The 115,343-nt window shown below is 69.2% G+C and carries 95 protein-coding genes, 2 other RNA genes, 2 pseudogenes and 1 riboswitch (2 of these 100 cut by a window edge); of the genes and pseudogenes, 65 read left to right on the forward strand and 34 right to left on the reverse strand.

The genetic code is table 11. From position 1 onward, the window contains the following. Window positions 1–690, reverse strand: partial view of an energy-dependent translational throttle protein EttA gene (ettA, locus tag MNO14_RS02815; protein ID WP_241945290.1) — the beginning only. Its footprint begins 975 nt before the window's first position; the window shows 690 of its 1,665 coding nt (coding positions 1–690); its start codon is at window positions 688–690; its stop codon lies off the left edge, out of view. 267 nt (window positions 691–957) lie between these two features. On the opposite strand from ettA, the gene glyA reads away from it, so the two are divergent. The 8 genes from glyA to thiL all read left to right on the forward strand — a co-directional run bounded on the left by glyA (window position 958) and on the right by thiL (window position 8,170). Further along, window positions 958–2,226, forward strand: a complete 1,269-nt coding sequence (glyA, locus tag MNO14_RS02820; protein ID WP_241945291.1) for a serine hydroxymethyltransferase — start codon at window positions 958–960, stop codon at window positions 2,224–2,226. 105 nt (window positions 2,227–2,331) lie between these two features. Next, window positions 2,332–2,856 (forward strand): transcriptional regulator NrdR, encoded by a 525-nt coding sequence (gene nrdR, locus MNO14_RS02825; protein WP_241945292.1) that lies wholly within the window; start codon window positions 2,332–2,334, stop codon window positions 2,854–2,856. Window positions 2,857–2,973: 117 nt separating this feature from the next. After that, window positions 2,974–4,071: a bifunctional diaminohydroxyphosphoribosylaminopyrimidine deaminase/5-amino-6-(5-phosphoribosylamino)uracil reductase RibD gene (gene ribD / locus MNO14_RS02830; RefSeq protein ID WP_241945293.1), complete on the forward strand. Its 1,098-nt coding sequence runs from the start codon at window positions 2,974–2,976 to the stop codon at window positions 4,069–4,071. A 174-nt stretch (window positions 4,072–4,245) separates the two neighbouring features. Then, window positions 4,246–4,413, forward strand: a riboswitch (FMN riboswitch). 94 nt (window positions 4,414–4,507) lie between these two features. Next, complete coding sequence (locus tag MNO14_RS02835) at window positions 4,508–5,125, forward strand: riboflavin synthase (protein ID WP_241945294.1); 618 nt, start codon at window positions 4,508–4,510, stop codon at window positions 5,123–5,125. Beyond that, window positions 5,122–6,222, forward strand: coding sequence for a 3,4-dihydroxy-2-butanone-4-phosphate synthase (gene ribB, locus MNO14_RS02840; protein WP_241945295.1), 1,101 nt, complete (start codon window positions 5,122–5,124; stop codon window positions 6,220–6,222). Before MNO14_RS02835 ends, ribB begins: the two co-directional genes overlap by 4 nt. Window positions 6,223–6,262: 40 nt before the next feature. Continuing rightward, on the forward strand, window positions 6,263–6,730 hold the full coding sequence (ribH, locus tag MNO14_RS02845; RefSeq protein ID WP_241946240.1) for a 6,7-dimethyl-8-ribityllumazine synthase: 468 nt from the start codon (window positions 6,263–6,265) through the stop codon (window positions 6,728–6,730). Next, window positions 6,727–7,191, forward strand: coding sequence for a transcription antitermination factor NusB (nusB, locus tag MNO14_RS02850; protein WP_241945296.1), 465 nt, complete (start codon window positions 6,727–6,729; stop codon window positions 7,189–7,191). The genes ribH and nusB overlap by 4 nt, the downstream gene beginning before the upstream one ends. Before the next feature lie 22 nt (window positions 7,192–7,213). After that, a complete protein-coding gene (gene thiL / locus MNO14_RS02855; protein ID WP_241945297.1) occupies window positions 7,214–8,170 on the forward strand; it encodes a thiamine-phosphate kinase in 957 nt (318 codons plus the stop codon). A gap of 1 nt (window position 8,171) precedes the next feature. On the opposite strand, the gene MNO14_RS02860 is transcribed toward thiL, so the two are convergent. From MNO14_RS02860 to MNO14_RS02870, 3 genes are all read right to left on the reverse strand, one after another. Then, the gene (locus MNO14_RS02860) at window positions 8,172–8,729 is read right to left on the reverse strand and encodes a TlpA disulfide reductase family protein (protein WP_241945298.1); all 558 of its coding nucleotides are present in this window, start codon (window positions 8,727–8,729) and stop codon (window positions 8,172–8,174) included. A gap of 150 nt (window positions 8,730–8,879) precedes the next feature. Continuing rightward, window positions 8,880–9,260 carry a YraN family protein gene (locus MNO14_RS02865; RefSeq protein ID WP_241945299.1) on the reverse strand — a complete coding sequence of 127 codons (381 nt, stop codon included), beginning with the start codon at window positions 9,258–9,260 and terminating at the stop codon, window positions 8,880–8,882. Continuing rightward, window positions 9,257–10,486: a penicillin-binding protein activator gene (locus tag MNO14_RS02870; protein WP_241945300.1), complete on the reverse strand. Its 1,230-nt coding sequence runs from the start codon at window positions 10,484–10,486 to the stop codon at window positions 9,257–9,259. The genes MNO14_RS02865 and MNO14_RS02870 overlap by 4 nt, the downstream gene beginning before the upstream one ends. 55 nt (window positions 10,487–10,541) lie before the next feature. On the opposite strand from MNO14_RS02870, the gene rsmI reads away from it, so the two are divergent. From rsmI to lpxC, 17 genes are all read left to right on the forward strand, one after another. Next, window positions 10,542–11,399: a 16S rRNA (cytidine(1402)-2'-O)-methyltransferase gene (gene rsmI / locus MNO14_RS02875; protein ID WP_241945301.1), complete on the forward strand. Its 858-nt coding sequence runs from the start codon at window positions 10,542–10,544 to the stop codon at window positions 11,397–11,399. A gap of 38 nt (window positions 11,400–11,437) precedes the next feature. Then, on the forward strand, window positions 11,438–12,307 hold the full coding sequence (locus MNO14_RS02880; protein ID WP_241945302.1) for an alpha/beta hydrolase: 870 nt from the start codon (window positions 11,438–11,440) through the stop codon (window positions 12,305–12,307). A 62-nt stretch (window positions 12,308–12,369) separates the two neighbouring features. After that, an RNA gene (gene rnpB, locus MNO14_RS02885) (RNase P RNA component class A) lies at window positions 12,370–12,748 on the forward strand. A 652-nt stretch (window positions 12,749–13,400) separates the two neighbouring features. Continuing rightward, window positions 13,401–13,850, forward strand: coding sequence for a division/cell wall cluster transcriptional repressor MraZ (locus MNO14_RS02890; RefSeq protein WP_183427904.1), 450 nt, complete (start codon window positions 13,401–13,403; stop codon window positions 13,848–13,850). Next, entirely contained in the window at window positions 13,847–14,824 is a 978-nt protein-coding gene (gene rsmH, locus MNO14_RS02895) for a 16S rRNA (cytosine(1402)-N(4))-methyltransferase RsmH (protein ID WP_241945303.1), read from the forward strand. Before MNO14_RS02890 ends, rsmH begins: the two co-directional genes overlap by 4 nt. A gap of 2 nt (window positions 14,825–14,826) precedes the next feature. Then, window positions 14,827–15,090 carry a cell division protein FtsL gene (gene ftsL, locus MNO14_RS02900; protein WP_183427949.1) on the forward strand — a complete coding sequence of 88 codons (264 nt, stop codon included), beginning with the start codon at window positions 14,827–14,829 and terminating at the stop codon, window positions 15,088–15,090. Next, entirely contained in the window at window positions 15,087–16,916 is a 1,830-nt protein-coding gene (locus tag MNO14_RS02905; RefSeq protein WP_343226409.1) for a penicillin-binding protein 2, read from the forward strand. Before ftsL ends, MNO14_RS02905 begins: the two co-directional genes overlap by 4 nt. After that, window positions 16,913–18,403, forward strand: a complete 1,491-nt coding sequence (locus MNO14_RS02910; RefSeq protein WP_241945304.1) for a UDP-N-acetylmuramoyl-L-alanyl-D-glutamate--2,6-diaminopimelate ligase — start codon at window positions 16,913–16,915, stop codon at window positions 18,401–18,403. Before MNO14_RS02905 ends, MNO14_RS02910 begins: the two co-directional genes overlap by 4 nt. Continuing rightward, a complete protein-coding gene (gene murF, locus MNO14_RS02915; RefSeq protein WP_241945305.1) occupies window positions 18,400–19,830 on the forward strand; it encodes a UDP-N-acetylmuramoyl-tripeptide--D-alanyl-D-alanine ligase in 1,431 nt (476 codons plus the stop codon). Before MNO14_RS02910 ends, murF begins: the two co-directional genes overlap by 4 nt. Next, window positions 19,820–20,905 carry a phospho-N-acetylmuramoyl-pentapeptide-transferase gene (mraY, locus tag MNO14_RS02920; protein ID WP_241945306.1) on the forward strand — a complete coding sequence of 362 codons (1,086 nt, stop codon included), beginning with the start codon at window positions 19,820–19,822 and terminating at the stop codon, window positions 20,903–20,905. Before murF ends, mraY begins: the two co-directional genes overlap by 11 nt. Continuing rightward, window positions 20,905–22,257 carry a putative lipid II flippase FtsW gene (ftsW, locus tag MNO14_RS02925; protein ID WP_241945307.1) on the forward strand — a complete coding sequence of 451 codons (1,353 nt, stop codon included), beginning with the start codon at window positions 20,905–20,907 and terminating at the stop codon, window positions 22,255–22,257. Before mraY ends, ftsW begins: the two co-directional genes overlap by 1 nt. Further along, a complete protein-coding gene (murC, locus tag MNO14_RS02930) occupies window positions 22,254–23,702 on the forward strand; it encodes a UDP-N-acetylmuramate--L-alanine ligase (protein WP_241945308.1) in 1,449 nt (482 codons plus the stop codon). The genes ftsW and murC overlap by 4 nt, the downstream gene beginning before the upstream one ends. Then, window positions 23,699–24,673 (forward strand): D-alanine--D-alanine ligase, encoded by a 975-nt coding sequence (locus MNO14_RS02935; RefSeq protein ID WP_241945309.1) that lies wholly within the window; start codon window positions 23,699–23,701, stop codon window positions 24,671–24,673. Before murC ends, MNO14_RS02935 begins: the two co-directional genes overlap by 4 nt. Continuing rightward, window positions 24,670–25,506 carry a cell division protein FtsQ/DivIB gene (locus MNO14_RS02940; protein WP_241945310.1) on the forward strand — a complete coding sequence of 279 codons (837 nt, stop codon included), beginning with the start codon at window positions 24,670–24,672 and terminating at the stop codon, window positions 25,504–25,506. Before MNO14_RS02935 ends, MNO14_RS02940 begins: the two co-directional genes overlap by 4 nt. Further along, complete coding sequence (gene ftsA / locus MNO14_RS02945; protein ID WP_183427894.1) at window positions 25,503–26,738, forward strand: cell division protein FtsA; 1,236 nt, start codon at window positions 25,503–25,505, stop codon at window positions 26,736–26,738. The genes MNO14_RS02940 and ftsA overlap by 4 nt, the downstream gene beginning before the upstream one ends. Window positions 26,739–26,953: 215 nt before the next feature. After that, window positions 26,954–28,237 (forward strand): cell division protein FtsZ, encoded by a 1,284-nt coding sequence (ftsZ, locus tag MNO14_RS02950; RefSeq protein WP_241945311.1) that lies wholly within the window; start codon window positions 26,954–26,956, stop codon window positions 28,235–28,237. A gap of 367 nt (window positions 28,238–28,604) precedes the next feature. Continuing rightward, window positions 28,605–29,513: a UDP-3-O-acyl-N-acetylglucosamine deacetylase gene (gene lpxC, locus MNO14_RS02955; protein WP_241945312.1), complete on the forward strand. Its 909-nt coding sequence runs from the start codon at window positions 28,605–28,607 to the stop codon at window positions 29,511–29,513. A 282-nt stretch (window positions 29,514–29,795) separates the two neighbouring features. On the opposite strand, the gene MNO14_RS02960 is transcribed toward lpxC, so the two are convergent. Continuing rightward, on the reverse strand, window positions 29,796–30,326 hold the full coding sequence (locus tag MNO14_RS02960; protein ID WP_241945313.1) for a DUF721 domain-containing protein: 531 nt from the start codon (window positions 30,324–30,326) through the stop codon (window positions 29,796–29,798). Between the two features lie 25 nt (window positions 30,327–30,351). Between MNO14_RS02960 and MNO14_RS02965 the strand changes: the two genes are divergently transcribed. The 3 genes from MNO14_RS02965 (at window position 30,352) to MNO14_RS02975 (ending at window position 35,422) form a co-directional block, all read left to right on the forward strand. Further along, the gene (locus tag MNO14_RS02965) at window positions 30,352–31,170 is read left to right on the forward strand and encodes a M23 family metallopeptidase (RefSeq protein ID WP_241945314.1); all 819 of its coding nucleotides are present in this window, start codon (window positions 30,352–30,354) and stop codon (window positions 31,168–31,170) included. Window positions 31,171–31,476: 306 nt separating this feature from the next. After that, window positions 31,477–34,233, forward strand: coding sequence for a preprotein translocase subunit SecA (gene secA, locus MNO14_RS02970; protein ID WP_241945315.1), 2,757 nt, complete (start codon window positions 31,477–31,479; stop codon window positions 34,231–34,233). A 238-nt stretch (window positions 34,234–34,471) separates the two neighbouring features. Beyond that, the gene (locus tag MNO14_RS02975) at window positions 34,472–35,422 is read left to right on the forward strand and encodes a Nudix family hydrolase (protein WP_241945316.1); all 951 of its coding nucleotides are present in this window, start codon (window positions 34,472–34,474) and stop codon (window positions 35,420–35,422) included. 13 nt (window positions 35,423–35,435) lie between these two features. On the opposite strand, the gene coaE is transcribed toward MNO14_RS02975, so the two are convergent. From coaE to MNO14_RS03000, 5 genes are all read right to left on the reverse strand, one after another. Further along, on the reverse strand, window positions 35,436–36,062 hold the full coding sequence (gene coaE, locus MNO14_RS02980; protein WP_241945317.1) for a dephospho-CoA kinase: 627 nt from the start codon (window positions 36,060–36,062) through the stop codon (window positions 35,436–35,438). A 12-nt stretch (window positions 36,063–36,074) separates the two neighbouring features. Then, window positions 36,075–36,938, reverse strand: a complete 864-nt coding sequence (locus MNO14_RS02985) for an A24 family peptidase (RefSeq protein ID WP_241945318.1) — start codon at window positions 36,936–36,938, stop codon at window positions 36,075–36,077. A gap of 3 nt (window positions 36,939–36,941) precedes the next feature. Continuing rightward, window positions 36,942–38,102 (reverse strand): type II secretion system F family protein, encoded by a 1,161-nt coding sequence (locus tag MNO14_RS02990; RefSeq protein ID WP_241946241.1) that lies wholly within the window; start codon window positions 38,100–38,102, stop codon window positions 36,942–36,944. A 222-nt stretch (window positions 38,103–38,324) separates the two neighbouring features. Next, window positions 38,325–40,049: a type IV-A pilus assembly ATPase PilB gene (pilB, locus tag MNO14_RS02995; protein WP_241945319.1), complete on the reverse strand. Its 1,725-nt coding sequence runs from the start codon at window positions 40,047–40,049 to the stop codon at window positions 38,325–38,327. Between the two features lie 113 nt (window positions 40,050–40,162). After that, window positions 40,163–40,546, reverse strand: coding sequence for a hypothetical protein (locus MNO14_RS03000; RefSeq protein ID WP_241945320.1), 384 nt, complete (start codon window positions 40,544–40,546; stop codon window positions 40,163–40,165). A 705-nt stretch (window positions 40,547–41,251) separates the two neighbouring features. On the opposite strand from MNO14_RS03000, the gene aqpZ reads away from it, so the two are divergent. Next, window positions 41,252–41,953, forward strand: a complete 702-nt coding sequence (gene aqpZ / locus MNO14_RS03005; protein ID WP_241945321.1) for an aquaporin Z — start codon at window positions 41,252–41,254, stop codon at window positions 41,951–41,953. A gap of 72 nt (window positions 41,954–42,025) precedes the next feature. Here aqpZ and MNO14_RS03010 read toward each other — a convergent pair whose 3' ends face one another. From MNO14_RS03010 to MNO14_RS03020, 3 genes and pseudogenes are all read right to left on the reverse strand, one after another. Then, a complete protein-coding gene (locus MNO14_RS03010) occupies window positions 42,026–42,793 on the reverse strand; it encodes a hypothetical protein (protein WP_241945322.1) in 768 nt (255 codons plus the stop codon). Window positions 42,794–43,530: 737 nt separating this feature from the next. Then, window positions 43,531–43,620: pseudogene (locus tag MNO14_RS03015) on the reverse strand (prepilin-type N-terminal cleavage/methylation domain-containing protein); the annotation flags it as partial. Between the two features lie 452 nt (window positions 43,621–44,072). After that, the gene (locus MNO14_RS03020) at window positions 44,073–45,554 is read right to left on the reverse strand and encodes an ATP-binding protein (RefSeq protein ID WP_241945323.1); all 1,482 of its coding nucleotides are present in this window, start codon (window positions 45,552–45,554) and stop codon (window positions 44,073–44,075) included. Window positions 45,555–45,639: 85 nt separating this feature from the next. On the opposite strand from MNO14_RS03020, the gene MNO14_RS03025 reads away from it, so the two are divergent. Beyond that, the gene (locus MNO14_RS03025) at window positions 45,640–47,574 is read left to right on the forward strand and encodes a diguanylate cyclase (protein WP_241945324.1); all 1,935 of its coding nucleotides are present in this window, start codon (window positions 45,640–45,642) and stop codon (window positions 47,572–47,574) included. 82 nt (window positions 47,575–47,656) lie between these two features. Here MNO14_RS03025 and MNO14_RS03030 read toward each other — a convergent pair whose 3' ends face one another. Then, window positions 47,657–49,054, reverse strand: a complete 1,398-nt coding sequence (locus MNO14_RS03030; RefSeq protein ID WP_241945325.1) for a sigma-54 dependent transcriptional regulator — start codon at window positions 49,052–49,054, stop codon at window positions 47,657–47,659. A 179-nt stretch (window positions 49,055–49,233) separates the two neighbouring features. Next, complete coding sequence (locus MNO14_RS03035) at window positions 49,234–50,829, reverse strand: ATP-binding protein (protein ID WP_241945326.1); 1,596 nt, start codon at window positions 50,827–50,829, stop codon at window positions 49,234–49,236. Window positions 50,830–51,002: 173 nt separating this feature from the next. On the opposite strand from MNO14_RS03035, the gene sucC reads away from it, so the two are divergent. From sucC to rpoD, 7 genes are all read left to right on the forward strand, one after another. Continuing rightward, window positions 51,003–52,166, forward strand: a complete 1,164-nt coding sequence (sucC, locus tag MNO14_RS03040) for an ADP-forming succinate--CoA ligase subunit beta (protein ID WP_241945327.1) — start codon at window positions 51,003–51,005, stop codon at window positions 52,164–52,166. Between the two features lie 26 nt (window positions 52,167–52,192). Next, window positions 52,193–53,065 (forward strand): succinate--CoA ligase subunit alpha, encoded by an 873-nt coding sequence (gene sucD / locus MNO14_RS03045; RefSeq protein ID WP_241945328.1) that lies wholly within the window; start codon window positions 52,193–52,195, stop codon window positions 53,063–53,065. Window positions 53,066–53,316: 251 nt separating this feature from the next. Continuing rightward, window positions 53,317–53,619 (forward strand): type II toxin-antitoxin system CcdA family antitoxin, encoded by a 303-nt coding sequence (locus MNO14_RS03050; RefSeq protein WP_241945329.1) that lies wholly within the window; start codon window positions 53,317–53,319, stop codon window positions 53,617–53,619. Next, on the forward strand, window positions 53,616–53,930 hold the full coding sequence (locus MNO14_RS03055; protein WP_241945330.1) for a CcdB family protein: 315 nt from the start codon (window positions 53,616–53,618) through the stop codon (window positions 53,928–53,930). The genes MNO14_RS03050 and MNO14_RS03055 overlap by 4 nt, the downstream gene beginning before the upstream one ends. After that, window positions 53,920–55,569, forward strand: a complete 1,650-nt coding sequence (locus MNO14_RS03060) for an NAD+ synthase (protein WP_241945331.1) — start codon at window positions 53,920–53,922, stop codon at window positions 55,567–55,569. The genes MNO14_RS03055 and MNO14_RS03060 overlap by 11 nt, the downstream gene beginning before the upstream one ends. A 199-nt stretch (window positions 55,570–55,768) precedes the next feature. Then, window positions 55,769–56,206 carry a D-aminoacyl-tRNA deacylase gene (gene dtd, locus MNO14_RS03065; protein WP_241945332.1) on the forward strand — a complete coding sequence of 146 codons (438 nt, stop codon included), beginning with the start codon at window positions 55,769–55,771 and terminating at the stop codon, window positions 56,204–56,206. 54 nt (window positions 56,207–56,260) lie between these two features. Continuing rightward, a complete protein-coding gene (rpoD, locus tag MNO14_RS03070) occupies window positions 56,261–58,147 on the forward strand; it encodes an RNA polymerase sigma factor RpoD (protein ID WP_241945333.1) in 1,887 nt (628 codons plus the stop codon). A 164-nt stretch (window positions 58,148–58,311) separates the two neighbouring features. Here rpoD and rpiA read toward each other — a convergent pair whose 3' ends face one another. The 7 genes from rpiA to MNO14_RS03105 form a co-directional block, all read right to left on the reverse strand. Continuing rightward, window positions 58,312–58,959 carry a ribose-5-phosphate isomerase RpiA gene (rpiA, locus tag MNO14_RS03075; RefSeq protein ID WP_241945334.1) on the reverse strand — a complete coding sequence of 216 codons (648 nt, stop codon included), beginning with the start codon at window positions 58,957–58,959 and terminating at the stop codon, window positions 58,312–58,314. Next, window positions 58,956–59,435 carry an EVE domain-containing protein gene (locus MNO14_RS03080; protein ID WP_183427587.1) on the reverse strand — a complete coding sequence of 160 codons (480 nt, stop codon included), beginning with the start codon at window positions 59,433–59,435 and terminating at the stop codon, window positions 58,956–58,958. The genes rpiA and MNO14_RS03080 overlap by 4 nt, the downstream gene beginning before the upstream one ends. Continuing rightward, window positions 59,432–60,037, reverse strand: coding sequence for a 5-formyltetrahydrofolate cyclo-ligase (locus MNO14_RS03085; RefSeq protein ID WP_241945335.1), 606 nt, complete (start codon window positions 60,035–60,037; stop codon window positions 59,432–59,434). The genes MNO14_RS03080 and MNO14_RS03085 overlap by 4 nt, the downstream gene beginning before the upstream one ends. A gap of 54 nt (window positions 60,038–60,091) precedes the next feature. Next, a non-coding RNA gene (ssrS, locus tag MNO14_RS03090) (6S RNA) lies at window positions 60,092–60,276 on the reverse strand. A 154-nt stretch (window positions 60,277–60,430) separates the two neighbouring features. Further along, window positions 60,431–60,730, reverse strand: a complete 300-nt coding sequence (locus tag MNO14_RS03095) for a cell division protein ZapA (protein WP_241945336.1) — start codon at window positions 60,728–60,730, stop codon at window positions 60,431–60,433. Beyond that, a complete protein-coding gene (locus tag MNO14_RS03100) occupies window positions 60,727–60,948 on the reverse strand; it encodes a TIGR02449 family protein (protein WP_241945337.1) in 222 nt (73 codons plus the stop codon). The genes MNO14_RS03095 and MNO14_RS03100 overlap by 4 nt, the downstream gene beginning before the upstream one ends. A gap of 45 nt (window positions 60,949–60,993) precedes the next feature. Then, complete coding sequence (locus MNO14_RS03105; protein ID WP_241945338.1) at window positions 60,994–63,189, reverse strand: EAL domain-containing protein; 2,196 nt, start codon at window positions 63,187–63,189, stop codon at window positions 60,994–60,996. Window positions 63,190–63,329: 140 nt separating this feature from the next. Between MNO14_RS03105 and MNO14_RS03110 the strand changes: the two genes are divergently transcribed. Together MNO14_RS03110 and MNO14_RS03115 are read left to right on the forward strand one after the other, a co-directional pair. Next, complete coding sequence (locus MNO14_RS03110) at window positions 63,330–63,869, forward strand: UPF0149 family protein (RefSeq protein ID WP_241946242.1); 540 nt, start codon at window positions 63,330–63,332, stop codon at window positions 63,867–63,869. Between the two features lie 13 nt (window positions 63,870–63,882). After that, on the forward strand, window positions 63,883–65,193 hold the full coding sequence (locus MNO14_RS03115) for an aminopeptidase P N-terminal domain-containing protein (RefSeq protein ID WP_241945339.1): 1,311 nt from the start codon (window positions 63,883–63,885) through the stop codon (window positions 65,191–65,193). 120 nt (window positions 65,194–65,313) lie between these two features. On the opposite strand, the gene pepQ is transcribed toward MNO14_RS03115, so the two are convergent. The 4 genes from pepQ to rph all read right to left on the reverse strand — a co-directional run bounded on the left by pepQ (window position 65,314) and on the right by rph (window position 69,309). Continuing rightward, on the reverse strand, window positions 65,314–66,663 hold the full coding sequence (gene pepQ, locus MNO14_RS03120; RefSeq protein ID WP_241945340.1) for a Xaa-Pro dipeptidase: 1,350 nt from the start codon (window positions 66,661–66,663) through the stop codon (window positions 65,314–65,316). An 82-nt stretch (window positions 66,664–66,745) separates the two neighbouring features. Beyond that, window positions 66,746–67,900 carry a radical SAM family heme chaperone HemW gene (hemW, locus tag MNO14_RS03125; RefSeq protein ID WP_241945341.1) on the reverse strand — a complete coding sequence of 385 codons (1,155 nt, stop codon included), beginning with the start codon at window positions 67,898–67,900 and terminating at the stop codon, window positions 66,746–66,748. Window positions 67,901–67,964: 64 nt separating this feature from the next. Next, the gene (rdgB, locus tag MNO14_RS03130) at window positions 67,965–68,507 is read right to left on the reverse strand and encodes an RdgB/HAM1 family non-canonical purine NTP pyrophosphatase (RefSeq protein WP_241946243.1); all 543 of its coding nucleotides are present in this window, start codon (window positions 68,505–68,507) and stop codon (window positions 67,965–67,967) included. A gap of 73 nt (window positions 68,508–68,580) precedes the next feature. After that, on the reverse strand, window positions 68,581–69,309 hold the full coding sequence (gene rph, locus MNO14_RS03135) for a ribonuclease PH (protein WP_183427578.1): 729 nt from the start codon (window positions 69,307–69,309) through the stop codon (window positions 68,581–68,583). Between the two features lie 129 nt (window positions 69,310–69,438). On the opposite strand from rph, the gene MNO14_RS03140 reads away from it, so the two are divergent. Then, window positions 69,439–70,299 (forward strand): YicC/YloC family endoribonuclease, encoded by an 861-nt coding sequence (locus tag MNO14_RS03140; protein ID WP_241945342.1) that lies wholly within the window; start codon window positions 69,439–69,441, stop codon window positions 70,297–70,299. 58 nt (window positions 70,300–70,357) lie between these two features. After that, window positions 70,358–70,687, forward strand: a pseudogene (locus tag MNO14_RS03145) (hypothetical protein); the annotation flags it as partial. A gap of 175 nt (window positions 70,688–70,862) precedes the next feature. On the opposite strand, the gene MNO14_RS03150 reads toward MNO14_RS03145, so the two are convergent. From MNO14_RS03150 to MNO14_RS03170, 5 genes are all read right to left on the reverse strand, one after another. Next, entirely contained in the window at window positions 70,863–73,835 is a 2,973-nt protein-coding gene (locus MNO14_RS03150) for a TonB-dependent receptor (RefSeq protein ID WP_241945343.1), read from the reverse strand. Between the two features lie 110 nt (window positions 73,836–73,945). Further along, window positions 73,946–75,481 (reverse strand): amidase, encoded by a 1,536-nt coding sequence (locus MNO14_RS03155; protein WP_241945344.1) that lies wholly within the window; start codon window positions 75,479–75,481, stop codon window positions 73,946–73,948. A gap of 133 nt (window positions 75,482–75,614) precedes the next feature. Further along, complete coding sequence (locus MNO14_RS03160; protein ID WP_241945345.1) at window positions 75,615–77,666, reverse strand: S9 family peptidase; 2,052 nt, start codon at window positions 77,664–77,666, stop codon at window positions 75,615–75,617. Window positions 77,667–77,802: 136 nt separating this feature from the next. Continuing rightward, a complete protein-coding gene (locus MNO14_RS03165; protein ID WP_241945346.1) occupies window positions 77,803–78,795 on the reverse strand; it encodes a FecR domain-containing protein in 993 nt (330 codons plus the stop codon). Continuing rightward, on the reverse strand, window positions 78,785–79,342 hold the full coding sequence (locus MNO14_RS03170) for an RNA polymerase sigma factor (protein ID WP_241945347.1): 558 nt from the start codon (window positions 79,340–79,342) through the stop codon (window positions 78,785–78,787). Before MNO14_RS03170 ends, MNO14_RS03165 begins: the two co-directional genes overlap by 11 nt. Before the next feature lie 261 nt (window positions 79,343–79,603). Here MNO14_RS03170 and gmk point away from each other — a divergent pair, with 261 nt between their 5' ends. The 11 genes from gmk (at window position 79,604) to MNO14_RS03225 (ending at window position 94,607) form a co-directional block, all read left to right on the forward strand. Then, window positions 79,604–80,221 carry a guanylate kinase gene (gene gmk, locus MNO14_RS03175; protein ID WP_241946244.1) on the forward strand — a complete coding sequence of 206 codons (618 nt, stop codon included), beginning with the start codon at window positions 79,604–79,606 and terminating at the stop codon, window positions 80,219–80,221. Window positions 80,222–80,360: 139 nt separating this feature from the next. Further along, window positions 80,361–80,663: a DNA-directed RNA polymerase subunit omega gene (gene rpoZ / locus MNO14_RS03180; RefSeq protein ID WP_241945348.1), complete on the forward strand. Its 303-nt coding sequence runs from the start codon at window positions 80,361–80,363 to the stop codon at window positions 80,661–80,663. 164 nt (window positions 80,664–80,827) lie between these two features. After that, window positions 80,828–82,999, forward strand: a complete 2,172-nt coding sequence (locus tag MNO14_RS03185) for a bifunctional (p)ppGpp synthetase/guanosine-3',5'-bis(diphosphate) 3'-pyrophosphohydrolase (protein WP_241945349.1) — start codon at window positions 80,828–80,830, stop codon at window positions 82,997–82,999. 74 nt (window positions 83,000–83,073) lie between these two features. Further along, a complete protein-coding gene (locus MNO14_RS03190) occupies window positions 83,074–83,457 on the forward strand; it encodes a RidA family protein (RefSeq protein WP_241945350.1) in 384 nt (127 codons plus the stop codon). A 19-nt stretch (window positions 83,458–83,476) separates the two neighbouring features. Continuing rightward, a complete protein-coding gene (recG, locus tag MNO14_RS03195; RefSeq protein ID WP_241945351.1) occupies window positions 83,477–85,570 on the forward strand; it encodes an ATP-dependent DNA helicase RecG in 2,094 nt (697 codons plus the stop codon). 140 nt (window positions 85,571–85,710) lie between these two features. Then, window positions 85,711–86,370 (forward strand): response regulator, encoded by a 660-nt coding sequence (locus tag MNO14_RS03200; RefSeq protein ID WP_241945352.1) that lies wholly within the window; start codon window positions 85,711–85,713, stop codon window positions 86,368–86,370. Between the two features lie 246 nt (window positions 86,371–86,616). Next, window positions 86,617–91,350: a YadA-like family protein gene (locus tag MNO14_RS03205; protein WP_241945353.1), complete on the forward strand. Its 4,734-nt coding sequence runs from the start codon at window positions 86,617–86,619 to the stop codon at window positions 91,348–91,350. A 61-nt stretch (window positions 91,351–91,411) separates the two neighbouring features. Continuing rightward, entirely contained in the window at window positions 91,412–91,639 is a 228-nt protein-coding gene (locus MNO14_RS03210; RefSeq protein ID WP_241945354.1) for a hypothetical protein, read from the forward strand. 147 nt (window positions 91,640–91,786) lie between these two features. Continuing rightward, window positions 91,787–92,725, forward strand: a complete 939-nt coding sequence (locus MNO14_RS03215; protein WP_241945355.1) for a nucleoside hydrolase — start codon at window positions 91,787–91,789, stop codon at window positions 92,723–92,725. 92 nt (window positions 92,726–92,817) lie between these two features. Next, window positions 92,818–93,069 (forward strand): type B 50S ribosomal protein L31, encoded by a 252-nt coding sequence (locus tag MNO14_RS03220; RefSeq protein WP_183427564.1) that lies wholly within the window; start codon window positions 92,818–92,820, stop codon window positions 93,067–93,069. A 245-nt stretch (window positions 93,070–93,314) separates the two neighbouring features. Further along, on the forward strand, window positions 93,315–94,607 hold the full coding sequence (locus tag MNO14_RS03225) for a citrate synthase (RefSeq protein ID WP_241945356.1): 1,293 nt from the start codon (window positions 93,315–93,317) through the stop codon (window positions 94,605–94,607). 267 nt (window positions 94,608–94,874) lie between these two features. Here the strand turns inward: MNO14_RS03225 and MNO14_RS03230 are convergent, their stop codons facing one another. Further along, the gene (locus MNO14_RS03230; RefSeq protein WP_241945357.1) at window positions 94,875–95,519 is read right to left on the reverse strand and encodes a hypothetical protein; all 645 of its coding nucleotides are present in this window, start codon (window positions 95,517–95,519) and stop codon (window positions 94,875–94,877) included. A 111-nt stretch (window positions 95,520–95,630) separates the two neighbouring features. Next, window positions 95,631–98,192 carry a penicillin-binding protein 1A gene (locus tag MNO14_RS03235; RefSeq protein ID WP_241945358.1) on the reverse strand — a complete coding sequence of 854 codons (2,562 nt, stop codon included), beginning with the start codon at window positions 98,190–98,192 and terminating at the stop codon, window positions 95,631–95,633. Window positions 98,193–98,380: 188 nt separating this feature from the next. On the opposite strand from MNO14_RS03235, the gene MNO14_RS03240 reads away from it, so the two are divergent. From MNO14_RS03240 to MNO14_RS03295, 12 genes are all read left to right on the forward strand, one after another. Next, window positions 98,381–99,439: a pilus assembly protein PilM gene (locus MNO14_RS03240; protein WP_241945359.1), complete on the forward strand. Its 1,059-nt coding sequence runs from the start codon at window positions 98,381–98,383 to the stop codon at window positions 99,437–99,439. Beyond that, entirely contained in the window at window positions 99,439–100,044 is a 606-nt protein-coding gene (locus tag MNO14_RS03245) for a PilN domain-containing protein (protein WP_241945360.1), read from the forward strand. The genes MNO14_RS03240 and MNO14_RS03245 overlap by 1 nt, the downstream gene beginning before the upstream one ends. Continuing rightward, window positions 100,041–100,715: a type 4a pilus biogenesis protein PilO gene (gene pilO / locus MNO14_RS03250; protein WP_241945361.1), complete on the forward strand. Its 675-nt coding sequence runs from the start codon at window positions 100,041–100,043 to the stop codon at window positions 100,713–100,715. The genes MNO14_RS03245 and pilO overlap by 4 nt, the downstream gene beginning before the upstream one ends. Continuing rightward, on the forward strand, window positions 100,712–101,257 hold the full coding sequence (locus MNO14_RS03255; RefSeq protein WP_241946245.1) for a pilus assembly protein PilP: 546 nt from the start codon (window positions 100,712–100,714) through the stop codon (window positions 101,255–101,257). The genes pilO and MNO14_RS03255 overlap by 4 nt, the downstream gene beginning before the upstream one ends. A gap of 13 nt (window positions 101,258–101,270) precedes the next feature. Continuing rightward, window positions 101,271–103,166: a type IV pilus secretin PilQ gene (gene pilQ, locus MNO14_RS03260; RefSeq protein ID WP_241945362.1), complete on the forward strand. Its 1,896-nt coding sequence runs from the start codon at window positions 101,271–101,273 to the stop codon at window positions 103,164–103,166. 151 nt (window positions 103,167–103,317) lie between these two features. After that, the gene (locus MNO14_RS03265) at window positions 103,318–104,310 is read left to right on the forward strand and encodes a MoxR family ATPase (RefSeq protein WP_241945363.1); all 993 of its coding nucleotides are present in this window, start codon (window positions 103,318–103,320) and stop codon (window positions 104,308–104,310) included. Between the two features lie 22 nt (window positions 104,311–104,332). Then, window positions 104,333–105,265 (forward strand): DUF58 domain-containing protein, encoded by a 933-nt coding sequence (locus tag MNO14_RS03270; protein ID WP_241946246.1) that lies wholly within the window; start codon window positions 104,333–104,335, stop codon window positions 105,263–105,265. Window position 105,266: 1 nt separating this feature from the next. Beyond that, on the forward strand, window positions 105,267–105,725 hold the full coding sequence (locus MNO14_RS03275) for a DUF4381 family protein (protein WP_241945364.1): 459 nt from the start codon (window positions 105,267–105,269) through the stop codon (window positions 105,723–105,725). After that, complete coding sequence (locus MNO14_RS03280; protein WP_241945365.1) at window positions 105,722–106,741, forward strand: VWA domain-containing protein; 1,020 nt, start codon at window positions 105,722–105,724, stop codon at window positions 106,739–106,741. Before MNO14_RS03275 ends, MNO14_RS03280 begins: the two co-directional genes overlap by 4 nt. Continuing rightward, window positions 106,738–108,483 carry a VWA domain-containing protein gene (locus MNO14_RS03285; protein WP_241945366.1) on the forward strand — a complete coding sequence of 582 codons (1,746 nt, stop codon included), beginning with the start codon at window positions 106,738–106,740 and terminating at the stop codon, window positions 108,481–108,483. Before MNO14_RS03280 ends, MNO14_RS03285 begins: the two co-directional genes overlap by 4 nt. Continuing rightward, window positions 108,480–110,165 (forward strand): BatD family protein, encoded by a 1,686-nt coding sequence (locus tag MNO14_RS03290; protein ID WP_241945367.1) that lies wholly within the window; start codon window positions 108,480–108,482, stop codon window positions 110,163–110,165. The genes MNO14_RS03285 and MNO14_RS03290 overlap by 4 nt, the downstream gene beginning before the upstream one ends. A 47-nt stretch (window positions 110,166–110,212) precedes the next feature. Next, window positions 110,213–111,592 (forward strand): dicarboxylate/amino acid:cation symporter, encoded by a 1,380-nt coding sequence (locus MNO14_RS03295; RefSeq protein ID WP_241945368.1) that lies wholly within the window; start codon window positions 110,213–110,215, stop codon window positions 111,590–111,592. Between the two features lie 96 nt (window positions 111,593–111,688). Here the strand turns inward: MNO14_RS03295 and MNO14_RS03300 are convergent, their stop codons facing one another. Continuing rightward, window positions 111,689–112,261 (reverse strand): Dps family protein, encoded by a 573-nt coding sequence (locus MNO14_RS03300; RefSeq protein ID WP_241945369.1) that lies wholly within the window; start codon window positions 112,259–112,261, stop codon window positions 111,689–111,691. Between the two features lie 88 nt (window positions 112,262–112,349). On the opposite strand from MNO14_RS03300, the gene hrpA reads away from it, so the two are divergent. After that, window positions 112,350–115,343, forward strand: the 5' portion of a protein-coding gene (gene hrpA, locus MNO14_RS03305) for an ATP-dependent RNA helicase HrpA (protein ID WP_241946247.1). 1,134 nt of this gene lie beyond the right edge of the window; the window shows 2,994 of its 4,128 coding nt (coding positions 1–2,994); it begins with the start codon at window positions 112,350–112,352; its stop codon lies beyond the right edge, outside the window.

Raw genomic sequence — 115,343 nt, forward strand, 5'->3', positions numbered from 1 at the left:
GATCCACTCGGCGGCGTTGTCGAGGAAGTAGCGATCGTGGGTGACCGCCACGACGGTGCCGGTGTAACGGGCCAGGAACTGCTCCAACCACTCCACCGACTCTGCGTCAAGGTGGTTGGTCGGTTCGTCGAGCAGCAGCATGTCCGGCTTCTGCAGCAGCAGGCGACACAGCGCCACGCGGCGCTTCTCGCCGCCCGAGAGCTTGCCGATCACCGCATCCCACGGCGGCAGGCGCAGCGCGTCAGCGGCGACGTCAAGCTGGTTCTCCAGCGTGTGCGCGTCCCCCGCGGCCAGGATCGCCTCCAGGCGCTCCTGTTCCTTGGCGAGCGCGTCGAAGTCGGCGCCTTCCTCGGCATAGGCGGCGTAAACCGCCTCGAGTGCGGCCTGGGCCTGCAGCACCTCACCGACGCCTTCCTCGACCGCCTCGCGCACCGTCTGCTCCGGGTTCAGGCGCGGCTCCTGCTCCAGGTAGCCGACCTTGATGCCGGGCTGCGGGCGGGCCTCGCCCTCGAAGTCGGTGTCCACGCCGGCCATGATCTTGAGCACCGTCGACTTGCCGGCGCCGTTGAGGCCCAGCAGGCCGATCTTGGCGCCGGGATAGAACGACAACGAGATGTCTTTGATGATCTGCCGCTTCGGCGGGACCACCTTGGACACGCGGTTCATGGTGTAGATGTATTGCGAGGACATGGGGGCTCCGGTTGCGCCTGCCCGCGCCGGGGCCCGGTCGGGCGGCGTCAGGCGGGAGAAGAATGCCCGCGATTATAGCCCGCATCCCAAGGGGCGCGTCCGCGGCGGACTGCGTCGCGGCCACTGTCGTGCCCCTACAGGAAGCGGCGCCGACCCTGAGGCGGCGCCGCGCAAGAAGGCTGCAGGACCGGGGCATGGCGTCGGGCCGGGCTGTGGCCCGCGTGGCCGGCTACAATGGCCGGCCACGCCCGATTCCTGGAGTCCTCGATGTTTCCGCGCGACGCCCGTCTCGATAGCTTCGATCCCGAACTCGCCCAGGCCATCGCCGCGGAGGTCCGCCGGCAGGAGGATCACGTCGAGCTGATCGCATCGGAAAACTATTGCAGCGCGCTGGTCATGGAGGCCCAGGGCAGCCAGCTGACCAACAAGTACGCCGAGGGTTATCCGGGCAAGCGCTACTACGGCGGCTGCGAGTACGTCGACGTTGCCGAGCAGCTGGCAATCGACCGGCTCAAGCAACTGTTCGATGCCGACTACGCCAACGTGCAGCCGCACTCGGGCTCGCAGGCCAACCAGGCGGTCTATTTCGCGCTGCTGCAGCCCGGCGACAAGATCCTGGGCATGAGCCTGGCGCACGGCGGCCATCTGACCCACGGCGCCAAGGTCAATGCCTCGGGCAAGTTGTTCGACGCGGTGCAGTACGGCGTCGACGATGCCGGGCTGATCGATTACGACGAAGTCGAGCGGCTCGCGCTCGAGCACAAGCCGAAGATGGTCGTCGCCGGGTTCTCGGCGTACTCGCAGAAGATCGACTGGGCGCGCTTCCGTGCGATCGCCGACAAGGTCGGCGCGCTGCTGTTCGTCGACATGGCCCATGTCGCGGGTCTGGTTGCGGCCGGGGTCTACCCGAGCCCGCTGCCGCATGCGCATGTCGTGACCTCGACCACGCACAAGACGCTGCGCGGTCCGCGCGGCGGCATCATCGTTGCCAGCCGCGAAGGCGCCGGCGACATGTTCGACGACATGAGCAAAAAGCTGCAGTCGATCGTGTTCCCCGGCATCCAGGGCGGTCCGCTGATGCATGTGATCGCGGCCAAGGCGGTCGCGTTCAAGGAGGCGCTGGACCCGGCGTTCAAGACCTACCAGCAGCAGGTGGTGAAGAACGCGCAGGCGATGGCGAAGGTGATCATCGAACGCGGCTACAAGATCGTCTCCGGCGGCACCGAGAACCATCTTATGCTTGTCGACATGATCGGCAAGAACGTCAGCGGCAAGGAGGCAGAAGAAGCCCTGGGCCGTGCCCACATCACGGTCAACAAGAACTCGGTGCCCAACGACCCGCGCAAGCCGTTTGTGACCTCGGGCCTGCGCCTGGGCACGCCGGCGGTGACCACGCGCGGCTATACCGAGGCCGATTGCACCGACCTGGCCCACTGGATCTGCGACGTGCTCGACGCGCCGGCCGACGACACCGTCATTGCCGTCGTGCGCGACAAGGTCGCCGCGCAGTGCGCCAAGTACCCGGTGTATGGCTGACGCGACGGGATTGGCGATGCGGGCGTCGGGATTCGGAATGCCTCCGTTTCCCGACGCTGCAACTTGCCCCGATCTCCCAGCCTCGATCGCGAATTCCCACGCCTGATGCACTGCCCCTTCTGCCAGCACATCGACACCCGGGTGATCGATTCGCGCGCGTCCGAGGACGGCGCGACGATCCGTCGGCGTCGCGAGTGCGAGGCCTGCGGGGAGCGGTTCAGCACGCTGGAGACGATCGAACTCAAGCTGCCGGCGATCATCAAGGGTGACGGCCGCCGCGAGCCGTTCGATGCGCGCAAGCTGCGCCTGAGCATGGACCGCGCGCTGCACAAGCGCCCCGTTTCGGAGGAGCAGATCGAAGCGACGGTGCGGGCGGTGGTGCACCAGTTGCGCATGACCGCCGAGCGCGAGGTCTCGTCGCGACGGGTCGGCGAATTCGTCATTGCCGAGCTGCGCAAGCTCGACCATGTCGGCTTCGTGCGTTTCGCTTCGGTCTACCGGGCGTTCGAGGACGTGGCCGATTTTCGCGAAGAGCTCGACCGGCTCGAACGCGACCTGCCGGCCGATGCGCAACTGCCGCTGCTCGGCGGCGAGGCCCTGCCGCCCGGCCGCGGCACGCGCAAGCGCTGACCGGCCGCACAAGGCGCGGTTGGCGAGGTCCGAGTTGCGCGACGGCCGATGGCAAGTGAGCGCGTGCGCGCTTCAAGCACACGGCGCAAGCCCTCTGATCCTCTGGAAATGCCGCATATGACCGACTTCGATAGCGACGACCATCGCCACATGGCACACGCACTGGCGCTGGCCGAGCGCGGCGCCTGGACGGCGCGGCCCAACCCGATGGTCGGCTGCGTGTTGGTGCGCGGCGGTGCGGTCGTCGGCGAAGGCTGGCACGCGCGCAAGGGTGGGCCACACGCGGAGGTGGTCGCGCTGCAGGCCGCTGGTGAGCGGGCACGGGGGTCGACCGCCTATGTCACCCTCGAACCGTGCGCGCACGTTGGCAGCACTGGGCCCTGCGCCGATGCCTTGATCGAGGCCGGGGTGGCGCGTGTGGTCGCAGCGATGCGCGACCCGTTCCCGCAGGTCGACGGTGCCGGTTTCGCCCGGTTGCGTGCGGCCGGGATCGCGGTCCAGGCCGGCCTGCTGGAAGCGCAGGCGCGTGCGCTTAACGTGGGCTTCCTGTCGCGCGTCGAGCGCGGCCGCCCATGGGTCCGGGTCAAGCTCGCCTGCAGCCTCGACGGGCGCACGGCGATGGCCGACGGCACGTCGAAGTGGATCAGCGGTCCGCAGTCGCGGGCCGACGTCATGCGTTGGCGTGCGCGCAGCGGCGCGATTCTGACCGGCAGCGGGACCGTGCTCGCCGACGACCCGGCGCTGACGGTGCGGCTCGAGGACGCGGCACCGTTCTTGCCGCCGCTGCGTGTCGTGCTCGATGCAGGGCTCGCCTCGCTGTCGCGCCGACAGGTCCGCGACGCGGCCGCGCCCACGCTCTACCTGCACGCCGCCGATGTTGCGGTGCCGGCGGATCTTGGCTGCGAACACGCCGCGGTGCCGCGGCGCGACGGCCGGCTGGACCTGGCGGCGGCGCTGGCGCTGCTGGCCGCGCGCGAGATCAACGAGGTCCAGGTCGAGGCCGGCGCTGTGCTCTCGGGCGCGTTGCTGCGGGCGGGCCTGGTCGACGAATTGCTGCTCTATGTCGCCCCGGTGCTGCTCGGCGAGCGCGCCCGGCCGCTGTTCGACGGCCTGGGCATCGACGCGATGGCGCAACGGCTGCGGCTGGAGACCGTCGATGTCGCGCGCTTCGGCGACGACCTCCGGCTGCGGCTGCGCCCGGCCGCCGCCGGCTGAGCCTGCCGCCCCGACCGCAGGAACCCGATCGCGGCGCCTGCCCGCGCCCGGAGGCGACCGGCGTGCCGGATCGCGCGCGCCATGGCCCGGTGCAATGAAGCGTCCCGCCGCGTGGGACGGGCGAGCGACGCGGCGCTGCTAGAATGCCCGCGCCGGCCCGTCCGGCATCCAATCGAATGTCTTCAGGGCGGGGTGGAAGTCCCCACCGGCGGTAGGCGCGGCGACGCGCGAGCCCGCGAGCGCTGCCAGCGACGTGCGAGATCCTCGCATCGGACCGGCAGGTCAGCAGACCCGGTCGAAGTCCGGGGCCGACGGTCATAGTCCGGATGCAAGAAGACGACGTCCTGCGCGGCCCGCGGCCGCGCACGCTGTCGCGTCCCGAACCGTTCCCATTCGGCACACCGTGCGAGCGATCCGCACGGACGGAGGCAGCGACATGTTCACCGGCTTGATCGAAGGCGTCGGACGCCTGGTTTCCAACGAGTCCCGCGGCGGCGACGCGCGGCTGCGCATCGCAGTCGGCACGCTGCCGTTCGCGGACGTGACGATGGGCGAGAGCATCGCGGTCAACGGCGTCTGCCTGACGGTCGTCGCGCACGACGACGCGCACTTCGAGGCCGATGCCTCGACCGAGACGCTGGCGCTGACCACGCTCGGCGCGCTGGCCGCGGGCCGGGCGGTGAACCTCGAACGCGCGATGCGCCCGACCGACCGGCTCGGCGGCCACCTGGTCAGCGGCCATGTCGATGGCGTCGGCCGCGTGGCCTCGGTGCACGACGACGCCCGCGCGCAGCGCTGGCGCTTCGCGGCGCCGGCGGCATTGCTGCGCTACGTCGCGCACAAGGGCTCGATCTGCGTCGACGGCGTCAGCCTGACGGTCAACGCGGTCGATGCCGACGGCTTCGAAGTGGCCCTGGTGCCGCACACCGTGTCACATACGGCGTTCGGTACCACCGCGGTCGGCGAGGTGGTCAACCTTGAGGTGGACCTGGTCGCGCGCTACGTCGAGCGCCTGCTCGCCAGCGGCGTGGTGCCGCCAGGAGCGCGCGCATGAACTTCGCGCCGATCCCCGAACTGCTCGAAGAGATCCGCGCCGGCCGGATGGTCGTCGTCGTCGACGACGAGGACCGCGAGAACGAGGGCGACCTGATCATGGCCGCCGAACTGGTCCGGCCGGCCGACATCAATTTCATGGTCACCCACGGCCGCGGTCTGGTCTGCCTGCCGCTGACCGCCGACCGCGCGACCCAGTTGGGGCTGGCGCCGATGGTGCGGGCCAATACCGCGCAGTTCCAGACCAACTTCACGGTCAGCATCGAGGCCGCCGAGGGCGTGACCACCGGCATTTCGGCGCACGATCGCGCCCATACCATTCGCACCGCGGTCCGCCCGAATGCGCGGCCCGAGGACCTGCACCAGCCCGGCCACATCTTCCCGCTGATCGCCCAGCCCGGCGGCGTGCTGACGCGCGCCGGTCACACCGAGGCCGGCGTGGACCTGGCGATGCTGGCGGGACTGGAGCCGGCAGGCGTGCTGGTGGAGATCCTCAACCCTGACGGCAGCATGGCGCGCCGCCCGGAACTCGAAGCGTTCGCGCGCGAGCATGGGCTGAAGATGGGCTCGATCGCCGACCTGATCGCCTACCGCCTGAGCACCGAGCGCACCGTCGAGCGCATCGACGAGCGCGAGATCGAGACCGAGTTCGGCCCGTTCCGGCTGGTGACCTATCGCGACCGGATCGCGCACGAGCTGCATTTCGCGCTGGTCCGCGGCACGCTCGATGCGGCCACCCCGACGCTGGTCCGTGTGCAGGTCGAGAACCCGCTGGCCGATCTGCTGCACTGGCGCCGCGACGATTTCGGGGTGGCCGCTACCGACGCGCTGCGCGCGATCGCCGCCGAGGGACAGGGCGTGATGGTCGTGCTGTCGGCACCGCGCGATGCCGATGGCCTGCTGGCGCGGCTGCGACAGGAGCCGGTCGTGCGTCCGCCGGGCAAGGACAAGGATGTCGGCCAGTGGCGGCGCAACGGTGCCGGCGCGCAGATCCTCGCCGACCTGGGCCTGGGCCGGCTGCGCGTGCTGGGTCCCCCGCGCCGCCAGATCGGCCTGGCCGGCTACGGGCTGGAGGTCGTGGAGACCGTTCCGGCATGACGCGCGCTAAACTGGCCGGCCTGAGCGAGACCCCATGCCCATGAGCCACATCGAAGGCGACCTGCGCGCCCCGGCCGGCACGCGCTATGCGATCGTCGCCAGCCGCTGGAATCCCAAGATCACCGACGCCCTCGTCGCCGGCGCGCGCAAGGCGTTCGCCGACCACGGCGTCGCCGAGGCCGCGGTCGACGTGGTGCGCGTGCCCGGCGCCTGGGAGATCCCGCTGGCGTGCGCGCGCCTTGCCGCGGCCGGCGGCCACGCCGCGTTGCTGGCGCTGGGCTGCGTGGTGCGCGGCGACACCCGACACTATGAGCAGGTGGCCGACGGCTGCAGCGATGCGCTGATGCGCATCGCGCTCGATGCCGGTGTGCCGGTCGCCAACGGCGTGCTCGCGGTCGAGGACTATGGCGACGCCGAGAAGCGGGCCGGTGGCAGCCACGGCAACAAGGGCGAGGAGGCGGCGCTGGTCGCCATCGAAATGAGCAACCTGCTGGACAAGATCGGATGACCCAGACCCGCAAACCCCATGGCGTCGACCCGGTACTGCGCTCGCGCGCGCGTCGCCGCGCGCTGCAGGCCGTCTACGCAATGCAGATGTCGGGCGCGCAGGCGCGCGAGATCGTCGCGCAGTTCGCGCACGAACAGGCCAAGGAAGTCGCCGATCTGGCGTACTTCGAGGACTTGGTGCACGGCGTGGGCAGCCGCTACCGCGAGCTCGACGCCGCGCTGGCGCCATTCCTCGACCGCGAGATCGACGAAGTGGACCCGATCGAGCGCGCGATGCTGCGCATCGCCGCCTACGAACTGCAGCACCGCGTCGACGTGCCCTACCGCGTGGTCATCGACGAGGCCCTGCGCACGGTCAAGCGCTTCGGCTCCGAGCACGGCCACACCTACGTCAACGGCGTGCTCGACCGCGCCGCCGCGCAGTGGCGCGCGCCCGAGGTCGGGGCGTTGCGCGGCCGCTGAGCGCCGTCGCGCCCGCGCACCGATGGCCGGCGAGTTCGCGCTGATCGACCGCCTCCGCGCCCGCGTGGTGCAGCGGGGCGATGTAGTGCTGGGCATCGGCGACGATGCCGCGCTGCTGGCGCCTGAGCCGGGGGCGCAACTCGTGGTCGCGATGGACACGCTCAATAGCGGCGTGCATTTCCCCGATGACACCGCCGCGGCCGACATCGGCTGGAAGGCGCTGGCGGTCAACCTCTCGGACCTGGCCGCGATGGGCGCACGCCCGGCCTGGTGCACCTTGTCGCTGTCGCTGCCGACCCCCGATGCCGATTGGATCGATGCCTTTCTCGACGGCTTCGACGCGCTGGCGCGTCCGCACGCGGTCGCGCTGGTCGGTGGCGACACCACGCGCGGCCCGCTTTCGGTCTGCGTCACCGTGCACGGCCTCGTCGCCCCCGGCCATGCCCTGCGGCGCGACGGCGCGCAGGTCGGCGACGACGTCTGGGTCAGCGGCACCCTGGGCGATGCGGCGGCCGCACTTGCGCAGTGGACGCAGGGCGGGGCACGCGACGCCGAACTGCGCCGCCGGCTCGACCGCCCGGCCCCGCGGCTTGCGCTGGGTCAGGCGCTGGCGGCGCATGCCCATGCCGCGATCGATGTGTCCGACGGCCTGCTGGCCGACCTCGGCCATGTCTGCCGGGCGAGTGGGGTGGCGGCGCAGATCGATGTCGATGCCCTGCCGGCCTCCGAGGCGCTGCGGCGCGCGATCGCTGATCCTGGGCAGCGGCGTGCGCTGCAGGCCGCGGGCGGCGACGACTACGAACTGTGTTTCACCGCCCCCGCGCATGCGCGCGCGGCGGTCGACGCAGTCTCGCGGGCCAGCGGTACCCCGGCGATCCGGATCGGGCGCATCGTGGCCGGCGACGGCGTCGTTGTGCACACCGGCGACGGCGCCGCCTGGACGCCGGCGCGCGCCGGCTGGGACCATTTCGCCGGCTGAATCAGCGCGATGCGGTGTCGGGCGCCGGGCGCGTGCGCACTTCGTCGGGCAGCAGGCTCAGCACTTCGTCGATGATGCCGGGCAAGGACTGCTCGCTGTAGCCGCGATGGGTGAAGGCCACGCGGCCCTCGCGGTCGAGCATGAACATGTGCGGCAGCGTCCGCACGCCGTAGAGATCGCTGATACGGCCGCGCGAGTCGGGCACCCAGGTCAGATCGATGTCGCGATTCTTGCGGACCACGTCGTTGAAGTCCGGGCGCGGTTCCTTGTAGTTGATCGCGATGACTTCGAGCGCATCGCGGCCCACCACGCGTTGGAAATGGCCCAGCACTGGCAGTTCCTTGCGGCAGGGCGGACACCAGGAGGCCCAGAAGGTCACGATCACGACCTTGCCGCGCAGCGCGCCAAGGTCAACGTCGCGGCCCGCGCGGTCCTTGCCGAGCAACGGTGGTGGCAGGCTGCCGACCGCCGGTGGCGTTGCGTCCTGGGCGGACGCGCTGCCCAGCGCAGCGGTGAGCAGCAGACAGGCCAGCACGCAGCTGACGATCGATCGCCTCATCCCTGAATCCCCTGTGGTTCCCCGTGCCGATCTTCGCATGCGCACGGCTGGATGCGTATCGGGCCCTGGTCTGCCAGTGGTCTGGGCGATGGTGACGAGGCTGCAGGCGCGCGCGCCGACGAACGCCAACCGCATGGCGCGAACCGATCCTCAATCGTCCGCGCGAAACGCATCCTCGATCCAGCGCAGCGTCGGCGCGGCCGCATCGCCGGTGGTTTCCACGACATCGAAGCGGCAGGGCAGGTCGCGCAGCCGCGGCTGGCGTGACAGGAACAACTGCGCCGCCAGCACGACCCGGCGGCGCTTGCCGGCATCGATCGAGGCCGCGCCGCCGCCAAAGCGCAGGTTGCGACGATGTCGCACCTCGACGAACACGATGGTTGCAGTCACGCCGCGCTTATCGCGCATGACCAGGTCCAGTTCGCCACCGCGGTAGCCGACGTTGGCGGCGAGCAGGGTCAGTCCGGCCGCTTGCAGGTGCGCCAGCGCCGCCTGTTCGGCGGCCTGGCCGTCACTGCGGCGATCGTTCAACCGCCGACGTCCGCCTGTGCCACCACGCGACCGCCGCGCCAGGTCGCCCAGGCCGGCTGGCGCACGACCTGGCCGCCGGGGCCGATGCGCAGCATGCCGGTGGCGCCGCCAACGCCGGCCTCGGCATTGCGGCTCAGGTGTTCGAGGTAGCCGCTCAGCAGCCAGGCATCGAAGCCGAACGCGAACAACCGCGCCGCGCCGCCGCGCGCGGTCGGCAGGTCGCGGGCGATCGTTGCCTGCGGCGGCAGCGAACGCGCGCTGGCCCCGGTCGACCAGCTTTCGGTCGGGAACACGATGCCGTCCAGGATCTGGTCTTCTTCCGGCTTGCCAGTGCCCGCGGTGAGCTGCGAGGTGCCCAGACGCAGCCGGCTCCCGAGTCCGGCGACCGACAGCTGCGGCGCGATCACGCGCGCCTGGTTGCCGCGGATCGCGAGGAACACCGCATCCACGCCCGTCCCTGCGGTCACCGCATTGCGGAACGCGGCGGTCTGGTCGACCGGGGTGTCGCCGACGATCGCGATCGTGCCGACGATGCTGCCACCGGCCTGGGTCAGGCGCGCGCGCAGCGCGTCAACGCTGCGCCGCGCGTTGTCGTCGCCGTTGCTGAGCACCAGCACATTGCGGGCGTTGCGGGCCAGCAGGTACTGCGCGGCTGCATCGCCTTCGTCCTCCGGTGCCAGCGAGAACGCCGCCGAATTTTCCGGCGGCGTCACCGCGCCGCGGTTGAGTGCGAGCAGCGGCACCGCCGGCGCCGACTGCATGACCGCGTCGACCTCGTCGCGGCCCAGCGGCCCGACGATCTGGTCGGCGCCCTCCGCGACCGCGCGGGCATAGGCGCCGGCGGCGCCGGCCGGGGTGCCGGCGGTGTCGTAGAAGGCCAGTTCGGGCCGCGTGCGGCGCTCGCCGTAGTAGCCGGCCAGCAGGCCGTCCCGGACCGGGCCGGCCGCGGTCGCCAGTGCGCCGCTCATCGGCAGCAGCACTGCGAGCTTGCGCGGGGGGCGGTAGCCGTCGGATTCGGCGGGCGGGCGGGCGTCGTCGAACTGCCAGCGTCCGGGTTCGGCGGGGACGACGTCGCCGGGCCCGGGGCCGGCGGTGCCGGTGGTGCGCACGGTCGCGCACCCGGCGATCAGCGCCACCAGAGCCACCGCCACCATCGGGCGGGTGGCGCTGCCGGGACGGAGGACGCGCGGGGTCGCGTGCGCGGTCTGGGCCTGGGTTGCTGTCATGTCGCGGTTCCGCTGCGGGATAATGGCCGCATTCTAGCGTTCCGCTGTGGAGACGATGACTGCATCCGCCCGACCCACGCCCGCGCCGGGCGTCCTGCACGTCGTCGCCACGCCGATCGGCAATCTGGGCGACCTGTCGCCCCGCGCGCAGCAGGTGTTGCGCGATGTCGATGCGATCTGCGCCGAGGACACCCGGCACACCCGCCAGTTGCTCGGCCATTTCGGCATCGAGCGGCCGCTGGTCGCACTGCACGAGCACAACGAGGACGGGCTCGCCGGCCGCCTGGTGGCGCGCCTGGCTGCCGGCGAGTCGCTGGCACTGGTCAGCGATGCCGGTACCCCGCTGGTCAGCGATCCGGGCTTCCGGCTGGTGGCCGCCGCGCGTGCGGCCGGCCTGCGGGTGTCGCCGGTGCCGGGGGCCAGCGCGCTGATCGCCGCGCTGAGCGTGGCCGGCCTGCCCAGCGACCGCTTCGTATTCGAGGGCTTTCTGCCGGCGAAGGCCGGCGCGCGCCGCGAACGGCTGCAGGCGCTCGCCGCCGAACCGCGCACCTTGTTGTTCTACGAAGCCTCGCACCGGATCGACGCGATGCTCAGCGATGCAGTCGCTGCATTCGGTCCCACGCGCCGCGCGGTTGTCGCGCGCGAACTCACCAAGTTGTTCGAGACCGTGCTCGACGGCGATCTGGCGACCTTGCACGCGCGCGTGGTCGCCGACGCCGACCAGCGCAAGGGCGAGTTCGTGGTGCTCGTCGAAGGCGCCCCCGCGTCCGAGGACGCGGCGCTGGCGGAAGGGCGGCGGCTCTACGCCGCGCTCGCGCGTCACTTGCCGCCGTCGACCGCCGCCAAGGTTGCCGCCGAGCTCAGCGGCGCCCCGCGCAAGGCGTTGTACGGACAGGGAACTCCCGACGCCTGAACGGGTCGAACGGCATCCATAGCAAGGACGCTGTTCGTATGTCTCGACCCCTGCGCCGTCTGGCGATCGTCGCGTTCTGTGTGGTGCTGGCCGGTTGTGCCTTGCGCGTGCAGGAATCGCATCTTGTCCGGCCGATGCCGGCGCCGCCCACCGACCTGGCCGCGCTGCGTGCCGAGTACCCTGCGTATACCGCGACCGAGACGCGGATCGCAACGCCCGACGACGCCTCGCTGTACCAACTGCGGTTGCAGCGGCCCGATGCCCGGGCGACGGTGCTGTACTTCGGCGGCAACGGCTATCGCATCGGCCTGCATGCCAAATACGCGCTGCGGGCCTACGACGCCTTGCCGGTGGACCTGGTGCTGGTCGATCACCGCGGCTACGGCGGCAGCACCGGCACGCCGACGATCGCCGCGCTGCAGGCCGATGCCCTGCAGGTCTACGACACGCTGCGCGCCGAGACCGCGGGGTCGGGCCGGCCGTTGATCGTGCACGGGCAATCGTTGGGGAGCTTCCTCGCCGGCCATGTCGCCGATGCGCGCACGCTCGATGGACTGGTGCTCGAGAGTTCGATGACCACGGCCGAGGACTGGGCCGCGGCGATGCGCGCCCGTTCTGGGCTCTGGACGCGGCTGTCGGTGCGCCGCTTCGACATCGCACCGGCGTTGCAGCAGGCCGGCAACCTCGAGGTCGCCAGGCGGCTGGACGAGCCGGTGCTGTTCGTCGTCGGCGAACGCGATGTCGTCACCGCGCCGCGGTTCTCGCAGGCGCTGTTCGACGCGGTGCCGCTGCCGTCCCAGGACAAGCGCCTGGAAATCGTGCCCGAGCGCGGCCACAACGACGCATCGTTCTCGTCGCAGTTCCGCGCCGCGATGCTGGCGCTGCTCGACCGGGTCGAGCGCGACTGAGGCGGCAGTCGACGTGGCCGAGGCGACCACGGCCGGAGCGGCGTGCGACAATGCGCGTCGGCGGAGTCGGCCGGACAGTCGCGTCGTCGGCCTTCACTTCGGTGGAGACCGGCGCCGAGGAAAGTCCGGGCTCCACAGGGCACGGTGCCAGGTAACGCCTGGGCGGCGCGAGCCGACGGAAAGTGCAACAGAAAGATACCGCCAGCGGCCCGGTCGTCTTCGGACGGCCAGGTGCGGGTAAGGGTGAAATGGTGCGGTAAGAGCGCACCGCGAGCCTGGTAACAGGCCGGCACGGCAAACCCCACCGGGAGCAAGACCAAATAGGGACCTCATGACGCGGCCCGCGTCGGGTCCGGGTAGGTTGCTCGAGCGTATCGGTGACGATGCGCCTAGAGGAATGACTGTCCACGACAGAACCCGGCTTACAGGCCGGCTCCGCCCCCTTTCAACAAGCGGCCGACTTCCCCTGCGGCGCAGGGGAGGTCGGCTCGTGCTGTGGGCTGGACGGGCTGCGTTGGTCGAGATGCAGTACGCGCGTCGAGGTCGCAGCGTTATGAACGCAGTGAGAGAGAAAGTCCCCCGGTCCTGCGAGCATCCGCCCCCACCCAACCCTCCCCCGCTCGCGGGGGAGGGCGCGATCGCGGCGGTCGTCGCCATGCGCTGGAAGCCCCACCTCCCCCCGCGCTGCGGGGGAGGTCGCGCGCGCTGCGCGCGGGTGGGGTGGAGCTTTCCTAGGCCAAGTAGGACCACACGAGCGACGTTTCTGCGCGTCAACCCGTCGCACCTCGACGCGTGGCCTGCATTTGTTGCGATGCAACATGACGATTCCGTAAAGGCGACGTGACGGTGCCGTTCAGGTCCAGAAGTGACGCATTCTCAAAATTTGAGACGAAACAGACGCTTGTGGATAAAGCTTGAACAAGTCTCTGAAGAGTGCTGCAAGTCATTGACCGGACAGGTGAAAAGCGCCGTACAAAGCTGTTGACAACCCGCAGACGCACTCCTAAGGTGGCGACACGTGGGGAAACCTGGGATTTTGTGGTTTTCCGGCGCACAAGCCCGCCGAAGACGGGCGCCACGAGGTAGGACGGACGTGTTCCAGGGCGAAACCGCCATCACCATCGACGACAAGGGCCGACTGGCGATCCCCACCGCCTATCGGGACGTCGTCGCGCGTGAGTGCGACAACCGCCTGGTGCTGACCTACAACCCCTTCGACGCCGGCAGCCTCTATCTCTACCCGTACAAGGTGTGGGAAGGCGTCCGCGACAAGATCAACGCGTTGCCGCGCACCCGCTCCACCAACCGCACCCTCCAGCTCAAGCTGGTCGGCGCGGCGATGGTCGTCGAGCCCGACGGCAACGGCCGCATCAGCATCCCCGCCAGCCAACGCACGACCGTCGGCATCGAGCGCAAGGCGGTGCTGGTGGGCATGGGGGACAAATTCGAACTCTGGAGCGAGCAGGCGCACCAGGCCCAGATCCGGCAGACGCTCAGCGACGCGGATATGGACGGTGACGACCTGGTCGGACTGCAGTTGTGACGGGTGGTGGTGCGGATGCCACGTCCGGCCACCTCCCGGTGTTGTATGCGCAAGTCCTCGAAGGCCTGCGCGTACGTGAAGACGGGCGGTACCTGGACGGCACGTTCGGACGCGGTGGTCACGCCGGCGGCGTCTTGGAACGCCTTGGCCCCGGAGGTCGACTGCTGCTGATGGACAAGGATCCCGACGCGATCGCAGTGGCCCAGGCGCGCTTCGGCGCCGACGCGCGCGTGGCCATCCGCCGCGGCAGCTTCGCGGCGCTGTCCAATTGGGACGCCGTCGCGCAGGCACCGCTCGACGGCGTGCTGTTCGACCTGGGCGTGTCATCGCCGCAGCTCGACGTTGCCGATCGCGGCTTCAGCTTCGGCAAGGACGGCCCGCTGGACATGCGCATGGATCCCGACACGGGCGAAAGCGCCGCGCAGTGGCTGGCGCACGCCGCCGAGTCGGAGATCGCCGACGTGCTGTGGACCTACGGCGAGGAGCGCATGAGCCGGCGCATCGCGCGCGCGATCGTCGCCCGGCGCACACAGATGCCGTTCGAGCGCACCGCGGACCTGGCGGCGGTCATCGCCGCGAACGTGCCGCGCGCCAAGCCCCAGCGCGGCCAGCGCGAGACCCATCCGGCGACGCGGTCGTTCCAGGCGATCCGGATCCACGTCAATCGCGAGTTGGCCGATCTCGAGACGGGCCTGGATGCCGCGCTCGACGCGCTGGCCCCGGGCGGGCGGCTGGCGGTGATCAGCTTCCATTCGCTCGAAGACCGCATCGTCAAGCGCTTCATCGCACGCCACGCCAAGGCGCCGGCCGGCAATCGCCGCCTGCCCGAAGCGCAGGCCTTCGTGCCGGCGCTGCGCATCGTCGCCGATGCCACCAAGGCCGACGCCGCCGAGCTGCACGACAACCCGCGCGCGCGCAGCGCCGTGCTGCGCGTGGCCGAGAAACTGCCGATCGTGCACGGGGAGGCCGCATGAAGCTGCGCCACCTCGTCGTCGCCCTGCTGCTGGCTGCCAACGTGATCACCGCGATCGGCGTGGTGCACGCGCGTCACGACTACCGCCAGCTGTACATCCAGCTGACCCGGCTCGAGCGCGCGCGCGACGAGCTCAACGTCGATTTCGGCCGCCTGCAGCTCGAGCAGGCCACCTGGGCGATGAGCAACCGCGTCGACCAGGTCGCGCGCGAGCGCCTGGGCATGCGCTTTCCCGAGACCGCCGAAATCGTGGTGGTGCGGCCATGAAGCTCGGCAGGTTCATCAAGGCCGGCGACGGCCACGCCAAGAAGCCGCGCAAGCGCGCACAGTTCGATCTGCGCCTGCGGCTGATGCTGGTCGGCGGTGCGCTGGGCCTGGGCGCGGTGGCGCTGGTCGGCCGCGCGGTCGACCTGCAGCTGATCGACAACGCCTTCTATCAACAGAAGGCCGACGCGCGCTTCCGCCGCGAAATCCCGATCCCGGCCTCGCGCGGCATGATCACCGACCGCAACGGCGAGCCGCTGGCGATCTCCTCGCCGGTCGAATCGCTGTGGATCAATCCGCAGGAACTGAGCAAGCACCCCGATCGCTTGCCCGAACTGGCCGAGGCGACCGGGCTGCCGCTTGAGGAGCTGTCGCGCGCGGTCTCGCAGCGGGCCGACAAGGAGTTCATGTACGTGCCGCGCCATCGCCGGATCAGTCCGTCGACGGCCAAGCGCGTGCTCGATCTCGGCATTCCGGGCGTGTTCTCGCAGCGCGAATACCGCCGCTTCTACCCGCAGGGCGAGGCGGTCTCGCACGTGCTCGGCTTCACCAACATCGACGATCGTGGCCAGGAGGGCATCGAGCTGGCGTTCGACGACTGGCTGACCGGCAAGCCCGGCGCGCAGAACGTCATCCGCGACCGGCACGGCCGCATCGTCGAGCACGTGAACCTGGTCCGCGCCGCCGAGCCGGGCAAGGACCTGGTGCTGAGCATCGACCGCCGTATCCAGTTCCTGGCCCATCGCGAGCTGCGGCGCGCGATCGAGGAAACCGGCGCCAGCGCCGGTTCGATCGTGATCCTCGAGGTCGCGACCGGCGAGGTGTTGGCGATGGCCAACCTGCCGACCTACAACAACAACCGCGTGACCGGCGAGAACCGCGACGCCCACCGCAACCGCGCGGTGACCGACCTGCTCGAGCCGGGCTCGACGATGAAGCCGCTCACGATCGCCGCGGCGTTGGAGAAGGGCGTCATCACTCCGACCAGCACCTTCAATACCAGCCCGGGCTGGATTCCCAACGGACGCTTCAAGACCAGCGACTTCCGCAACTACGGCGTGCTCGATACCACCGGCATCATCACCAAGAGTTCCAACGTGGGCTCGGCGATGGTCGTGCACAAGCTCGACAGCCAGTACTTCTATGACTTCGTGCGCAGCTTCGGCTACGGCCGCAGCACCGGCAGCGGCTTTCCCGGCGAGGCGGCCGGCCTGTTTCCGGAGCCGGCGCGCTGGAGCGGCACCAGCAAGCAGGGCATGTCCTACGGCTACGGCCTGTCGGTCACGCCGATGCAGATCGCGCATGCCTACGCCACATTGGGCAACCACGGCCGCGCGCTGCCGCCGACCTTCGTCAAGGGTGGCGCCGGTGAACCGCGCCAGGTGCTGTCGGCGAAGGTCGCCGACGAAGTGGTGCGGATGATGCAGACGGTCACCGAGCCGGGCGGCACCGGCACCCGCGCGGCGATCCTGGGCTACCACGTCGCCGGCAAGTCGGGCACCGCGCGCAAGGCCAGCGGCGGCGGTTACGCCCGCCGCTATCTCGCCTTCTTCGCCGGCCTGGTGCCGGTGGCCGATCCGCGCTTTGCGATGGTCGTGGTCATCGACGATCCCGACACCTCCAAGGGCGGCTCGACCTACGGCGGCGGCTATGTGTCCGCGCCCGTGTTCAAGCGGGTCATGGACGGCGCATTGCGGCTGATGGACGTGCCGCCCGACGACATCGAGACCTGGCTGGCCGCGCAGGCCGCCAACGAGGCCAAGCTGGCGCGTGAGCACGGGCGCACGCCGCCGGCCGCCGCGCAGACGACGACGGGGACGCCGCGATGAGCCGCGCGATGCCGTTGTCCGAACTGCTGCCCGACGTCGCCACGGTGCCGGCCGACACCGTCATCACCGGCTTGGTGCAGGACAGCCGTGCGCTGCGGCCGGGCGATGCCTTCGTCGCGATCGGCGGCTTCGGTACGCACGGCCTACATTTCGCCGCCCAGGCCAAGGCCGCAGGCGCCAGCGCGGTGCTGTTCGAGCCGCCGGTCCCGGCCGAGATCGAGACGCTGCCGGCCGATGCGATCGCCGTGACCGGCCTGCGCGATCGCATGGGCACGATGGCCGACACCTTTCACGGCCAGCCGTCGCGGGCGATGACGATGGTCGGCGTCACCGGCACCAGCGGCAAGACCTCCACGGTGCAACTGCTGGCGCAGGCACTGGAGGTATCGGGCACGCGCGCCGGCACGATCGGCACGCTCGGCGCTGGCCTGCACGGCGCGGTGGCCCCCACCGGCTTCACCACGCCGCTGGTGCTGCAGACCCATGCGCTGCTGGCGCAACTGCGCGACGACGGCGCGCAGGCGGTGGCGATGGAAGTCAGCTCGCACGCGCTCGATCAGGGCCGTGTCGATGCCGTGCACTTCGATGTCGCGGTGTTCACCAACCTCACCCGCGACCACCTCGACTACCACGGCGACATGGCCGGCTACGGCGAGGCCAAGGCCAAGCTGTTCGTGCGCCCTGGCCTCAAGGCCGCGGTGATCAATGTCGACGATCCGTTCGGCGCAGCGCTGCCGGCGCGGCTCGATACCGCGGTGCGCGCGATCCGCGTCAGCGCCACCGGCGCGGCCGATGCCGACATCGCGGCCGCCGACGTCGCACTCGATGCCGACGGCATCGCGTTCTCGCTGCGCATCGGTGGCGAACGGCTGGCGGTGCGCTCGCCGCTGCTGGGCCGCTTCAACGTCGACAACCTGCTGGCCGTCGCCGGCGTGCTCGCCGCGCTCGGCCAGGCGCCGGCGCAGATCGTGCGCGCGCTCGGCGTGTTGCAGCCCATCGCCGGCCGCATGAACCGCTTTGGCGGCGGCGACACGCAGCCGCTGGTGGTCGTCGACTATTCGCACAAGCCCGATCCGCTGCAGCAGGCGCTGCAGTCGCTGCGCGGTCATCTGCGCGGCCGATTGACCTGCGTGTTCGGCTGTGGCGGCGAACGCGACACCGGCAAGCGCGCGCAGATGGCAGCGATCGCCGAGGCCCATGCCGACCGGGTGATCGTCACCGACGACAATCCGCGCCGGGAGAATGGCGATGCCATCGTCGCCGACATCCTCGCCGGCTTCGAACGTGCCGACACGGTCCGTGTGCAGCGCGACCGAGGCCGCGCGATCGCGCAGGCGATTGCCGAGGCCGTGCCCGGCGACATCGTGCTGATCGCCGGCAAGGGCCACGAGCCCTATCAGGAGATCGACGGCGTGCAGCATCCGTTCGACGACCGGCAGGTCGCGCAGGCGGCTCTGGCTGCGCGCGAGACGGAGGGCGCACGATGACGCCGCTGTCGCTTGCTCGCATCGCCGCGCTGGTCAACGGCCGCCTGCAGGGTGCCGACGACGACGGCGTGCAGATCGAGGCCGTGGTCACCGACACCCGCCGGCTCGATGCCGCGGACCCGCGTGCGCGCCTGTTCGTCGCGCTGCGCGGCGAGAACTTCGATGGGCACGCGCACGTCGCGCGCGCCGCCGAGCTGGGTGTGCGCGCCGCACTCGTCGCCCGCCCGCGCGATCTGGCACTGCCGCAGATCGTCGTCGCCGACCCGCAGGCAGCGCTCGGCGCGCTGGCCGCGGCCGTTCAGCGTGCACGCGTCGCGCAGGTCGTCGCGATCACCGGCAGCAATGGCAAGACCAGCGTCAAGCAGTTGACGGTCGAGATCCTGCGCCGGCATGCCGCGACCTGCTTCAACCCCGGCAACCTCAACAACGAGATCGGCCTGCCGCTGTCGATCCTCGATGCGCCCGAGGACGCGGCATTCGCCGTCTATGAAATGGGCGCCGGGCAGGCGGGCGACATCGCCTATCTGACGGCGATCGCGCGCCCGCGCATTGCCCTGGTCAACAACGTCGCGCCGGCGCACCTGGAGCGCATGGGCAGCTTGCTGGGCATTGCCGACACCAAGGCCGCGGTCTACGACGCGCTCCCGGCTGACGGCACCGCCGTGATCAATGCCGACGACGCGTTCGCGCCGTACTTCGCCCAGCGCGCCCATGGTCGCCGCTTGCTGCGCTTCGGCATCGAGGCCACGGCCGACGTGGTTGCCCGTGCCATTCGTCCCGACGAGGCCGGCACCCGCTTCCAAATGATCACGCCCGCTGGCGAGGCGCCGGTCGCGCTGCCGCTGGTCGGTCGCCACAACGTGCGCAATGCGCTCGCCGCGGCCGCGATCGCGCTGGCAGCCGGGGTGCCGTTGGCGACGATTGTCGAGGGGCTGGAAGCGGCGCAGGCGGTCTCCGGCCGATTGGCGCGTCATCGTCTGTCCAGCGGTGCGTCCTTGATCGACGACAGCTACAACGCCAATCCCGGTTCGCTGCACGCCGCGATCGACACCCTGGCGACCACGCCGGGCACGCGCTGGCTGGTGCTGGGCGACATGCGCGAGCTCGGCGCCGACGGCGCTGCGATGCATGCCCAGGCGGGGCTGCGCGCCAAAGCCGCCGGCATCGCTGCGCTCTACGCACTGGGCCCGTTGGCTGCGCACGCGGCCGATGCCTTCGGCGACGGCGCGCAGCGATTCGACACTCACGCCGCACTGGCCCAGGCCCTGATCCGCGACCTGGACGCGGCCAGCGCGACGCACGACACGCGGTCTTCCACGGACGACCGACCGGCCATCACGATCCTGGTCAAGGGATCGCGAGGCAGCGCGATGGACCGGACGGTCGCCGCGCTGCTCGACGCGCAAGGAACCCACGATGCTGCTTGAACTCGCCCGCTGGCTGCAGGGGTTCGAGGACTTCTTCGGTCTGTTCGAATACCTCACCTTCCGCGGCATCCTGGCGGCGCTGACCTCGTTGTCGCTGTCGTTGTGGCTGGGCCCGGCGGTGATCCGCAAGCTGGCGCAGTACAAGGGCGGCCAGCCGATCCGCCAGGACGGCCCGCAGACGCACTTCTCCAAGGCCGGCACGCCGACGATGGGCGGTGCGCTGATCCTGATCACCGTGCTGGCGGCGGTGCTGCTGTGGGGCGACCTGCGCAACAAGTACGTGTGGCTGGTGATGGCGGTGATGGTCGCGTTCGGCGCGATCGGCTGGTACGACGACTGGATCAAGATCGTCCACCGCGATCCCAACGGTCTGAAATCCCGTTGGAAATACCTGTTGCAGTCGGTGTTCGGCCTCGCCGCCGGCCTGTATCTGTACCTGTACGCGGACGTGCCGACCGCGACCACGTTCTACCTGCCACTGTTCAAGTCGATCGCGCTGCCGCTGGCCGGCATCAGCTTCGTGGCGATCGCCTACTTCTGGATCGTCGGCTTCTCCAACGCGGTCAACCTCACCGACGGCCTCGACGGTCTGGCGATCATGCCCACGGTGCTGGTCGCCTGCGGCATGGGCGTGTTCGCCTACGCCTCGGGTAACGCGGTGTTCTCCAACTATCTGCAGATTCCGCAGGTGCCTGGCGCCGGCGAACTGGTGATCATCTGCGCGGCGATTGCCGGTGCAGGTCTGGGCTTTCTGTGGTTCAACACCTATCCGGCGATGGTGTTCATGGGCGACATCGGCGCGCTCGCGCTCGGCGCGGTGCTCGGCACGATGGCGGTGATCGTGCGCCAGGAACTGGTGCTGGTGATCATGGGCGGCATCTTCGTCATCGAGACGCTGTCGGTGATGATCCAGGTGGCCAGCTTCAAGCTGACCGGCAAGCGCGTGTTCCGCATGGCGCCGATCCACCATCACTTCGAGCTCAAGGGTTGGCCCGAGCCGCGGGTGATTGTCCGCTTCTGGATCATCTCGGTGATCCTGGTCCTCGTCGGTCTCGCCACGTTGAAGGTGCGCTGATGGCCCGCGTCCACGACACCGCACTCCACGAGGCCCTTGGCGCCCGCCAGGCGACCCGGCTCGATGACATCCACGGTCGGTTCGACCCGTGGCTGGTCGGCATCATGGTCGCGATCGCGACCCTGGGCGTGATCATGGTCGCGTCAAGTTCGATCGCGGTCGGCGAGGACATGGGCGTGGGGCGTTACTACTTCCTCAGCCGCCACTTCATGTTCATCGGCCTGGGGCTGGGCCTGGCGTTCGCGGTGATGCGTACCGAGCTCAAGACCATCGAGAAGTACGACCGCTTCGTGCTGTTGATGTGCGCGGGTCTGCTGCTGCTGGTGTTCGTGCCGGGACTGGGGCGTTCGGTCAACGGCGCGCACCGCTGGATCAACCTGGGCATTTCCAACTTCCAGGTCGTCGAGGCGGTCAAGGTCATCTACATCGTCTGGCTGGCCAGCTACCTGGTGCGGTTCCGTGATGAGGTCAACGCCACCTGGGGCGCGATGCTCAAGCCGATCGGCGTGGCCGTGGTGCTGGTCGGCCTGCTGCTGTTGCAGCCCGACTTCGGCTCGTCGATGCTGCTGCTGGGCGTGACCGCCGGCATGCTGGTGCTCGGCGGCGGCCATCTCAAGCGCATGATGCTGCCGGTGCTGCTGCTGCTGCCGGCGGTGGTCGCGGTCGCGATCATGGAGCCTTACCGGCTGCGCCGCATCACCTCGTTCATGAACCCCTGGGAAGACCAACTGGGCGCCGGCTACCAGCTCAGCAATGCGCTGATGGCGGTCGGTCGCGGCGAGTTCTCCGGCGTCGGCCTGGGCGCATCGGTGCAGAAGCTCTCCTACCTGCCCGAGGCGCATACCGACTTCATCTTCTCGGTGCTGGCCGAGGAACTTGGCTTCCTGGGCGTGTGCCTGGTCGTCGGCCTGTTCGTCGCGCTGGTCGGCCGCGCGCTGTGGGTGGGCCTGAAGTGCGTGGAGATGCGCCGCCACTTCGCCGGCTACTGCGCATTCGGCGTCGCGCTGATGATCGGTTTGCAGAGTCTGGTCTCGATCGGCGTAAACCTCGGCCTGCTGCCGACCAAGGGCCTGACGTTGCCGCTGGTGTCCTCGGGCGGCTCGAGCGTGATGATGACCTGCGTCGCGTTCGGCCTGTTGCTGCGCGTGTCCTACGAACTCGATCGCGCCCAGCGCCAGGTCGCCCGGCTGCGCGGCGATGCTGTCACGCCGGCACCGGCACCGGCGCCGGCCGGCCCGGTGCCCCCCACCAATCAACCACCGCTGCCCGTGCCGCCGGCGACCGCCAAGCGCGGCACCAGCCGCCTGCAGCAGCGCGTCGAGCCGAGCTTCGGCGGCAGGAGCCACGCATGATCCGTCGTCTGCACCAGACCCGCGGTCTGTCGAAGGAGGACTTCGCGAAGGTCTTCTCGCGCGTGCATTTCGTCGGCATCGGCGGCACCGGCATGAGCGGCATCGCCGAGGTGCTGGTCACGCTCGGCTACAAGGTCTCAGGCTCGGACACCGCCGACAGCGCGGCGACCCGCCGGCTCGCTCGCCTGGGCGCAACCGTGCATCGCGGACACGCGGCGGCCAACGTGCTGGGCACCGACTGCATCGTCGTGTCCAGCGCGATCCGCGCCGACAACCCGGAGCTGATGGAGGCGCGCGCCCAGCGCATCCCGATCGTGCCGCGCGCCGAAATGCTCGCCGAGTTGATGCGCTTCCGTCGCGGCATCGCGGTCGCCGGCACCCACGGCAAGACCACCACGACCTCGCTGACCGCCAGCGTGCTCGCCGAGGGCGGCCTGGACCCGACGTTCGTCGTCGGCGGGCAGTTGCTCGCTGCCGGCGCCAATGCCCGCCTGGGCAGCGGCGACTGGCTGGTTGCCGAGGCCGACGAGAGCGATGGCAGCTTCCTGCGGCTCAATCCGCTGGTCGCGATCGTCACCAACATCGATGCCGACCACCTGGAGAACTACGGCGGCGACTTCGCCCGGGTCCAGGAGGCCTTTACCGAGTTCCTGCACCGGCTGCCGTTCTACGGGCTGTCGGTGCTGTGCATCGACGATCCCGAAGTCGCCCGGCTCGCGCAAAGCGTGCCGCGGCACATGATGACCTATGGCCTGTCGGACGAGGCGGACGTGCGCGCCGAGAACGTCCGCCAGGACGGCGCGGCGATGCAGTTCACGTTGTGCCTGCCCGAAAACGTGCGCGTCGAAGCCCGGTTGGCGTTGCCCGGCCGCCACAACGTGCTCAATGCACTGGCTGCCGCTGCGGTGGGCTGGCAGCTCGGCGTCGCGCCCGAGGCGATCGTCGCCGCGCTGGGCCGCTTCGAGGGCATCGGCCGCCGCTTCAACCTGCTCGGCGAAGTGGTCACGCCGACCGGCGCCCGGGTACAACTGGTCGACGACTACGGCCACCATCCGCGCGAACTGGCCGCGGTGTTCGCCGCTGCGCGCGGCGGCTGGGGCGACCGCCGGTTGGTGGTCGCGTTCCAGCCGCACCGCTACAGCCGCACCCGTGCGCTGTTCGACGATTTCGCCGGCGTGCTGTCGGATGTCGACGCGCTGGTGCTGACCGAGGTCTATCCGGCCGGCGAGGCGCCGATCGCCGGCGCCGACGCCAAGACCCTGGCGCGTGCGATCCGTGCACGCGGCCGCATCGAGCCGGTCGTCGTCAACGCCGCCGACGACCTGATCGACGTGCTGCCCGACGTGCTGCGCGACGGCGACCTGCTGCTGATGATGGGCGCCGGCGACATCGGCGCGACCGTGCAGCGGCTGGTCCAGGACGGCTTTGCGGAGGTGACCGCATGAGCGCGATCCTGCCCGCGCCGCGCATCACCGATCCGGCCGCGTTCGGCCGGGTCGCCGTGCTGCTCGGCGGCCCCGGCTCGGAGCGTGAGGTCTCGCTGCAGTCCGGGCAGGGGGTGCTCGACGCGCTGCGCTCGCGCGGTGTCGATGCGCACGCGGTCGATGGCGTGCCCGCGCTCGCGCAGGCGATCGTCGCCGGCCGCTTCGATCGCGTCTTCAACATCCTGCATGGCGGCGATGGCGAGAACGGCGTGGTGCAGGGGCTGCTCGACGCGTTCAATGTGCCCTATACCGGCTCGCGCGTGCTCGGCTCGGCGCTGACGATGGACAAGATCCGCACCAAGCAGGTGTGGCTGAGCCTGGGGCTGCCGACGCCGCGCTATCGCCGCATCGCGGCTGGTGAGGATGTGCATGCCGCGGCGCGCGAGCTCGGCCTGCCGGTCATCGTCAAGCCGTCGAAGGAAGGGTCGAGCGTCGGCGTCAGCCGGGTCTTCGCCGATGCCGATCTCGACGCCGCGGTCGCCCTGGCCGCGCGCTACCCGGGCGAACTGCTGATGGAAGAAATGATCGAGGGCGACGAGCTCACGGTCGGCATTCTCGATGCCGGCGAGGGCCCGCGCGCGCTGCCGTCGATCCGCATCGTGCCCAAAGGCGCCTGGTACGACTACGAGGCCAAGTACGTCTCCGACGACACCCGGTATCTGTGCCCGGGTCAGGACGGCGACGACGAGGTGCGGCTCGGCGCGTTGGCGGTCGAGGCGTTCGTCGCCGCGGGCTGCAGCGGCTGGGGCCGGGTTGATGTGATGCGCGATCGCGTCACCGGCGCGCTGCATCTGCTGGAAGTGAACACCGCACCGGGCATGACCAGCCATTCGCTGGTGCCCAAGGCCGCCGCGCAGCTGGGCATGGACTATGCCGCGCTGTGCTGGTGCGTGCTCGAATCGACGCTGATGCCGGAGGCGGCCGCGCGATGAACCAGGCGCTCGCCACCACGACGCGGATCCTGGCCTGGCTGCTGGCGCTGGCGCTGGTGGCATTGCCGGTCGTCGCCGTGATGCAGGGCTGGATCGGCGCCGAGCGCTGGCCGCTGCGCGTGCTCCGGATCAACGACGGGCTCGAGCAGGTCGATGTCGCCCGCGTGCGCGAAACGGTGCTGCCGCATGCGCAGCGTGGCTTCTTCGCGGTCGATCTGGCGCAGGCGCGGCGCGACGTCGCGCGCCTGCCCTGGGTCGCCGGGGTCGAGGTGCGCAAGCACTGGCCGGACGTGCTGGAAGTGCGCATCGGCGAGCATGTCCCGTTCGCACGCTGGGGCGAGGACCGGCTGTTGTCGACCCGCGGCCGGCTGTTCTCGGCCGAAGGGGTCGAGGTGCCGGACGCGATGCCGCGCTTCGATGGCCCCGATGCGCGCGCCAACGAGGTCGTTGCGCTCTACAACGAAGCGCGCGAGCTGTTCCGGCCTTCGGGTCAGCAGATCGAAGGTGTCGTGCTCGACGCGCGCGGCAGCTGGCTGATCCACCTGTCGAGCGGCACCGAGGTGTTGGTCGGCAGCCAGGAAGCGATACCGCGCCTGGCGCGCTTCGCCCGGATGCTGCCGCGCTTGGTCGCCAATCGCGGCGAGCCGCTGGCACGCGCCGACCTGCGCTACACCAACGGCTTCGCCCTGGTCTGGGGGACGCCGAGCGCCGACACCGGGGCCGCGGGCACCGCGTCGGCACCCGCAACCGGGGGATCGCCCGCATTAGCGCTTGGCGCGGCCGGCACATCCGGTCATCACGACTCACGACTCACGACTCACGGCCTCTCATGAACCGCAAAGGCGACAAGACACTCATCGTCGGACTGGACATCGGCACCTCGAAAGTGGTGGCGCTGGTCGGCGAGTATTCGCCCGGCAACCCGATCGAGGTGATCGGGATCGGCAGCCACGAGTCGCGCGGGCTCAAGCGCGGCGTGGTCGTGGACATCGAGTCGACGGTGCAGTCGATCCAGCGCGCGGTCGAAGAGGCCGAGCTGATGGCCGGCTGCGAGATCCGCTCGGTCTACGCCTCGATCTCCGGCAACCATGTGCAGTGCCGCAATTCGCCGGGCATCGTGCCGATCCGCGACAACGAGGTGACCTGGTCGGATCTCGATCGCGTGCTCGACGCGGCCAAGGCGGTCGCCATCCCGGCCGACCAGAAGATCCTGCATGCGATCCCGCGCGAGTACGTGCTCGACGACTCGCAGGAAGGCATCCGCAATCCGGTCGGCATGACCGGCGTGCGCCTGGAGGTGCATGCGCACCTGGTGGTGTGCGCGCAGTCGGCCGCGGCCAACATCAGCAAGTGCGTGCAGCGCTGCGGTCTGCAGATCGACGACCTGATCCTGTCGTCGCTGGCCTCCAGCACCGCGGTGCTGACCTCCGATGAGCGCGAGCTGGGCGTGGTGCTGGTGGACATGGGCGCGGGCACGACCGACCTGGCGGTGTTCGTGCAGGGCGCGATCTGCCACACCGCATCGCTGCCGATCGCCGGCGACAAGGTCACCGAGGACATCGCGCATATGCTGCGCACGCCGACCCCGGAAGCCGAGCAGATCAAGGTCCGCTACGCCTGCGCGCTGGCGCAGTTGGCGACCAGCGAAGAGTCGATCCAGGTGCCCAGCGTTGGTGACCGGCCGCCGCGGCGGCTGCCGCGCCAGTCGCTGGCGCAGGCGGTGCAGGCGCGCTACGAGGAGATCTTCGAGATGGTGCAGGCCGAACTGCGCCGCTCTGGCTTCGAGCAGCACGTGCGCGCCGGCATGGTGCTCACCGGCGGCGCCGCGAAGATGGAAGGCGTCGTCGAGCTGGCCGAGGAAATGCTGCAGATGCCGGTGCGCGTGGGGATTCCCCAGCACGTCACCGGCCTGGGCGAGGTCGTCGGCAATCCGGTGCACGCCAGTGGCGTGGGCCTGCTGCTGATGGGCAGCCAGATCGAGCACCCCCGACGCCCGGTGATCTCCGCCGGTCGCGCGGGCGGGCTGCTGAAGAAACTCAAGACGTGGTTCAACGGCGAGTTCTGACGAACCCGCCATGCGCTGCGTCTTGCGCAATGGGCGTTTCAAAAAGCGACAAAGAAGGGCAAACGGCAGGGCGGCGACGAAGACAGCGTTAAGCGGTAACCAGCACATTCGACAACAACATAAATACCGGATGGCGGTGTGAGGCACGGGATTCGGCGGTTTCGAATCGCGCATCGCACATCACCAATCACGGCTCCAAACCGAGGACAACGGACATGGCACATTTCGAATTGGTCGAGAAGATGGCTCCAAACGCGGTGATCAAGGTCATCGGCGTCGGCGGCGGCGGCGGCAACGCGGTCGCGCACATGGTCAACAACAGCGTCGATGGCGTGGAATTCATCACCGCCAACACCGACGCGCAGGCAATCAAGAATTGCGGCGCCAAACTGCAGCTGCAGCTCGGCAGCAGCGTCACCAAGGGTCTGGGCGCAGGCGCCAACCCCGAAGTCGGTCGCCAGGCCGCACTCGAGGACCGCGAGATCATCATGGACGCGCTCCAGGGCGCCGACATGGTGTTCATCACCGCCGGCATGGGCGGCGGCACCGGCACCGGCGCGGCGCCGGTCGTGGCCCAGCTCGCCAAGGAAATGGGCATCCTGACGGTGGCCGTGGTCACCAAGCCGTTCCCGTTCGAGGGCCGCCGGCGCATGCAGGTCGCGCTCAAGGGCATCGAGGAGATGTCGGCGCATTGCGACTCGCTGATCACCATCCCCAATGAAAAGCTGATCACCGTGCTCGGCCGCAACGCCACGATGATCCAGGCGTTCCGTGCTGCCAACGACGTGCTGCTGGGCGCGGTGCAGGGCATCGCTGACCTGATCGTGCGTCCGGGCCTGATCAACGTCGACTTCGCCGACGTGCGCACCGTCATGGCCGAAATGGGCCTGGCGATGATGGGCACGGGCCTGGCCCGTGGCGACGATCGCGCGCAGGCCGCCGCCGAGGCCGCGATTCAGAACCCGCTGCTCGACGACGTCAACCTGGCGGGTGCCAATGGCATCCTGGTCAACATCACTGCAGGCGCCGACTTCACGATGGCCGAGTTTGACGAGGTCGGCCGCACCGTCGAGAACTTCGCCAGCGAGGACGCGACCATCGTCATCGGCACCGTCCTCGACCCGGACATGCAGGACGAAGTCCGCGTGACCGTGGTCGCCACCGGCCTCAACCGGGCGCCGGCGCGCGGCACCGGGCACGACAGCGCCGGTCGCGGCAAGCCGCAGGTGCAGCTGATCAGCAACAACCAGCGTGGCGTCCGCGACGGCACCACCGGCCTGCTGATCGACGACGGCGACGCCGTGGCCCCGTACAGCCCGGGCCACAGCATCGCGGCCTCGCTGCGCGGCAATGGCGGTGCGGCGGCGTCGACCGCTTCGCGCGGGGCCGGGCAGGGCGCGGCACGCAGCGATGCGGGCGATGCGCCGAAGGTCGCCGATTTCGGCAGCGACAGCAGCTACCTCGACATCCCGGCGTTTCTGCGTCGGCAGGCGGACTGAGCCTGTCGATGGGGTCATCGGCTGACACCGCACAGGCCGGCCCGGCCTGTCGGCGTCGGGCCGACTGACGCCAATCCTGTGCCCACGTCGCACTTGCCCGGTGCGGCGCAGCGCAGTGTGTTGTCCTCGCAAGCATCGGCGCGCTGTTGTCCGCAGCGCGCCGTTTGGGCCCGCCGGGTACGCCCGGCGGGCCGGTTTGTCGTCTGCTTCTGCGCCGGCGCGTCGCGTCGGCCCGCATGCCCGACCCCGGTCCTGCACGCGCCGCGACCGCCTTGGATCGCTTCGTTCAGGTTCAGCGGTCCCCGTGATAATCTCGCCCGGCTGCCTTCCGCGTCCGCGGCCGGCGCTTCTCTCCCCCGGACTCCCGATGCCCCGCCAACGCACTATCAAGAACGTGATCCGCGCAACGGGCGTCGGCCTGCACAGCGGCGAGAAAGTGTTCCTGACCCTGCGCCCGGCTGCCCCCGATACCGGCATCGTCTTCCGGCGCGTCGATCTCGATCCCGTGGTCGACATCCCCGCCGAGGGCGGGCTCGTCACCGAGACCACGCTGTGTACCGGGCTGAGCCTGGGGACGGCCCACGTGCAGACCGTCGAACACCTGATGTCCGCACTCGCCGGGCTCGGCGTGGACAATCTGTACGTCGAGTTGTCGGCGGCCGAGGTGCCGATCATGGACGGCTCGTCGGGTCCGTTCGTGTTCCTGCTGCAGTCGGCAGGCGTGGTCGAGCAGGCCGCGCCCAAGCGCTTCATCCGGATCCTGTCGCCGATCGAAGTGCGCGAGGGCGACAAGATCGCGCGGTTCGAGCCCTACGACGGCTTCCGTCTCGACTTCACCATCGCCTTCGACCATCCGGCCATTCCGCTGGCGCAGTCGCGTGCCGAGGTCGAGTTCTCGACCGAGGCCTACATCCGCGAGGTCAGCCGCGCCCGCACCTTCGGATTCATGCGCGACCTGGAGTACATGCGCGAGCGCAACCTGGGGCTTGGCGGCTCGATGGACAACGCCATCGTGCTCGACGAGTTCCGCGTGCTCAATGACGATGGCCTGCGCTACGCCAACGAATTCGTGCGCCACAAGATCCTCGACGCGGTCGGCGACCTCTACCTGGCCGGCCATCCGATCCTGGGCCTGTTCAAGGGGTACAAGTCCGGGCACGCGCTGAACAACAAACTCGTGCGCGCGCTGCTTGAGACCCGCTCGGCCTGGGAGACCGTCAGCTTCGCGCTGGACGATGCGGCTCCGCTCGCCTACGGCGCTCCGGTCGCTGCCTGAATCAAATCAGTCGCGCTGCGACCCCATGTCGGTTGCCGCTCCGGCCCGGCCGGTGGGCTTCGATGCGCGCCCCCGGCCGGCCCCGGATGTCGGTGGCATTGCCGGCACGCGCCGTACCGCGTGCGTTCATGTCGAGCACTATGTCTAACGATTTTTTAACTTTAGATTTCTGAAAAGTTATCTTTCAGTTAACGCCTCATGCGGCGATGCCCGGTAGCATGCCCCCCTCTCCTTCACCTGGCCTTGATGCCGATGAGGGGGCAGGCGGAGACCCACAAGACCTCACACCCCATCGTCCTTGCCGCCGTCCGGCGGTCGGAGCGAGGCCAGAACCGACCGCAGCGTGTCGCGTGCGACTGCCGAGGGGGGGGTGGCCAGCGCACCGCGGGCGTCCGGGGGGGCGGGTCGCAGGGGTTGGGTCGACGTCCTGACGACGATGTCGTCGACATCCAGTCCGATGGAGCGGGCAGCGTCGAGCAGCGTATCGGCCGACAGGCGCAGCCTGGCGTGCCAGATGGGCGAATCGACGAGGAACACCAGCCTGCGGCGATCGACATTGGCCAGCCGCGCGTGCGGCGCCAGTGCCGGGGGCAGCAGGGGAACGAGGCGGCGATCCAGCGCGTCGAGCCACATGGCCCGGCGGATCGGATCGGCCGACGTGCCATCCAGGGCCGCGTCCAGCGCGGCGGTCGGAACTCCGATGCGGGATGGCTTGGATCTGGACCGGAAATCAGACATTGGCACCATGACCGTCAAAACCTTGTTGAATGATATGCGCGGCATCGCCGCACAGGTGGCCCGCAGGGCCCGCATCCTGGCCCGTCGCCGGCCCGTTTCAATGGCGATCGTGATTGCCGCGGCCGGTATGTGCGCCGCCGGAGCGATGAATTCGGCCGAGATCGCCCGCCTGCAAGGCGTGGCCGCCGCGCACGAGCGCAGCCTGGACGAGACCCGCCGCGAGGCACAGCGCGAGGTCAACGCGCTCGCCGCCCGGCTCAGCGAACTGCAGGCCCAGGCCAACCGCCTCAACGCACTCGGCGACCGGCTCGCACGCGGTGCGGGGATGGAGGACGGGGAGTTCGACTTCGACCGGACCGTGGGCGTCGGCGGTCCCGAGCCGGCCCAGGACATGCCGGCCGGCAAGCTGCTCGGCGGCCTCGATGCGCTCGAGGGCGACCTGACCCATTCCGGCCAGCAGCTTTCGGTGCTTGAGGCGCTGCTGCTCGACCGCAAGCTCCAGCGCGACGCGCTGCCGTCGCGCTCGCCGGTGCACCGCAGCTTCATGACCTCGTCCTATGGCTACCGGGCCGACCCCTTCGGCCGTGGTGGCCAGTTCCACAAGGGCATCGACTTCGATGCGCGCACTGGCGATCCGGTGATGACCGTCGCCGATGGCGTGGTCAGCTACTCGGGCGTGCGCCGCGGCTACGGCAACGTCGTCGAGGTCGACCACGGCAATGGCTACGTCACCCGCTACGCGCACAACTCGCGCAACGTGGTGAAAGTCGGCGATCTGGTCCGCATCGGCGACGAGATCGCCAAGGCTGGTTCCACCGGCCGTTCCACCGGCGCTCATGTGCATTTCGAGGTCTGGGAGAACGGGCAGGTGCAGAACCCGCGCAAGTTCCTCGGCGCCATGGGCGTGAGCCGCCAATAACCGGTTGGGGCTCGCCCCTCCCAACCCTCCCCCGCAGGCGAGGGAGGGCTGACGCGCGGCACAGCCGCTCTGGCGCTCGTCGGCGCGCAAGCCAGTGGCTTGCAAACGCGCCTCCTCGTTCCGGCCCTCCGCGGCACAGCCGCTCCGGGCGCTCGCGGAGGCGCAAGGCATGCCTTGCAAACGCCCCCGCTCGCCCCGAGCTACAATGCGCGTTGCCATCAAAGGGCGCCTGGCGCCCTTTTCTGTTTGCGGCTTCTGGGGAATCCGCCTCGGTCCCGCGCTCCGATTCCAGACTTCGGTACTCCAATGCTCAATCGCTTGCTCACCAGTGTCTTCGGCAGTCGCAACGACCGCTTCGTCAAACAGCTCGAGAAGGTCGTCGTCAAGATCAATGCGCTCGAGCCGGAAATGGAGGCGCTGTCCGACGATGCCCTGCAGGCCAAGACCCCGGAGTTCAAGCAGCGCATCGCCAACGGCGAGACGCTCGACAAGCTGCTGCCCGAGGCCTTCGCGGTCTGCCGCGAGGCCAGCAAGCGCGTGCTGGGCATGCGTCCCTACGACGTCCAGCTGATCGGCGGCATGGTCCTGCACATGGGCAAGATCGCCGAGATGCGCACCGGCGAAGGCAAGACCCTGGTCGGGACGCTGCCGACTTACCTCAATGCACTCGAGGGCAAGGGCGTCCACGTCGTCACCGTCAACGACTACCTGGCCCGCCGCGACGCGGCGCAGATGGGCAAGCTCTACAACTGGCTGGGCCTGTCGGTCGGCGTCATCTGGCCAGGCATGCCGCACGGCGAGGCCAAGCGCGAGGCCTACCGCGCCGACATCACCTACGGCACCAATAATGAGTTCGGCTTCGACTACCTGCGCGACAACATGGCGCTATCGAAGGCCGACCGGTACCAGCGCACGCTCAACTACGCGATCATCGACGAAGTCGACTCGATCCTGATCGACGAGGCGCGCACGCCACTGATCATCTCCGGCCCCGCCGACGATTCCCCCGAGCTCTACATCAAGGTCAACCGGATCGTCCCGTCGCTGGTCCGCCAGGAGACCGAGGACGGCGAGGGCGATTTCTGGGTCGACGAGAAGGCCAAGCAGGTCCACCTGTCGGAAGAAGGCCAAGAGCACGCCGAGGCGCTGCTGCGCGGCGCCGGCATTCTCGGTGAGGACGAAAGCCTCTACGCGCCGCAGAACATCCACGTCGTGCACCACCTCAATGCGGGCCTGCGTGCGCACGCGATCTATCAGCGCGACGATCACTACATCGTCCGCGACGGCGAAGTCATCATCGTCGATGAGTTCACCGGCCGTACGCTGCCGGGCCGTCGCTGGTCCGATGGCCTGCATCAGGCGGTCGAGGCGAAGGAAGGCGTGCCGGTCCAGCGCGAGAACCAGACGCTGGCCAGCATCACCTTCCAGAACCTGTTCCGCATGTACGGCAAGCTTTCGGGCATGACCGGTACGGCCGATACCGAGGCCTTCGAGTTCGAGAGCATCTATGGTCTGGAGGTCGTGGTGATCCCGACCCACCGGCCGATGATCCGCAAGGACGCGCCGGATGCGGTGTTCCTCAACCGCGCCGGCAAGTACCGCGCTGTCGCGCGCGAGATCCAGGCCGCGCACGAACGTGGTCAGCCGGTGCTGGTCGGCACGACCTCGATCGAGGTCTCCGAACTGCTCAGCGACCACCTGCGCAAGGAAGGCATCGCGCACGAGGTGCTCAATGCCAAGCAGCACGAGCGCGAAGCGCAGATCGTCGCCCAGGCCGGTCGCCCGGGCGCGGTGACCATCGCCACCAACATGGCCGGTCGCGGCACCGACATCGTGCTCGGCGGCTCGCTTGAGACCGAGCTCGCGCTGCTCGAGGCCGAGTCCGGCGTGCCGGTCGATGACGCCACCAAGGCGCGCCTGCGCGCGGACTGGCAGCAGCGCCACGACGCGGTGGTCGCCGCCGGTGGTCTGCACATCATCGGCACCGAGCGCCACGAATCGCGGCGTATCGACAACCAGCTGCGCGGCCGCTCCGGCCGCCAGGGCGATCCGGGCTCTTCGCGCTTCTACCTGTCGCTCGAAGACAACCTGATGCGCATCTTTGCCGCCGACTGGGTGCAGAAGGTCATGGCGCGGATGGGCCTGCAGGAAGACGACATCATCGAAAGCCCGCTGGTGACCCGCCAGATCGCCAATGCGCAGCGCAAGGTCGAGGCCCACAACTTCGACATCCGCAAGAACCTCCTCGACTTCGACGACGTCAACAACGACCAGCGCAAGGTCATCTACGGCCAGCGCGATGAACTGCTCGACGCCGAGAGCGTCAAGGAGAACGTCGACGGTATCCGCGCCGATGTCGTCGCCGGCATCGTCGGCCGCTACGTACCGCCGCAGTCGATCGACGAGCAGTGGGACCTGCCGGGCCTGGAGGCCGAGATCGAACGCGAGTTCGGCCTGCGCCTGGAGCTGGTGTCGCTGGCAAAGGCGCGCAACGAGCTCGATTCCGAGCAGATCGCCGAGCACGTGCAGCAGTCGGTCGATGCGCTCTTCGCCGACAAGGAAGCGCAGCTGGGCGACGAGACCATGCGCATGCTCGAAAAGCACATCATGCTCAACGTGCTCGACCAGGGCTGGAAGGAGCACCTGGCGCGCATGGACTACCTGCGCCAGGGCATCCACCTACGCGGCTACGCGCAGAAGCAGCCCAAGCAGGAATACAAGCGCGAAGCGTTCGAGCTGTTCTCCGAGATGCTCGACAAGGTCAAGCACGAGGTCGTGACGATGCTCGCGCGCGTGCGTGTGCGCAGCGAGGACGAGATCGCCGCGCTCGAGGCCGAGGAACGCCGCCAGGTCGAGGCCAAGCTCAACCAGGCCCAGTTCCAGCACGCCGACGTCGGCGGCTACGGCGCCGACGAGGAAGCTGACGACGTGCGTGCCGCCCAGGCCGAGGCGGCCGGGCCGCAGGCGCAGATCGTCCGCGATGGCGCCAAGGTCGGCCGCAACGATCCCTGTCCCTGCGGCAGCGGCAAGAAGTACAAGCACTGTCACGGTCAGCTGAGCTGATCTGTCCGGCCCCGTCATCGCGCGGGGCCGATGCCGGAGACCGGTCCGGACGTGCAGTGCGGCGATCGGCGCGTCACTGCCGGGCGATGGCGCGGCTGCCGCGCAGGGCAGGGCAGGCGATCGCGGTGTGGACCCGTCTCCGCTCCGACGTGCCGCCGGCGATCCCCGCCGCCCGACGGCTTGGCAAGCCGCTGCCGCCTCCCTAATCTCGACCCCCTGTCCGCCGAATCCGCCAGGCATGAGCGAGCGCGTCGTCGAAGTCGTCGCCGGGGTCATCACCGACAAGCGCGGCCGCATCCTGTTGTCCCGGCGCACGCCGGGCCGCGACATGCCGGGCTTGTGGGAGTTTCCCGGCGGCAAATGCGAACCGGGCGAGACCCCGGAAGCGGCGCTGGCGCGCGAACTCGACGAAGAGCTCGGCATCCAGGTCGTTGTCGGCGCGCCGCTGATGGTGGTGCCCCAGCGCTACCCCACTAAACGCCTGCGGCTCGACGTCCGCCATGTCGCCCAATGGCACGGCAGCCCCAAGGGCCGCGAAGGCCAGGCCTTGACCTGGGTCGCGCCGGACAAGCTCGGTCGCTACTCGATGCCGCCCGCCGACCTGCCCGTCGTGGCCGCCCTGCAGGCGCCCGATCGCTACCTCGTCACCCCACCGCCCGGCGACGATGATGCCGCCTGGCTGCGCAGCCTCGACGACGCTCTGCGCAATGGCATCCGCCGTGTGCAACTGCGCCTGCCCGGCATCGCTTCGGACCGGCAGACGAGCCTGCTCACCGAGGCCGCCACACGCTGCCGCCGGCGCGGCGCCGAACTGCTGTTCAACGGCCCGCCGACGCTGGCCCAGGCCGCAGCCGTCGGCCTGCATCTCAAGGCCGCCGCGTTGCGCGACCACGCCACGCGCCCGATTGCCCCTGGCCTGCCGCTCGCCGCCTCCTGCCACGATGCCGACGACCTCGCCCACGCCGCCCGCTTGGCCTGCGACTTCGTCGTGCTGGGCCCGGTCTCCGAGACCGCCAGCCACCCCGGCCAGTCCGGCATCGGTTGGCCGGCCTTCGCCAGCCTGCGCGAACACAGCGCCCTGCCGATCTACGCCATCGGCGGCATGACTCCCGCCGATATCGAAACCGCCCGCCGCCACGGCGCCCAAGGCATCGCCGCCATCCGCAGCCTCTGGCCTGGCGCTGCGTAGTCGCGATTGCTTTCTACTGCGTGCTCCCCGCACGCGCCGCGGCGAGCGCGCGGTAGCGGATGTCGAGCTCGCCGATGCGGGCGTCCAGGTCTGCCAGGCTGCCGTCGTTGACGATGACGTCGTCGGCGATCGCCAGGCGAGCGTCGCGGGTCGCCTGGGCGGCGATCATTTCCTGGGCCAGGGTCTTGTCGATGCCGTCGCGGCGGAGCAGGCGGGCCAGTTGGGCCGCCACCGGCACGTCGATCACCAGCACGCGATCGAGCCACGGGTAGTGGGCGCGTCCGCCTTCAGCCAGTAACGGGATCGCCGCGATCGCGTACGGACCCGTGGCCGCCTCGCAAGCACTCTGCAGAGCGAGCCGGATGCGCGGATGGAGGATCGCTTCCAGGCGCTTACGGGCGTCGGAATCCGCGAAGATCCGTCGCCGCATCGCGGCGCGATCGAGGTTGCCGTCGGCGGCCAGCGCGTCGGTGCCGAAGGCCGCGACCACTTCGGCCAGGCCCTCGCTGCCGAGGGCGACCGCCGCGTGCGCGGCGAGGTCGGCATCGGCGACGACGATGCCGCGCGCCTCGAACGCCGCCGTGGCCGCGGACTTGCCCGAGGCGATGCCGCCGGTGAGACCGATGACCAGCGCGACCATCGTGGCCGTGCGCTACTGCAGCCCGGACACGCGCAGGTAGAGCGCGGTCAGGTCGTGGCCCCACATGAAGGTCACCCAGCCGGCCACCGCCAGATACGGTCCGAACGGAATCGGTGTCGCCTGATCGCGTCCGCGCACTGCAAGGATGATCGAGCCGACGATTGCGCCGGTCACCGCCGACAGCAGGATGATCGGCAGCAGCCCCGCCAAGCCACACCAGGCGCCGAGCGCGGCCAGCAGCTTGAAGTCACCGTGGCCCATGCCCTCCTTGCCGGTGGCCTGTTTGAACAGCCACCACACCGACCACAGGCTGGCGTAGCCGACCACCGCCCCCAGCAGCGCGGGTTTGGCCGGCATGTACAGGTTGTCGAGGCTGGCGATGAGGCCCAGCCACATCAGCGGCAACGTCAGCGAGTCAGGCAGCAACTGGGTGCGCGCATCGATGCCCGACAGCGCGATCAGGAAGCCGGTCAGCACCAGCGCACCGAAGCCCTGCCAGCCGAAGCCGAACCGCCATACGCAGGCCGCGAACAACAGCATTGTCAGCAGTTCGATCGCGGGGTACTGGACCGAGATCGGCGCCTTGCAGCTGCGGCAGCGTCCGCGCAGCGCCAGCCAGCTGACCACCGGGATGTTCTCGTACCACGACAACTGGTGCCCGCAATGCGGGCAGTGCGAGCGTTCGACGACGATGCCGGGAGGCGGCGGATCGTAGAGGTCGGGTTCGCCGAGGATCTCGCGGCTGTCGCGCTTCCACTGCCATTCCAGGCGCCTGGGCAGACGCAGGATCACCACATTGAGGAAGCTGCCCACCAGCAGGCCGAGGCCGGCGGCGAGGGGATAGCCCAGGGCCGGGTTGTGATCGAGAAAAGCCATGTGTCAGCCAGTCGCCGCCATCGCGAGTTTGAAGATTGGCAGGTACATCGCGATCACGATCGCGCCGACCAGGGTGCCGATGATGACCATCACGAACGGCTCGAGCAGACTCGAGATCGCGTCGACCGCATTGTTGACCTCTTCCTCGTAGAACTCGGCCACCTTGAACAGCATTGTGTCCAGCGCACCCGCCTCCTCGCCGATCGCGGTCATCTGCACCACCATGTGCGGAAACAACGCGGTCTGCCGCATCGCCATGTTGAGTTGGTAGCCCACGGCCACGTCGTCGCGCATGCGCAGCACCGCGTGCTCATAGACCGAACTGCCGGTCGCGCCGGCCACCGAGTCCAGCGCCTCGACCAGCGGCACGCCGGCCTTGAAGGTCACACCCAGCGTGCGCGCGAAGCGCGCGATCGACGAGTTGTGCAGCACGCGGCCGACCACGGGCAGGCGCAGCAGCGTGCGGTCCACCCCGTGCTGCAGCGCCGGGGAACGCTTGAACGCGAACAGGAAGCCGAACGCGGACGCGAACACCACGATCACGATCAGCCACCACCATTTCACCATCATCGCCGAGATGCCGAACACCAGCTCGGTGAACGCGGGTAGGTCGGTGCCGAAGCTCTCGAACGTCTCGCGGAACGTCGGCACGACGAACACCATCAGCACCGCGCAGACCAGGATCGCGACCGCGATGATCGCGGCCGGGTAGAACAGCGCCTTTTTGATCTTGCCCTTGATCGACTCGATGCTCTCCTTGTACGAAGCGATCGTGTCGAGCACGGTTTCCAGCGCGCCGGCCGACTCGCCCGCGCGCACCAGGTTGCGGTAGAGCTCGTCGAACTGCACCGGATACTTGCTCAGCGCCTCGAAGATCGAGGCGCCGCCCTCGATGTCGACGCGGATGCCATCGACCATCTGCTTCATGCGCGGGTTCTTCTGGCCGTTGCCGATGATTTCCAGCGCCTGCACCACCGGCACGCCGGACTTCATCATCGTCGCGGTCTGGCGGCTGAAGATCGCGATGTCGCGCGCCGAGATCGCCTTGCCGGCGCCACCGAGCAGCGGTTGGCGCTTGGGCTGCACCAGCGTCGGCTGGATGCCTTGGCGGCGCAGTTCGGCGCGCAACAGGTTCGCGCTCTTGGACTGCTGCTCGCCCTTCATCTTGATGCCGCGCTTGTCCGTGCCCTCCCAGGCGAACAGACGCAGCGTCACCCCGGCTTGCGCCGGCGTCGCGTTCGAAGCGCGGACAGTCTTGCGGGCCGCGGTACGTGAGGTCGACATGGAACGTTCCCCAGGGGTCGGCGTGTCCCTCGCCGGACGGATGGCCGCATGGTAGCGAAAACCGGCCCCTGGCGCTGGACGTCAAGCGGCCAAAGGGCGGAATCAGTCCTTGGTGACCCGGTTGATCTCGGCCAGGCTGGTCAGACCCTGGCGGGCCTTTTCCAGTGCCGATTGGCGCAGGTCCTTGACGCCGGCGCGCTGCGCGGCCTCGGCGATCTGCATCGCGTTGCCGCCCTGGAGCACGATCGTCTGAATCTGTTCGCTCATCGGCATCACCTGGTACACGCCCACGCGTCCGCGATAGCCGTTGGTGCATTCATCGCAGCCGACCGGCTCGTAGATCTCCACGCCGGCGCGGACCTGCTCCTCGGTGAAGCCCTCGGTGAGCAGCGCATGATCGGGCAGCACGACGCGCTGCTTGCAACGCGGGCACAGCCGCCGCGCCAGCCGCTGGGCGATTACCAGGGTGATCGAGCTGACGATGTTGTACGGCGCGATACCCATATTCATCAGGCGCGCGATCGTCTGCGGCGCATCGTTGGTGTGCAGTGTCGAAAGCACCATGTGGCCGGTCTGCGCGGCCTTGATGCCGATCTCCGCGGTTTCCAGGTCGCGGATCTCGCCGACCATGATCACGTCCGGGTCCTGACGCAGGAATGCCCGCAGCGCCGCGGCGAAGGTCATGCCCCGGCGCTCGTTCTGCTGCACTTGGTTCACGCCCGGCAGCCGGATCTCGACCGGGTCCTCGACCGTGGAAATGTTGCGGGTCTCGTCGTTGAGAATGCCTAGCGCGGTGTACAGCGAGACCGTCTTGCCCGAACCGGTGGGGCCGGTGACCAGCACCATGCCGTAGGGCTTGTGGATCGCATCGAGGAACAGCTTCTGCTGGTCAGGCTCGTAGCCCAACTTGTCGACGCCCAGCTTCGCGGCGCTGGCATCGAGAATGCGCAGCACCACCTTCTCGCCGAATAGCGTCGGCAGCGTGCTCACGCGGAAGTCGATCTGCCGCGTCTTGGACAGGTTCAACTTGATGCGCCCGTCCTGCGGCGCGCGCTTCTCGGCGATGTCGAGCTGCGCCATCACCTTCAGGCGTGCGGCGATGCGCTGGTTGAGCTTGACCGGCACCTTGGCCGCCAGCTTGAGCATGCCGTCCACGCGCAGCCGCACGCGGTAGTCGGTCTCGTAGGGCTCGAAATGGATGTCCGAGGCGCCGCGCTTGATCGCATCGACCAGCACCTTGTTGACGAACCGCACGATCGGCGCATCGTCCTTGCCGTCGACGACGTTTTCGATCCGGCCGCCGTCCTCGTCGCCGCCCACGTCCAGGTTGTCGAGGCCCTCGGCATCGTCCAGCGCGCCGGCCAGCGAATCCGAGCTCGATAGCCACAGTTCCAGCGTCCGGCGGATGCTGTCCTCGTCCACCAGGATCGGCTCGACCGTCAGGTTGGTCTGAAACTTGATGTCGTCCAGTGCCAGCGTGTTGGTCGGGTCGGAGATGCCCACGAACAGACGCGGGCCGCGCTGGAATAGCGGCAGCACCGAGTGCTTGTTGAGCAGTTCCTCGCTGACCAGCTTGACCGCGCTCGCCTGCGGCGCCATCGCCGCCGGGTCGAACAGCGGCATGCCGAACTCCACTGACAAGGCCGCCGCCATCTGCGCCGCGCTGACCAGCTTGTGCTCGCGCAGGTAGCCTGCGACATTCCGTCGCGCCGCCGTCGCTTTGTCCAGCGCCTCACGCGCGGCCGCCTCGTCCAGCGCACCGTCCATGACCAAGCGGCGGGCGATGCCGGTGATGCCGACGAGATTGGGGCCGGGATGGACGCTCATCTGATCGCTCTGTGGTGGACGCGGGCACTCTACTGCAACCGGTGCGGTGACGGCGCGTCGCGGCGCATTCATGCGCGCGGGCGGCGGCGCTCCACAGGCGCATGAGATCAGCGTCAGCCCGAGCGACCATCGCGCGACGAGCGGCTGGCGCGTCCGTGCAGCTTGCGACGGCACCAGCCGCCGATCGCTGATGCCAGCATGGCGGGCACTGCGAGTACGACCGCGTACACCACGCCGGCCGCCAGCAAGGGGCCGATGCCGGACACCGCGACCACGACCGGCACCTGTGCGAGCATGACCGCCGCGCCCCAGCGCCACGCCCGCATCGGGAATGCCAGGCCCAGTGCCAGCGACAGCGCGAGTGCGGCGGGGCAGGCCAGGGTCCAGTAACGACTGGCATCCCACGGTTCGCCGCCGCCCATCGACAGCGATACGGCGCTCCACAGGCCCAGGCCGGCGACTGCGGCTGTCGGCCATGCAATCCAGGAGGAGGTCATCGGCAGCTCCAGCGCATCGGGCGCAGCGAAAGGTCGCGATCATACCGGGCGAGTCGCCGTAAAGAGATGCACATGAAGCCCGGCGTTGCAGACAGACGCACTGCACGTTGGGCCTTCCCATCGGCGGCGTCGTGCGATCAATCGCGCGATCGTGCGCGGGTGCACGTTGAAGCGGCGCGCCACCTCACGGTGCGGCAGCTGCTCGCATAGCACCAGCTTGCGCGCTTTCTCGCGCTGGACAAGAAAGCGCGCATGGGCGTCCCGCATGGCGTCCACGCGCACGCGCTGCCGCCATCCTCGGCGCGCGTACGTTGGCTGACCAACGAGCACTCGAATTCAGACTAGCCCGCATCTTGAGCATGCGCGCTATGCTTATCTATACGCGCACAAGGACGGCCAGGACGCATGGAGCGACGAAATCCTCGACAGCCTGCAATCGCTACGCAGGGCTGCGAATCCCCATGGGGCCATCATCGAACGGCACGAAGCCGGCGAGGCCGCGCTATATCCCATGGACGCCAACCGGTCACTCTACCGCGGGCGGCACGGTCAATAGGGCGCGCACTACTTGCGTGCGCGCACTTGCGTGCGCGCACTTGCGTGCTGCAACGTGTGCCGGCGTGACTGTCGCGTTTTCACCAAATGGCAGACCTTTCATCACCCCGCCGTCCGGCGGTTCATTCCACTGAAAGAGGTGCGCGCCCCATGAACTTCAAACCCCTGGTCGCGGAATTCATCGGTACCTTCTGGCTGGTCCTGGGCGGCTGCGGTGCCGCGGTGTTGGCCGCGTCCTCGCCTGGCGCGGGGATCGGCACTCTCGGCGTCTCGTTCGCGTTCGGCCTGAGTGTCGTCACCATGGCCTATGCCCTGGGCTCGATCTCGGGCGGTCACTTCAACCCAGCGATCACGTTGTCGTGTTGGGTGGCCAAGCGCATCACCGCAGGCCGCGTGGTGCCTTACGTCATCGCGCAGACGCTGGGCGCGATCTGCGCGGCGGCGGTGCTGTACTACGTCGCCAGCGCCAGCCCGGTCTTCGACCCCAGCCATGGCTTCGCCACCAATGGCTACGGCGCGCATTCGCCGGCCGGCTATCCGCTGCAAGCGGCCATCGTCATCGAGTTCGTGCTGACGATGCTGTTCACCGTGATCGTGCTGGGCGTGACCGCCAAGCCGGTGACCGCGCCGTTTGCGCCGTTGGCGATCGGCCTGGCGCTGACGCTGATCCACCTGGTGAGCATTCCGGTCACCAATACCTCGGTCAACCCGGCGCGCAGCACCGGTGTGGCGCTGATCCAAGGTGGCCCGGCACTGCAGCAGTTGTGGGTGTTCTGGCTGGTGCCGCTCGTGGCTGGTGCGGCCGGCGGTGTGCTGCATCGGCTGGTGCTGGCGCCGCGTCGCGAGCTCTGAGGAGCGGCGATACCGCGCAGCGCGCGGGGCCGCGGATCGATCCGCGGCCCCGCGTTTTGACGGTGGGACAGATCAGTGCGGGCGCGGCCGCGCAGACGCGTGCGTTGCCTGCGTGGGGTGCGCCGACAGTGGCCAGCCCGGGATGGCCGCGCTGTCTTCGTCCGACGTGCTACCCACGCCGTAGGCTGCCCGCGGTTCGCGTACGCTGCCGCGCTTGGTCGGTGGCACGATCATCTGGTTTTCCACCGTGTCCATCAGCGCGCGGAGCGCGTCGGCCCCGCCCATGATCGCCTGGCCCAACGTAGGCAACGTGGCATCGGCCAAGGCGTTGTCCTCACTCGAGGCGATGACATCGCCATGCGCCGCGATCGTCTGGATGAGCTCGCCGAGCGCGTCCGCCTGATCGACGCTCATGCCGAACACCAGCCGGTCGCCACCCGGATCGACCCAATGGCCTGCCGCATCCACGGCGGCGACCTGGCCTTTGAACCCAAGCTCGGGCTCTGCCACAGTCGATGCATCGGCCGAGGCGTACACCGTGCTGGTAGCGGCGGCGTCAGCCTCGTCGTCCTCATCCGCCTCTCCGGCCATCCGCGGGAAGTCGGCGCCCCACGTCAGGTCGTTCAACACCAGTTCCGCCTGATCGGTGAAGAGTTCGAGGCAGGTGGCCAGTTCATCCATGCCGACCTCGGGCGACACCTCGCTGACCTCGTCATACGTGCGCGGACGCGCCAGCCGCGACAGGAAATCAATGTGGCTGTGCAACTGCTTCAATCGAAGCTGGCTGTCTTCCGGCAGGTAATAGCCGGTGCCCTGATCGTTCAACGTGTCATGTGACATCGCAACCTCCTCATTCCATGAAAGGCCCCGCGCACCGGGAATCGGCGACGGGAAGTCGGGAGGTTAGAAACCGCTAAGAGTCGGCGGGCGTATTTCCCCGAAGGGTGTTGTATTAGCCGCCCTCCCGACGCAGACATCGCGCCGGTCTACGACCGTCAGGATACGGACGTAAAAATCCCACCGGTTTGACGGAGGTGGGGACCGCTGTTCGAGGAGTTTCTACGCTCCTTGGGATTGAGTCAGCCGAGGCGTGCGGCGAGGGTCAAGCGCCCGAGTGTCGGGAAATCCCGCGCTCTCATGTAAGGAAAAACGCCTCTCTTGGCGAATCCTTAAAATCTGGGCATATGCAGAAGGCCCTAAACAAAGAACCCCGCCAGGGCGGGGTTCTTCGTGCGACACATAAGACTCGATATCGAGATTACAAGAGCAAGTGACTTGCTCTCTTACAACATCCGGCCTGCTTACGGGTTAGTCGCTGCAACCGTAGAGCAAGTGCCGCTGGCCATGTTGCACGATGTTGTGAGGACGCCAGGCGCCTTGGGAGTGAACACGGCGGTGCCAGTCAGCGGATCCGTGCCAGTCGTTCCAACGGTAAACCCTGCTTGACTCGTACAGGCGCCGCCAGTCGGGATGGCGGGCAGGGCCATCGAGGATTGATTGGCGGCGATATAGGCGTTCGTCCAAGCCTTGGCTTCGCCCATGCATGCATTCTCTGCCGCCTTGACGCGGTAGTTGTTGTACGCCGGCAGCGCGATCGCGGCCAGGATGGCGATGATCGCGACGACGATCATCAGTTCGATCAGGGTGAAACCTTTCTGCGTCTTCATGGAGCAACTCCCCAAGGGTGGATGGATTCACGTGCCTGGAAAGCGGCGGGTGCCGATCCGTGGGCAGCCGTGCGACATGCACGTGCACTAAGGGTGACGCATGGGTCGTGCCAATCGCGCGAAGTCGTCGGCCTGCGCCGTTTGAAGGCGTTCGGGGTGAACAAGCGTGAACGTTCTGCCTCGGGCCTGCCTGCCAAGGTCGCCTTGTGACGTTTCGCGTCAGGCGGTGGCGGGTCATCCATGTGACTGTGGTCGCAGATCGATGTGTTGGCGGCGTGCGCACCAAGCGACGAACACGGTATCGGCCGCACTTCAGTGAACTTGAGCGTGGGTTTGATCGACTGTCGTCGCAGCGCGCTGTCCCGCCCGAAGGGTGGGGCTGATCTCGCAGGTGGAGGGGCGATCCGTGTGCGGAATTAAAAGCCACGAATGTCATGCGGGTGCAGACGGCCTCAGCTCTTCTCCCCGGCCACGGGCCGCTGCCGAAGCGCCTGTCTCGACATTCGTGGCCTGCGGCTGCTACCCGTCCGCGCGGTATCGGGCGCCTGTTCTTGTCGAGGCAGGACGATGCGGAAGGCGCTGCCTTGGCCTGGCGCGCTCTCGACAGTGATGTCGCCGCCGGCCTCGCGGACGAGGTGGGCGGCGACGGCCAGGCCGAGGCCGGCGGCCTGGGCGGCGGGGCGGGTGGTGAAAAACGGTTCGAAGCAGCGCGCGCGGGTGGTGGCGTCCATGCCGCGTCCTGTGTCGCAGGCGATGATTTCGACTCGATCGAGCGCGTAGGCGGCAACGGACAGCGTGAACTGCCCGCCGTCGGGCATGGCCTGCTGGGCGTTGGCCGCCATGCCCAGCAGGATGAGTTCGAGGTGGGCGCGGTCGAAGTGGATCGCCAGGCGGGCGCTTGGGTCGAGGTCCAAACCCACGTCCACCCCGGGCAGGAAGGTACGCCGCAGGACGGGTTCGAGGTCGGCAATGGCCTCGACAGCGTCAAAGGTTTCGGGTGCCGTGTCGTCGTGGCGGCTGAAGTCGACGAGGCGGTGGCTGGTCTCGCCAGCGCGGCGCGCGGCGGACTCGGCGCTGCGCAGCGCTGCCTTCATCTCCGCCGGGTCGTCGCTGGCGAGGCCGCGTCCGGCATGGCCCATGACCAGTGCCAGCAGGTGGTTGAAGTCATGGGCGATGGTCGAGGCCAGGCGGCCGACAGCTTCCATCTTCTGGGCGTGCAGCAGCTGGGTCTGCTGGCGCTCGCGCTGCTCGATCTCCAGCAGCAGCCGGTCGCGGGCGCGTGCGAGATCGGCGCCCCTCTGACGGGCGAGATCCAGACTCTGGTGCAGGGCGATCAGGGCCTGATCGACAACGAAAGCGACGAGCGTGAGGCCGACCAGCGATGCGCCCACGTCGAGCGAGACGCGCCAAACGTGGTCGGGGGTGACCAGCAGGGGGCGCGTATCGGTCCAGGCGCCGAAAATGAACAGGCCGCCCAGCCACGCGGTGGCGGCCCACAACGTGCGGCGCCCCACCAGCACGCCTGCGATCAGGATCGGCAGCAGGTGCAGCATCTGCTGCGGGCCCAGGGCCGCCAAGCCCCAGCGCGGGTAGGCGATCGACAGCACGACGAGGCTGCCGAACACAAACGCATGGGTGGCCTGGCGCCAGAAACCGAGGCGTGCCGCAACGAAGCCACCCCAGATCACTGCGATGTGGACGAATGCCAATCCTAGAGTGACCGGATCTGTGGGGCCGCCGAGGCGTTCCCAGCCCAGTGCGGTCGCCATGGGGTAGTACACGCCGTAAACAGCAAGCACGCCCTGAAGCATGGCCGCATTGCGGTGGACGACCGGATCGGGCGGTGACCCATGGCCGCGCATCGGTCGTGCGGCATCGGATCGTGGCGATACGGTCCCAGTTGTTGGTGTGAAGCTCGGCTTGCCCGCCATCATGTGGTCTCCCTGGTAGCGAGTATATTGGCTGGCGGCCCGCCTCTCCTCTCCAGCGCGGTGGCGCTGCCGTTCCCCGAGGTCCCTGATGCCCCATCGTTCCGTTCGTCTCGCCCGCGCGGTGCTGTTGCTTGCGTCCGCGCTGCCATGCGCGTCCGTGCTGGCCCAGAACGCACCCGCCACCCCACCGCACGTGGAACGGATTCGGCATTGTCACCACCTGGCGGTGATCGAGCCTGCACAGGGCCTGGTCGCGGCGCAGGCGTTGCTGGCCGACCGCGGGCTGCCTGTCGATGCCCGGGCAATGGCAACCATTTGTCTAGGCGTGGCGCAATTGTCGTCGGGGCAGGGTGAGGCGGCTGGACAGACTGCGACGCAAGCACTTGCGTTGTTGGACGATACCAAGGTGCCTGCCGAAGTGCGGACAAGTGGGCATAACCGGATCGCGCCCCTGGTCGCCCGGACCGGACGGCCGGATCTGGCGCTCCAGTTGGTGCAGGCATCGCTCTCCGAAGCGCTGCGCACCAAGAACGCGCCCGAGCAGCTCAACGCGCTGATCACGATTGCCCATCTGCGGGCGAACGATTTCGACGATCCAAAAGGTGCGCTGCCGTTCTTCCAGCAGGCGTATGCGCTTGATCGCAAACTGGGCCGGCCCGACGCGCCGCAGAACATCATGCTGCGCCACGACCTGGCATTGACGCTAGCGCAGACCGGCAGGCTCGAGGAAGCTTCGGCACTGTTCGACGAGGTCGACGCAGCAGCCGCCAAGTTCCCCGACATGCAGGGTGTTCGCAACAGGATTGGGATCTACCGCGCCGAAGCAGTTCGTGAGAGAGGAGATCTGCAGCAAGCGGAGGCGATGTTCCGCGCGGTGATTGCGCGGGCACGCGAGATTGGGGATGCCGGCGCCGAGGCAGGCGCCACTGATGGCTTGGCCCGGGTGCTGCTCGCCCAGGGGCAGGCAGAGGCCGCCAAGCCCTATGCCGAACGTGTGTTGGCACTCGCTGAAGCCGCGAGGATGCCGTCGGGGCATCGCAGCTCGCTGTACCTGATGGCCGATGTCGCCACTGCGCTGGGCGACACAAACGCGGCGGCAGGATATGCGAGTCGCGCGCGCGAACTCGACCGTGCGAATAGCCGGGGACAGACGGCTCGACAACTGGCGCGGCTACAGGCTGAAGCCGAACGAGATCTACAGCCCGAGCAGGTCGTCGCGCGCCAGGCCGCGGCACGCAATCGTATGCTGCGTGACCTCGGACTGGGGGCGTTGGCGATCATTGCTCTGGTCTCGCTGGTGTTGCTGCTCCGGACCCGACGGCAAAAACAGCGTCTGACCGAGTTGAGCACGACCGATCCGCTGACCGGGCTGATGAATCGCCGCGCCGCTGACGGCGCGCTGCAGGCGTTGGCGGCCGATGGCCGGCGCGCGGCGCTGGTGCTTCTGGACGTGGATGCGTTCAAGTCGATCAACGATCAGTTTGGGCATGATATCGGCGACGCGGCCCTGTTGCAGATTGCGCGTTGCCTGCGCGAGACCTGCGATACGGGCGATGTGGTGGCGCGCTGGGGCGGTGAGGAGTTTCTGGTGGCGCGCGGCGACACATCCCGCATGGCCGCATTTGCGCTGGCCGAGCATCTGCGCCGGCAAGTCGAGCGGCTTCGCGTGGACGACGGCCGCGGCGGCATGCTGCCGCTGACGGTCTCGAGCGGGGTGTCATCGTTGCCGGTGTTCCCGGGCGACGCACCGCGCTGGCAGGACGCGATCCGTGTCGCGGATCGCGCGCTGTACGTGGCCAAGCGGGCCGGTCGCAACGCCTGGGCGGGCGTCTGGGGCCTGGACGCCGGCAATGGCGTCGATGTCTACAGTGTGCTGGACAATCCCAACCATGCGCTGCAGCAGGGCTGGATCGAGATCGGCGGCAATCGGCCGATGGATTGGTCGCAGGTGCGGCCCAAGGCGACGGGAGGCACGCGAGGCGGCGGTGGACCGATGCGACAGGAGACGGCCAGCCGGCCTTGATCTGTCGCCAGAAGCTAAAACCGGGGTCAGAGTGCAATTTCAAGGAAATTGCACTCTGACCCCGGTTTTGCGTTGCCTCGTTCTAGTCGATGCCGAGTTTCTTGAGCTTGTAGCGCAGGGCGCGGAAGGTGATGCCGAGCACGGCCGCGGTCTTGGTCTTGTTGTAGCGGTTTTCCTGCAGCGCTTGCTGGATCGCGGCGCGCTCGATGTCCTCGATGTAGGAGGGCAGGGCCGTGCCGGCGGTCTCGTAGGGACTGAGTGTGCGCGGGTCGGGCGGCAGCCGGGTCCCCGCCTGGGCTGCAGCGGCGGGGCTGCCGGCCATGCCGGGCTGGGCCGTCGGCAGGTGCAAGTCGGCAGCGGTGATGCGGTCGCCGTCGGCCATCGCCAGGGCGCGTTCGAGGATGTTTTCCAGTTCGCGGATATTGCCGGGGAAGGCATGCGCCTCAAGGGCGGCGATCGCGTCCTGCGCAAGCACCGGCGCCGGACGGCGCATGGCCTGGGCGAGCCGGCGCAAAATAGCGTCCGACAGCAGCGGCAGGTCGCCGGCACGCTCGCGCAGTGGCGGCACGGTCAAGCCGATGACGTTGATGCGGTAGTAGAGGTCGTGGCGGAAGCGGCCTTCGTCGACCAGCGTTGCCAGGTCCTTGTGGGTGGCCGACAGGATGCGCACGTCGACCTGCACTTCGGTCGAGGCGCCGACCGGGCGCACCGATTTTTCCTGGATCGCGCGCAGCAGCTTGACCTGCATCGGCAGCGGCAGTTCGGCCACTTCGTCGAGGAACAGCGTGCCGCCTTCGGCCGCCTGGAATAGGCCAGGCTTGTCGCTGTGTGCGCCGGTGAAGCTGCCCTTGCGATGTCCGAAGAACTCGCTTTCCATCAGTTCGTTGGGAATCGCGCCGCAGTTGACCGGCACGAACGGACCGCCGGCGCGTGCGCTCTGCGCATGCAGCATGCGCGCGACGAGCTCCTTGCCGGTGCCCGATTCGCCGTTAATGCAGACCGGTGCCTGGCTGCGCGCGACCTTGGCCAGCGTGTTGCGCAGCGTGACCATGGCCTCGGACTTGCCGAGCAGGCGACCACCGGCCGCGTCGTCGCTGTGGCGGCCGCGTTCGCCCAGTTCCAGTGCCTGGCGTACGAGACCGCGCAGCACGTTGATGTCGACCGGCTTGCTGACGAAATCAAACGCGCCGGCCTTCAATGCATCGACTGCGGCCTCGACGTTGCCGTAGGCGGTGATCACCGCGACCGGAGTGCCAGGAAAGCGCGTGTTGATCTCCCCGACCAGGTCCAGACCCGAGCCGTCGGGCAGGCGCATGTCGGTCAGGCACAGGTCGTAGTGGCCGTTGGCCAGCAACTCGCGGGCGGCCGCGAGGTTGGGCGCGGTGTCGGTACGCAGGCTCATGCGGCCCAGCGTGAGGACCAGCAGTTCGCGGATGTCGTGTTCGTCGTCGACGATCAGGGCGCTGCGGTGCTCGCTCATCGAAATCTGGCTGGGCGCTTGGCTTTTGCGGAGTGACCCATAGTGACAGCTTTTGCCAATAGTGACGAGGGTCACACTGGTGACGTCGGTCACAGCGAACGCGGCCGGGCGCCCTGTTTTCGTGAGGGTTCGTGCGTTTTCATCGTCGTCCACGGCGTGTCCGCCGCGCCGGCTGTGGTTCACCCGCGCCGCGTACTGCGCCGTACTGACAGGGCGATCCGAAAGCATGCGCCGCCGTCCGGTGCGGGGACATAGTCGAGCCGTGCTTCGTTGGCGCGGCACAGTTCGTGCGCGATGTAGAGCCCCAGGCCCGTGCCGCTTTCGGAGGTGGTGAAGAAGGGGCGGAACAACTGACCCAGGGCGGTGTCTTCGACGCCGGGCCCGTGATCGCACACGCTGATGCAGGGTCGCTCGCCATCCTCGATGCGCAAGGTGATGCGCGCCGGCTCACCCGGTTGGCGGCCGTAGCGCACGGCGTTGTTGACCAGTGCAGTGAGCACCTGGTGCAAGTGGCGCGGGTCGACCACCGCGCGCACGCAGGCGGTGTCGCAGTCCACGTCCAGGATGGCGTTGTCGTCGGCGACGATCAGCCGGTAGTCCTGCACGAAGGCGTGCACGGCGGCCACCAGCTCGACGGGCTCGGGCCGTGCGCGCTCGCGACGTGCCAGGCCGAGCACGCTCTCGACGATGCCGTTGGTGCGCACGCATTGCTGGTGGACGATCTGCAGCAGGCGGCGATCGCCGTCCTGGATGGCGTCCGATTCTTCGAGCAATTGCGTCGCGTAGCTGATCGCCGCCAGCGGGTTGCGGATCTCGTGGGCGAGGCTGGCGGAGAACCGGCCCATCGTGGCGAGGGTCAGCGATTCGGCGCGGCGGGTGACCAGCGAGGTGTCGTCGAGGAAGACGAGTGTATTGTCGCCGTCGGCGAGCAGGCGCACGAACCGCGGCATGACATCGACATGCTCGCGCAGTGCGAGCGGGGCATCGTCGCTGCTGCCGCTGCGCAGCCAACTGGCCAGTCGCAACGCCAGCGGCGGCGACAGGCGCGACAGCGGGCGGCCGTGCGGGTCGCCGTCGGCGTCGAGCAGGGCGAGCGCGGCCTCGTTGGCCCGGCGCACATGGCCGGCGCCGTCGACGAGCAGCACGCCGGTCTGCATGCGGCGGATGATCAGCTCGTTGATCTCGGCCAGGCTCTCGGCCTCGGCCTCGTGGTGGTCGGCCAGCGCCTGGCTCTCGCGGATCTGCTTGCCGAGCAGGCGGGTCAGCGATGCGGCCGCGAACAGGCCGAGTGCGAACATCAGCGGCTCGGCGATCGGGCGCGTTGGCGCGCGCGCGCTGGTCAGGCCGGCGAGCGGCCCGATCAGCAGCGAGGCTGCCGCGACCACGCAGATCAGCAGGCTGACGCGCAGGTTCACGAACAGCGAAGCCGCCGCAACGTTGAACAGCAGCAGCATCGCCACGCCGGGCGCGACATCGGGGACGGCATGACTGGTCAGCGCCGCGACCAGGATGTCGACGCCGATGCCGACTGTCGCGTGGGCGGCGTAGTCGGGGTTGGGCGCGCGGGCATGGATCAACAAGCCGACCGAGGCAACCAGGTAGCCCAGGCTCACCGGGACCGCGATCGCAGCGATCTCCACGCCGCCCAGCGCCTCGCCCCAGGGGCTGAAGACGACCAGCGCCAGCAGCGCGGCCTCGAGCACTCGGGACAGCGAGAACAGGGCCAGTTCGCGCTGCATCAGCGACCGGGACATCGCGGGGGCGAGCAGCGGCACGGGGGCTCCAGGGGGCGGTCCGGCGCCAGTATAGGCAGGCGCCGACGGTCCCGGCCGACCCGGCGATTTTGCCCGGCGGGCGCGCATGCGCGAGAATGGCGGACCCCGTCGGCCCGCCGCGCCTTGTGCGCCCGCCGGCGGTCGGCGACATTTCCTTCCCGTACGGACCCCACATGAACTTCCACGAATACCAGGCGAAGCAGTTGTTTGCCGATTACGGCATCCCCGTGCCGGCCGGGCGCGTCGCGTCCTCCGCCGACGAAGCAGTCGAAGCAGCCAAGTCCCTGGGCGATGGCCCCTGGATGGTCAAGGCCCAGATCCACGCCGGTGGCCGCGGCAAGGCCGGTGGCGTGAAGTTCTGCAAGACCCATGATGATGTGAAGGCCGCCGCCGAGAAGATGCTCGGCACGAACATGGCGACCTACCAGTCGGCGGGCGTCGCCCTGCCGGTGAACCTGGTGCTGGTGACCGAGGCCGGCGAGATCGCCAAGGAACTGTACCTGTCGGTGCTGGTGGACCGCGGCACGCAGTCGATCACCTACATCGTCTCGAGCGAGGGTGGCGTGGACATCGAGCAGGTCGCTGCCGAGACCCCCGAGAAGATCGAGACCCTCAACGTCGGCTTCGTCGAAGGCTTCCAGGCCTACCAGGGCCGCGACATCGGCTTCAAGATCGGCCTGAACGCCAAGCAGGCCAACCAGCTGGCCAAGATCATGGGCGGCCTGTACCGGCTGTTCAACGAGAAGGACCTGGCGCTGGTGGAACTCAACCCGCTGGCGATCCTCGACAGCGGCGACCTGTACGCGCTCGACGGCAAGGTCAACAGCGACGACAACGCGACCTTCCGCCACAAGGATCTGGCCGCGATGCGCGACACGACCCAGGAAGATGAGGCCGAGGTGCGTGCCAGCGAGTACGACCTCAACTACGTGACGATGGACGGCAACATCGGCTGCATGGTCAACGGCGCCGGTCTGGCGATGGCGACGATGGACGTGATCGCGCTCAACGGCGGTTCGCCGGCCAACTTCCTCGACGTCGGCGGCGGCGCGACCAAGGAGCGCGTGACCGAGGCGTTCAAGCTCATCCTGTCCTCGGACAAGGTCAAGGCGATCTTCGTCAACATCTTCGGCGGCATCGTGCGTTGCGACATGATCGCCGAGGGCATCATCGCCGCGGTCAAGGAAGTGGACGTCAAGGTCCCGGTCGTGGTCCGTCTGGAAGGTACCAACGTGGAAGCGGGTAAGAAGCTGTTGGCCGAATCCGGCCTGGCCATCACCCCGGCCGACGACATCAACGACGGCGCCAAGAAGGCCGTCGCGGCCGTTGCCGCCTGACCCCACGCGACCAGGAAACTCATTCAATGTCTGTTCTGATCAACAAGAATACGAAGGTCATCGTGCAGGGCTTCACCGGCCAGCAGGGCACCTTCCACGCGACCCAGATGGTCGAGTACGGCACCCAGGTCGTCGGCGGCGTGACCCCCGGCAAGGGCGGCACCACCCACATCAACCTGCCGGTGTTCAACACCGTGCGCGAAGCGGTCGAAGCCACTGGCGCCGACGCGTCGGTGATCTACGTGCCGCCGCCGTTCGCGGCCGACGCGATCCTCGAGGCCGCAGCTGCCGGCATCAAGGTCATCGTGTGCATCACCGAGGGCATCCCGGTGCTCGACATGCTGCGCGTGAAGAACGTGCTCAAGTCGCACCCCGATGTCACGCTGGTCGGCCCAAACTGCCCCGGTGTGATCACTCCGGGCGAGTGCAAGATCGGCATCATGCCGGGTCATATCCACCAGCCGGGCAAGATCGGCATCGTCTCGCGTTCGGGCACGCTGACCTATGAAGCCGTCAAGCAGACCACCGCGGCGGGCCTGGGCCAGTCGACGGTCATCGGCATCGGCGGCGACCCGATCAACGGCCTGAACTTCGTCGACTGCCTGAAGCTGTTCAACGAAGACCCGCAGACCGAGGGCATCATCATGGTCGGCGAGATCGGCGGCGACGCCGAGGAAGCGGGCGCCGAGTACATCAAGGCGCACGTCAAGAAGCCGGTCGTAGGCTTCATCGCCGGCGCCTCGGCCCCTCCGGGCAAGCGCATGGGCCACGCCGGCGCGATCGCGTCGGGCGGCTCGGGCACGGCCGAAGGCAAGTTCAAGGCGATGGAAGCGGCCGGTGTGAAGACCGTCCGTTCGCCGGGCGACCTGGGTGCGGCGATCGCCGAGCTGGTCAAGTAAACGATCCGGATCACCGGTGTTTCTTAAAAAGGCCGCCTTCGGGTGGCCTTTTTTTGTGGTCTCGCCGCAGTGCGTGGACTTCTGCGAACTGATGACCACTTGCTTGCAAACCGGGGTGCAAAGCCGGGGTCAGAGTGCGATTTAGCCGCGCGAAAATTGCACTCTGACCCCGGCTTCTCTGCGTGGTCGCGCCGGTCGGGACGGCCGTTCGGCCGCGCGGTTGACATGCTATGGTTGAATGCGCATGCTTCATGCGCATCGAGAAGGGGCACGACATGCGCATCCGCGAAGACTACGCCGGCTACGGCAAGCGCGCGACCAATGTCAGCGTCAACCAGGGATTGCTCGAACAGGCGCGTGCACTCGACATCAACCTGTCGGCGACGCTGGAAAAGGCGTTGGAAGCCGAGGTGCGCGCCCGCAGGCGCGCGCAGTGGCGGGAGGAGAACCGTGAGGCGATGGCCGCGTACAACGCGCGCATCGCCCGCGACGGGCTCGCCAGCGACCGGGTTCGCGCCTTCAAGGCATCGCGGAAGGACCCGGCGGGGGCATGAGCCAGTTCTGCGTCTATGCCAATGCCGATCCGGCCTCGCGTCACGCGGTGCCCTGCTGGTTGAACGTGCAGAGCGATCTGATCGATACCGTGGAGTCGCGCGTCGTCGTGCCGCTGATTCCACCCGAGCAGGCCGGTCCGCTGCTCACCCGTCTGATGCCGACGCTGCCGGTCGCCGCAACAACGATGGTGATGGACACTGCGCAGATCACCAGCGTGCCCATGCAGATGCTCGGTCCACAGGTCGCGAACTTGTCGGGCGAGCGACTGCGCATCATCGAAGCCCTGGATTTCCTGACGTATGGCATCTGACCCCGCCCGCCCCCTGCGCATCGCCCTGGCTCAGTTCGACTTCCCGGTCGGCGACGTGGGGCGCAACGCCGAACGCATCGCCGCGATGATCGAGGAGGCAAAGATCGAGTTCGGCGCCGACATCGTCGTCTTCCCCGAACTTGCGATCAGCGGCTACCCGCCCGAAGACCTGCTGATGCGACCGGGGTTTCTGATCGACTGCGAGGCGGCATTGATGCAGGTCGCCAAGGATGTGCACGGCATCGTCGCGGTCGTGGGCTGGCCCGAATCGGCCGGCAGCGTGCTCTACAACTCGGCCAGCGTGCTGCGCGACGGCAAGGTCGAGCGGACCTACCGCAAGCGCGAGTTGCCCAATTACAACGTCTTCGACGAGCGGCGCTATTTCCACGTCGACCCCGATGGCGGCTCGTGCGTGATCGACGTGCGCGGCGTGCCAGTCGGCGTGCTGGTGTGCGAGGACCTGTGGTTCCCCGAGCCGCTGGACGACACCGTGCGCGCCGGCGCCGAACTGGTCGTGGTGCCCAACGCCTCGCCCTACGAGCGCGGCAAGCATCGCCAGCGTGACGCCTTGCTGGCCGAGCGCACGCGCGATGCGGGCGTGGCGTTGGCCTATGTCAACGTGGTCGGCGGCCAGGACGCGCTGGTGTTCGATGGCGCCTCGGTCGTCGCCGATGCCGATGGCACCGTGCATCCAGCGGCGGTCGCGTTCGACGACCAATGGCTGGTGGTCGATTACGACCGGCAGCGCCGTGGCTTCACCCCGGTGCTCTGGGTCGACGACGGCGACGAGAGCATCGACGCACTGGCCTGGCGCGCGGTGGTGCGGGGGCTGCGCGATTACTGCGGCAAGAATGGGTTCTCGAAAGTGTGGCTGGGATTGTCGGGTGGTATCGACTCGTCGGTGGTGCTGGCGATGGCGGTCGACGCGCTCGGCGCCGACAACGTCACCGCGGTGCGACTGCCGTCGCGCTACACCGCCGGCCTGAGCAACGACCTGGCCGCCGAGCAGTGCGCGCATCTGGGCGTGCGCATGCTCACCATTCCGATCGAGCCGCCATTCCAGGGTTTCCTCGACACGCTGTCCGAGGCCTTCGGCGATGCAGCGCCCGACGTGACCGAGGAGAACCTGCAGTCGCGCACGCGCGGCGCGATCCTGATGGCGCTGTCCAACAAGCACGGCGGGCTGTTGCTGACCACCGGCAACAAGAGCGAGTACGCGGTCGGCTACGCAACGATCTACGGCGACATGTGCGGTGGCTACGCGCCGCTGAAGGATCTCTACAAGACCGAGGTCTTCGGGCTGGCGAAGTGGCGCAATACCGTTGCCGGAAGCCCGGTGATTCCGCCGGCGGTCATCGACCGGCCGCCGTCTGCCGAACTTCGCGCCGACCAGCTCGACCAGGACTCGCTGCCGCCCTACGACGTGCTCGACGCGATCCTGCGCCGCTTCGTCGATCAGGAAGAGTCGCGCGACGAGATCGTCGCCGCCGGCTTCGACGCGACGACCGTCGACCGGATGCTCCGGCTGGTGCGCACCAGCGAGTGGAAGCGGCACCAGGCGGCGCCGGGCCCGAAGATCTCGCGCCGTGCCTTCGGCCGCGAGCGCCGCTATCCGATCAGCAACCGGTACTCGGGCTAATGGCCACAGCTTCGCTCCGCTACCTGCTTGGGGAAGGCTGGTGTGAGGCCGGTGCTTCGTCTCTTTCCCTGCATTCAGGGGAGGGCCGGGATGAGTGCCGTGCTTCGCCCCTTCCCCTGCGGGCGGGGGAAGGCTGGGATGGGGGCGCCGTGTCGGCGCGCGCGCTCGGCCGGCCCAGGCGGCCAGCCCTGGGGGCGTCATGCTCGCGCTGATCCAGCGGGTCAGCGAGGCGGCGGTGCGGGTCGACGGCGAGGTCGTGGGCCGGATCGGGCCGGGGCTGCTGGCGTTGGTCGGGATCGAGCCCGGTGACGACGAGGCGCAAACCGAGCGGATGGCCGAACGGCTGCTGGCCTACCGGGTATTCGCCGACGAGGCCGGGCGCATGAACCGGTCGCTGACCCAGACCGGCGGCGGGCTGCTGCTGGTCAGCCAATTCACGCTGGCCGCCGACACCCGCTCAGGCAATCGGCCCGGCTTCAGCACCGCCGCGCCGCCCGAGGAGGCTGAACGGACCTTCGGTCGCCTGGTCGCGGTCTGCCGCGCCCGGCACGGGGGGGTGGAAACGGGGCGGTTCGGCGCCCATATGGAGGTCAGCCTGGTCAACGACGGCCCGGTCACCTTCCTGCTGCGGGCATGACCCCGGCCCTGCAGGTGGTATAATTACGGGTTCACTTTGACAACGGTGCGCCACATGGCGAATGAACGTCCCGCCCAGCAGTCCGATATCAAGCTCCTGATCAGCAAGGGCTTGGAGCAGGGTTACCTGACCTACGCCGAGGTCAACGACCACCTGCCCGACGACATGGTCGATCCGGAGCAGATCGAAGACATCATCGGCATGATCAACGGCATGGGCATCGATGTCCATGAGGTCGCACCCGACGCTGAGACGCTGCTGCTGGCGGGCGAATCGAGCGGCAACCGTGAGGTCGACGAGACCGCGGCCGAGGAAGCTGCCGCAGCGCTGACCTCGCTCGATACCGAAGGCGGTCGCACCACCGACCCGGTGCGCATGTACATGCGCGAGATGGGCACGGTCGAGCTGCTGACCCGCGAGGGCGAGATCGCCATCGCCAAGCGCATCGAGGAAGGCCTGAACCAGATGATGGCCTCGGTGGCCAGCTTTCCGTGGTCGGTCCAGCTGCTGCTTGAGGAATATGAGCTGCACAAGGCCGGCAAGAAGCGCCTGGCCGAAGTCGTGGTCGGCTTCAACGACCAGTTGCTCGAAGAACTCGCCGCCGAGGAAGAGGCCGCCGCCGGCAACGCGCCTGCGCCGGTTGCCGCCGATGCGGACGACGCCGACAGCGACGACGATGATGCCGACGACGACAGCGGCGACGAGGAAGAGAGCAGCGGTCCCAGTGGTCCGGACCCGGCCGAAGTCGCGCGTCGCATGGAGGTGCTGGCCGACCTGTTCAACAAGTTCCAGAAGGCCTACGCCAAGAACGGCGCGTCGGCCAAGCCGGTGGTCAAGCTGCGCGGCGAGATGGCCGACCAGTTCATGACCTTCAAGCTGCCGCTGCCGCTCAGCGACCTGCTGGTGCGCAAGCTGCGCGACGTCGTCGGCGAACTCAAGGACCACGAGCGTCGCATCCTCGACCTGTCCACGCGCGTCGCCAAGATGCCGCGCAAGGACTTCATCCGCGCCTGGGACGGCAACCAGACCAATACCGGCTGGGCGGACGAGATGATCAAGCGCAAGCAGAAGTGGTCGTCCGGCCTGAAGGACGTGCGCGACCAGATCGTCGCCGAGCAGGAAGCCACGCTGGCGATCGAGAAGGCCATGGGCGTGACCCTGGGGGATCTGAAGGAGATCAACCGGGCGATGGCCTACGGCGAGGCCAAGGCCCGCAAGGCCAAGAAGGAGATGGTCGAGGCCAACCTGCGCCTGGTGATCTCGATCGCGAAGAAGTACACCAACCGCGGCCTGCAGTTCCTGGATCTGATCCAGGAGGGCAACATCGGCCTGATGAAGGCGGTCGACAAGTTCGAACACCGCCGCGGCTTCAAGTTCTCGACCTACGCCACGTGGTGGATCCGTCAGGCCATCACCCGTTCGATCGCCGATCAGGCGCGCACCATCCGAATTCCGGTGCACATGATCGAGACGATCAACAAGTTGAACCGCATTTCCCGCCAGATGCTCCAGCAGTACGGCCGCGAGGCCACGCCGGAGGAGCTGGCCAAGGAAATGGACATGCCCGAGGACAAGATCCGCAAGGTGATGAAAATCGCCAAGGAGCCGATCTCGATGGAGACCCCGATCGGCGACGACGAGGACTCGCATCTGGGCGACTTCATCGAGGACACCAATGTGGAGTCCCCGATCGACGCGACCACCAACACCAACCTGATGGAGACGGTGCGCGACGTGCTCGCGGGCCTGACCCCGCGGGAGGCGAAGGTGCTGCGGATGCGCTTCGGCATCGACATGAACACCGACCACACCCTCGAGGAAGTCGGCAAGCAGTTCGATGTGACCCGCGAGCGGATCCGTCAGATCGAGGCCAAGGCGCTGCGCAAGCTGCGTCATCCCTCGCGCAGCGAGCAGCTGCGGAGCTTCCTCGACGTCGAGTGATCTCCTGCTGTCGATCTGCGAAAAGCCCGCCGAAAGGCGGGCTTTTTTGTGGTCGATCGCCGAAGTGCGGGAGGAGCCTGCGTTGGGGCAGGCGCTGCCCGTCCGAAGCGAACACCCGCTGCTGCCCGGTAAAGGCGCTTTTGGTGGGGGTGTGGCCGAGGACGTCAGAGCACCGTCGGCGTCGCGGTGCCGACGATGACGACGTCGGCCTTGCGACGCGCGAACAGACCGACGCTGACCACGCCCGGGATCTGGTTGAGCTGCGCTTCCAGGGCCACTGGGTCGGCGATCGACAGGCCGTGGATATCGAGTACCCAGTTGCCGTTGTCGGTACGCACCCCCTCGCGCCAGACCGGCTGGCCGCCAGTGGTCGCCAGAATCTCGCGAGCGACGAGGCTGCGGGCCATCGGAATGACCTCGATCGGCAGCGGGAACGTGCCCAGCACCGGCACCTGCTTGGCCGGGTCGATGATGCAGACGAAGCGCTCGCTGGCCTCGGCGATGATCTTCTCGCGCGTCAGCGCGGCGCCACCGCCCTTGATCAGGTGCTTGTCCGGATCGCACTCGTCGGCGCCGTCCACGTACAACGACAGTGGGCCGGTGGCATTGAGGTCCAGCACCTCGATGCCGTGCTGGCGCAGGCGCTCGGTGCTTTGGTCCGAGCTCGACACCGCGCCGTCGATGCGGTGTTTGATCTTCGCCAGCGCGTCGATGAAGAACGCCACCGTCGAGCCGGTACCGACGCCGACGATCATGCCGTCCTCGACGTACTCGATCGCCTTTTCGCCGGCCAGCCGCTTGCCTTCGCTCATCGCTTCTTCTCCAGGGACGACAACAACTTCCATTGCGCGGCCGTGACCGGCAGCACGGACAGGCGCGCGCCCTTGCGGATCAGCGCGAACTCCTCGCCCAGCGCGTCCGCGTGTTCGCGGATCTCGCTCAGGGTGATGGGGTGGGCGAGCGTGCGCACATAGCGCACATCGACGAGAAACCAGCGCGGGGCTTCCTGGCTCGCCTTCTCGTCGTAGTACTTCGACGATGCGTCGAACTGCGTCGGATCGGGGTATGCGGTGCTGGCGACCTCGGCGATGCCGTAGATGCCGGGCACGGCCGCGTTGGAGTGATAGAAGAACACCCCATCGCCGATCCGCATGCCGTCGCGCATGAAGTTGCGCGCTTGGTAGTTGCGAACGCCGGTCCAGGGTTCGGTGCCGACGCGGGCGAGGTCGTCGATCGAGAAGTCTTCGGGCTCGGACTTCATCAGCCAATAGCGCTTGCGGGTGCTCATCGCGTCTCGTCAGGCGGCGGGGGCGGGGGCGAGGATGGAAACAGGGTCGCCGATTCGGTGCAGACCGCGTCGAGCGGCACGTCCCAGTCGGCGGCATCGAGTGCGTCGACCTGCTGCGAGGCGAAGGCGGCGCCGACCAGCATGGGCGGCGCGCCCTGCGCCCGGCGGAATGCGAAGCTGCGGTCGTACCAGCCGCCGCCCATGCCGAGGCGATGCCCCTGCGCGTCGAAACCGACCAGCGGTGCGACGACCAGCGCCATCTCCCGCGCATCGAGCGCCGAGGCCGGCTCGACATTCGGTTCCGGAATGCCGTAGCGGTTGGTCACCAGCGCATCGCCGGCGCGCCAGGGCGCGAAGCGCAGCATGTCGCCATGCAGCACCGGCAGGCAGTACACCAGGCCGGGCGGCAGGCGGAGTTGGAAGACGTGCAGACCGATCTCGCCGTCGCTGGCCCAGTAGCCGGCGACGTAGCCGGTGGCGGGCAGCGTGGGCAGCGCGAGCAACTGCGCCGCCAGGCCTTCGGCGGCGGCGATCCGCACTGCGGCCGGCAGCGCGCGGCGCTGGTCGCGCAGGCGGCGGCGGAGGGCAGGGCGGTCGGTCATGCGGCCGGACTCGTCGTCGAAGAAGCGCCGGCGACGCGGCAGGCGAAAAGAAATACGTTCTCCGCACATGTCGATGCACGCGAAACGACCTTGAACCCGGGGTTCAAGTGGGAACGCCGGAATTCCTTTGGGCTTTCCGCTCGAGGGCGGATATGCACTCCCGGTTTTCCTGCATCCCCGGTGTCGTTATTAAGGGACAAGGCGAATGTTTTGCACGCTGTCGGACACGGCAGAGAACGCAGGCGCAGTATAGCGCCGCGACGCCGAAGCGCGCAGCCGTTCGTCGGCGAGCGGCGTCCTGCGATGGAACAAGTTCAGCCGCGTGGCGGCAATGCGAAGAAGGCGGGCGTCGCGAATGCGCGGCGGTCGCGATCGGGCGCCGCGCGCCTGCGATCAGAGCTCGGCTTCGAACGCGTCGAGCCGGCGATGCAGCGCCGCGATGGCCTCGGCGATCGCGCGGCCATCGCTGCCGCCGGTCTGGCGCAGTTGCAGCAGTTCGTGCGCGAAATTCAGCGCGGCGAGCACGGCGATGCGGTCGACGGCGGCCATGCGGTTGGCGCCGCGGATCTCGCGCATCTGGGTGTCGACCAGGCGCGCGGCCGCCGTCAGGCCGTCATGCTCGCCCGGCGCCACGCCCACGGTGTACTCGCGGTCCAGCACGCGGACACTGACCGCTTCGCTGGCGCCGCTCACGTGTGCTGCTCCAGGGATTTGAGGCGCGCGATCATCGCTTCCACGCGCGAGCGCGCCTGTTCGTTCTTCGACACCAACTGGGCACGTTCGACGACGATGCTTTCCTGTTGCTGACGCAGGCTGCGGTTCTCGTCGCGCAGCAGACGGGCGCGCTCAATCAACGTCTCCACCCGCGCGGTCAGGCGGGCGAGTTGGGTGATGACGTCGGGCGTGTCCATGTCGGCACGATAGGCAGCCCCCCCGTGCCGGTCAAGGCGGGCGCCTTAGCCGTGGCTGTCTGCCAACGGGGCGGCGCCAGCGGGATGGGCGCGGACGAAGGCCAGGCACTGGGCCGGGGGCAGGGGCCGCGAGATCCAGTAGCCCTGCAGTTCATCGCAGTGGCGGTCGGTCAGGAAGCGTAGTTGGGCCTCCGTCTCCACACCCTCTGCGACGACCCGCAGCCCCAGCGCATGCGCCAGCGAGATGACCGTGGCGGTGATCGCGGCGTCCTCACGGTCGTCCGGCAGCCCGGCGACGAAGGCCTTGTCGATCTTGATCGTGGTGATCGGCAGCCGCTTGAGATAAGCCAGCGACGAGTAGCCAGTGCCGAAATCGTCGATTGCCAGCGACACCCCCATCGTGCGCAGGGCCTGCAAGCGCGCGGCGGCGTGCTCGGCGTCGGCCATCAGCACGCTTTCGGTCAGTTCCAGCTCCAACCCCTCGGGCGGGAAGCCGACCTCCTCCAGCACACGCCGCACGACGCCGGGGAAATCGCCGCGCAGCAGTTGCAGCAGCGAGACGTTGACCGAGACCGCGATGTCGGCCAGCCCCTGGCGGCGCCACTCCAGCACGGTGCGGCAGGCCTCGCGCAGCACCCATTCACCGATTTCGTGGATCAGGCCGCTTTCTTCGGCGATCGGGATGAATTCGCTCGGTGGAATCTCGCCCAGCGTGGGGCTGTTCCAGCGCAGCAGCGCCTCGACGCAGGCAATGCCGCCCAGGGCCCTGGCGTGCCGCGGCTGCATGACCAGGCGCAGTTCGCCGCGGTCGAGCACCTCGCGCAGCGCGCCGGTCAGCGTGGTGCGCCGCCGGGCCGCGATGTCCATCGCATCGTCGTAGCGCTTGAAGGTCCGCCGCCCAGCGGCCTTGGCCTGGTACATCGCGATGTCGGCCTGCTTGAGCAGTTCGATCGCGCCGCGCGCATGGTCGGGATAGACGCTGATGCCCAGCGACGGCGAGATCGTGATCTGCCGGCGATCGTCGATGCGCAGCGGTGCCTCGAAGGCATGGATGATCTCGCGCGCCATGCGGTCGGCGGCCTGCACCTCGTCGAGGTTCTCGATGACGATGGTGAACTCGTCGCCGCCCAGACGCGCCACGGTGTGGTGCATGCCGACCGTCTGCTGCACCCGGGTGGCGGCCGCGCACAGGATGCGGTCGCCGGCGGCGTGACCCAGCGAGTCGTTGATGTCCTTGAAGCGATCCAGGTCGAGAAACAGCACCGCGATGCGGTGGCCGTTGTCGCGAGCGCGCGCGATCGCGCGCGACAGGCGCTCCGACAGCAGCGAGCGGTTGGGCAGGCTGGTGAGAGTGTCGAAGTTGGCCAGGTAACGCAGCTCCTGCTCGGCGCGCTTCTGGTGGGTGATGTCGTTGAGCACGAACACGTGCAGGGGCTGGCCCATGTCGGCGTCGTAGACGGTCCGGCACTCGACGGCGGCGAGGAACTGCTCGCCGTCCTTGCGCCGCTGCCGCAACTCGCCGCTCCAGTGCCCGTGGCGCGCGGCCTCTTCGCGCAGGTGGCGGGACACATCCTCGCCATCGGGGTTGTCGTCGAGCAGCCGGGCGTCCTGGCCGAGCACTTCGCTCTCGGTATAGCCGGTCATGCGCAGGAAGGCGGGGTTGACCGAGACGTAGCGGAAGCCGGCATCGATGACCGCGACCGCTTCGCGCATGCTGCGCAGCACTTCGGCGGCGATTCGGTGTTCGCGCTCGGCCGCGCGGGTGCCGGTGATATCAAGTGCGGTGCCAGCGATGCGCAAGATTGCGCCGTCGCGGCCACGGGCGACCGCGCGGCCGCGCACGCGGACCCAGCGCCAGTCGCCGCCGTCGATCACGACGCGCAACTGAAGTTGCAACTGGCCTTCGCCATCGCCCGCGATGTAGCGCGCCAGCGCCTCGCGGGCGAGTGGGCGGTCCTCGGGGTGCAGCAGCGCATCGATCGGCATCACGTGTTCAACCGCGGCCTCGCCATGCGGGTCGGTCTCGCACACGGTGTGCCGGACCTCGCCGGACACCATGTCGTAGTCCCAGTCGCGCTCGCCTGTGGCCCACAGCGCCAGGTTCAGACGCGCCGCCCGCTCGTCCCGGGGGTAGGAGCGGGCCCGCCGGCGCTGCCGTCCGAGCGCCAGCACCGCGCACAGCACCAGCAATGCGGTCAGCAATGCAGTGACCGGAACGTGCAACGAACTGGGGACGATCACGCGGACTCCGCGCCGGAGGGGCGGCGTCGAGTTTAGGCATCGCGCGGCCGGGACAACAAGCGCGGCGATGAGGGGACGACGGCGCGGTTGCTACACTGCGCTGTCCGTCGCCGCCCTACGTGAGTCCCGTGTCCGAACACCTGCCCAGTCCCGCCGAGATCGACGCCGAGACCGGCCGTCTGCAGCTGGCCATCGGCGCCAGCGAACTGCATGGAAGTCTCTGTGGATGGCTGGCGGGGGGCGGGGCATCGCGGGCCGATTGGCTGGCGCCGGTGCTCGCCGACGACACCCTGCCTGCCCCGGTGGCCGGTAGCGCGCTCGACCGGCTGCGCGAGGTCAGCGCGGCGCAACTGGAGGATCGCAGCTTCGGGTTCGCGCTCGTGCTGCCCGACGAGGATGCGCCGCTGTCGGTGCGCAGCGCGGCGCTGTTCGATTGGTGCCGCGGTTTTCTCGGCGGCTTCGGCCTGGCTGCGGGCGCGGCCCCGGGCCTGTCGGAGGAGGGGACCGAGGCTTTGGCCGATCTCGCGCGGCTCGCGGCGGCCGACGCGCAGGCCGATGCCGAGGACGACGATGCCGAAGAGGATGCGTTCGCCGAGATCGAGGAATTCGTCCGCGTGGCGGTGCTATTGCTGCACGGGGATGCGGCGCTGGGCCGGCGTCATCGCAACCGGTTGAACTGACGTGGCCGACGCGATGTCCGTGGCCGCCTGCCAGAAGCGGCGGCGCCAGTTGATGCGGATGGCCGGCAACGACGCGATCGTGGTGGTGCCGTCGGCGCCCGAGCGCATCCGCAGCCGCGATACCCACTTTCCGTATCGTCAGGATTCCGATCTGTGGTATCTGACCGGGTTCGCCGAACCCGATGCGGTGCTGGTGCTGGTGCCCGGCCGCGTGCATGGCGAGGCGCTGCTGTTCTGCCGTGAGCGCGATACCGAGCGCGAAGCCTGGGATGGGCCGCGGGTCGGTCCCGAAGGCGCGGTGGATGCGCTGGGCGTGGATGATGCCTATCCGATCGACGATCTCGACGAGATCCTGCCCGGGCTGCTCGAGGGCAGGACCCGGGTGTACTACCACTTCGGGCGCGACACCGAATTCGATCTGCAGCTCATCGGCTGGCTCAACCGCGTGCGCGCGCAGGTCCGGCTGGGCGCGCAGCCGCCGCATGAGTTCCTCGAGCTCGGCCACCTGCTCGATGAGATGCGGCTGATCAAGACCGCCGACGAACTGAAGCTGATGCGCCGGGCGGCGAAGATCAGCGTCCAGGCGCATGCCGCGGCGATGCGTGCGGCGCGGCCGGGCGTGCGCGAGTACGAGCTTCAGGCGGAGTTGGAGTACACGTTCCGCCGCCACGACGCGGTGCCGGCCTACGAGAGCATCGTCGGTGCGGGCGCCAACGCTTGCGTGCTGCACTACCGGGCCAATGCGGCGCAGGCGCGCGACGGCGATCTGGTGCTGATCGATGCGGGGGCGGAGTACCGCGGCTACGCCGCCGACATCACCCGAACGTTCCCGGTCAACGGTCGTTTCACCGCGGCGCAGCGCGCGCTGCACGAGGTCGTGGAGGCGGCGCAGCAGGCCGCGCTGAGCAAGGCGCAGCCCGGCCGGCCTTACGAGGCCGGGCACCACGCCGCGGTTGAGGCGCTGACCGAAGGCCTGCTGCGGCTGGGGCTGCTCAAGGGCCGCCTGGAGGCGTGCATCGCCGATGGCAGCTACAAGCGCTACTACCCGCACAAGACCGGGCATTGGTTGGGCCTGGATGTGCACGATGTCGGCGACTACCGCATCGAGGGCGAGTCGCGCCTGCTCGAGCCGGGCATGGTCTACACGATCGAGCCGGGGCTTTATGTGCCGGCCGACGACACGTCGGTCGATGTGAAGTGGCGCGGCATCGGCATCCGCACCGAGGACGACGTGCTGATCACCCGCGCCGGGCACGAGGTGCTCACTGCGGGCCTGGCCCGCACGGCCGACGAGATCGAGGCCTTCATGGCGCAGGCGCGTTAGACCTGCAAAGCCCTCCGCCGCACGTCGGGGGTGAGGGCGATCCGCTTGCGCGGCACTGCTGTGCGGGTCGACCGAACGCCCGGCGCGCTGCGCCGGGTCGGACGGGTTGGGTGGGGGCGCTTACTTGGCCGACGCGTCCCACGCGTCGCGCGTGAGGTTGATCGGGGCATCGTCGGTGCACACCACGTTGTCCTCGATCCGGATGCCGCCATAGGGGCGGAACGCCTCGACCCGGTCCCAGTCGACCGCATCGCCCTTGCCCGCGGCCTTGAGGTCCTCGAGCAGCATGTCGACGAAGTACACACCCGGTTCGATCGTGACCACCATGCCCGGCGCCAGCGTGCGGGTCAGGCGCAGGTAGGGATGGCCGTCGGGCTTGGCGATGGTGCCGCCGGTCTCCGAGGCCGCAAAGCCGGCGACGTCGTGCACCTGCAGGCCGATGCCGTGGCCGATGCCGTGCGGGAAGAAGGCGGCGCTGACGCCGGTCTCCAGCGCTTCCTCGGGCGAGACGCGCAGCACGCCGAAGTCGCGCAGCACCCCCGACAGCGCCAGGTGCGCGTCCAGGTGCAACTGCTTGTAGTCGAAGCCGCTGCGGACCTGCGCGCACGTCGCGCGCTGCGCGCGGTCGACCGCGTCGATCATCGCCTGGAACTCGCTACCGGTGTCGTGCGCGTAGCTGCGGGTGATGTCGGCCGCGTAGCCGGCGTGGCTGGCGCCGGCGTCGATCAGGAAGCTGTGCACCGGGTCGGGCGCCAGCCGGCCCAACTCGGTGTAGTGCAGCACTGCGGCGTGCGTGTTGAGCGCGACGATGTTGTTGTACGGCAGCTCGTTGGCATCCTGGCCGGCGGCCTGACAGTAGGCCAAGTGGATACCGAACTCGCTGGCGCCGGCGCGGAATGCGCGCTCGGCGGCCTGGTGGGCGCCGACGGCGATGCGCGTGGCTTCGCGCAGCATCGCGATCTCGTAGGGCGTCTTGAACGCGCGGTGGTAGTCGAGATGGTCGATCACCGCCTGCGGGTTGTTCGGACGGTAGGCGCCGTACTGGCCCAGCGCGCTCTGCGGCTCGCCGAGGATCGCGCAACGCGCGGCATTCTTGGGCAGGTGCTGCTGGGCGTCTTCCGGCTTGCGGATGACGACGATATCGAAGTGCGCCACCCAATAGCCCGAGGGCGCTTCGGGCACGACGTGCCAGTAGTCGCGCGGCTGCAGATAGATCAGCTTCGGCTTCGCGCCGGGCGTCACCACCAGCCAACTGCCCGGATTGCGGGTCAACGGCACCCACGCCTTGAACTGCGGATTGACCGCGTACGGGTAGTCGCGGTCGTCGAAAACCTGGTAGTGCAGCGTGCCGCTGGGGATCACCAGGTGGTCGAGGCCGGCGCGCTCGAGCGCGGTGCGCGTGCGATCGGACAGCGTCGCGAGGTGGTCTGCGTAGAGGTCGGCAGCGGACAGCGCGGAAGTGGTGGACATCTCGATCCTGCGGGAAAAGCGTGAACGCCTATTCTGCCGCAAGCGGCCCGGGGCCTGGGGCGGGCGGGTCAGCCTTCCAGGATCAGTCTTCCAGGAACAGCGACACCACGTCGTTGGCGAAGCGGTGGCCGAGCGCGGTCGGCACGATGCGGGTGCCGTCGTCATGCAGCCAGCCGGCCTCGAATGCGGCCTGCAGCGGGGCGGCGATCGCCGACGGCGGCAGGCCGGTGCAGGCCTCGAAGTCGTGCAGCGTGAAACCCTCGACCAGGCGCAGCGCGTTGAGCATGTACTCGAACGGCCGGCGCACCTCGGCAATGCGCTCGTCGCCGCCGATCGAGGCCGGCGTGCCGGCGGTCGCCAGCCAGGCGGTGGGGTGCTTGTGCTTCCAGCGGCGCGCGATCGCCTGCTCGCTGCCCAGCGTGAGCTTGCCGTGGGCCCCAGCGCCGATGCCCAGGTAGTCGCCGAAGCGCCAGTAATTGAGGTTGTGGGCGCATTGCCGGCCGGGCCGCGCATAGGCCGAGATCTCGTACTGCGCGTAGCCCGCGTCGGCGAGCCGCGCCTGGCAGCGTTCCTGCATGTCCCATGCCAGGTCTTCGTCGGGCAGGTCCTGCGGCGGGCGTGCGGCGTAGACGGTGTTGGGTTCAAGCGTGAGCTGGTAGTGCGAGATGTGCGCCGGCGCCAGTGCAATCGCGCGCGCGATGTCGTCCTCGGCCATCGCCAGCGTCTGGCCCGGCAGCGCATACATCAGGTCCAGATTGACGTTGTCGAACCCCGCCTCGCGCGCCAGCGCGATCGCCGCCAGCGCCTGGGCGCTGTCGTGGATGCGGCCCAGGCGGTGCAGGCAGCCATCGTCGAAGCTCTGGATGCCGAAGCTGATCCGGTTCACACCGGCGCGGCGGTAGTCCTCGAAGCGGCCGTGCTCTGCGGTGCCGGGATTGGTCTCCAGGGTGATTTCCGCGCCCGGAGCGAAGCGCAGTCGCGACGAGGCGCCCTGCAGCAACCGGTCGATCGCGTCAGCCGGGAACAGGCTCGGCGTGCCGCCGCCGAAGAACACGCTGTGTACCGTGCGACCCCAGACCAGCGGCAGGTCCTGGTCGAGATCGGCCAGTAGCGCGTCGACGTAGGCATCGAACGGCAGCGCGCCACGTTGCTCGTGCGAGTTGAAGTCGCAGTACGGGCATTTGCGCACGCACCAGGGCAGGTGCACGTACAACGACAGGGGCGGGGGGATCAGCATCGGCCGGAAGCGTGGAGGGGCCGGACGGCCCGGCACCAGGGGCGGGCAGGCCCGCCAGGAAGGATCAAGATGCCAGACCGGTCAGGCGCTGGCGCAGTGCCTGGAGCGCCCGGGCCCGGTGGCTGAGGCGGTTCTTGAGCTCGGGTGCCATCTCCGCGGCGGTCAGGCCGTGCTCGGGGTCGAGAAACACGGGGTTGTAGCCGAAACCGTGGTGGCCGCGCGCGCTGTCCAGGATGCGGCCTTCCCAGGCACCTTCTGCGATCAGCGGCTGCGGGTCGTCGGCATGGCGTAGCACCACGATCACCGCGTAGAAGCGTGCCGTGCGCCGGTCCTCGGGCACGTCGCGTAGCGCCTCGAGGAGCTTGGCGTTGTTGGCGGCGTCGTCGGTCGGCGTGCCGGCGTAGCGGGCGCTGTAGAGGCCGGGCGCGCCGCCGAGCGCATCGACGATCAGGCCCGAGTCGTCGGCCAGCGCGGGCAAGCCGGTGACGGCGCTGGCGTGGCGGGCCTTGATCAGCGCGTTCTCGACGAACGTGGTGCCGGTCTCGGGCACGTCGTCCACGCCCAGCGCGCGCTGGGCCACGATCTCCAACGGCAGGTCGGCGAGCATCGCCTGCAGTTCGGTCAGTTTGCCGGCATTGCCGCTGGCCAACACCAGGCGCGTGCGCGTGGACGCGTCCACGTCAGCCTGCCAGCGCCGCGCGCTGCAGCGCGACCAGTTCGGCCACGCCGGCCTCGGCCAGACCCAGCATCGCGTCCATCTCGGCGCGGCGGAACGCGTGGCCTTCGGCCGTGCCCTGGATCTCGATGAAGCCGCCACCATCGTTCATCACGACGTTCATGTCGGTGTCGCAGTCGCTGTCCTCGGCGTAATCGAGGTCGAGCACCGGCACGCCACGATAGACGCCGACCGAGACCGCGGCGATCGCGCCGTGGACCGGGTCGCGGCTGAGCTCGCGGCGCGCCTGCAGCACGCGGATCGCATCGACCAGCGCGACATAGGCGCCGGTGATCGCAGCGGTGCGGGTGCCGCCGTCGGCTTGCAGCACGTCGCAGTCGAGGGTGATCGTGCGTTCGCCCAGCGCGCGGCGATCGACACAGGCGCGCAGGCTGCGGCCGATCAGCCGCTGGATCTCCAGGGTCCGCCCACCTTGCTTGCCGCGCGCGGCTTCGCGGTCGTTGCGGGTGTTGGTGGCGCGCGGGAGCATGCCGTACTCGGCGGTGACCCAGCCCTCGCCCTTGCCGCGCAGGAACGCGGGCACGCGGTTCTCGACGCTGGCGGTGCACAGCACACGCGTGTCGCCGAAGCTCACCAGCACCGACCCCTCGGCATGGCGGGTGAAGCCGCGCTCGAAGCGCACCTCGCGCAGTTGGTCGGGCGCGCGGCCGCTCGGGCGGGAAGAATCGGACATGTCGGGTCGCTGCAGGAAAACGGGGGGCGATTCTAGCAGCCGGCCCGTCAACCCCGGCCCGCGCCGGCTCGGCGCCAGCGGCCTTCAGGCATACTGCCGCGCTCCATCGCGCTTGATTTCGGGACCGCCATGATCCGCAGCATGACCGCCTTCGCCTCGGGCGAACGCACCACGCCCTGGGGCACGCTGAGCTGCGAGTTGCGCGCGGTCAACCACCGGTTCCTGGAACTGGGCACGCGGATGCCCGAAGAACTGCGGGCGCTGGAGCCGGTGCTGCGCGAGCGCATCGCCGCGCGCGTGTCGCGCGGCAAGCTGGATCTGGGCCTGCGCCTGCGCCCGGTCGAGGGCGGCGGCGAACTGCAGCTCAATCGCGCACTGCTCGACCAACTCGGGCAACTGGCGCAGGATCTGCGCGCCGGCTTTCCCGAACTGCGCGCCAGCCTGACCGAACTGCTGCAGTTCCCCGGCGTGCTGCAGTCGCGCGGTGTGGACCCGGCGGCATTGCAGGTCGAGGTCGTGGCCCTGCTCGACGAGGTGCTCGAGGGCTTCATCGCCGCGCGCGAGCGCGAGGGTGCCAAGCTCGTCGCCGCGACACTGGAGCGGGTCGACGGCATCGCCGCGATCGCCGCCCAGGTGCGCACGCTGATGCCGGCCATCCGTGAAGGCCAGCGCGCCAAGCTGCAGGCGCGGCTCGACGACCTGGCCCAGCCGGTCGATCCGGGGCGGATGGAACAGGAACTGGCGCTGTGGCTGCAGAAGCTCGACGTCGACGAAGAGCTCGACCGCCTCGACAGCCATGTCGACGAGATCCGCCGCGTGTTCGCGCAGCGCGAGCCCGTCGGCCGACGGCTGGATTTCCTGTTGCAGGAGTTCAACCGCGAAGCCAACACGCTCGGCTCAAAGTCGGTCGACAAGCGCAGCTCGCAGGCCGCGATCGAGTTGAAAGTGCTGATCGATCAGATCCGCGAGCAGGTGCAGAACATCGAGTAGCGTTGCGGGAAGGTGTCATGCCGTCCCAAAGAGACCTATGAATCCCTGTTCAACGTGTTTCTGCGGGCTGGAAAGCGCAGAGCTGCATATCGAGCGCGTCGCCGCTCGCGTGGCGGCGGGTGGCCACCATATCGCCGAGGGCAAGATCCGCGGTCGTTACGATTCGTCCAGGGCAAACCTGATCGCGCTGATGCCCTATCTGGCAACGCTGCGCGTTTACGACAACGGTCGACCGCCGGATGCCGACGGCTGCGTTGAACCGCTGCTCGTTTTGGACATGGGCCGCGAGGGCATTGGCTACCCAGTGACGCCCGAGGATCTGGCGCAAACCCCACAATGGGCGAAGGCGATCGTCATGGCCGCCTTGGACGTACATTCGCCTGTCTGAGCGGATAGGCATTCACTCGGATGATGCCTTGCAGGGTGTCGTCTGTGGGGATAGCAAGGCGTGGGGCCGATCGTCGGGAAGTGGCCGGGCATGTGGGTCAACGTCGCCAGATTTGGCCGGCCTTCCATCCGATCGCTGGGGTTGCGATTGCGCCCGGTTCACACCGCGCCATGCCTCAGAACCGCAGGCGCGCGCCGACCGAGTAGTAGCGCCCCAGCACGTCGTAGTAGGCCGAGAACGCCGATGAGGCGGGCGGGCCCTTGTCGAGCAGGTTGTTGATGTTGGCGTAGAGCTCCAGGTCCGAGTCGGCAAAGGCCGCAGTCCGCATGCTCATGCCCAGATCGAAGTAGGTGACGCTGCCGATGTGGTTGTTGACGATGTCGACGGCCGAGTTGTAGTTGCCCGACGAGATGTAGCGGGCCCGCAGGTTGGCACCGAAGGTATCGCCGCGATAGGCGAGGGTGTTGGTCACGCGCAGCCGCGGGATGCCGGGGCCGGAGAACGCCGAGCCCTGGGAGCCGACGTAACTCAGCTTGACCTCGCCATCGTCGGTGGTCAGCTCATTGATCCAGGTCGCCAGCGCGCGCCACTGCACCCGCCCACCGGCCGAGGGCACAAGCCGCGCAGCCGGAAACGTGTAGAGGATCTCGGCGTCGATGCCGTGGGTCTTGTACTGGGCGAGGTTGACCGGCGTGGAGCGGATCAGCTCGATGCTGCCGTTCGCATCCCGGGTGATGCGGCCGCACAGCACCTGATTGCCGCGGGCGCAGCGGTTGACCACTTCCTGCACGCCCAGCGACATGATCACGTCGTTGATGGTGATGTCGAAGTAGTCGATCGAGATATCCAGGCCTTCGGTGAACTGCGGCGTCCAGGCGATGCCGAAGGTCGTGGTGTCGGCCTCTTCCGGCGTCAGGCCAGGATTGCCGCCGCTGATGACCTGGGCCTGCACGGTCTGCCCGGTGATGGGATCGGCAACGTTGTTCCAGCCGGTCAGCGCGGTGGTGAACAGCTCGGTGAGGTTGGCCGAGCGGATGTCGCGTGAGCGCGTGGCGCGTGCACGCAGACCCGGCAGGAACTCGTTGGTCGCGCCGGCCTTCCAGGACCAGATCGAACCGGTGGTGTCATAGTCGCTGATCCGCGCGGCGGCATTGAATTCAAGCTTGTTGAAACCGGGCACGTCGCGCACGAGCGGCACCAGGATTTCGCCGAAGGCTTCTTTCACGCGGAAGGCGCCGAACATCGAGGCATGGCTGAACGAGCGGAACGCGCCGGCCGTGTCGAGCGCGCCCGCGGTGCTCCGCTGCCATTCCCGACGCGCTTCCACGCCGAGCGCGACCGAGACATCGCCTGCGGGCAGGGTCCACGGGTCGCCCTGCAGGCTCAGGCCGCCGGCATCGAGCTTGATCAGCGTTTCCTGCGTGGGCGCGCCGGTGACGTAGGCGATGGCCTCGGCCGACGGCGAACCGCTGCCGAACAGGTTGATCGGCACGCAGTCGGTGGTCGGATCGGTCAGGGCCACGCGGCAGATCGGCTGGCCGGTCGTGGGGTCGAGAACCGAATCGACCGCACGCGCGTAGTTGTCGCGCAGCAGGAAGCCGGGATTGCGCATGTCCTGGCGGTACTCGCCGTGCGTGTAGTACGAGCGCCACGTCCAGCCGGCACCGAGCGCGCCGTCGATCGCCAGCGTGGCTTCGGTGGTCTTGCGCTGGAAATCGATCGTCGCGTACGCGAAATCGGAATTGAACCGCCCCATCTGGAACGACGACTCGCCGGCCGCGGCCAGCGCATCGCGTACCGGTGTGGGCAGGAACGCGTTGTCGGCAGAGATCCGCAGGCGCGTGCTGCCGCGGTTGTGGTCGCCGAACCAAGGGTAATCGTTGTACATCCGCGAATGCCGGACATCGAGCGTGAGCCGGGTGTCGCCGGTCAGGTCGAAGTACGCGGTGCCCATCGTGCTGTAGCGCCGCTGCGGGGTGACCAGCGGGCTGAAGTGGTCCGCGCTCGGGCCATTGCCGCCGACCATCTGCGTGCCGCCGACCTCGAATGGACGCAACGACCCGTCCGGTTCGAAGGCCTGACCGGCGAGCGCGCCCGACAGGATCAGGCCGCCATAGGCAGCGTCGGCGATCGACACGCCATGGGTGAGCACGAAACGGCCGTTGCCGTCAGGCAACGTCGCCCAGCCTGCGACGCCCGGCCGGCGCGATCTGGGCACCAGGCCATCGTTGTCGAGGAATTCGGCGCCCAGGACCAGGTGGCCGCGGCCACCGAAGAGCTCGCGACCGAAGGCCGCTTCGAAGCGCCGCTCGTTGGCGTCGCCGCGATCGGAGATACCGAACTGCGTGCCGAGCTTGGTGCCGACGAAGGTCCGGTCGATGGCGATGTTGACCACGCCGCTGACCGCGCCCGAGCCCCACGCAGCCGAGGCGCCGCCGGTGACGATGTCCGCGCCCTGCACCATGACCGAAGGAATGGTGTTGAGGTCGTTGGTGCTGGAGAAGCGGCGGCCGTCGATCAGCACCAGGGTGCGGTTGACGCCAAGCGCGCGCAGGTCGACCGGCGCCGAACCGGCGTCGGTGTTGGTGCCGGTGGTTTGCGGCGAAACACCGGCGCGGAACTGCGGCAGATCGTTCAGCGCCGCGGCGATATTGGGCCGTCCGCCGACAGCCAGGTCCTGCGCGCTCAAGCTCGTGGTCGGCGTGGGCGCGTCGAAACCGGGGCGGTCTAGCCGCGACGACGAGGCCCGGACCTGCACCGCGTCGAGATTGGTCGCCGGATTACCGGAGGTGGCACTGACGGCCGCGCCGGGCGCCCCGGCGCTGTCCTCGGGCAGACGGATCAGGATCGAGCCCGCCTCTTCGGTGACGTCCAGCGACGTGCCGTCGAGCAAGGCCTCGAATGCAGCGCGCGGCTCGAGCAGGCCGCTGACGCCTTCGGTACGCAGGCCCCGGACCTGGCGCGCCGGGTAGATCGCATTGACGTCGAACTGCCTGGCGAGCGCATCCAGCGCGTCGGCCAGATCGCCGGCGGCGACCTCCACCTGGCGGGGTTCGGCCGCGATCGCGATCGGGGCCGACAAGACCGACAGCGCGGCGAGGACGGCAGCGTGGATGAGGCTGGATCGCAGGCGGTTCGAACGTGGCATGGCCGTCCTCGGGTTCGGCTCGAAGGTGGAGCCGCTGATTGGAATGTCGAGCGAGCGCGCGCTTTCCAGCAACGCGCGTGCGGGCCCGATTCCGGGCCCAGCGATGAAGGTCAGGCGTCGGTGTTCAGTGCCGATGGGCGCCGTGCGGCGATCCACGGCGAGGCCTGTTCGTAGGCATGCGCGACCTGCAGCACGGCCAGGTCGGCATGCGTGGGCCCGATGATCTGCAGGCCAAGTGGCAGGTCGTCGGGTCCGCCGAACCCGGCCGGTACCGCCAGCGCCGGCACGCCAGCCATCGTCGCCGGCAGCGTCACCTCCATCCAGCGGTGATAGCTGTCCATCGGCGTGCCGGCGATCTCGCGCGGCCAGTGCTGCTCGACATCGAACGGGAACACCTGCGCGGTCGGCAGCACCAGGAAGTCGAATTGCTCGAACGCCTTGCGGAAGGCCTCGTAGATCCGCGTGCGTCCGGCCTGCGCATCGGCGATGCGTTCGGGCGTCAGCTGTTGGAAGCCCTCGACCTCCCACAGCGCCTCGGGTTTCATCAACGCGCGCTTGGCCGGGTCGGCGGCGTAGGCACGCAGGTCGTCGCCCACCGACAGGTGGCGCAGGGTCACGGCGGTGCGCCACATCGCCTCGGCCGGTTCGTCGAGCGTGGCCGCGTCCACGCGCATGCCGATGGTGCGGAACGCCGAGAGCGCGCGTTCGCAGGCCTCGAGCAGACCGGCCTCCATCGGCAGCGCGCCGCCCAGGTCGCCGAGCCAGCCGATCCGCCGGCCGCTCCAGTCGCGGGCCAGCGGTTGGGTGAAGACCGCCGGGTCGTCCTTGAGCGAGAACGGTGCGCGGGGATCGGCGCCGGCCTGCACCGAGAGCATCAGCGCGAGGTCGGCCACGGTCCGCGCCATCGGCCCGGCGGTGGCGTAAGTCTGGCTGAAGACATCGCTCGATGGAGCGGACGGTACACGCCCGAACGACGGCCGGAAGCCGAACACGTTGTTCCAGCCAGCCGGATTGCGCAGCGAACCGCCGAAATCGCTGCCGTCGCCCAACGGCGTCATCCGCAGCGCGAGCGCCACAGCGCTGCCGCCCGAACTGCCGCCCGCCGATTTGCGCGGGTCGTAGGCGTTGCGGGTCACGCCGAATATCGGGTTGTAGCTGTGCGAGCCGAGCGCGAATTCCGGTACGTTGGTCTTGCCGGTGAAGATCGCGCCGGCGTTGCGCATCCGCGACACCACCAGCGAATCGGCCGCAGGCACGTTGTCGCGCAGCAGCGGCGAGCCTTGCGTGCTGCGCATGCCGCGCACTGGCGCGGTGTCCTTCACCGCGTGCGGAAACCCGTGCAACGGCCCGTGGAAGCGGCCCTTCGCAGCGTCCTCGTCCTGCGCCGCGGCCTGGCGCAGCAGCAGCTCGGGATCGACCGACGAGACGATGGCGTTGAAGCGCGGATTGAGCGCCGACAGCCGTGCGAGGTAGGCGGTCATCGTCTCGCGCGCGGACACGCTGCGCTTGCGGATCGCTGCCGCAAGGTCCACGGCGGACAGGTCCAGCACGTCCTCGCTCGGTTGCGCGAACACCGCGCCGACGCCGCCCGCCGCATACGCCGCCGCGGCGGCGGCCCCCATCTTCAATGCCGTGCGCCGAGTCATCGGCATGCAAGCCGCCCCTGGTTCATGTGCGTCCCCGTGCCCGGCCCGGAAGGGGCCGTTGGCTGTGGAGTCGAACGAGCGTGCGCTTTCCGGCTATCGATCTGCGTGCGGGTGCATCGAGGCGGTGGTCGCGTTACAGATGGCGCTCGAGCCAGCCCAGCACGCGTTCGAGCACGTCGCGTTCCTGCTCGCGCGCCTCGAACCAGTGCGGGCCGCGCGGATAGCGCACCATCTCCACCGGCGTGCCGTTGACCTGCAGCGCGCGATGGAACTGTTCGCCCTGCGAGATCGGCACGCGCCGGTCGTCTTCGCCATGCAGCACCAGCACTGGCACTGCGACGTTTTGCGCGCTGCGGATCGGCGAGTTGCGGTCGTAGAGGTCGCGCTGCTCGAGCACGTTGCCGAAGTAGCCAGGCAGATACTCGTAGGGCACGTCGGTGGTCAGCGCCATCACGGCGGTGTCGATGACCGCCGCGCCGACGATCGCGGTGCGGAAGCGGTCGCTGTGACCGACCGCCCAGGCCGACAGGTAGCCGCCGTAGCTCCAGCCGCCGATCGCCACGCGTTCCGGATCGGCGATGCCCTCGGCCTCGAGCGCGTCCAGCCCGTCGAGCACGTCCTGGAATGGGCCATCGCCCCAGTCGCCGCGCGCCAGCGAGGTGAAGTCGTCGCCTTGCCCGTAGGAGCCGCGCGGATTGGGCAGCAGCACCGCGTAGCCACGCATGGCAAGCGATTGCGCCCAGTCGTGCCAGGAGCCCAGCCAGCCCGACAGCCAGGCGTCGGCCGGCCCGCCGTGGGCCTGCACCAGGGTCGGCAGCAGCGTGCCCGGTCGCCAGTCGGGCGGCAGCACGAGCACGCCATGGATCGGCCGGCCATCGCGCGAGCTTGTCCAGACGCGGTCGCGAACCTGGCCCAGCGGCCAGGCGTGGACCTGCGGATTGGTGTCGGTCAGCCAGGTCACGCGGCCGCCGCCCAGGACCTCGGCCTTCGACAACGTGCCGACCTCGGGTGGCTGCTCGGCACGGCCATGGGCCAGCGCGACCCGGCCGTTGCGCGCCAGGCTCAGGCCGCGGACGGGCCCCTGCAGTTCGACCAGTTCCACGACCGCGCCGTCGCCCGGATCGACGGCCAGCAGATGCGGCCGCACGCCGCGCAGGCCGATCCCGACCAGCGTGCCGTCGTCGCGCCACTGCAATGTGCGCAGCGTGCCGGGCCATGCCGTTGCGAGCGCGACGTGGGTGTCGCTGGCCGGGGCATAGACCCTGCGTGTGGCGGTGTGCCCGTGCGGGCCGAGCTGTCCGTACAGCAGCCGCGTGCCGTCGGGCGACCACGCCAGCGGCCCACCGGAGGCACGCGTGGTGACCGTGCCCAGCATGCCGCCGTCCTCGGCCGAGACCAGCACGACGCTCGAGCGGTACCACATGGCGCCGAGGCCGACCTCGTCGGAGACCCGCAGTGCGAAGCTGCGGCCGTCCGGCGACCAGGCCAGGTCCTGGACCTGCAGGTCCGACGGGGTCAGGGCCCGGGCATCGCGGCCGTTCGCATCGCTGACCCACAGCCGCGTGAACTGCGCATCGCGCCCGACCTCGACCGCATCGTCCTTGCGTGCGATCCGAGCAGCGCGTTCGGGCGAGGGCGGGTCGATCGCCAGATAGGCCAGGCGCGTGCCGTCGGCCGACCATGCGAAGGCGGTGACGTCGCCGGCCGAGGTGGTCAGGGGACGCGGTATCGCGCCGTCGGCGGTCGTGGTCCAGACCTGGCTCGATGCCCGCGGGGCCGTCGTGTCCTCGTCCGGCGCGGGGCGCGTGGACAGAAAGCTCAGGTGCGTGCCGTCGGGCGACCAGCGCGGCATCCGGTCGGCGGCGGTGTCTGGCGCGGCGAGTTCCACTGGCGCGCTGCGGCCGTCGCTGGCCACGCGCCAGATGCGGCGCAGGTTCGAATCGCCCGCCGGGCGCGGCGTCTCCACCGTGTAGGCGATGGTGGCCCCGTCAGGACTGATCTGCGGATCGCCGACTTCCTTGAGGTCGACGACCTGCGCCGCGGATGGCACGCCATCGCGTGCCTGCAGCGGCAGCGCGCAGGCCATCGCGATGCAGGCGCCAGCCGAGGTGCGCAACACCAGCGCGCGCAGCAGCGATCGGGCGCCCCGCGTCGTGCGGCGCTGCTGGGTAATGGCGGCGCGCATGGCCCTGCGCCCGCCGCAGCGTGGTTCGAGTGTCGGCATGGAATGTCCCCGTGTCAGGCCCGGACCGGGGCCGCCAGCTGATGAGGTCGAACGATCGCGGGGATTCCGGTAAGTGGGGTCATGTCGGTCGCGCGCGTCACTGGCGCGTGGTCAGCACGATACGGTCGTCTTCGGCCCGGGCCTGGACCGGGAAGCCCTGCTGGATCAGGCTCACGAATGCATCGAGTTCGGTGGCGCGGAAGATGCCGCCCACGCGCAGCGCGCCGACCGCCGGATCCTCGACGACCAGCTTGCGGGTGTTGTAGCGGTTGAACTCGGCGATCGCCTCGGCCATCGGCGTGTCGCGGAACACCAACTGACCGGTGCGCCAGCTCAGATCCTGGGCAAGCTCCACCGGCGAGCGCGCCCGCACCAGCACCGCGTCGCCCTGCGTGCGCGCCGCCATGCCTGCCTCCAGCAGCGGGGCCTGCAGCACTTTGTCGGGGCCGCCTGCGGTCTCGATCCGCACCCGGCCTTCGGTGACCACCACCTGCACGTCGTCGCCATCGCGCCGCACCGAGAACGCGGTGCCGACGGCGATGATCCGCGTGTCGCCCGCTTCGACGACGAACGGCCGGGCCGGATCCTTGGCAACCTCGAAGAAGGCTTCGCCCTGGCGCAGGCGCACGCGTCGGTCGTCGCCGGCCATGTCGACGCGCAGGCGGCTGTCGGTGTTGAGCGTCAGCCGCGAGCCGTCCGGCAGCGCCACCGCCTCCAGTGCGCCGATACGGGTGGCGTAGACGTCGTCGCGCGACCAGGACAACTGCACCAGCGCGGCCAGGCCGACAGCGCAGACCACGCCGGCCGCGACCGCCAGGCCGGGCAGGCGCCAGCGCCGCGCGCGCGCCGGGAGATCCGGCGACGGCGCGGCGCGCACCGGTTCCGGCGCGGCGCCTGCTGGCCCCAGCAGCGCCTGCAGCCGGCCCACTTCCTGCCAGGCGCCCTTGAAGCGGTAATAAGCCGCCCGATGGCCGACCGACTGTGCCAGCCAGGCCTCGAGCTCGGCGGCGTCGCGCTCGCTCCAGGGGCCGTTGTCCTGCCGCAGCAGCCAGGCCGCGGCGGCCTGTTCGTCGCGTTCCCTATCGCCCATGACCCGTTGCCATCCTTGTCCACGTCTCCTCAGTGTCACGATGTTCGCCCGACTTGCCGTACAGCGCATCGGCCAGCAAGGCGATGCCGCGCATGAGGTGTTTTTCCACAGTCGCTTCGGCGATCCCCAAGCGGCGGGCGATCTCCTTTTGCGGAAGATCCTCGATCCGGCGCATCCACACGACCTGGCGACAGCGCGGCGGCAGGCGCCGGAACAGGGTCGAGAGGCGGTGCATCTGTTCGCGACCGGCGGCGCGCCGCTCCGGCGACAGTTCGTCGATGAGGACGTTCAGGCTGTCCACGTCGGCCAGCAGGTCGAAGGCCACGATGCGCTCGCGGCGCACGCGGTCCACCAGCAGCTTGCGCGCCACATCGAACAGGAACGCCTTGGGCGAATGCGGACGTTGGCGCTCGGCGGCCAGCAGGACGCGGATGTAGATGTCGTGCCGGATGTCCTGCACTTCGTTGGGGTGCACCCATTTGCGCGCCAGGAAGCGGACGAGCGCGGCCTCGTGAGGCAGGATCTCGCGCTGGAACCAGGTCTCCAATGCAGTGTCCATCGCGCCGCCGGTCCACGCTCCCCGCGCGGTTCGTCTCCGACGCTATCCCATGCGCCGGGCAAAATCGATTGGAGGAACCCGCCCGCTCGTTCGACTCCGGCTCGAATGGCCGACCGGCGGGCGATGGGCGCGCCCTGGCCTGCGCCACGCGACGGGCCTGCGCGTAAAGCGGTACGATGCGCGGCCTTCCGGGCGCCGGAGCCAGGCGTGACCCATCGCGAACCCGCACCCCAGACCGCTGCCACGCCCATGCGCGGCACGCTGTTCATCGTCGCGGCGCCGTCGGGCGCCGGCAAGTCGAGCATCGTCAACGCCTGCCTGTCGCGCGATCCGGACATTGCATTGTCGATCTCGTTCACCTCGCGCGCGCCACGGCCGGGCGAGCGTCATGCCGAGCACTACCACTTCGTCGGCAAGGACACCTTCCAGCAAATGATCGAGGCGGGCGAGTTCTTCGAACACGCGCTGGTGCACGGCGACTGGAAGGGCACCGCCCGTCAGTCGGTGGAGCCGCAACTGGCTGCCGGCAAGGACGTGCTGCTGGAGATCGACTGGCAGGGCGCGCGGCAGGTCCGGGCGCTGGTGCCCGAGGCGGTCAGCGTCTTCATCCTGCCGCCCTCGCGCGAGGCGCTCGATCAGCGCATGCGCAAGCGCGGCCAGGACAGCGAGGCGGTGATGGCCCAGCGCCTGGCGGCCGCGCAGGAGGAGATGTCACACTACGACGAGTTCGACTACCTGGTGGTCAACGAGGACTTCGACCGTGCGGTCGCCGAGATGTGCGCGATCTTCAGCGCCAGCCGCCTGCGCCGGGAGCGCCAGGCCGAGCGCCATGCCGGGCTGATCGCAAGGCTGCTGTCGGGGCATTGATTGGCCGGTTTTACCGGCGCCGCGTGGCGCAAGTGATTGATTCGTTGAGGCGCGACTTGCGTGGCGGGCCACCCGGCCGTATCATGCTCGGCCCTTTTCCCCGAATTCGCGCGACCCGTGCCGGTCGCCGGGAGCCCGCATGGCCCGCATCACCGTAGAAGATTGCCTGGAAGTCGTCGACAACCGCTTCGAGCTGGTCATGATGGCCGCCAAGCGTGCGCGTCAGCTCGCCAATGGCGTCGACGCCCAGCTCGACAACAGCGAGAACGACGACAAGCCGACCGTCCTGGCGCTGCGCGAGATCGCCGCGCGCCGGATCGACCAGCCGTTCATCGACGCCGTCGACAAGTCCGAGCGCGAGCGCAAGGAGCGCGAGGCGCTGGAGTGGGCGGCTGCCGAAGTCGTCGCCGACGAAGACATGGCCAAGGGCGACGATCTGTGATCGAGCCGCGCTGACGCGTTCCGCGTCGTGCAATGGTGAGTCGACGGCCCCGCTTTCGAGCGGGGCCGTTGCGTTTCGGCAGTCCCTTGCCGGTTCACGGTGAAGGGGCCCGCCCGCGGCGAGGCCCGGTTCACAAACGCCGACCTTGCCCGTAGGCTTCGAGGATGACGCCCGCCCCTCCCGCCAGCCTCGTCACGCCGGATGTGTCCGGCGACGACGCGCTGCCCGATTACGTCCGCGACCTCGACCGCGCCGCGCTCTATCTGCCCGATGAGCAGCGCGCGCTGTTGCGCCGTGCATGGGAGGTCGGCGCGGCGGCGCACGCCGGGCAGATGCGCAAGTCCGGCGAGCCCTACATCACCCATCCGGTCGCAGTTGCCCGGGTGCTGGCCGAGCAGAAGGTCGACGTCGAGACCCTGGTCGCGGCGATCCTGCACGACACCATCGAGGACACGCCGCTCACGCGCGAGCAACTGGCCGAACAGTTCGGCGAGCCGGTGGCCGAACTCGTCGATGGCGTGACCAAGCTCGACAAGCTCAACTTCAGCAGCCGGCAGGAAGCCGATGCCGAGAGCTTCCGCAAGATGATGCTGGCGATGGCGCGCGACCTGCGCGTGATCCTGATCAAGCTCGCCGACCGCCTGCACAACATGCGCACGCTCGGCGCGCAGCCAGGGCCGTCGCGCGAGCGTATCGCGCGCGAAACCCTGGAGGTCTACGCGCCGATCGCCCAGCGGCTGGGCATGAACCGGATCAAGGCCGAATTGCAGGACCTGGGGTTCCATGCGCTGCATCCGATCCGCCACATGGTGCTCGAAAAGCGCATCCGCAATCAGCCGCTGGTGCGGCGCGAGGCGCTGGCGAGCATCGAGGCGCAACTGGCGCAGCGGCTGACCAGCGCCGGCCTGCAGTACCGGCTGGTGGGCCGGGTGAAGTCGCCCTGGAGCATCTACAACAAGATGCAGGCCGAGGGGAAAACCTTCACCCAGGTCATGGACGTGTTCGGCTACCGGATCATCGTCGGCAACGCCGCCGACTGTTACCACGCGCTGGGCATCGCGCACGCCGTGTTCAAGCCGCTGGACGGACGCTTCCGCGATTTCATCGCGATCCCCAAGGCCAACGGCTACCAGTCGCTGCACACCGTGCTGTTCGGGCCGTACGGCGCGCCGATCGAGGTGCAGATCCGGACCGAGGAGATGGACCTGATCGCCGAGCGCGGCATTGCCGCGCACTGGGCCTACAAGCACGGCGGCGAAGGCCCCAACAGCGCCCAGTCGCGCGCGCATTCGTGGATCGCCGGCCTGCTGGAATCCCAACGCACGACCGGCTCGTCGCTGGAATTCCTGGAAAACGTCAAGGTCGATCTGTTTCCCGACGAGGTCTACCTGTTCACGCCCAAGGGCGACATCATGTCGCTGCCGCGCAACTCGACCGCGCTCGACTTCGCCTACTCGGTGCACACCGACATCGGCAATCAGGCGGTCGCCGCGCGTGTGGACGGCAAGCTGGTGCCGCTGCGCACGCAGCTCGCCAGTGGTCAGCGCGTGGAGATCGTCACCGCCAAGTCCTCGATGCCGCGGCCGCAGTGGCTGGAGTTCGTGGCCACCGGCAAGGCCCGGACCGCGATCCGCGCTCAGCTCAAGCAACTGCAGCACGAGGACGCGGTGCAACTGGGCCACCGGATGCTCGACCGCGCGCTGGAGGGGCTGGGGACCTCGCTCGATCGGCTGCCGCAGGAGCGGCTCGACACGTACCTGTCCGAGGCGCGCTATCCGCGGCTCGAGGAACTGATGGCCGACATCGCGCTGGGCAACTGGATGCCCGCGCAGGTGGCGTCGGCCCTGGCGCAACACGATGCCGACGCCGAAGGCGATCGACCGACGGCGCGGGCCGGCGAGACGATCCGGATCCGCGGCGACGAGCGCGGGGTCATCGCATTCGCCAACTGCTGCATGCCGATTCCCGGCGACGACATCATGGGCTACCACACCACCGGGCGCGGCATCGTCGTGCATCGGCTCGACTGCCCCAACGTCGCCGAATTCCGCAAGTCGCCCGAGCGCTGGGTCGCGATCGACTGGGACCGCGAGGTCGTCGGCGACTACAACGTTGCGCTGCGCATCGAGGTCGAGAACCACCCCGGCGTGCTGGCGCAGGTGGCCGCGGCGATCGCGCGCGCGCATTCCAATATCGACGGCGTCGAATACCTCGAGCGCGACAGCACGGTCGCCGCGATCCGGTTTTCGATCGAGGTCAAGCACCGCAAGCACCTGGCCGACGTCATCCGTCGCACCCGCCGCCTGCCGGTCGTCCACGGCGTGCAGCGGATGTAGGCCGCGGCCGCCGCTGGGCGACCGCGCGCGGGCATCGCCCTACAATGGCAGGCTCTTCCACCGGAGTTTTCGCCATGCCCCGCACGCCCATCAGCACCCAGGACGCGCCCGCCGCGATCGGCCCGTACTCCCAGGCCGTCCGCGCCGGCGACACCGTGTACTTCTCGGGGCAGATCCCGCTCGATCCGGCGACCGGCGAGATCGTCGAGGGCGACATCTCGGCGCAAGCGCGTCGCGCATTTGACAACCTCAAGGCCGTGGCCGAAGCGGCCGGCGGCAGCATGGCCGACATCGTGCGCGTGGGCCTGTACGTCACCGATCTGGGCGAGTTCGCACAGGTCAATGCGGTGATGGCCGATTACTTCGACGCGCCGTATCCCGCGCGCTCGACAATCGAAGTGCCGGCGCTGCCCAAGGGCGCGCGCTTCGAGGTCGACGCGGTGATGGTGCTCGCCTGATCCCAGGCGTGCCGCGCAGATGAGCAGGCCGGCGCTCGCCGCCGCCGGCGCCGCCTCGGTGTCGACGCTGCCCGGCGTCGGCCCGAAGGTCGCCGACAAGCTGGCCGCGCGCGGGTTGGCCACGGTTGGCGACCTGTGGCTGCACCTGCCGCGCCAGTACGAGGACCGGACCCGGGTCGTGCCGATCCGTTCACTGCGGAGCGGCGTGCCTGCCCAGGTGCAGGGCCAGGTCGAGGCGGTGGATCGCGCATTCCGCCGTCGTCCGATGCTCCGTGTCGCGATCGGCGACGGATCGGGGGCGACGCTGGTGCTGCGGTTTTTCCATTTCCGCGCCGCCCAACTGGCGCAGTTCGCGGTTGGCACGCAACTGTGCGTCTACGGCACCCCGCGACCGGGGCAGCACGGCCTGGAAATCGTCCATCCCAGCTACCGGGTCGTCGGCGACGCCGCCGATCCGGTGGTCGAGGACGCGCTCGATCCGGTCTATCCGGCCATCGAGGGCATCGGACCGGCGACGCTGCGCCGCATGATCGGGCATGCGCTTGACCGCTTGCCCGACGGCGACGCGTTGGAACTGGTGCCGGCCGACCTGCTCGCCGGGCTCGCGTTGCCGACGTTGCACGAGGCGCTGCTGACGGTGCATCGCCCGCCGCCGGATGTGGACCTGGGCGCCTTGTTGTCCGGACGTCATCCGGCGCAGCGGCGGCTGGCGTTGGAGGAGATGCTGGCCCATCACCTGAGCCTGCGGCGGCAGCGGATTGCGCTGCAGGCGCATCGCGCGCCGGTGTTGCGACCCGGGCCGCTCGCGGCGGCGATGGAGGCCAGCCTGCCGTTCGCGCTGACCGGCGCGCAGCGCCGCGTGCATGCCGAGATCGTGCGCGATCTCGCACAGCCGCGTCCGATGCTGCGCCTGGTGCAGGGCGATGTGGGTAGCGGCAAGACCGTCGTCGCGGCGTTGGCCGCGCTTGCGGCGATCGACTCGGGCCGCCAGGCGGCGCTGATGGCGCCGACCGAGCTGCTGGCCGAGCAGCATTTCCGCAACCTGTCGACCTGGCTCACGCCGCTGGGCGTCCGCGTCGTCTGGCTGGCCGGCAAGGTCACCGGACGCGCGCGCGCGGCCGCCGCTGCGGACATCGCCGCCGGCGTCGCGCAACTGGTGGTCGGCACCCATGCGCTGATGCAGCAGGCGGTCGAGTTCCACGACCTGGCGCTGGCGATCATCGACGAGCAGCACCGCTTCGGCGTGCACCAGCGCCTGGCGCTGCGCGACAAGGGCGCGCAGGCGGGCAGCGTGCCGCATCAACTGGTGATGACCGCCACGCCGATTCCACGCACATTGGCGATGGCGGCCTACGCCGATCTCGACGTCTCGGCGATCGACGAACTCCCGCCCGGGCGCACGCCGGTGAAGACCGTGGTGCTCGGCGCCGGGCGACGCGCCGAATTGATCGACCGCGTGCGCGCCGCATGCGCGCAGGGCCGGCAGGCGTACTGGGTCTGCACGCTGATCGACGAATCCGACGAAGTCGTCGCACAGGCCGCGCAGACGACGTTCGAGCAACTGTCCGCGGCATTGCCGGACCTGCGGATCGGCTTCGTGCACGGACGCCTGCGGGCCGCGGAGAAGCAGGCCGCGATGCGCGCATTCAAGGACGGCCACAGCGACCTGCTGGTCGCCACAACCGTGATCGAGGTCGGCGTGGACGTGCCCAATGCGTCGTTGATGGTGATCGAGAACGCCGAGCGCCTGGGGCTGGCGCAGTTGCATCAGTTGCGTGGACGCGTCGGGCGCGGCAGCGCGGCGTCGAGCTGCGTGCTGCTGTATCAACCACCGCTCTCGCGCACTGCGCGCGAACGGCTCGACACGATGCGCACGACCGGCGACGGCTTCGTGATCGCCGAGAAAGACCTGGCATTGCGCGGGCCCGGCGAACTGCTGGGCACCCGCCAGACCGGCCTGGCCGAGTTCCGGCTCGCCGACCTGGCACGCGACGCGGATCTGCTGCCGGTCGTCCATCGCCTCGGCGAGGCGATGCTGCGGACCGATCCGCATCGAGCGGACCGATTGGTCGCGCGCTGGATCGGCGGCGCGGCGCGCTATGCGGCGGCATGACGCCCGATCTATGACGTGTGTCTCATTTTCCTATCGCAGTCAGCTGCATGAATAGCGCATCTTCATCCGGTCACCACTTCGCTGCGCAGTAGGGTGCCCACGTACGCGGGGACTCAGCGTCGTAGATGGGGGGCTAGGGAATGGCACTGTCGAAGGAATCGATCCGGGTTTATGCGGCCGACGAGCGGCCGATCGTGCTGGCCGGTATGCGCGCGGTGGTGCAGGCGCCCGATTCGGGTATGCAGCTGACCGGCGAGGCGACCAGTGGCCACACGTTGCTGTGGATGTTGCAGACGCGGTTCGACTGCGATGTCGTGGTCACCGATTTCTCGATGCAGGGGACCGATCCCTGCGCTGGAGACGGGCTTCGCTTGCTGGGACAGCTGAGGACGCACTTTCCTGGAATCGGCGTAGCGGTGTTCACCGAAGTCCGCAATCCGCCGCTGCTGCGTGCGATGCTCGAGTTGGGTGTACACGCAATCGTCGACAAATCCGGTGCGCTCGATGAGCTGCCGGCCGCGATCCGGTGCGCGGCAAGCGGGCGCCGCTATTTGAGCCGGGCCATCCAGCGGCTGCTCGACGCGGCGACCGGATGCGGACGCGGTGCGCCGCTGTCGCGGCAGGAAGCGGAAGTCGTGCGCCTGTTCGCGAGCGGCAAGTCGGTCAGCGAGATCGCGCTGTCGTTCTCGCGCAGCGTCAAGACCGTCAGCAGACAGAAGAGCGACGCGATGCGCAAGCTCGGGCTCGAGAATCACAGTCAGTTGTACGCCTACGCACTGTCCGGCGGGTTGACGCGCTGAGCGAACGCACCGTGAATCGAGCCGGACACGCGGCTCGGGGGTGCTGATCATGCTGAAGCGTTCTCGACAAGGCGCACCCGCACGCAGGTGGGCGTCGCGATCGAGCGTGGGTGATCACGCGCCTGGAGCCGTGCTTGTTCGTCTGCGTCGCCGCGGCGATGGTGCCGAATTTTTAGGAATCGTCTGATTCCAAACGTCAACGCGGCGCTGTTCCCTTGTGCCCTCACGAACGAGAGGGGAAGCGGGATGAACAAGGTCTTCTGCAGGATCTGGAACCGTGCGCTGGGTGCCTATGTCGTCGCCTCCGAGCTGGCTGACCGGCGCGTTCGCGACGGGCGCCGCGTGCGCGCCGTCGTCCTGGCGATCGCCTGTGTGCCGGCGATCGCGAGTGCAGCCACCCAGGAGCGGACGGTCGCGCCGTCAGCGGCGGATCCGGAGAAGATCGCCGAACTCGTCGAGCGTCACCTCAATGAGAACGAACGCGTGCTGGCAGGCGGTGCGTTGCCCGTCTGGTCGAACGCCGCGACAATCGGCCAGTCACGGGCGGTTTCCGGCGGCGTCTCGCCGATGGGCGTGATCGATCCGGGCGGCCTGACCGGCGGCACGTTGCCGGGGCTGGCGCAGCACCTGACCAACTTCTTGTTGCCGACCAACGACGGGTATCGCGCCTGCGGTCTGCTGGGCAATGGCACGCTGCTGCCTGACGAATGCCTGTCCATCGCGCGCGAGAACTTCAGCTACGCGTTCCGATCGTTCTCGGTACTCGGCGTCGACCTGCTGGTGGTCCCGGATGTGCTCGATCTCAACGGCAACCGGCCGGCCGACCACACCACGATCATCGGCCGCGCCAGCTCGGGCAGCTACATCAACGTGCCGAATAGCAACTACGCCGGCCAGAACAACGATGCCGACTGTCTGCTTTGCGTACCGGGCGTGGGCGGCACCTATGTCTGGGACACCTTGCCCGCGCAGGATTACCAGATCATCGTCGGTGACGGCGCCGGGGCGAACGGCTCCAACACGGTGGTGATGGGCACCAATGCCAGCCATACGCTGCCGCCGGTGTCGGCCAGTGATCTCGGCTGGAGCGGCGGTCCGGACGGCAACTATGCCGCGCGCCTCGGCAATGCGGTGGTCATCGGCCATAACGCGGCAGGCACTGCGGACCGGCAGACGATCCTCGGCGCGAATGCCAGCTCTGTGCACGCCAACAGTGTGGCGCTGGGCGCCGATTCGGTGACCGTACGCGGCGCGCAGACCGGCTACATCGCACCGGGCCTTGCGGCAGCGCAGAATTCGGCGGGCGAGGTGTCGATCGGCACAGCGACTGCGGCCCGGCAACTGACCAATGTCGCGGCGGGCAGCGCGGCGACCGATGCGGTCAACGTCGCCCAGTTGCAGGGTGCGCTGGCCGATGTCGACGGCGTCGGCGAGTTCGCGGTCCGCTACGACGACGATGGCACCGGCGCACCCAACTTCGGCAGAGTCACCCTGGATGGCGCGGGCGGCACCGCGATCGGCAATGTCGCGGCGGGCGTCGCGGCCGATGAAGCGGTCAATGTCGGCCAACTGACGCCGGTGGTCGCGGCGCTTGGCGGCGGCGCCGGGATCGATCCGACGACCGGTGCGGTCACCGGCCCGGTGTACACGCTCGACGACGGCAGTGACACCGGCACAACGGTTGACTTCGGTGATGTGGGCTCGGCGCTGGACAATCTCGACGGGCGGACCGCGAGCAGTACCACGACGATCAACAACCTGCTCGACGGCACCGAAGGTCTGGTGCGGCAGGACCCCGCCACGCTAGTGGTGACGGTCGGCGGACAGACCGGCGGCGACGAAGTGAGCTTTGCGAACGCCGGCGGCGATGCGCGACGGCTGAGCGGGGTGGCCGCCGGCGTCGAGACGACGGATGCGGTGAACGTCGGGCAGTTGAGCGAGGTGACCGATCTGGTCGGCGATCTCGATGCGCTGGCGGTGCAGTACGACACCGACGCCGACGGCAATCCGGACTACAGCCGGGTGACCCTGGCCGGCACCGGCGGCACAGCGATCGGCAATGTCGCGGCGGGCGAGGTCAGCGCGACGAGCACCGAGGCGATCAACGGTGCGCAGTTGTTCGGCGTCGCGGGGTCGGTCGCCGACCACTTGGGCGGCGGCGCGGGTGTCAACGCCGACGGCACGATCTCCGCACCGACCTACGTGATCCGCGGCGGCAACTACACCAATGTCGGTGATGCATTCGATGCAGTGGACGGCGCGTTCGACGACCTGGTCAACGATGTCGGCGACCTGGGGGCGACCGCGGTGCGCTACGACACTGATGCCGACGGCAATCCGGACTACAGCCGGGTCACGCTGGCCGGCACCGGTGGTACCGCGATCGGCAACGTCGCGGCGGGCGTCGCGGCCGACGAGGCGGTCAACGTCGGCCAGTTGACGCCAGTGGTGGCCGCCTTGGGTGGCGGCGCCGGGATCGACCCGACGACCGGTGCAGTGACCGGTCCGGTATACACGCTCGACGACGGCAGTAACACGGGCACGACGACTGACTTCGGCGACGTCGGCTCGGCACTCGACAATCTCGACGGCCGGACCGCGAGCAACACCACGACGATCAACAACCTGCTCGACGGCACCGAAGGTCTGGTGCGGCAGGACCCCAGCACGCTGGTGATGACGGTCGGCGGCCAGACCGGCGGTGACGAGGTGAGCTTTGCGAATGTCGACGGCGGTGCGCGCCGGCTCAGTGGGGTGGCCGCCGGTGTCGAGGCGACGGACGCGGTGAACGTGAGCCAATTGAGCGATGTCGTCGGCGATATCGACGATCTGGGCGCATCTGCGGTGCGCTACGACACCGATGCCGACGGCAATCCGGACTACAGCCGGGTGACCCTGGCTGGCACCGGCGGCACCGCGATCGGCAATGTTGCGGCGGGCGAGGTCAGTGCGACCAGCAGCGAGGCGATCAATGGCGCGCAACTGTTCGGCGTCGCAGGGTCGGTCGCCGACCACCTGGGCGGCGGCGCGGGTGTCAATGCCGATGGCACGATCTCCGCACCGACCTATGTGATCCGTGGCGGCAACTACACTAACGTCGGCGACGCGTTCGATGCAGTGGATGGTGCGTTCGATGATCTGGTCGTCGATGTCGGCGACCTGGGGGCAACCGCGGTGCGCTACGACACCGACGCCGACGGCAATCCGGACTACAGCCGGGTCACGCTGGCCGGCACCGGTGGTACCGCGATCGGCAACGTCGCCGCAGGCGTCGCGGCCGACGAGGCGGTCAACGTCGGCCAATTGACGCCAGTGGTGGCCGCCTTGGGCGGCGGCGCCGGGATCGATCCGACGACCGGTGCGGTGACCGGCCCGGTGTACACGCTCGACGACGGCAGCAACACCGGCACCACCGCCGACTTCGGCGATGTCGGCTCGGCACTCGACAATCTCGACGGCCGGACTGCGAGCAACACCACGACGATCAACAATCTGCTCGACGGCACCGAAGGTCTGGTGCGGCAGGATCCGGACACGCTGGTGATGACGGTCGGCGGACAGACCGGCGGCGACGAGGTGAGCTTTGCGAATGTCGACGGCGATGCGCGGCGGCTCAGCGGCGTCGACGACGGCATCGACGATACCGATGCGGCGAATGTCCGCCAGTTGCGTGCGGTGGAAGGCCAGATTGGCGACCTGGACACGTTCGCGGTGCGCTACGACGCCGCGGACAGGGCGCAGATCACGCTGGGCGGAAGCGGCGGCACTGTGATCGACAACCTCGCGGCCGGGCAGGTCGCGGCCGGCAGCCTGCAGGCCATCAACGGCGGGCAGATGTTCGCGAGCATGTCGAGCATGGCGGCGATCTTCGGCGGCGGCGCCTCGGTCGATCCGTTCGGTGGCCTGGTCGCACCGGACTACATGATCCAGGGCACGTTCTACAACTCGGTGGGCGCTGCGCTGGCCGCGCTGGACACCGGCCTGACCCAGGTCAACACGCGCATCGATAACCTGCCGCCCGGCACCGGCGGAGGCGATCCGCTGGTGGTTGTGGATGGCGTGCGCGACGGAAGCGACGACGCAGCCGTGGATGGCCAACGTGGGGTCGCGATCGGCAGCAATGCGTCCGCTGGCGGAGACTACGGTGTGGCCATCGGCGGCGACAGCTACGCGGCGGGCGGCAACGACACTGCGATCGGCGGCAATGCCAAGGTCTATGCCGACAACAGCACGGCGGTCGGTGCCAATGCCACGGTGCAGGCGACGGCGAGCGAAGCGGTCGCAGTGGGCGAGGGGACGTCGGTCGCGGCGACCGGTGGCACCGCGATCGGCCAGGGCGCGAGCGTGACCGATACCGCCCAGGGCGCGGTCGCGTTGGGCCAGGGCTCGGTTGCCGATCGTGCCGGCACGGTCTCGGTCGGCACTGCCGGCGGTGAGCGGCAGGTGGTCAATGTCGCGGCCGGCACCCAGGACACCGACGCGGTCAATGTGTCGCAGCTGCGCGCGTCCGAGCAGGGCACCGTGCGCTACGACACCAACCCCGACGGTAGCGCCAACCCGACCCAGATCACCCTCAATCGTGGCGGTGGCGAAGTGATGGTGCGCAATGTGCGGGCCGGCACCGCCGGTACCGACGCGGTTAACGTCAATCAGCTCAACGCGGGGATCGGCCGCGCGATCGGGGAGGCGAATGCCTACACCGACATGCGGGTCGGGCAGATGCAGTCCGACATCTGGAAAATCGATCGCGGGTATCGCGCCGGCGTGGCAGCCGCCATGGCGGTCGCGGGCCTGCCGCAGGCCTATATGCCCGGCAAGAGCATGGTCGCAGCGGCAGTGAGCGGCTACGAGAGCGAGGCCGGACTCGCGGTCGGCATCACCACGATCTCGGAGGACGGTCGCCGGGTCTACAAGTTCAGCGGCACGACCAATACCGTCAACGATGTCGGCTTCACGATGGGTGCCGGCCTGCAGTGGTGATCGCAAGGGCCCCGTCCACGGACGGGGCCCTGTCCGGACAGGGGGACTACAAGCAGGAGACTTGCGCCCCCCGGTCGCGGCGAGGGGTGTCGACGAACGCATCGCGCTGTTGTCGGCGGAGACCACGTTCGCGTTCTCCAGTGCGGAATTGACGCCGCTGGGCCTGCACACGCTCGATGCGCGCATCGCGCGTGTCGGTGCCTTGGACGGTATTGAGGCGATCGAGATCGTGGGCGATGCCGATCCCGGTCGACGGCCGCGGGAGTCGCGAACCGATCTTTGCCTGTGACGGGCAGCGAGGGGCGGATGAGATCGCGTGCCTGGCCCCCGATCGGCGGGTCGAGATCCTGCTGCGGCAGCGCCGGCCCACCGCTGCGATCCCGTCGGCCGCGACGTCGTGGCTGGCCGTGCGCGGCTACGATGGGGATAATGCGGCATGGATGCCCGTATCCCTTTGCTGATCGATACCGACCCCGGGGTCGACGATGCCCTGGCCCTGCTGCTCGCGTTCAACGATCGCGCGCACGAGGTGGTCGGATTGACGATCGCGGCCGGCAACGTCGGCCTGCACCACACCACGGCCAATGCGTTGAAGCTGTGCGAGCTGGTCGGGCGCCCGGACGTGCCGGTCTATGCCGGCAGCGCCTCGCCGCTGCTGCACCCCGCGCCGGACGCGGCCTATGTGCACGGCAATGACGGCTTCGGCGACATCGGCTATGCGCCGGCATCGCACGGTCTGCAGGACGAGCATGCCGCCCTGGCGATCCTCCGGCTCTCGCATGTGCACGCCGGCAGCCTGGTGCTGGTGGCGTTGGGGCCGCTGACCAATATCGCGCTCGCGCTCAAGCTCGATCCGACGCTGCCCTCGCGGGTGGCGCGTTTCGTGACGATGGCCGGTGCGGTCACCGGACACGGCAACATCACCCCGAGCGCGGAGTTCAACGTCTACTTCGACCCCGAGGCGGCGAAGATCGTGTTCGACGCGTTCCCGGCGTTCGAACTTTCGGACTGGGAGGCCACGGTGGCCCACGGCCTCCCGCACGACGACGTGTTGGCGTGGATGCAAGCGGGCGGCACGCGCGCGGACTTCTATGAGGCCATCTCGCGCAAGACGCGCGAGTGGTCGGCCGACCGTCGCGGCGACGAGTGGCACAGCGCGGATGCGCTGGCGATGGCCTGGGTGCTTGCGCCGGACGGCGTGCTGGAGACCGTCACTCGACCGGTGGACGTGGTGCTCGACCATGGGCCCGCCCGCGGGGCGACGATCGTCGACTGGCAGCGCCAGCTCGGACGGCCGGACAATGCCACGATCCTGATGCGCTACGACCGCATGCGCTTCCACGCCCTGGTCCGCGAGGCGCTGCAGGCGGCTTGAGCCTGCCCTGGCGCCCGCCGACGGGTGCCCTTGCCGGGCGGGCCGGGCGCCGGCTATAATGCCGCTCTTTCCCTGCGCAAACTGGTGCCGCCATGAAGGCCGACATCCATCCGGATTACCGTGAAGTCGTGTTTCAGGACGTGACTTCGGATTTCAAGTTCCTCACCCGCTCGACCCTCGCGGCCACCGCGAAGGAATCGATTCAGTGGGACGACGGCAACGAATACCCGCTGGTCAAGATCGACGTGTCCTCGGCCACGCATCCGTTCTACACCGGCCAGAACAAGATCATCGACACCAGCGGTCGGGTCGATAAGTTCCGCAAGCGCTACGCGAAGCAGTAACCGGATCGCGCGTCGCTCGTGCGACGCGCCCGGTGTGCGCAGGCGGCCGCCAGCTGGCGGCCGTCGCCGTTTGTGCACGACGCCCATTGCATCTCCGGTGCGGTGGGCGTCGTCGTGTTCGATGTTCCCGCAACCCAGTGACCGCGTGTCGCGGGGGGCTATGCGATAATTGACGCGTTGCGGCACGCGCCGCGCCCGCCCCACCGGAGCCTTTCGCCGCTCCGGGAAACGAGGAGTCTTCTTCAGTGTCCGATACCAATTCCAAGCTCGAACAGGTCACGCTCGATGCCGCCGGCAAGTCGGTGACGCTGCCCGTCCTGCATGGCACGCTCGGCAATCCCTGCATCGACATCTCGAAGCTGCCGAAGGAAACGGGCTGCTTCACCTACGATTCCGGTTTCACCGCCACCGCCAGCTGCAAGTCCGCGATCACCTACATCGACGGCGACCAGGGCGTGCTGCTGTATCGCGGCTACCCGATCGAACAGCTCGCCGAACATTCCAGCTTCCTGGAAGTGGCCTATCTGCTGATGAACGGCGAACTGCCGTCCAAGGACGAGTTCGGACGCTTCGAGCACGAGGTCACGCATCACACGATGATGCACGAGTCGCTCAAGTGCTTCCTGCAGGGCTTCCGCCACGATGCGCATCCGATGGCGATGCTGGCCGCGTCGGTGGCCTCGATGTCGGCGTTCTACCACGACACGCTGGACCTGCAGGATCCCGAGCAGCGTCGCCTCGCCGCGATCCGCCTGCTGGCCAAGATGCCGACGCTGGCCGCCGCTGCCTACCGCTATTCGATCGGCTGGCCGATCCGTTACCCGCGCAATAGCCTGGGCTACGTCGATCGCTTCCTGCACATGATGTTCGAGGTGCCGAGCGAGCCGCTCGAGCTCAATCCCGTCGTCGCCAAGGCGATGGACCTGCTGTTCATCCTCCACGCCGACCACGAGCAGAACGCGTCGACCTCGACCGTGCGTCTGGTCGGCTCCACCGGCGCCAACCCCTACGCCTCGGTCGCGGCCGGTATCACCGCGCTCTGGGGTCCGGCGCACGGCGGCGCCAATGAAGCGGTGCTCAAGCAGCTGGCCGAGATCGGCGATGCGAAGAATGTCGAGAAGGCAGTCCTGCGCGCCAAGGACAAGAACGACCCGTTCCGTCTGATGGGCTTCGGCCACCGTGTCTACAAGAACTTCGATCCGCGCGCGAAGATCATCCGCGAGATGACCCACAAGGTGCTCGGTGAGCTGGGCATCGACGATCCGTTGCTGGAAGTGGCGATGAAGCTGGAAGAGGCCGCGCTCAAGGACGAGTACTTCGTCGAGCGCAAGCTCTACCCGAACGTCGATTTCTACAGCGGCATCATCTACAAGGCGCTGAAGATCCCGACCGAGATGTTCACGGTGATGTTCGCCATCGGCCGCACCGCCGGCTGGGTGGCGCACTGGCTCGAGCAGCAGGTCGATCCGGAGGCCAAGATCGGTCGTCCGCGCCAGATCTACACCGGCTACGACGTGCGCGACTACCGCAAGGACTGACGCGTCGCCGAACTGTGTTCAAAGAAGCCGCGGTCTCCCGCGGCTTCTTTTTGGCTCGTCTCCCAGCTCGACTTCGGATAGGCAGCAGACTGCCAACCGGAGGCCGCTTTCCCCTCGGCAAGGCCGCTTCGCGGTCCGGCCACGCGAAGCATGCGTGCTCGCTCGGTTTTAACTCCCTTTGCGAACATGCAAGCAGAGCAGACGCACCCATGGCGCACTAGACGCGGCCATCGGCTGCTGCGATCGGGTTGCTTGTAAAGCGACGCGCTAGATAGCGTCGTCGTGCCCGGCCGAGCCGACGGCGAGCAATTGGCGCAGTTGCGCCCCGGACACCCGGCGTATCGGCCGGTCGTCCTCGGCCCGGAGCGGCGCTTGGCGCAGCGCGTTGAGCGGCAGCACGGTCAGCTCGAAGGCCACGTCGCCGGCGTGGAAGGTCCAGCTTGGGCAATCCTCCCGGCGCGTGCGGTCGAGCCGGACGCGACGACTGCGCGCCTGCGCCGGAATGCGCTGGTCGACCAGGAAGCGTTGCACCGCATCGGCATCGTCGCTGTGCAGGTGCAGTTGCACCGGCGCCTGGGCATCGGCAGTGCCGTCGAGCACGCTGCCATGCAGGCGGGGCTGGAACGGCGCGAAGAACGTGAGCGCCTCCAGCGCGGCCTCGCGGCTGCGCCGCAGCGCGTCGGCATGCGCGGTGGGCGAGAACAGGCGGCGATACTCGCCCAGTGCCTGCTCGATCTCCTGGTCCTGCGGCAGTGACGCGTCGTCGTGGATGCCCAGTCGGCCGGCCGCCTTCAACCGGGCCTGGTGGATGTCGTGGATGCCGCCTTCGGCCATGAGCCGGGCGGCCTCGTGCGCCAGGCGATAGCGACGTTCGCGGGTACGGGCCCCGGCATGCTGGCGTGCGCGATGCATGCATGTTCCCCCGTGTCGATCGACGTCCCGACTCTACGCCTCCCCCCTCGACGGTCAAGCCATCACGCCAGGGGGTGGCGCGATGGGTTCAGGCGTTGCAGGCCATTTCGATCAGAAGATGTCGAACGCTTCCTCGGCCGGCACGTCGTCGATCCGCACATCGACCTCAGACGCCATCCGTTCCAGGTCCTCGGCCTTCACGTACTCGACGATGCCGCCGCCTTCGGCGCCTACCGGCATCAACCGCCCGCTGGCGGTGACCGAGACGCGCACCATGCCTTCCGGCGGGTCGTTGGGGGCCTCGGGTACGCCGTTCAGGGCCACCCGCATGAAGTCGATCCAGATCGGCAGCGCGGCGCGCCCGCCGTACTCGCGGTAGCCCAGCGAGCGGTTGTCGTCGCGCCCGACCCAGACCGAGGTCACCAGGTTACCGCCAAAGCCGGAGAACCAGGCATCGCGATGGTCGTTGGTCGAGCCGGTCTTGCCGCCCACGTCTTCGCGTTCGAGTACCCGCGCGGCGGTGCCGGTGCCGCGGCGCACGACATCGCGCATCATCGAAACCATCTGGTAGGCCACGCGCTCATCGATTGCGCGCTCGGCCATGACCGGCGCCTGGCCGTCGGCGCGAACCTCGGGCTCGGGCGCGGCTTGCGCTGGTTCCGGCGCCTCGGTGACGGTGCGCTGGGCCGACGCGGGCCCGAGGTCGAAACCATCGATGACGTGCGAGGGCGCGGCGGGCTGGCCGGGGCGGCCGCCGTCGCCGCAGCCGCGGCACGCCAGCGCCGGATTCTCCTTGAACACCAGCGTGCCTTCGCGGTCGCGGACTTCGTCGATGAACCACGGGTTGACCCGGAAGCCGCCATTGGCGAATACCGCGTAGCCGCGAGTGACATCGAGCGGCGTCAACGACGGCGTGCCGAGCGCGATCGACAGGTTGGGCGGCAGTTGCGATTCGTCGAAGCCGAAGTGGCTGATGTAGCGGCGCGCGTAATCCACGCCGATCATGTCGAGCAGGCGCACGGCGACCAGGTTGCGCGACTGTACCAGCGCCTCGCGCAGGCGCATCGGCCCGCGGAACTTGCCGTCTGAGTTCTGCGGGCGCCAGTCTTGCCCGCGGCGCATCCTGAACAGCACCGGCGCGTCGGGCACGATCGAGGCGGGGTTGAAACCCTTCTCGAACGCCGCGGCGAAGATGAACGGCTTGAAGCTCGACCCGGGCTGGCGGCGCGACTGGGTGGTCCGGTTGAAGTTGCTGCCAGCGAAGCTGAACCCGCCGATCAGCGCGCGGATGGCGCCATTGTCGGGCTCCAGCGACACCAGCGTGGCCTGGCCGCGCGGCAACTGGTCGAGCTGCCAGCTCACCGTGGGCGGCGGCACCGGCGCTTCGGGATCGGCATTGGCGGCCACCTTGGCTGGGGTCTCGATCCGGCGCACCCGGGTGAGGTCGCCGCGCGTGAGCAGAGCGGACGGCGTACGCCCGGTCCAGCGGCTGCTGGCCGCGTCCAGCGTGACGGTGCTGCCGTCGGCAAGGACCACGTCGGCGGTGCCGTCGCCGCTGCGCAGCACCAGGGCCGGCAGCAGGCCGCCCTGCGGGGCGATGCCGCGCAGCCGGCGCGCGGCGGTCGCCGCGTCTTCGTCGGCCGCCAGTTCGAAGGTCTCGGCCGGCTTCACCCAGCCGTGGCGGTGGTCGTAGGTCATCAGCCCGTTGCGCACCGCCAGCTCAGCGGCGGCCTGCATCGTTGGGTCGATCGTCGTGGTGACGTGGTAGCCGCGAGTGAGCACGTCGCCGCCGTAGCGGGCGACCATCTCCAGGCGCACCATCTCGGCCACATAGGGCGCGTAGGCCTCGATCGGCCGCTCGTGGGGGCTGGCATGCATCTCGACCGCGCGCGCGGCCGCCGATTCGGCCGGCGTGATGTAGCCCAGCTCCTGCATGCGCGCCAGCACGTAGACGTCGCGGCGCTCGCGCGCGCGCTCGGGGTTGCTGATCGGGTTGCCACTGGAGGGGAATTTGGGGATCGCGGCCAGCGAAGCCATTTCGTCCAGATCGAGCTCGGCCAGCGACTTGCCGTAATAGAACTCGGCCGCCGCGGCCACGCCGTAGGCGCGGTTGCCGAAGAAGCTCTTGTTCAGGTACAACTCGAAGATCTCGTCCTTGGTGAGATTCTGCTCCATCTTGCGCGCCAGCAGCATCTCGGCGAACTTGCGGGTGAAGCTGTACTCCGAGCTCAGGAAGAACTGCCGGGCGACCTGCTGGGTGATTGTCGAGCCGCCGGGGACACGGCGGTCGTCGGTGGTCGCCAGCAGCCACAGCGCGCGGGCCACGCCGCGGTAGTCGATGCCGCCGTGCTGGTAGAAGCGCGCGTCCTCGGTGGCCAGGAATGCCTGCTTCAGGCGCTCGGGCACCTGGTCGATCTTGACCGGGTAGCGCCGCGTCTCGCCGAACAGCGCGATCAGCTTGCCGTCCCGGGAGTAGACGTACATCGGCTCCTGCATCTCGATGTCGCGCAGGGTCTCCACATCGGGCAGCTTGGAGGCCACGGCCGTGTACAGGATGCCGGCGGCCACGGTGGCCAGGAGGGCCAACACCAGGCCCAGGATCAGGACCCAGCGCAGCAGGCGGCGGAAACGGGAGGCGCGGGGGCGGGGGGGCGACGCGGGATCGGGTCTCATCCGCGCAGTATAGGACGCCATCGCCGGCCGGTCTCTGAGCGGCCGTGGCGGCCTTCGGTGGCCGCTCACCAAGCGCCTGCGCAGTGCGCCCGACCGCGCTGCGCTGTTGCCATCGCAGGGAAAGTCCGTTATCTAATGCCCCGGGACACGCGGCGTGCGGATGCGCCCGTGGCGAAGGGGAGCAATCTGTGGGGCTCATCGCAAAAAGCCACGTGCCGCTGGTCGGCATCGACATCAGTTCGACCGCGGTCAAGTTGCTCCAGCTGTCCAGGCAGGGCAACCGGTATCGCGTCGAGCACTATGCCGTCGAGCCGTTGCCGCCCAATGCCGTGGTCGAAAAAGCCATCGTCGAGGCCGAGGCCGTTGGCGATGCGATCCGGCGGGCTGTCGCCCGCTCGGGCACCCGTGCCAAGCACGCGGCCGCGGCCGTCGCCGGCTCGGCGGTGATTACCAAGACCATCCCGATGCCCGCCGATCTGGACGAGGACGAGCTCGAGTCCCAGATCGAACTGGAGGCGGTCAACTACATTCCTTACCCGATCGAGGAAGTGAACCTCGATTTCGCGGTGCTCGGTCCCTCGCCCGGCAACCCGGACAGCGTGCAGGTGCTGTTGGCCGCTTCGCGCTCGGAGAACGTCGAGCTGCGCGCCTCGGCGCTGGAACTCGGCGGCCTCGTCGCCCGGGTGATCGATGTCGAGGCCTTCGCGATCGAAAGCGCGTTCGCGCTGGTCGCCGACACCCTCGATATCGCGGAAGATGGTCTCGTGGCGCTGGTCGATGTTGGCGCGACGATGACCACGCTCAACGTGCTGCGCAAAGGACGCAGTCTCTATTCGCGTGAGCAGGTGTTCGGCGGCAAGCAACTCACCGACGAGGTCATGCGCCGCTACGGGCTGAGCTACGAGGAGGCGGGCCTGGCCAAGCGCCAGGGCGGGCTGCCGGAAAGCTACGAGGTCGAGGTGCTCGAGCCCTTCAAGGAGGCGATGGTCCAGCAGATCAGCCGCCTGCTGCAGTTCTTCTATGCCGGCAGCGACTTCAACCAGGTCGATCGGATCGTGCTGGCCGGTGGCTGCGCGTCGATCCCGGGCGCGGCGGCGATGGTCGAGGAGCAACTCGGCGTGCCGAGCGTGCTGGCCAACCCCCTGGCGCAGATGACGCTCGGGCCGCGCGTGCAGGCGCAGGCGCTCGCCCAGGACGCGCCGGCGCTGATGATCGCCTGCGGCCTGGCCCTGCGGAGTTTCGACTGATGGCGCGGATCAACCTGCTGCCCTGGCGTGCCGAGCGGCGCCGGCAACGACAGAAGGAATTCATGGCGATGGCCGTGCTGGCGGCTGTGGCCGGCATCGTGCTGTGGCTGCTGGTGAACATGTACTACAACGCGCAGCTCGACGGGCAGCACGCGCGCAACGCGTTCCTGCAACAGCAGATCGCCGAGCTCGATCGCGAGATCGTCGAGATCGACGGCCTCGACCGCCAGCGCACGCGATTGCTCGCGCGCAAGGCAGTGATCGAGGAGCTGCAGGGCAACCGTTCGCAGATGGTGCACCTGTTCGACCAGTTGGTGCGGACCATTCCTGACGGCGTGCTGCTGACCTCGCTCAAGCAGGAAGGGCAGCTGTTGACGCTGGAGGGGCGCTCGCAGTCGAACGCGCGCGTGAGCACCTACATGCGTGCGCTCGAGGGCTCGGGCTGGATGACCAACCCGCAGTTGGCGGTCATCGAGGCCCGCGACGGCGTGCCGGGTCTCCCATACGCGTTCACGCTCAACGTCCAGCTCTCGACGCCAGCCGCCAAGGAGGCCGGCACAGCGACGCCTGCGCCCGCCGCATCCGCCCAGGAGGTTGCCCCGTGAGCCGCAAGAAGGTGTCGCTGCGCGAGCTCGACCTCAACAACGTCGGCGCCTGGCCACGCGAGTACCGCATCGGGACCTGCGTGGTCGTGGGCCTGCTGATCTTCGCACTGCTGTGGTGGGGGGTCACCCGCGACAAGGGCAACGACCTGCGCACGCTGGAAGAACAGGAAGCCACACTGCGCAGCGACTTCGAGACCAAGCAGGGCAAGGCCGCCAACCTTGAACCGCTCAAGCAGCAGCTCGCGCAGATGGAGCAGCAACTGCAGCAGATGCTGCGCCAGTTGCCGAGCAAGACCGAGATGCCGGACCTGATCACCGACATCTCGCAGACCGCGATCGCCACCGGCATCCAGAACGACCTGTTCCGGCCCGGCACCGAGGTGCCGCGCGAGTTCTACGCCGAGCAGCCGATCGCGCTGCGCATGGTCGGCACCTATCACCAGTTCGGCGCGTTCGTCAGCGGGGTCGCGTCCTTGCCGCGCGTGGTCATCATGACGATGCACGACATCTCGCTCAAACCCCGCGGCGACGACACTGGCGGACTGGCCGCCATCGGCCCCAACTCGGTGCTCGAACTCTCCGGCACGGTGAAGACCTACCGCTACCTCGACGAAGAGGAGACCGCGGCGCAGGAGCAGGCGGCCGCCGCCGCGACCGGGGAGACGCCCTGATGGCCGCGATCGCCAAATCGATGTCCCGATTCGCGCTGGTGGCTGTGCTGGCCGTGCTCGCGGTCGGCTGTGGGCGCGACATCACCAGCGAGCCCGGCGGCGCGCCCAATCTCGAGGTCTGGGTCGACGAGGTCAAGCAGCGGCCCGCGCCGCCGCTCGAGCCGCTGCCGGTGATGCAGCAGTTCGAGACCTTCGAATACTCCGCCCAGGGCATCCGCGACCCCTTCAGCAACGCGTTCACCGACGTCGACAGCGGCAGCGGGTTGCGGCCGGACTCTAACCGTCGCAAAGAGATTACCGAGCAGTTCCCGCTCGACAGCATGTCGATGGTCGGCACCATGAACACCGGGGCCCGCATGCTCGGGCTGGTGCTGGCGCCCGACAAAGTGACCTACCGCATCGCGCCGGGAAACTACCTGGGGCAGAACGATGGCCGTGTCACATCGGTCTCCGAGAATCGTATCGAGCTCGTCGAGCTGGTGCCCGACGGTGCCGGCGGCTGGCTCGAACGCCCGGCCTCGCTCGCGCTGAATGAAAAATGATGAGGAAAGCAAGATGACCGTGAGCAAAGCGGGAAGCCCGCGGGCCGCAGGGACGTCGGCGCTCCACGCCGGCGCATTCGGCCTGGCAATTGGCATGTTGGCGGCGTTCGGCGGCGTGCACGCCGCGCAGCCGGCCGTACCGGGATCGCTGCTGCCTGCGCTGCAGGCGTCGGCGGGGGCGGCGCATACCGGCGTTTCGGTGACCGATCTCGATTTCAAGCGTGGAGACGGCGGCTCGGGCAAGCTGATTCTGCGCTTCGACGGCGAGGGCGCTGCCCCCGACCTGCGCACGCAGGATGGCAATGTCGTCATCAACCTGGGGAGCACCACGTTGCCGGCGCAATTGCAGCGCCCGCTCAACGTCGTCGACTTCGCCACCCCGGTACAACGCATCGACGCGCGCCAGAGTGGCAACGGCGCGCAGGTCGTGCTCAGTGCCCGCGGTGACTTCGAGCCGATGGCCTACCAGAGCGGCCGCGACTACATCGTCGAGATCGTGCCGCGCGCAGCCTCGAGCGATCGCGCGGTCGGTGCGTCCACCGCCGCCGCGGCCATGGGCCAGGCCGCGACGACCGTCGCCGATGCGCGGGCCTACAGTGGCCGGCCGGTGACGTTCAACTTCCAGGACGTGCCGGTGCGCACGGTGCTGCAGCTGATCGCCGACGAGTCCGACCTCAACATCGTTGCCAGCGACAGCGTCGCCGGCAACGTGACCCTGCGCTTGCAGAACGTGCCGTGGGACCAGGCGCTGGATATCGTGCTGCAGGCCAAGTCGCTCGACAAGCGCCGCAGCGGCAATGTGGTCTGGGTCGCCCCGCAGAGCGAGATCGCCGCGTTCGAGCAGGCCAAGGAAGACGCGCGCCTGGCGATCGAAGAGCGTGCGGAGATGACCACCGAGTACATCCCGATCAGCTACGGCAATGCCGAGGACATCGCCAAGCTGCTGACCGAGGAAAGCAAGAACGGCATGGGCGCCAACGTCAACAACACCGGCGCCGGGACGTCGCAGCAGCGCGGCTTCCTGTCGGCGCGCGGCAGCCTGAGCTTCGACCGCCGCACCAACACGCTGCTGGTGATCGACATCCCCGCCCGCGTCAACGAGATCCGGCGCCTGGTGACTCTGCTCGACAAACCGGTCGACCAGGTGGTGATCGAGGCGCGTATCGTGATTGCGAACGAGTCGTTCGCGCGCGATCTCGGCGCCCGATTCGGCGTGTCCACGCGCAATCGCATCGACGATCGGGTCGATGTCGGCGGCACGCTACCTATTGCGCAGGATGGCTCTGTCGGTGTCCCGGGGGGCTTGAACGTGAACCTGCCGGTGACCGGTGGTGCGCCGTCGCTGGCGTTCACGATCCTGGGCAATACGATCAATTGGGCGGTCGAACTGCAGGCCCTGCAGACCGAGCAGCGCGGCGAGGTGATCTCCAATCCCCGCGTCGTCACCAGCAACCAGCGCGAGGCCACGATCAGCCAGGGCCAGGAGATCGGCTACCTCACCGTGACCGGCGGACAGAGCAACAATGTGCCGACCGTGCAGTTCAAGGACGTGCTGCTGGAGCTGAAGGTCACGCCGACGATCACCAACGACGGCCGCGTGTTCCTGGCGATGGATATCAAGAAGGACGAGGTGATTGATACCGTCAGTTATCCAAATGTTGGAGAGGTGCCGCTGATCAGCAAGCGCAACGTGACCACGGCGGTGCTGATCGATGATGGCCAGACGGTCGCGATCGGCGGCGTCTACGAGTTCGCCGACCGCGCTTCCTTGTCGAAGGTGCCATTCCTGGGCGACCTGCCGATCCTGGGTAACCTGTTCAAGAGCCGCGGCCGCACCAAGGAAAAGGCCGAGTTGCTGATCTTCGTGACCCCGAAGGTCATGCGCGTCGCACAGCGCCCGATCGGCTGATCGCCGACGCCTGGCGTGACGTCACGGGGCCCGCGAGGGCCCCGTTTTCATGTCCGCCGGCTGACGCTCACCGAGACGCGGGTTGAACCCGGCCCCCCGGTTCGGGTCACACTGTCGAGCGGCGCAACGGGCGTCGGACACAGAGAACCCGATGGAGCATGCGGTCGAACACCCGGGACATCTGCAGGCGCGGTTTGTCGCGCTGCGCGAGGCCCTGAGCGAGGAGATCGTCGGCCAGCCCGCGCTGGTCGACCGGTTGCTGGTGGCCTTGCTGGCCGATGGTCACCTGCTGGTGGAGGGCGCGCCGGGCCTGGCCAAGACCAGTGCGATCCGGGCGCTCGCGGCGCGGCTGGACGCCGATTTCGCACGGCTGCAGTTCACGCCCGACCTGCTGCCCGCCGACCTGACCGGGACCGAGATTTGGCGTCCGCAGGATGGCCGGTTCGAGTTCCAGGCCGGCCCGATCTTCCATCCGCTGCTGCTCGCCGACGAGATCAACCGCGCGCCGGCGAAGGTCCAGTCCGCGCTGCTCGAGGCGATGGGCGAGCGCCAGGTGACGGTCGGTGGCCGGACCTACCCACTGCCCGATCCGTTCCTGGTCATGGCCACGCAGAATCCGATCGAGCAGGAGGGCACGTTCCCGTTGCCCGAGGCGCAACTCGACCGGTTCCTGATGCATGTGCGCGTGGGCTATCCCGATGCGGGGGCCGAGGCGCGCATCCTGCAACTGGCGCGGGAGCGGGCGCTGGCCCAACTCGATGCGCGACCCGAGGCGGTCGAACGGATGCCGCTCGCGGCGCTGTTCGAAGCGCGTCGGGCGGTGCTCGCGCTGCATATGGCGCCGCCGGTGGAGCGCTATCTGGTCGAGTTGGTCCTGGCCTCGCGCGATGCCGCGCGCTACGACGCCGCGCTTGCGGCGCGCATCGCCTGGGGCGCCAGTCCCCGCGGTTCGATTGCACTCGAGCGCTGCGCGCGGGCCGTGGCCTGGCTCGCCGGCCGCGACTTCGTCACGCCCGACGACGTCCGCGCAGTGGCCCCGGACGTGCTGCGGCATCGCATCCTGCCCAGCTACGAGGCGACCGCCGAGGGCTGGGACGGCGAACGCCTGGTGCAGGCCTTGCTCGACCGCGTCCCGTTGCCCTGACGGTCGGGAGCGGACGGTTGTGATCGGGCAGTCGGCAACGCGGGACGCGGGCAGGGCGGCGGACACGGAGGCGGGCGTGCGCCCGGCGCTGGCCGAGCTCATCGCACTGCGCGCGAGCGCCACGCGGCAGGGCGCAGCCCGGCGCGCGCATGCGGGCGTGCGCCAGCAGGCGCCATCGCCGCTGCGCGGCCAGGGCATGGAATACGCCGAGTCGCGCGAGTACGTGGCCGGCGACGATGCGCGCCACATCGATTGGCGCGTCACCGCGCGCACCGGCCGGCCGCATACCAAGGCCTTTCAGACCGAGCGCGAGCGGCTGACCCTGCTCGTGGCCGACACCGCGCCGACGCTGTACGTGGGCAGCCGGGTGCGATTCAAGTCGGTCCAGGCGGCGCGTGCGGCGGCGGTCGCCGCCTGGGCGGCCGTCGCTGATGGCGATCGCATCGCGGCCCTGCGCGGCACGCATGACGAGGCGCCGGTGCCGCCGGCGTCCGGCAGTCGCGGCGCGCTGCGCGTGCTGCATGCGCTCGCGCGCTGGTATGCCGCGCCGCCTGCCGGGGATGCCGGGCTGGCGGTCGCACTCGACCACGCCGGGCGGCTGCTGCGGCCTGGCGCGCGGCTGCTGGTGCTGGCCGACGCCGCCAGCATCGCGACGGTGCCGGCGCAGCGCTGGCCGGCGCTGGCCGCGCACAATCAGGTGCTGGTGCTGATACTGACCGATCCGCTGGAGCAGGCACCGCCCCGCGCGCGGCTGCGCTTCTCCGCCGCGTCGGGACGGGTGGAGCTCGACCTGCGCGATGAGGCCCAGCATGCCCGCTGGCAAGCGGCGTTCACCGAGCCGGTCGCCCGCGCACAGGCGACGCTGCGTGCGGCGCGCGTGCGTTGCGCGGTGCTCTCGAGCGAGATGCCGAGCGACGTGTGGTTACCGGCGTTCGGCCGGGCGAAGGTGACCTGACATGGCGATGCCCGACCTGGTCCTGCGCGACATCCATGTGACCGCCGCCCCGGGCTGGTGGCCGCCGGCCCCAGGCTGGTGGTGGCTCGCCGCGGCGGTTGTGGCCGTGCTCGCCGGGGTGGCCGGCCTGCGCTGGCGGCGTGCACGCCGGCGCCGCGCTTGGGCGCGGCTGTTCGATGCCCAGATCGAGGCGGCAATCGATGCCCCGGCACGGATCGCCGCGATGTCGGCGCTGCTGCGCCGCGCGGCGCGGCGCGTGCGCGCGGATGCCGACCGGCTGCAGGGCGACGCCTGGCTGGCGTTCCTGGACGAAGGCGGTGACCCCCCTGTCTTCGTCGACGGCGTGGGCCGGCTGCTGCATGACGGCGGCTTCCGGCGGCACGTCGATGGCGACGCGCTCGATGCACTGCAGGCCGCCGCCCGCGCGCGTTTTCTGTCGTTGATGGCGGCGGGGCAATGAGTACCCCTGCGGCCATGGCGGGACTACTGTCGGCGTTCGCTTGGCCGTGGATGTTGCTGGCCGTGCCGTTGCCCTGGGCGCTGCGGCGCTGGTGGCCGCCGGTTCGCAGCGACGGCGATGCGCTGCGGGTGCCGTATGCCGGCCTCGAGTCGATCGCCACGTCGGCCGCGGGCCGCGGCAGCGCACGGGCGTCGTGGCTGTTGTGGTCGGCCTGGGCGTTGTTGTGCATCGCGGCGGCGCGCCCGCAGGGCGTCGGCCCTCCCGAGCATCCGCCGCGGACGGCGCGCGATCTGATGTTGGCGGTCGACCTGTCGGGCAGCATGAGCGAGGAGGACATGGTGATCGGGCGGCGCGCGGTCGACCGGCTCACGGCGGCCAAGGCGGTGATCGCCGACTTTCTGGAGCGGCGGGCTGGCGACCGGATCGGGCTGATCGTGTTCGGGCAGCGCGCCTACGCGGTCACGCCGATGACGTTCGATCGCGACAGCGTGCGTCAGCAGTTGGACCGGACCGTGGTCGGGCTGGCCGGGCGCGAGACTGCGATCGGCGATGCGATCGCGCTGGCGGTGCGCCGGCTGCAGGACGGCGAAGGCGAACGCGTACTGGTGCTGCTGACCGACGGCGTCAGCAACGCCGGCGCGCTGCGCCCGCAGAAGGCAGCCGAACTGGCGCGCGACGCCGGATTGCGCGTGCACACCATCGCCTTCGGCAGCGACGAGGACGGCTTGCAGATGCTGGGCTTCCGCCTGCCCGATGGCGGCGAGCCGGCGATCGACGAGGCGGCGCTGCAGGCAATCGCCGATACGACCGGCGGCCGTGCCTTCCGGGCCCGCGACACCGAATCACTGGCCGGGATCTATGCCGAGATTGACCGGCTCGAGCCGGTCGAGACGCCGGGACCGGCGCTGCGTGCGCGGGTGGAACGGTATCCGTGGCCGCTGGCCGCCGGCTGCGTGTTCCTGCTGCTGGCGCTGGTGCCGCGCGCTTGGCGGCTGCCGATGTGGGGGGCGCGATGAGCGGTGGCTGGCCCGACGTGGTCTTCACCCGGCCGGCCTGGCTGTGGGCCTTGCTGGTGCTGCCAGTGCTGGCCGGTGTCTGGTGGGCGCGTCGGCGGGGCGAGGATGCCTGGCGACAGGCGGTCGATCCACATCTGCTGCCGCACCTGCTCGAGCGCCGCCCCGGTGGGCGCGGGCTGCTGGCGCTGGCTGCGTGGCTGTGCGCGGGCCTGCTCGCGGTGTTGGCGCTGGCCGGCCCGGGCTGGCGCCAGGTCGACGTGCCGTTGGCGTCCGTCGCGGCGACGCCGCTGGTCGTCGCCCTGGACCTGTCGTCAGCGACGACGGCGACCGACCTGCCGCCGTCGCGGCTGTTGCAGGCGCGGGCCAAACTCGCGCGCCTGCTCGCGCTGCGTCAGGGGCCGGTGGCGCTGCTGGCCTATGCTGACGACGCCTACACGGTGGCGCCGCTGACCGACGATGCCGCAAATGTCGCGTTGTATCTCGATGCATTAGCGCCCGACATCATGCCGGTCGACGGCCAGCGCGCGGATCGCGCGATCGAGCAGGCGACGCGGTTGTTGCGCCAGGGCGATGCGCTGCGCGGCGAGATCGTGCTGCTGACCGACGGCGCCAACCGGGCCGCGGTGCGCGAGGCCGCCGCCGCGGCGCGGATGGGCTATCGGGTCTCGGTGCTGGGCCTGGGCAGCGCGGACGGCGCGGCCTATCGCGATCGCGACGGCGCGCTGCGCCACGCCCGCCTGGATGCCGCCGCGCTGCAGGCCTTGGCGACCGCCGGTGGCGGGCGCTGGCATCGTTTGACCGCCGACGACGGCGATCTCGACGCGCTCGGGCTGCGCGAGGCCCACGCGGACGGGACCGGCGCTGCGGCCGACGGCGACGTGCGGACCCGGCGCATCGCCGATCAGGGTTACTGGCTGTTGCTGCCGTTGCTGGCGCTGGTCTTGCTGGCGTTCCGGCGTGGGGCCGCGGTCGCGGTGCTGGCGGTGGTGCTGGTCTGGCCGATCCTGCCGGCGCAGGCCGCGCAGCCGCCCGTTGGCACAGCCTGGCGGCGCGCCGACCAGATCGCCCACGCACAACTCGAGCAGGGCGCGGCGGCGTATCGCGACGGGCGCCACGAGGACGCATTGCGCGACTGGACCGGGCTGCCGGGCGCCGACGCCGCCTACAACCGCGGCAATGCGCTGGCGCGCCTGGGGCGGTTCGACGAGGCGATCGCCGCCTACGACGACGCGCTGCGGTTGCAGCCGGATATGGCCGATGCGCAGGCCAATCGCGCCGCGGTCGATGCGGCGCGCCGCCGTCAGCCGCCGCCTGGTCCACGCGACGATCCGCGCGCGCCGCCGCGCGACCAGCAGCGCCAGTCCGGACGACCGGATCCGGGTGAAGGCCGGACGGGCGACCGCGGCGCGCCGCAGCCTGCGCCCTCGTCCGACGGCGCGCCGCGCCCCGATGCGCCGCCTTCGCCCCCGGAGGCCGCCCCGCCCGCCGACGAGGCCGCCCAGCAGCGCACCGACCAGGCCATGCGCGAGCGCATGCAGCAGGCACTCGAAGACGCGGGCGAGGGCAGCCAGGCGCCCGGCGACGCCACGCCTGCCGACCGGCAAGACGCCGACGCGCACCGTGAGCGCGAGCAGGCCAACCAGGCCTGGCTGCGGCGGGTGCCCGACGATCCGGGCGGGCTGCTGCGGGCGCAGTTCCGGATCGAACATGAGCGGCGCCACGGCGCGGAGGCACGGCGATGAGGACCGGACTGCGGATATGGCGTGGCGCCACGGTGCTGGTGGGGGTGCTGCTCGCCTGCATGGCCGGAAGCCTGCAGGCGGAGACCCGCGCCTGGCTGGACCGGGACTCGATCGCGCTGGGCGAGACCACCACGCTCAATGTCGAAACCGACGAAGCCGTCGCCGTGCCCGACTGGAGCGGGCTGGCTCGCGATTTCGAACTCAGCGGGCACACCAGCCGGCGCCAGGTCGAGATTCGCAATGGGCGCCAGATCGAGCGCGCGCTGTTCGGCGTGGCGCTGCGTCCGCGGCGCGAGGGCCAGTTGACCGTCCCACCCTTGCGGGTGGGTGGCGCGCGCACCGACGCCTTGTCGCTGACCGTCGGCCCTGCGCCGGTCCGATCGGCTCGCGACGGCGCGGCCGCGTTCGTCGAGGCCGAACTCGAGACTGACACGCCCTACGTGCAGCAGGCGGTCGGCTACACCCTGCGGCTGCACTACGCCGTGCCGCTGGTCTCGGGCCAGCTCGAGCAGCCCGAGCCTGAGGGGGCGTCGCTGCAGCGGATCGGCAACGACATCACCTACAGCCGCGAGTTCGAGGGCCGCCGTTACAACGTGGTCGAACGGCGCTTTCTGCTCGTGCCCGAGCGCAGCGGGCCGCTGACGATTCCCGGCGCGCGCTTCGAGGGGCGCGGCGCTGGCGGCGGCTTCTTCGACGATCTGTTCGATCGTGGACCGCGCCAACTGTCGGCCAACGGCCCGGTGACCGCGCTGTCGGTGCGCGCGATGCCCGGCAACGCGCCGCAGCCCTGGCTGCCGTTGCGGAACCTGGACCTGCGCTGGCTCGAGCAGCCCGAGCGCGGCCGCGCCGGGGCTGCGACCACGCTGACGCTGGAGGCGACCTTCGATGGCGCGGTCGGCACGCAGTTGCCCGACATTACCTTGCCGACGCCCGACGGCGCGCAGGTACTGGCCGAACCGCCGCAGTACGACGAAAGCTTCGACGAGGGCCGTCCGCGGGTGCGCATGACCCGCCGCTTTTCGATCGTGCCGCGGGCTGCTGGTCCCTTGCAGGTGGCCGGCCCCCGCGTGGGATGGTGGGATGTCCGCGCAGGCGCCGCTCGGACCAGCGCGGCGCCGGATCTGCGTCTGGTGGTGGATCCGGGCGATGGCGACGCCGCCAATGCCGACGCCGACGCGCAGGCGGTGGCGACCACGTCGGGCGTGTCGGCCGTCGCTGGGGCGGATGGAGACGGCAGTCGCCTCTGGCCGTGGCTGGCGGCGCTGTTCGCGCTGCTGTGGCTGGCGACCAGCGTCGTGGCCTGGCATGGGCTGCGACGCGCGCGCGCCGGAGCGCGGGGGCTGGTCGCCGCGGTGCCGGGCGCCGCGCCGGTGCCGAGGGCGCGGATCGGCGGGCCGTCGCTGGCGACCGTGTTGCAGACCGGGGACCCGGCTGAGGTGGACGCGGCGCTGCGCGCGCTGATCAATCCGCCGGTGGCGGACCTGGAGGCCTTGCGGCGTGCGCTCGGCGATGCCGGCCAGCGCGACGCGCTCGCGCAGTGGCAGCGGGCGCGCTGGGGGGACGGCGATCTGGTGGCCGCGCGCGCCGCGCTGCGCCAGGCCTTCCGCGCCGGCGCGATCCGGGCCGGCGCGGCGCCCTCCGATGATGAGGCCGTGTTGCCGCCGCTCTATCCGCGACGCTGAGGCGCGCTTCCTGCTAGCCTCCGCTGCTTTCCCGCAGCGATCACGCCATGCCCCGTCCGCTCGCATCCTCCCGCGCTCGCCTGCCGCTGCACTGGAAGATCGCGATCGGCTTTGCCGCCGGTCTGCTGCTCGGCATGCTCGCCCACTACACCGGCCTGTCGGCGTGGGCGCCGACCGATCCGGGTGCGGCCGCCTGCGCCGTCGCCGAGCCGGGCTGGCAGTGCCGGCCGCTGGTCGCGACGTTCGTGGCCTGGGTCACCGAACCGCTGGGCACCTTGTTCCTGAGCCTGATCTTCATGCTGATCGTGCCGTTGCTGTTCTCGGCGCTGGTGGTCGGTGTGTCGGAGATGGGCGATGTCGCCTCGTTGGGGCGGATCGGCTGGCGCACGCTGGCCTGGACGATCGTGTTGTCGGGCCTGGCGGTGCTGCTGGGGCTGGTGATGGTCAACCTGTTCCGCCCCGGCGCGGGCGTCGATCCGGCGCTGGCCCAGCAATTGTTGGCCGAGAGCGCGCAGCGCACCGAGGCGATCGTCAGCGACAGTCGCAGCGGTGCCAAGGGCATGGAGATGCTGTTGTCGATCGTGCCGCAGAACGTGGTCGGCGCGGCATCGGACAACGCCAACATCCTGGCGCTGATGTTCTTCGCGCTGATGTTCGGTATCGGCATGGTGCTGACGAAGTCCGAGGCCGCGGCCGCGCTCAAGCGTGGCATCGAGGGCTTGTTCGACGTCTCGATGACACTGATCGGGCTGGTGATCCGGTTGGCGCCGATTGCGGTGTTCTGCTTCATGTTCAACCTGGCGGTGCTGTTCGGCTGGGACCTGCTCGTCCGCCTGGGTGCCTACGTCGCAGTGGTGGTCGGCGCGCTCGCATTGCACATGCTGGTGACTTATTCGCTGGCGCTGCGGCTGTTCGGCGGTTGGTCGCCGCTGGCGTTCTTCCGCGGCGCGCAGGAAGCGATGCTGATGTCGTTCTCGACCGCATCGAGCAATGCCACGCTGCCCACGTCCCTGCGCGTGGCCGACGAGAGTCTCAAACTGCCGCGCAAGGTCTCGCGCTTCGTGCTGACGATCGGCGCGACCGCCAACCAGAACGGCACCGCGCTGTTCGAGGGCGTGACGGTGATCTTCCTGGCCCAGTTCTTCGGGGTCGATCTGTCGATCGGCCAGCAGGTGCTGGTGATGCTGGTCTGCATCCTGGGCGGGATCGGCACTGCCGGCGTCCCGTCGGGCTCGCTGCCGGTGGTGGCGCTGATCTGCACCATGGTCGGTGTGCCGGCCGAGGGCATCGGCCTGGTGTTGGGCGTCAACCACTTCCTGGACATGTGCCGCTCGACGGTCAATGTGACCGGTGATCTGGGCATCGCCGCGCTGGTCTCGCGTGGCGAGGTTGACGGGCCGGACGAGGCGACCCCGCCGCGCGCATAGCGCGGCGGTGGGCGAAGATTGGCGCCCGGCGGGCGCTCCTCAGGCCTGCACCGGCGCCGCGCAATCGCGGCGCCGGGCGAGTGACATGGATGACGGTTACTGCAGCAGCGACCGCAGCATCCAGGCGTTCTTCTCGTGGGTCTGCAGACGCTGCGTCAGCAGGTCCTCGGTCGGATCGTCGTCGGCATCGTCAGCGACTTCCAGTGCCTTGCGCGCGCTGCGGCAGACCGCTTCGTTGCCCAGTACCAGCTGGCGCACCATCTCGCGCCAGTCGGGCGACTTCTCCAGACCCGGCTCTTCCTTGATCGAGCTCAGCTCGATGAACTCGGCATAGGAGCCCGGCGCGTTGTAGCCCAGGGCGCGGATGCGCTCGGCGATCTCGTCCAGCGCGTTCCACTGCTCGGTGTACTGGTCCTCGAACATCACGTGAAGCGCATTGAACATCGGGCCGGTGACGTTCCAATGGAAGTTATGGGTTTTCAGGTACAGCGTGTAGGCGTCGGCCAGGAACACCGACAGGTGCTGGGCGACCTGCTTGCGATCGGCGTCGCTGATCCCGATATCGATGGCCGGCGCGGTCGAGCGCGCATCGGGCGAGGCGATGGCGGGCGCCACCGACGAACGCTTCTGGCTGGACTTGGAAGCAGGTTTGGTTTTGGCCTTGGCCATGGTCGACGACTCCTGTGGGATGGGATTGCGGCCACAATACGCGGCCTTCGCGATCGATATGAGACTGGGAAGCGGATTCGCAAGCGTGATGGAGTATTCCAGCGACAACGAGGTGAATGCGGCGTTGAGCCGGGCGCGCGCGTCGGTCGATGCTGCCTGCTCGCGCGATCGCGGGCCGCTGCTGGGCCTGTGGGCGCGCTGGCGGCGCACGCCCGGCGACCCGGCCGCGCGCGATGCGTTCGCAAACCGGCTGCAGGCCTCGCTCGCGCGGCGCGAGGCGCGGGCGCGCAAGCTGCCCCAGGCGGCGGTCGATCCGGTCCTGCCGATCGCCGGCAAGGCCGAGGAGATCGTCGCGCTGATCCAGGCGCACCAGGTCGTCGTGGTTGCCGGCGAGACCGGCTCGGGCAAAACCACCCAACTGCCCAAGCTATGCCTGGCGGCCGGTCGCGGCGCGGCGGGCATGATTGGCTGTACCCAGCCCCGGCGCATCGCCGCGCGCACCGTCGCCCGGCGCGTGGCCGAGGAGCTGCAGGTGCCGATCGGCGCTGCAGTGGGCTACCAGGTCCGTTTCAACGACAACATCGGCCCGGACACCGCGGTCAAGTTCATGACCGACGGCATCCTGCTGGCGGAGATCGCCTCCGACCGCTGGCTCTCGGCCTACGACACCCTGATCGTCGACGAAGCGCACGAACGCAGCCTCAACATCGATTTCCTGCTCGGCTACCTGAAGCAGTTGCTGGCTCGGCGACCGGACCTGAAGTTGATCGTCACCTCGGCGACCATCGACACCGCACGCTTCTCCGCCCATTTCGGCAACGCACCGGTCGTTGACGTCGAAGGCCGCGGCTACCCCGTCGAAGTCCGCTACCGCCCCCTCGGCGAAGAACCGGGGTCAGAGCCGAATATCGCAGCAGCTGCGAACGGCGCGCCGCGCGGGCAGGGGAAAATCGACGCTGACCCCGGTGTTTCGGTGCTCGACGGCATTCTTGCGGCCTGCGACGAGATCATGGCCGAGCGCGGGACCGGCGACACATTGATCTTCTTGCCGGGCGAGCGCGAAATCCGCGATGCGCACCAGGCGCTCGAGCGGCGCAAGTATCGGCACACCGAGATCCTGCCGCTGTATGCGCGCTTATCGGCGCGCGACCAGGATCGGGTGTTCAACCCGGGGCCGCTGCGCCGCATCGTGCTGGCGACCAACGTGGCCGAGACCTCCCTGACGGTGCCGCGGATCCACTACGTGGTCGATCCAGGGCTGGCGCGCGTCAAGCGCTACAGTCCGCGGCAGAAGCTCGATCGCCTGCACATCGAACCGATCAGCCAGGCCAGCGCCGATCAGCGCAAGGGCCGCTGTGGACGCATCGCGCCGGGCGTGTGCTACCGCCTGTTCTCTGAGGCGGATTTCGCCTCACGGCCGCGCTTCACCGATCCGGAGATCCGGCGCGCGGCGCTCGCCGGCGTGATCCTGCGCATGCTGTCGCTGGGCTTGGGCGGGGATGGCGAACCGCGTGCGCGGCGCGGCCGTCGAGGCGGCGACGCGCCGCCACCGGCGTTGGATCCGATCGCCGATTTTCCATTCGTCGAGCCGCCCGATCTGCGCGCGGTTGCCGACGGCTGGCAGCAGCTGACCGAGCTGGGCGCGATCGACGACGGCCGGCGATTGACGGCGCACGGCCGCACGATGGCGCGGTTGCCGATCGACGCGAAGCTGGCGCGCATGCTGGTCGCGGCGAACCAGCACGGCTGCCTGCACGAGATGCTCGCGATCGCATCGTTTCTGGGCATCCAGGACCCGCGCGAGCGACCGGCCGACCAGCGCGCCGCGGCCGACGCCGCACATGCGACGTTCGCCGACCCGCGCTCGGAATTCGTCGGCATCGTCCGGCTCTGGGACGCGTACCGGCAGGCGCATGCGGACCTGACCCAGTCGCAGCTGCGCAAATGGTGCGAGCGGCACTTTCTCGGGTTCCTGCGGATGCGCGAGTGGCGCGAACTGCATCGGCAGCTCAAGTTGCAGTGCGAGGACCTGGGCTGGTCGGTGGAGACCTCGGTCGTCTCGCAGGCGTCGGCCGGGGACGAGACCGAGAACGCGCGGGCGCGCGGGCAGGCGGCCATGCGCGCGCACGTGGCCTTGCACCGTGCGTTGCTCGCCGGGCTGCCCACGCAGATCGGCCATCGCGCCGATCCGGCTGGCGGGGGACGCCATTCGGGGCAGTACGAAGGGCCACGTGGGCGTCGGTTCCAGTTGTTTCCCGGCTCGCCGCTGGCGAAGAAGCCGCCGCCGTGGGTGTTGTCGGCGACGCTGCTCGACACCGAAAAGGTCTGGGCGCTGACCAATGCCGCGATCGAACCGGACTGGGTGATTGCCGAGCTTGATCACCTGCTCTCGCGACGTCATCACGACCCGCGCTGGTCGCGCGCGCAGGGGCGGGTGATCGGCAGCGAGCAGATCTCCTTGTTCGGTCTGGTGCTCGCGCCCAAGAAGCCGGTGGACTACGGACGGCTGTATCCCGATCAGGCGCGTGCGCTGTTCCTGCGCGACGGTCTGGCGACCGGCGAGATCGACCTGCGCGCGGGATTTCTCGAACGCAACCTGCGCACGCTGGCGCAGGCGCGCGAGGAGGAGGCCAAGCTGCGGCGCAGCGGGCTGGTCGTCGACGAGGACTGGATGGCGCAGTGGTACGCGCAACGCATTCCGTCCGACGTGCTCTCGTCCCAGGCGCTGGACGCTTGGTATCGCAAGGCGCCGGAAGCGGCCAAACGCGCACTCGAGTGGTGCCGCGACGACCTGTTGGTTGCAGACGGCGTCGATGCCGATCTGTTCCCGGCGTTCATCGCGCTCGGCGACGCGCGGCTCGCGGTGTCGTACCGGTTCGAGCCGGGCGCGCCCGACGATGGCATGACGGTGTCGGTGCCGCTGCACCTGCTCAACGCGATCGACCCCGCGCGGCTGTCGTGGCTGGCGCCGGGATTCGTCGAGGACAAGGCGGCGGCGCTGATCCGCAGCCTGCCCAAGGCGCTGCGCCGCAATTTCGTGCCGGCGCCTGACTTCGCACGCGCGTTCGCCCAGGCCTGGCGC

This window comes from Luteimonas sp. S4-F44, from assembly GCF_022637415.1.
Classification (GTDB): Bacteria; Pseudomonadota; Gammaproteobacteria; order Xanthomonadales; family Xanthomonadaceae; genus Luteimonas.

Excerpts from the sequence above, each read along its gene's own strand:
- glyA (WP_241945291.1), top strand. The coding sequence starts at position 958 with ATGTTTCCGCGCGACGCCCGTCTCGATAGCTTCGATCCCGAACTCGCC.
- nrdR (WP_241945292.1), top strand. The coding sequence starts at position 2,332 with ATGCACTGCCCCTTCTGCCAGCACATCGACACCCGGGTGATCGATTCG.
- ribD (WP_241945293.1), top strand. The coding sequence starts at position 2,974 with ATGACCGACTTCGATAGCGACGACCATCGCCACATGGCACACGCACTG.
- MNO14_RS02835 (WP_241945294.1), top strand. The coding sequence starts at position 4,508 with ATGTTCACCGGCTTGATCGAAGGCGTCGGACGCCTGGTTTCCAACGAG.
- ribB (WP_241945295.1), top strand. The coding sequence starts at position 5,122 with ATGAACTTCGCGCCGATCCCCGAACTGCTCGAAGAGATCCGCGCCGGC.
- ribH (WP_241946240.1), top strand. The coding sequence starts at position 6,263 with ATGAGCCACATCGAAGGCGACCTGCGCGCCCCGGCCGGCACGCGCTAT.
- nusB (WP_241945296.1), top strand. The coding sequence starts at position 6,727 with ATGACCCAGACCCGCAAACCCCATGGCGTCGACCCGGTACTGCGCTCG.
- thiL (WP_241945297.1), top strand. The coding sequence starts at position 7,214 with ATGGCCGGCGAGTTCGCGCTGATCGACCGCCTCCGCGCCCGCGTGGTG.
- MNO14_RS02860 (WP_241945298.1), bottom strand. The coding sequence starts at position 8,729 with ATGAGGCGATCGATCGTCAGCTGCGTGCTGGCCTGTCTGCTGCTCACC.
- MNO14_RS02870 (WP_241945300.1), bottom strand. The coding sequence starts at position 10,486 with ATGACAGCAACCCAGGCCCAGACCGCGCACGCGACCCCGCGCGTCCTC.
- rsmI (WP_241945301.1), top strand. The coding sequence starts at position 10,542 with ATGACTGCATCCGCCCGACCCACGCCCGCGCCGGGCGTCCTGCACGTC.
- MNO14_RS02880 (WP_241945302.1), top strand. The coding sequence starts at position 11,438 with ATGTCTCGACCCCTGCGCCGTCTGGCGATCGTCGCGTTCTGTGTGGTG.
- MNO14_RS02905 (WP_343226409.1), top strand. The coding sequence starts at position 15,087 with ATGAAGCTCGGCAGGTTCATCAAGGCCGGCGACGGCCACGCCAAGAAG.
- MNO14_RS02910 (WP_241945304.1), top strand. The coding sequence starts at position 16,913 with ATGAGCCGCGCGATGCCGTTGTCCGAACTGCTGCCCGACGTCGCCACG.
- murF (WP_241945305.1), top strand. The coding sequence starts at position 18,400 with ATGACGCCGCTGTCGCTTGCTCGCATCGCCGCGCTGGTCAACGGCCGC.
- mraY (WP_241945306.1), top strand. The coding sequence starts at position 19,820 with ATGCTGCTTGAACTCGCCCGCTGGCTGCAGGGGTTCGAGGACTTCTTC.
- ftsW (WP_241945307.1), top strand. The coding sequence starts at position 20,905 with ATGGCCCGCGTCCACGACACCGCACTCCACGAGGCCCTTGGCGCCCGC.
- murC (WP_241945308.1), top strand. The coding sequence starts at position 22,254 with ATGATCCGTCGTCTGCACCAGACCCGCGGTCTGTCGAAGGAGGACTTC.
- MNO14_RS02935 (WP_241945309.1), top strand. The coding sequence starts at position 23,699 with ATGAGCGCGATCCTGCCCGCGCCGCGCATCACCGATCCGGCCGCGTTC.
- MNO14_RS02940 (WP_241945310.1), top strand. The coding sequence starts at position 24,670 with ATGAACCAGGCGCTCGCCACCACGACGCGGATCCTGGCCTGGCTGCTG.
- ftsA (WP_183427894.1), top strand. The coding sequence starts at position 25,503 with ATGAACCGCAAAGGCGACAAGACACTCATCGTCGGACTGGACATCGGC.
- ftsZ (WP_241945311.1), top strand. The coding sequence starts at position 26,954 with ATGGCACATTTCGAATTGGTCGAGAAGATGGCTCCAAACGCGGTGATC.
- lpxC (WP_241945312.1), top strand. The coding sequence starts at position 28,605 with ATGCCCCGCCAACGCACTATCAAGAACGTGATCCGCGCAACGGGCGTC.
- MNO14_RS02960 (WP_241945313.1), bottom strand. The coding sequence starts at position 30,326 with ATGCGGGCCCTGCGGGCCACCTGTGCGGCGATGCCGCGCATATCATTC.
- MNO14_RS02965 (WP_241945314.1), top strand. The coding sequence starts at position 30,352 with ATGGCGATCGTGATTGCCGCGGCCGGTATGTGCGCCGCCGGAGCGATG.
- secA (WP_241945315.1), top strand. The coding sequence starts at position 31,477 with ATGCTCAATCGCTTGCTCACCAGTGTCTTCGGCAGTCGCAACGACCGC.
- MNO14_RS02975 (WP_241945316.1), top strand. The coding sequence starts at position 34,472 with ATGAGCGAGCGCGTCGTCGAAGTCGTCGCCGGGGTCATCACCGACAAG.
- coaE (WP_241945317.1), bottom strand. The coding sequence starts at position 36,062 with ATGGTCGCGCTGGTCATCGGTCTCACCGGCGGCATCGCCTCGGGCAAG.
- MNO14_RS02985 (WP_241945318.1), bottom strand. The coding sequence starts at position 36,938 with ATGGCTTTTCTCGATCACAACCCGGCCCTGGGCTATCCCCTCGCCGCC.
- MNO14_RS02990 (WP_241946241.1), bottom strand. The coding sequence starts at position 38,102 with ATGAAGGGCGAGCAGCAGTCCAAGAGCGCGAACCTGTTGCGCGCCGAA.
- pilB (WP_241945319.1), bottom strand. The coding sequence starts at position 40,049 with ATGAGCGTCCATCCCGGCCCCAATCTCGTCGGCATCACCGGCATCGCC.
- MNO14_RS03000 (WP_241945320.1), bottom strand. The coding sequence starts at position 40,546 with ATGACCTCCTCCTGGATTGCATGGCCGACAGCCGCAGTCGCCGGCCTG.
- aqpZ (WP_241945321.1), top strand. The coding sequence starts at position 41,252 with ATGAACTTCAAACCCCTGGTCGCGGAATTCATCGGTACCTTCTGGCTG.
- MNO14_RS03010 (WP_241945322.1), bottom strand. The coding sequence starts at position 42,793 with ATGTCACATGACACGTTGAACGATCAGGGCACCGGCTATTACCTGCCG.
- MNO14_RS03020 (WP_241945323.1), bottom strand. The coding sequence starts at position 45,554 with ATGATGGCGGGCAAGCCGAGCTTCACACCAACAACTGGGACCGTATCG.
- MNO14_RS03025 (WP_241945324.1), top strand. The coding sequence starts at position 45,640 with ATGCCCCATCGTTCCGTTCGTCTCGCCCGCGCGGTGCTGTTGCTTGCG.
- MNO14_RS03030 (WP_241945325.1), bottom strand. The coding sequence starts at position 49,054 with ATGAGCGAGCACCGCAGCGCCCTGATCGTCGACGACGAACACGACATC.
- sucC (WP_241945327.1), top strand. The coding sequence starts at position 51,003 with ATGAACTTCCACGAATACCAGGCGAAGCAGTTGTTTGCCGATTACGGC.
- sucD (WP_241945328.1), top strand. The coding sequence starts at position 52,193 with ATGTCTGTTCTGATCAACAAGAATACGAAGGTCATCGTGCAGGGCTTC.
- MNO14_RS03050 (WP_241945329.1), top strand. The coding sequence starts at position 53,317 with ATGCGCATCGAGAAGGGGCACGACATGCGCATCCGCGAAGACTACGCC.
- MNO14_RS03055 (WP_241945330.1), top strand. The coding sequence starts at position 53,616 with ATGAGCCAGTTCTGCGTCTATGCCAATGCCGATCCGGCCTCGCGTCAC.
- MNO14_RS03060 (WP_241945331.1), top strand. The coding sequence starts at position 53,920 with ATGGCATCTGACCCCGCCCGCCCCCTGCGCATCGCCCTGGCTCAGTTC.
- dtd (WP_241945332.1), top strand. The coding sequence starts at position 55,769 with ATGCTCGCGCTGATCCAGCGGGTCAGCGAGGCGGCGGTGCGGGTCGAC.
- rpoD (WP_241945333.1), top strand. The coding sequence starts at position 56,261 with ATGGCGAATGAACGTCCCGCCCAGCAGTCCGATATCAAGCTCCTGATC.
- rpiA (WP_241945334.1), bottom strand. The coding sequence starts at position 58,959 with ATGAGCGAAGGCAAGCGGCTGGCCGGCGAAAAGGCGATCGAGTACGTC.
- MNO14_RS03080 (WP_183427587.1), bottom strand. The coding sequence starts at position 59,435 with ATGAGCACCCGCAAGCGCTATTGGCTGATGAAGTCCGAGCCCGAAGAC.
- MNO14_RS03085 (WP_241945335.1), bottom strand. The coding sequence starts at position 60,037 with ATGACCGACCGCCCTGCCCTCCGCCGCCGCCTGCGCGACCAGCGCCGC.
- MNO14_RS03100 (WP_241945337.1), bottom strand. The coding sequence starts at position 60,948 with ATGGACACGCCCGACGTCATCACCCAACTCGCCCGCCTGACCGCGCGG.
- MNO14_RS03115 (WP_241945339.1), top strand. The coding sequence starts at position 63,883 with ATGTCCGTGGCCGCCTGCCAGAAGCGGCGGCGCCAGTTGATGCGGATG.
- pepQ (WP_241945340.1), bottom strand. The coding sequence starts at position 66,663 with ATGTCCACCACTTCCGCGCTGTCCGCTGCCGACCTCTACGCAGACCAC.
- hemW (WP_241945341.1), bottom strand. The coding sequence starts at position 67,900 with ATGCTGATCCCCCCGCCCCTGTCGTTGTACGTGCACCTGCCCTGGTGC.
- rdgB (WP_241946243.1), bottom strand. The coding sequence starts at position 68,507 with ATGCTCGCCGACCTGCCGTTGGAGATCGTGGCCCAGCGCGCGCTGGGC.
- rph (WP_183427578.1), bottom strand. The coding sequence starts at position 69,309 with ATGTCCGATTCTTCCCGCCCGAGCGGCCGCGCGCCCGACCAACTGCGC.
- MNO14_RS03140 (WP_241945342.1), top strand. The coding sequence starts at position 69,439 with ATGATCCGCAGCATGACCGCCTTCGCCTCGGGCGAACGCACCACGCCC.
- MNO14_RS03150 (WP_241945343.1), bottom strand. The coding sequence starts at position 73,835 with ATGCCACGTTCGAACCGCCTGCGATCCAGCCTCATCCACGCTGCCGTC.
- MNO14_RS03155 (WP_241945344.1), bottom strand. The coding sequence starts at position 75,481 with ATGACTCGGCGCACGGCATTGAAGATGGGGGCCGCCGCCGCGGCGGCG.
- MNO14_RS03160 (WP_241945345.1), bottom strand. The coding sequence starts at position 77,666 with ATGCGCGCCGCCATTACCCAGCAGCGCCGCACGACGCGGGGCGCCCGA.
- MNO14_RS03165 (WP_241945346.1), bottom strand. The coding sequence starts at position 78,795 with ATGGGCGATAGGGAACGCGACGAACAGGCCGCCGCGGCCTGGCTGCTG.
- gmk (WP_241946244.1), top strand. The coding sequence starts at position 79,604 with ATGCGCGGCACGCTGTTCATCGTCGCGGCGCCGTCGGGCGCCGGCAAG.
- rpoZ (WP_241945348.1), top strand. The coding sequence starts at position 80,361 with ATGGCCCGCATCACCGTAGAAGATTGCCTGGAAGTCGTCGACAACCGC.
- MNO14_RS03185 (WP_241945349.1), top strand. The coding sequence starts at position 80,828 with ATGACGCCCGCCCCTCCCGCCAGCCTCGTCACGCCGGATGTGTCCGGC.
- MNO14_RS03190 (WP_241945350.1), top strand. The coding sequence starts at position 83,074 with ATGCCCCGCACGCCCATCAGCACCCAGGACGCGCCCGCCGCGATCGGC.
- recG (WP_241945351.1), top strand. The coding sequence starts at position 83,477 with ATGAGCAGGCCGGCGCTCGCCGCCGCCGGCGCCGCCTCGGTGTCGACG.
- MNO14_RS03200 (WP_241945352.1), top strand. The coding sequence starts at position 85,711 with ATGGCACTGTCGAAGGAATCGATCCGGGTTTATGCGGCCGACGAGCGG.
- MNO14_RS03205 (WP_241945353.1), top strand. The coding sequence starts at position 86,617 with ATGAACAAGGTCTTCTGCAGGATCTGGAACCGTGCGCTGGGTGCCTAT.
- MNO14_RS03215 (WP_241945355.1), top strand. The coding sequence starts at position 91,787 with ATGGATGCCCGTATCCCTTTGCTGATCGATACCGACCCCGGGGTCGAC.
- MNO14_RS03220 (WP_183427564.1), top strand. The coding sequence starts at position 92,818 with ATGAAGGCCGACATCCATCCGGATTACCGTGAAGTCGTGTTTCAGGAC.
- MNO14_RS03230 (WP_241945357.1), bottom strand. The coding sequence starts at position 95,519 with ATGCATCGCGCACGCCAGCATGCCGGGGCCCGTACCCGCGAACGTCGC.
- MNO14_RS03235 (WP_241945358.1), bottom strand. The coding sequence starts at position 98,192 with ATGAGACCCGATCCCGCGTCGCCCCCCCGCCCCCGCGCCTCCCGTTTC.
- MNO14_RS03245 (WP_241945360.1), top strand. The coding sequence starts at position 99,439 with ATGGCGCGGATCAACCTGCTGCCCTGGCGTGCCGAGCGGCGCCGGCAA.
- pilQ (WP_241945362.1), top strand. The coding sequence starts at position 101,271 with ATGACCGTGAGCAAAGCGGGAAGCCCGCGGGCCGCAGGGACGTCGGCG.
- MNO14_RS03265 (WP_241945363.1), top strand. The coding sequence starts at position 103,318 with ATGGAGCATGCGGTCGAACACCCGGGACATCTGCAGGCGCGGTTTGTC.
- MNO14_RS03275 (WP_241945364.1), top strand. The coding sequence starts at position 105,267 with ATGGCGATGCCCGACCTGGTCCTGCGCGACATCCATGTGACCGCCGCC.
- MNO14_RS03280 (WP_241945365.1), top strand. The coding sequence starts at position 105,722 with ATGAGTACCCCTGCGGCCATGGCGGGACTACTGTCGGCGTTCGCTTGG.
- MNO14_RS03285 (WP_241945366.1), top strand. The coding sequence starts at position 106,738 with ATGAGCGGTGGCTGGCCCGACGTGGTCTTCACCCGGCCGGCCTGGCTG.
- MNO14_RS03290 (WP_241945367.1), top strand. The coding sequence starts at position 108,480 with ATGAGGACCGGACTGCGGATATGGCGTGGCGCCACGGTGCTGGTGGGG.
- MNO14_RS03295 (WP_241945368.1), top strand. The coding sequence starts at position 110,213 with ATGCCCCGTCCGCTCGCATCCTCCCGCGCTCGCCTGCCGCTGCACTGG.
- MNO14_RS03300 (WP_241945369.1), bottom strand. The coding sequence starts at position 112,261 with ATGGCCAAGGCCAAAACCAAACCTGCTTCCAAGTCCAGCCAGAAGCGT.